Annotated in this window: 133 protein-coding genes, 2 pseudogenes, 1 riboswitch and 1 other annotated feature (2 of these 137 running past the window's edge); of the genes and pseudogenes, 99 read left to right on the forward strand and 36 right to left on the reverse strand. The window is 36.3% G+C overall.

Annotated elements, in window-relative coordinates; all coding sequences use genetic code 11:
• Both MNO09_RS08690 and MNO09_RS08695 read left to right on the forward strand, forming a co-directional pair.
• A protein-coding gene (locus tag MNO09_RS08690) for an ABC-2 transporter permease (protein ID WP_033657727.1) crosses the window boundary here: on the forward strand, positions 1-305 show its 3' portion. 292 nt of this gene lie to the left of the window's left edge; 305 of the gene's 597 nt are visible here — the last part of the coding sequence; the start codon falls outside the window, past its left edge; its stop codon occupies positions 303-305.
• A 247-nt stretch (positions 306-552) separates the two neighbouring features.
• On the forward strand, positions 553-741 hold the full coding sequence (locus tag MNO09_RS08695) for a hypothetical protein (protein ID WP_088107448.1): 189 nt from the start codon (positions 553-555) through the stop codon (positions 739-741).
• Between the two features lie 16 nt (positions 742-757).
• Here the strand turns inward: MNO09_RS08695 and MNO09_RS08700 are convergent, their stop codons facing one another.
• From MNO09_RS08700 to MNO09_RS08720, 5 genes are all read right to left on the reverse strand, one after another.
• On the reverse strand, positions 758-1,015 hold the full coding sequence (locus MNO09_RS08700) for a DUF3975 family protein (RefSeq protein WP_000265393.1): 258 nt from the start codon (positions 1,013-1,015) through the stop codon (positions 758-760).
• A gap of 15 nt (positions 1,016-1,030) precedes the next feature.
• Entirely contained in the window at positions 1,031-1,345 is a 315-nt protein-coding gene (locus MNO09_RS08705; protein WP_000312623.1) for a DMT family transporter, read from the reverse strand.
• Between the two features lies 1 nt (position 1,346).
• Positions 1,347-1,679 (reverse strand): DMT family transporter, encoded by a 333-nt coding sequence (locus MNO09_RS08710; protein ID WP_000312344.1) that lies wholly within the window; start codon positions 1,677-1,679, stop codon positions 1,347-1,349.
• Positions 1,680-1,750: 71 nt separating this feature from the next.
• Positions 1,751-2,332 carry a TetR/AcrR family transcriptional regulator gene (locus MNO09_RS08715; protein ID WP_002096317.1) on the reverse strand — a complete coding sequence of 194 codons (582 nt, stop codon included), beginning with the start codon at positions 2,330-2,332 and terminating at the stop codon, positions 1,751-1,753.
• Between the two features lie 98 nt (positions 2,333-2,430).
• Positions 2,431-3,408: a LacI family DNA-binding transcriptional regulator gene (locus MNO09_RS08720; RefSeq protein WP_001273971.1), complete on the reverse strand. Its 978-nt coding sequence runs from the start codon at positions 3,406-3,408 to the stop codon at positions 2,431-2,433.
• Positions 3,409-3,789: 381 nt separating this feature from the next.
• Between MNO09_RS08720 and MNO09_RS08725 the strand changes: the two genes are divergently transcribed.
• Positions 3,790-4,326 carry a hypothetical protein gene (locus MNO09_RS08725; protein WP_033657729.1) on the forward strand — a complete coding sequence of 179 codons (537 nt, stop codon included), beginning with the start codon at positions 3,790-3,792 and terminating at the stop codon, positions 4,324-4,326.
• Between the two features lie 39 nt (positions 4,327-4,365).
• Here MNO09_RS08725 and MNO09_RS08730 read toward each other — a convergent pair whose 3' ends face one another.
• Positions 4,366-4,749 (reverse strand): rhodanese-like domain-containing protein, encoded by a 384-nt coding sequence (locus MNO09_RS08730; RefSeq protein ID WP_000108656.1) that lies wholly within the window; start codon positions 4,747-4,749, stop codon positions 4,366-4,368.
• A 170-nt stretch (positions 4,750-4,919) separates the two neighbouring features.
• On the opposite strand from MNO09_RS08730, the gene lipM reads away from it, so the two are divergent.
• Positions 4,920-5,756, forward strand: coding sequence for an octanoyltransferase LipM (gene lipM / locus MNO09_RS08735; RefSeq protein WP_000514071.1), 837 nt, complete (start codon positions 4,920-4,922; stop codon positions 5,754-5,756).
• A gap of 28 nt (positions 5,757-5,784) precedes the next feature.
• Here the strand turns inward: lipM and MNO09_RS08740 are convergent, their stop codons facing one another.
• From MNO09_RS08740 to MNO09_RS08755, 4 genes are all read right to left on the reverse strand, one after another.
• Positions 5,785-6,594, reverse strand: a complete 810-nt coding sequence (locus MNO09_RS08740) for a hypothetical protein (RefSeq protein ID WP_000111928.1) — start codon at positions 6,592-6,594, stop codon at positions 5,785-5,787.
• Between the two features lie 200 nt (positions 6,595-6,794).
• Positions 6,795-7,463, reverse strand: a complete 669-nt coding sequence (locus MNO09_RS08745; RefSeq protein WP_000136515.1) for a DUF1048 domain-containing protein — start codon at positions 7,461-7,463, stop codon at positions 6,795-6,797.
• Between the two features lie 7 nt (positions 7,464-7,470).
• On the reverse strand, positions 7,471-8,157 hold the full coding sequence (locus MNO09_RS08750) for a DUF1129 family protein (protein WP_000644720.1): 687 nt from the start codon (positions 8,155-8,157) through the stop codon (positions 7,471-7,473).
• Between the two features lie 5 nt (positions 8,158-8,162).
• Positions 8,163-8,480: a PadR family transcriptional regulator gene (locus MNO09_RS08755; RefSeq protein WP_000556083.1), complete on the reverse strand. Its 318-nt coding sequence runs from the start codon at positions 8,478-8,480 to the stop codon at positions 8,163-8,165.
• Between the two features lie 156 nt (positions 8,481-8,636).
• On the opposite strand from MNO09_RS08755, the gene splB reads away from it, so the two are divergent.
• From splB to MNO09_RS08770, 3 genes are all read left to right on the forward strand, one after another.
• Complete coding sequence (gene splB / locus MNO09_RS08760) at positions 8,637-9,662, forward strand: spore photoproduct lyase (RefSeq protein WP_000802100.1); 1,026 nt, start codon at positions 8,637-8,639, stop codon at positions 9,660-9,662.
• Positions 9,663-9,806: 144 nt separating this feature from the next.
• On the forward strand, positions 9,807-10,235 hold the full coding sequence (gene mntR / locus MNO09_RS08765) for a transcriptional regulator MntR (RefSeq protein WP_001143071.1): 429 nt from the start codon (positions 9,807-9,809) through the stop codon (positions 10,233-10,235).
• A 54-nt stretch (positions 10,236-10,289) separates the two neighbouring features.
• Entirely contained in the window at positions 10,290-10,952 is a 663-nt protein-coding gene (locus MNO09_RS08770; protein ID WP_000643917.1) for an HAD family hydrolase, read from the forward strand.
• Here MNO09_RS08770 and MNO09_RS08775 read toward each other — a convergent pair.
• Together MNO09_RS08775 and MNO09_RS08780 are read right to left on the reverse strand one after the other, a co-directional pair.
• A complete protein-coding gene (locus MNO09_RS08775; RefSeq protein ID WP_001014468.1) occupies positions 10,949-11,350 on the reverse strand; it encodes an SA1362 family protein in 402 nt (133 codons plus the stop codon). The two genes, MNO09_RS08770 and MNO09_RS08775, sit on opposite strands and share 4 nt — an antisense overlap.
• 79 nt (positions 11,351-11,429) lie before the next feature.
• Positions 11,430-12,350 carry a DUF1385 domain-containing protein gene (locus MNO09_RS08780; RefSeq protein ID WP_000807116.1) on the reverse strand — a complete coding sequence of 307 codons (921 nt, stop codon included), beginning with the start codon at positions 12,348-12,350 and terminating at the stop codon, positions 11,430-11,432.
• Positions 12,351-12,594: 244 nt separating this feature from the next.
• On the opposite strand from MNO09_RS08780, the gene MNO09_RS08785 reads away from it, so the two are divergent.
• From MNO09_RS08785 to efp, 4 genes are read left to right on the forward strand one after another with little or no spacing between them, the layout of a single operon-like run.
• The gene (locus tag MNO09_RS08785; RefSeq protein ID WP_000076890.1) at positions 12,595-13,083 is read left to right on the forward strand and encodes a YqhR family membrane protein; all 489 of its coding nucleotides are present in this window, start codon (positions 12,595-12,597) and stop codon (positions 13,081-13,083) included.
• 52 nt (positions 13,084-13,135) lie between these two features.
• Entirely contained in the window at positions 13,136-13,576 is a 441-nt protein-coding gene (gene aroQ, locus MNO09_RS08790; protein WP_000757084.1) for a type II 3-dehydroquinate dehydratase, read from the forward strand.
• Positions 13,577-13,580: 4 nt separating this feature from the next.
• Positions 13,581-14,642: a Xaa-Pro dipeptidase gene (gene pepQ, locus MNO09_RS08795; protein WP_000411062.1), complete on the forward strand. Its 1,062-nt coding sequence runs from the start codon at positions 13,581-13,583 to the stop codon at positions 14,640-14,642.
• A 21-nt stretch (positions 14,643-14,663) separates the two neighbouring features.
• Entirely contained in the window at positions 14,664-15,221 is a 558-nt protein-coding gene (gene efp / locus MNO09_RS08800; RefSeq protein ID WP_000626521.1) for an elongation factor P, read from the forward strand.
• Positions 15,222-15,257: 36 nt separating this feature from the next.
• Here the strand turns inward: efp and MNO09_RS08805 are convergent, their stop codons facing one another.
• A complete protein-coding gene (locus tag MNO09_RS08805; protein ID WP_000866176.1) occupies positions 15,258-15,578 on the reverse strand; it encodes a hypothetical protein in 321 nt (106 codons plus the stop codon).
• A gap of 294 nt (positions 15,579-15,872) precedes the next feature.
• Here MNO09_RS08805 and MNO09_RS08810 point away from each other — a divergent pair, with 294 nt between their 5' ends.
• The 9 genes from MNO09_RS08810 to MNO09_RS08850 are packed head-to-tail and all read left to right on the forward strand — an operon-like array spanning position 15,873 to position 21,382.
• Positions 15,873-16,154: a YqhV family protein gene (locus tag MNO09_RS08810; protein WP_000816054.1), complete on the forward strand. Its 282-nt coding sequence runs from the start codon at positions 15,873-15,875 to the stop codon at positions 16,152-16,154.
• A gap of 27 nt (positions 16,155-16,181) precedes the next feature.
• Positions 16,182-17,108 (forward strand): stage III sporulation protein AA, encoded by a 927-nt coding sequence (gene spoIIIAA / locus MNO09_RS08815; RefSeq protein ID WP_000665894.1) that lies wholly within the window; start codon positions 16,182-16,184, stop codon positions 17,106-17,108.
• The gene (spoIIIAB, locus tag MNO09_RS08820; protein ID WP_000238694.1) at positions 17,102-17,617 is read left to right on the forward strand and encodes a stage III sporulation protein SpoIIIAB; all 516 of its coding nucleotides are present in this window, start codon (positions 17,102-17,104) and stop codon (positions 17,615-17,617) included. Before spoIIIAA ends, spoIIIAB begins: the two co-directional genes overlap by 7 nt.
• A 14-nt stretch (positions 17,618-17,631) precedes the next feature.
• Positions 17,632-17,835, forward strand: coding sequence for a stage III sporulation protein AC (gene spoIIIAC, locus MNO09_RS08825; RefSeq protein ID WP_000020914.1), 204 nt, complete (start codon positions 17,632-17,634; stop codon positions 17,833-17,835).
• Between the two features lie 23 nt (positions 17,836-17,858).
• Positions 17,859-18,242, forward strand: coding sequence for a stage III sporulation protein AD (gene spoIIIAD / locus MNO09_RS08830; RefSeq protein ID WP_077393170.1), 384 nt, complete (start codon positions 17,859-17,861; stop codon positions 18,240-18,242).
• Between the two features lie 10 nt (positions 18,243-18,252).
• Positions 18,253-19,425, forward strand: coding sequence for a stage III sporulation protein AE (gene spoIIIAE, locus MNO09_RS08835; RefSeq protein ID WP_000911620.1), 1,173 nt, complete (start codon positions 18,253-18,255; stop codon positions 19,423-19,425).
• A 12-nt stretch (positions 19,426-19,437) separates the two neighbouring features.
• Positions 19,438-20,070, forward strand: coding sequence for a stage III sporulation protein AF (gene spoIIIAF, locus MNO09_RS08840; protein ID WP_001161039.1), 633 nt, complete (start codon positions 19,438-19,440; stop codon positions 20,068-20,070).
• Positions 20,060-20,722 (forward strand): stage III sporulation protein AG, encoded by a 663-nt coding sequence (spoIIIAG, locus tag MNO09_RS08845; RefSeq protein ID WP_000368869.1) that lies wholly within the window; start codon positions 20,060-20,062, stop codon positions 20,720-20,722. Before spoIIIAF ends, spoIIIAG begins: the two co-directional genes overlap by 11 nt.
• 15 nt (positions 20,723-20,737) lie before the next feature.
• Positions 20,738-21,382 carry a SpoIIIAH-like family protein gene (locus MNO09_RS08850; protein ID WP_000914706.1) on the forward strand — a complete coding sequence of 215 codons (645 nt, stop codon included), beginning with the start codon at positions 20,738-20,740 and terminating at the stop codon, positions 21,380-21,382.
• 86 nt (positions 21,383-21,468) lie between these two features.
• Here the strand turns inward: MNO09_RS08850 and MNO09_RS08855 are convergent, their stop codons facing one another.
• On the reverse strand, positions 21,469-21,663 hold the full coding sequence (locus tag MNO09_RS08855) for a hypothetical protein (RefSeq protein ID WP_046957516.1): 195 nt from the start codon (positions 21,661-21,663) through the stop codon (positions 21,469-21,471).
• A gap of 469 nt (positions 21,664-22,132) precedes the next feature.
• On the opposite strand from MNO09_RS08855, the gene accB reads away from it, so the two are divergent.
• From accB to MNO09_RS08935, 16 genes and pseudogenes are all read left to right on the forward strand, one after another.
• Positions 22,133-22,621, forward strand: a complete 489-nt coding sequence (gene accB, locus MNO09_RS08860; protein ID WP_000472874.1) for an acetyl-CoA carboxylase biotin carboxyl carrier protein — start codon at positions 22,133-22,135, stop codon at positions 22,619-22,621.
• Between the two features lie 16 nt (positions 22,622-22,637).
• Positions 22,638-23,990 carry an acetyl-CoA carboxylase biotin carboxylase subunit gene (gene accC, locus MNO09_RS08865; RefSeq protein ID WP_088107362.1) on the forward strand — a complete coding sequence of 451 codons (1,353 nt, stop codon included), beginning with the start codon at positions 22,638-22,640 and terminating at the stop codon, positions 23,988-23,990.
• Positions 23,991-24,012: 22 nt separating this feature from the next.
• Positions 24,013-24,405, forward strand: coding sequence for an Asp23/Gls24 family envelope stress response protein (locus MNO09_RS08870; protein ID WP_000807630.1), 393 nt, complete (start codon positions 24,013-24,015; stop codon positions 24,403-24,405).
• Between the two features lie 347 nt (positions 24,406-24,752).
• Entirely contained in the window at positions 24,753-25,145 is a 393-nt protein-coding gene (nusB, locus tag MNO09_RS08875; RefSeq protein ID WP_000830249.1) for a N utilization substance protein NusB, read from the forward strand.
• A 23-nt stretch (positions 25,146-25,168) separates the two neighbouring features.
• A complete protein-coding gene (folD, locus tag MNO09_RS08880) occupies positions 25,169-26,029 on the forward strand; it encodes a bifunctional methylenetetrahydrofolate dehydrogenase/methenyltetrahydrofolate cyclohydrolase FolD (protein ID WP_000226735.1) in 861 nt (286 codons plus the stop codon).
• A 26-nt stretch (positions 26,030-26,055) separates the two neighbouring features.
• A complete protein-coding gene (gene xseA / locus MNO09_RS08885) occupies positions 26,056-27,414 on the forward strand; it encodes an exodeoxyribonuclease VII large subunit (RefSeq protein WP_000415268.1) in 1,359 nt (452 codons plus the stop codon).
• Positions 27,404-27,634 (forward strand): exodeoxyribonuclease VII small subunit, encoded by a 231-nt coding sequence (gene xseB / locus MNO09_RS08890; RefSeq protein ID WP_000428423.1) that lies wholly within the window; start codon positions 27,404-27,406, stop codon positions 27,632-27,634. Before xseA ends, xseB begins: the two co-directional genes overlap by 11 nt.
• Positions 27,634-28,524, forward strand: a complete 891-nt coding sequence (gene ispA / locus MNO09_RS08895; RefSeq protein ID WP_000150365.1) for a (2E,6E)-farnesyl diphosphate synthase — start codon at positions 27,634-27,636, stop codon at positions 28,522-28,524. The genes xseB and ispA overlap by 1 nt, the downstream gene beginning before the upstream one ends.
• A gap of 302 nt (positions 28,525-28,826) precedes the next feature.
• On the forward strand, positions 28,827-30,719 hold the full coding sequence (gene dxs / locus MNO09_RS08900) for a 1-deoxy-D-xylulose-5-phosphate synthase (RefSeq protein ID WP_000366437.1): 1,893 nt from the start codon (positions 28,827-28,829) through the stop codon (positions 30,717-30,719).
• Positions 30,720-30,722: 3 nt separating this feature from the next.
• Entirely contained in the window at positions 30,723-31,562 is an 840-nt protein-coding gene (locus tag MNO09_RS08905) for a TlyA family RNA methyltransferase (protein WP_001274751.1), read from the forward strand.
• A gap of 142 nt (positions 31,563-31,704) precedes the next feature.
• Positions 31,705-32,154 carry an arginine repressor ArgR gene (gene argR, locus MNO09_RS08910; RefSeq protein ID WP_001032581.1) on the forward strand — a complete coding sequence of 150 codons (450 nt, stop codon included), beginning with the start codon at positions 31,705-31,707 and terminating at the stop codon, positions 32,152-32,154.
• A 265-nt stretch (positions 32,155-32,419) separates the two neighbouring features.
• Positions 32,420-34,159, forward strand: coding sequence for a DNA repair protein RecN (recN, locus tag MNO09_RS08915; protein ID WP_000947769.1), 1,740 nt, complete (start codon positions 32,420-32,422; stop codon positions 34,157-34,159).
• 118 nt (positions 34,160-34,277) lie between these two features.
• Complete coding sequence (spoIVB, locus tag MNO09_RS08920; protein WP_002096319.1) at positions 34,278-35,576, forward strand: SpoIVB peptidase; 1,299 nt, start codon at positions 34,278-34,280, stop codon at positions 35,574-35,576.
• Between the two features lie 287 nt (positions 35,577-35,863).
• Positions 35,864-36,658, forward strand: coding sequence for a sporulation transcription factor Spo0A (gene spo0A, locus MNO09_RS08925; RefSeq protein WP_033657730.1), 795 nt, complete (start codon positions 35,864-35,866; stop codon positions 36,656-36,658).
• 253 nt (positions 36,659-36,911) lie between these two features.
• A pseudogene (locus MNO09_RS08930) lies at positions 36,912-37,473 on the forward strand (PRK06770 family protein).
• A gap of 293 nt (positions 37,474-37,766) precedes the next feature.
• The gene (locus MNO09_RS08935) at positions 37,767-39,293 is read left to right on the forward strand and encodes a glycosyltransferase-like membrane protein (RefSeq protein WP_000143143.1); all 1,527 of its coding nucleotides are present in this window, start codon (positions 37,767-37,769) and stop codon (positions 39,291-39,293) included.
• 186 nt (positions 39,294-39,479) lie between these two features.
• Here the strand turns inward: MNO09_RS08935 and MNO09_RS08940 are convergent, their stop codons facing one another.
• The gene (locus tag MNO09_RS08940; RefSeq protein WP_001247671.1) at positions 39,480-39,626 is read right to left on the reverse strand and encodes a YycC family protein; all 147 of its coding nucleotides are present in this window, start codon (positions 39,624-39,626) and stop codon (positions 39,480-39,482) included.
• A 50-nt stretch (positions 39,627-39,676) separates the two neighbouring features.
• Between MNO09_RS08940 and MNO09_RS08945 the strand changes: the two genes are divergently transcribed.
• Positions 39,677-40,405 carry a glycerophosphodiester phosphodiesterase gene (locus MNO09_RS08945; protein ID WP_000172570.1) on the forward strand — a complete coding sequence of 243 codons (729 nt, stop codon included), beginning with the start codon at positions 39,677-39,679 and terminating at the stop codon, positions 40,403-40,405.
• A 48-nt stretch (positions 40,406-40,453) separates the two neighbouring features.
• On the opposite strand, the gene MNO09_RS08950 is transcribed toward MNO09_RS08945, so the two are convergent.
• Complete coding sequence (locus tag MNO09_RS08950) at positions 40,454-40,687, reverse strand: DUF2627 domain-containing protein (RefSeq protein ID WP_001190198.1); 234 nt, start codon at positions 40,685-40,687, stop codon at positions 40,454-40,456.
• Between the two features lie 136 nt (positions 40,688-40,823).
• Between MNO09_RS08950 and MNO09_RS08955 the strand changes: the two genes are divergently transcribed.
• From MNO09_RS08955 to MNO09_RS09050, 20 genes are all read left to right on the forward strand, one after another.
• Positions 40,824-42,896 (forward strand): sigma-54 interaction domain-containing protein, encoded by a 2,073-nt coding sequence (locus tag MNO09_RS08955; RefSeq protein WP_000810987.1) that lies wholly within the window; start codon positions 40,824-40,826, stop codon positions 42,894-42,896.
• Between the two features lie 195 nt (positions 42,897-43,091).
• Positions 43,092-43,991 carry a phosphate butyryltransferase gene (yqiS, locus tag MNO09_RS08960; RefSeq protein ID WP_000763067.1) on the forward strand — a complete coding sequence of 300 codons (900 nt, stop codon included), beginning with the start codon at positions 43,092-43,094 and terminating at the stop codon, positions 43,989-43,991.
• 34 nt (positions 43,992-44,025) lie between these two features.
• Entirely contained in the window at positions 44,026-45,126 is a 1,101-nt protein-coding gene (locus tag MNO09_RS08965) for a leucine dehydrogenase (RefSeq protein ID WP_000171359.1), read from the forward strand.
• An 87-nt stretch (positions 45,127-45,213) separates the two neighbouring features.
• Entirely contained in the window at positions 45,214-46,317 is a 1,104-nt protein-coding gene (gene buk / locus MNO09_RS08970; protein WP_000056196.1) for a butyrate kinase, read from the forward strand.
• Positions 46,318-46,321: 4 nt separating this feature from the next.
• Positions 46,322-47,743: a dihydrolipoyl dehydrogenase gene (gene lpdA / locus MNO09_RS08975; protein ID WP_000090438.1), complete on the forward strand. Its 1,422-nt coding sequence runs from the start codon at positions 46,322-46,324 to the stop codon at positions 47,741-47,743.
• Between the two features lie 27 nt (positions 47,744-47,770).
• The gene (bfmBAA, locus tag MNO09_RS08980) at positions 47,771-48,772 is read left to right on the forward strand and encodes a 3-methyl-2-oxobutanoate dehydrogenase subunit alpha (RefSeq protein ID WP_000852549.1); all 1,002 of its coding nucleotides are present in this window, start codon (positions 47,771-47,773) and stop codon (positions 48,770-48,772) included.
• A gap of 13 nt (positions 48,773-48,785) precedes the next feature.
• A complete protein-coding gene (bfmBAB, locus tag MNO09_RS08985; protein ID WP_000290073.1) occupies positions 48,786-49,769 on the forward strand; it encodes a 3-methyl-2-oxobutanoate dehydrogenase subunit beta in 984 nt (327 codons plus the stop codon).
• Between the two features lie 15 nt (positions 49,770-49,784).
• Positions 49,785-51,101, forward strand: coding sequence for a dihydrolipoamide acetyltransferase family protein (locus MNO09_RS08990; RefSeq protein WP_000257676.1), 1,317 nt, complete (start codon positions 49,785-49,787; stop codon positions 51,099-51,101).
• 340 nt (positions 51,102-51,441) lie between these two features.
• Positions 51,442-52,620, forward strand: a complete 1,179-nt coding sequence (locus MNO09_RS08995; RefSeq protein WP_000831203.1) for an FtsW/RodA/SpoVE family cell cycle protein — start codon at positions 51,442-51,444, stop codon at positions 52,618-52,620.
• Positions 52,621-52,726: 106 nt separating this feature from the next.
• Positions 52,727-53,431 carry a DUF421 domain-containing protein gene (locus tag MNO09_RS09000; protein WP_000550955.1) on the forward strand — a complete coding sequence of 235 codons (705 nt, stop codon included), beginning with the start codon at positions 52,727-52,729 and terminating at the stop codon, positions 53,429-53,431.
• A 69-nt stretch (positions 53,432-53,500) separates the two neighbouring features.
• Positions 53,501-53,965, forward strand: a complete 465-nt coding sequence (locus MNO09_RS09005; RefSeq protein ID WP_002096322.1) for an NUDIX hydrolase — start codon at positions 53,501-53,503, stop codon at positions 53,963-53,965.
• Between the two features lie 121 nt (positions 53,966-54,086).
• Complete coding sequence (locus tag MNO09_RS09010) at positions 54,087-54,494, forward strand: YjdF family protein (RefSeq protein ID WP_000366595.1); 408 nt, start codon at positions 54,087-54,089, stop codon at positions 54,492-54,494.
• 142 nt (positions 54,495-54,636) lie between these two features.
• Entirely contained in the window at positions 54,637-55,050 is a 414-nt protein-coding gene (locus MNO09_RS09015; protein WP_002008492.1) for a BrxA/BrxB family bacilliredoxin, read from the forward strand.
• 252 nt (positions 55,051-55,302) lie between these two features.
• Positions 55,303-56,082, forward strand: coding sequence for a transporter substrate-binding domain-containing protein (locus tag MNO09_RS09020; protein ID WP_000735469.1), 780 nt, complete (start codon positions 55,303-55,305; stop codon positions 56,080-56,082).
• Positions 56,083-56,118: 36 nt separating this feature from the next.
• A complete protein-coding gene (locus tag MNO09_RS09025) occupies positions 56,119-56,778 on the forward strand; it encodes an amino acid ABC transporter permease (RefSeq protein WP_001046922.1) in 660 nt (219 codons plus the stop codon).
• Positions 56,771-57,493: an amino acid ABC transporter ATP-binding protein gene (locus MNO09_RS09030; RefSeq protein WP_000590214.1), complete on the forward strand. Its 723-nt coding sequence runs from the start codon at positions 56,771-56,773 to the stop codon at positions 57,491-57,493. The genes MNO09_RS09025 and MNO09_RS09030 overlap by 8 nt, the downstream gene beginning before the upstream one ends.
• A 344-nt stretch (positions 57,494-57,837) precedes the next feature.
• Positions 57,838-59,256, forward strand: a complete 1,419-nt coding sequence (locus MNO09_RS09035) for an RNA-guided endonuclease TnpB family protein (RefSeq protein ID WP_241043315.1) — start codon at positions 57,838-57,840, stop codon at positions 59,254-59,256.
• 324 nt (positions 59,257-59,580) lie between these two features.
• A complete protein-coding gene (locus MNO09_RS09040) occupies positions 59,581-60,549 on the forward strand; it encodes an aromatic acid exporter family protein (RefSeq protein ID WP_000472675.1) in 969 nt (322 codons plus the stop codon).
• A 15-nt stretch (positions 60,550-60,564) separates the two neighbouring features.
• On the forward strand, positions 60,565-61,125 hold the full coding sequence (locus MNO09_RS09045; protein ID WP_001146549.1) for a L,D-transpeptidase: 561 nt from the start codon (positions 60,565-60,567) through the stop codon (positions 61,123-61,125).
• A gap of 133 nt (positions 61,126-61,258) precedes the next feature.
• Complete coding sequence (locus MNO09_RS09050) at positions 61,259-61,498, forward strand: DUF3894 domain-containing protein (protein WP_000281162.1); 240 nt, start codon at positions 61,259-61,261, stop codon at positions 61,496-61,498.
• A gap of 77 nt (positions 61,499-61,575) precedes the next feature.
• Here MNO09_RS09050 and prli42 read toward each other — a convergent pair whose 3' ends face one another.
• Positions 61,576-61,668, reverse strand: coding sequence for a stressosome-associated protein Prli42 (gene prli42 / locus MNO09_RS09055; RefSeq protein WP_000549038.1), 93 nt, complete (start codon positions 61,666-61,668; stop codon positions 61,576-61,578).
• Between the two features lie 189 nt (positions 61,669-61,857).
• On the opposite strand from prli42, the gene MNO09_RS09060 reads away from it, so the two are divergent.
• Both MNO09_RS09060 and MNO09_RS09065 read left to right on the forward strand, forming a co-directional pair.
• Positions 61,858-62,403: a GNAT family N-acetyltransferase gene (locus MNO09_RS09060; RefSeq protein ID WP_033657628.1), complete on the forward strand. Its 546-nt coding sequence runs from the start codon at positions 61,858-61,860 to the stop codon at positions 62,401-62,403.
• Between the two features lie 127 nt (positions 62,404-62,530).
• On the forward strand, positions 62,531-63,649 hold the full coding sequence (locus MNO09_RS09065; protein WP_000609806.1) for a tripeptidase T: 1,119 nt from the start codon (positions 62,531-62,533) through the stop codon (positions 63,647-63,649).
• A 44-nt stretch (positions 63,650-63,693) separates the two neighbouring features.
• Here MNO09_RS09065 and MNO09_RS09070 read toward each other — a convergent pair whose 3' ends face one another.
• Positions 63,694-63,894, reverse strand: coding sequence for a hypothetical protein (locus MNO09_RS09070; RefSeq protein ID WP_000843272.1), 201 nt, complete (start codon positions 63,892-63,894; stop codon positions 63,694-63,696).
• A 143-nt stretch (positions 63,895-64,037) separates the two neighbouring features.
• On the opposite strand from MNO09_RS09070, the gene MNO09_RS09075 reads away from it, so the two are divergent.
• Together MNO09_RS09075 and MNO09_RS31000 are read left to right on the forward strand one after the other, a co-directional pair.
• Entirely contained in the window at positions 64,038-65,276 is a 1,239-nt protein-coding gene (locus tag MNO09_RS09075) for a DNA polymerase IV (RefSeq protein ID WP_001208847.1), read from the forward strand.
• Positions 65,277-65,366: 90 nt separating this feature from the next.
• A pseudogene (locus MNO09_RS31000) lies at positions 65,367-65,444 on the forward strand (DNA polymerase IV); the annotation flags it as partial.
• 89 nt (positions 65,445-65,533) lie between these two features.
• On the opposite strand, the gene MNO09_RS09080 reads toward MNO09_RS31000, so the two are convergent.
• A complete protein-coding gene (locus MNO09_RS09080; RefSeq protein WP_000656495.1) occupies positions 65,534-65,785 on the reverse strand; it encodes a DUF3932 family protein in 252 nt (83 codons plus the stop codon).
• 189 nt (positions 65,786-65,974) lie between these two features.
• Here MNO09_RS09080 and rnz point away from each other — a divergent pair, with 189 nt between their 5' ends.
• From rnz to sdaAA, 4 genes are all read left to right on the forward strand, one after another.
• Positions 65,975-66,898, forward strand: a complete 924-nt coding sequence (gene rnz, locus MNO09_RS09085) for a ribonuclease Z (protein WP_000397450.1) — start codon at positions 65,975-65,977, stop codon at positions 66,896-66,898.
• Between the two features lie 561 nt (positions 66,899-67,459).
• Positions 67,460-67,597: a hypothetical protein gene (locus MNO09_RS09090; protein ID WP_164083070.1), complete on the forward strand. Its 138-nt coding sequence runs from the start codon at positions 67,460-67,462 to the stop codon at positions 67,595-67,597.
• Between the two features lie 45 nt (positions 67,598-67,642).
• A complete protein-coding gene (gene sdaAB / locus MNO09_RS09095; RefSeq protein ID WP_000877441.1) occupies positions 67,643-68,302 on the forward strand; it encodes an L-serine ammonia-lyase, iron-sulfur-dependent subunit beta in 660 nt (219 codons plus the stop codon).
• Between the two features lie 18 nt (positions 68,303-68,320).
• Positions 68,321-69,199 (forward strand): L-serine ammonia-lyase, iron-sulfur-dependent, subunit alpha, encoded by an 879-nt coding sequence (sdaAA, locus tag MNO09_RS09100; protein WP_000489470.1) that lies wholly within the window; start codon positions 68,321-68,323, stop codon positions 69,197-69,199.
• A gap of 51 nt (positions 69,200-69,250) precedes the next feature.
• Here sdaAA and proI read toward each other — a convergent pair whose 3' ends face one another.
• Complete coding sequence (gene proI, locus MNO09_RS09105; RefSeq protein ID WP_000027261.1) at positions 69,251-70,090, reverse strand: pyrroline-5-carboxylate reductase ProI; 840 nt, start codon at positions 70,088-70,090, stop codon at positions 69,251-69,253.
• A gap of 165 nt (positions 70,091-70,255) precedes the next feature.
• On the opposite strand from proI, the gene MNO09_RS09110 reads away from it, so the two are divergent.
• Both MNO09_RS09110 and MNO09_RS09115 read left to right on the forward strand, forming a co-directional pair.
• Positions 70,256-71,209 (forward strand): MBL fold metallo-hydrolase, encoded by a 954-nt coding sequence (locus MNO09_RS09110; RefSeq protein ID WP_000125143.1) that lies wholly within the window; start codon positions 70,256-70,258, stop codon positions 71,207-71,209.
• 9 nt (positions 71,210-71,218) lie between these two features.
• Positions 71,219-72,013 carry an SDR family oxidoreductase gene (locus MNO09_RS09115; RefSeq protein ID WP_000147808.1) on the forward strand — a complete coding sequence of 265 codons (795 nt, stop codon included), beginning with the start codon at positions 71,219-71,221 and terminating at the stop codon, positions 72,011-72,013.
• A 30-nt stretch (positions 72,014-72,043) separates the two neighbouring features.
• Here the strand turns inward: MNO09_RS09115 and MNO09_RS09120 are convergent, their stop codons facing one another.
• On the reverse strand, positions 72,044-72,229 hold the full coding sequence (locus MNO09_RS09120; protein WP_001003210.1) for a YqzH family protein: 186 nt from the start codon (positions 72,227-72,229) through the stop codon (positions 72,044-72,046).
• A 224-nt stretch (positions 72,230-72,453) separates the two neighbouring features.
• On the opposite strand from MNO09_RS09120, the gene argC reads away from it, so the two are divergent.
• The 7 genes from argC (at position 72,454) to MNO09_RS09155 (ending at position 78,629) form a co-directional block, all read left to right on the forward strand.
• Positions 72,454-73,491, forward strand: coding sequence for an N-acetyl-gamma-glutamyl-phosphate reductase (gene argC / locus MNO09_RS09125; RefSeq protein WP_000861234.1), 1,038 nt, complete (start codon positions 72,454-72,456; stop codon positions 73,489-73,491).
• A gap of 10 nt (positions 73,492-73,501) precedes the next feature.
• Positions 73,502-74,725 (forward strand): bifunctional glutamate N-acetyltransferase/amino-acid acetyltransferase ArgJ, encoded by a 1,224-nt coding sequence (gene argJ, locus MNO09_RS09130; protein WP_000598466.1) that lies wholly within the window; start codon positions 73,502-73,504, stop codon positions 74,723-74,725.
• Between the two features lie 11 nt (positions 74,726-74,736).
• Positions 74,737-75,504 carry an acetylglutamate kinase gene (argB, locus tag MNO09_RS09135; protein WP_001286780.1) on the forward strand — a complete coding sequence of 256 codons (768 nt, stop codon included), beginning with the start codon at positions 74,737-74,739 and terminating at the stop codon, positions 75,502-75,504.
• Entirely contained in the window at positions 75,501-76,661 is a 1,161-nt protein-coding gene (gene argD, locus MNO09_RS09140) for an acetylornithine transaminase (RefSeq protein ID WP_000200520.1), read from the forward strand. Before argB ends, argD begins: the two co-directional genes overlap by 4 nt.
• 12 nt (positions 76,662-76,673) lie before the next feature.
• The gene (gene argF, locus MNO09_RS09145; protein WP_000108893.1) at positions 76,674-77,624 is read left to right on the forward strand and encodes an ornithine carbamoyltransferase; all 951 of its coding nucleotides are present in this window, start codon (positions 76,674-76,676) and stop codon (positions 77,622-77,624) included.
• Positions 77,625-77,803: 179 nt separating this feature from the next.
• Positions 77,804-78,364, forward strand: a complete 561-nt coding sequence (locus tag MNO09_RS09150) for a DUF2062 domain-containing protein (RefSeq protein WP_033657731.1) — start codon at positions 77,804-77,806, stop codon at positions 78,362-78,364.
• Positions 78,365-78,422: 58 nt separating this feature from the next.
• Entirely contained in the window at positions 78,423-78,629 is a 207-nt protein-coding gene (locus MNO09_RS09155) for a hypothetical protein (protein ID WP_000291951.1), read from the forward strand.
• Between the two features lie 24 nt (positions 78,630-78,653).
• On the opposite strand, the gene MNO09_RS09160 is transcribed toward MNO09_RS09155, so the two are convergent.
• Both MNO09_RS09160 and MNO09_RS09165 read right to left on the reverse strand, forming a co-directional pair.
• Positions 78,654-79,100: a MarR family winged helix-turn-helix transcriptional regulator gene (locus tag MNO09_RS09160; protein ID WP_000445818.1), complete on the reverse strand. Its 447-nt coding sequence runs from the start codon at positions 79,098-79,100 to the stop codon at positions 78,654-78,656.
• Between the two features lie 74 nt (positions 79,101-79,174).
• Entirely contained in the window at positions 79,175-79,954 is a 780-nt protein-coding gene (locus tag MNO09_RS09165; RefSeq protein ID WP_000755846.1) for a GDSL-type esterase/lipase family protein, read from the reverse strand.
• A gap of 362 nt (positions 79,955-80,316) precedes the next feature.
• Here MNO09_RS09165 and cpdB point away from each other — a divergent pair, with 362 nt between their 5' ends.
• Positions 80,317-82,641, forward strand: a complete 2,325-nt coding sequence (cpdB, locus tag MNO09_RS09170) for a bifunctional 2',3'-cyclic-nucleotide 2'-phosphodiesterase/3'-nucleotidase (protein WP_000748626.1) — start codon at positions 80,317-80,319, stop codon at positions 82,639-82,641.
• Between the two features lie 50 nt (positions 82,642-82,691).
• Here the strand turns inward: cpdB and nhaC are convergent, their stop codons facing one another.
• Positions 82,692-84,065: a Na+/H+ antiporter NhaC gene (nhaC, locus tag MNO09_RS09175; protein WP_000253740.1), complete on the reverse strand. Its 1,374-nt coding sequence runs from the start codon at positions 84,063-84,065 to the stop codon at positions 82,692-82,694.
• A 277-nt stretch (positions 84,066-84,342) separates the two neighbouring features.
• Positions 84,343-84,562 (reverse strand) — a binding site (T-box leader).
• Between the two features lie 142 nt (positions 84,563-84,704).
• Between nhaC and MNO09_RS09180 the strand changes: the two genes are divergently transcribed.
• From MNO09_RS09180 to MNO09_RS09215, 8 genes are all read left to right on the forward strand, one after another.
• The gene (locus MNO09_RS09180) at positions 84,705-85,061 is read left to right on the forward strand and encodes a hypothetical protein (RefSeq protein WP_000726893.1); all 357 of its coding nucleotides are present in this window, start codon (positions 84,705-84,707) and stop codon (positions 85,059-85,061) included.
• 122 nt (positions 85,062-85,183) lie between these two features.
• Positions 85,184-86,572, forward strand: coding sequence for an adenosylmethionine--8-amino-7-oxononanoate transaminase (gene bioA / locus MNO09_RS09185; protein WP_088107359.1), 1,389 nt, complete (start codon positions 85,184-85,186; stop codon positions 86,570-86,572).
• Positions 86,572-87,300, forward strand: a complete 729-nt coding sequence (gene bioD, locus MNO09_RS09190) for a dethiobiotin synthase (RefSeq protein WP_070169112.1) — start codon at positions 86,572-86,574, stop codon at positions 87,298-87,300. Before bioA ends, bioD begins: the two co-directional genes overlap by 1 nt.
• Positions 87,266-88,453, forward strand: a complete 1,188-nt coding sequence (bioF, locus tag MNO09_RS09195; RefSeq protein ID WP_088107358.1) for an 8-amino-7-oxononanoate synthase — start codon at positions 87,266-87,268, stop codon at positions 88,451-88,453. Before bioD ends, bioF begins: the two co-directional genes overlap by 35 nt.
• Positions 88,450-89,190: an alpha/beta fold hydrolase gene (locus tag MNO09_RS09200; RefSeq protein WP_000661270.1), complete on the forward strand. Its 741-nt coding sequence runs from the start codon at positions 88,450-88,452 to the stop codon at positions 89,188-89,190. The genes bioF and MNO09_RS09200 overlap by 4 nt, the downstream gene beginning before the upstream one ends.
• The gene (bioC, locus tag MNO09_RS09205) at positions 89,156-89,965 is read left to right on the forward strand and encodes a malonyl-ACP O-methyltransferase BioC (RefSeq protein ID WP_000608936.1); all 810 of its coding nucleotides are present in this window, start codon (positions 89,156-89,158) and stop codon (positions 89,963-89,965) included. The genes MNO09_RS09200 and bioC overlap by 35 nt, the downstream gene beginning before the upstream one ends.
• A gap of 1 nt (position 89,966) precedes the next feature.
• Entirely contained in the window at positions 89,967-90,965 is a 999-nt protein-coding gene (gene bioB, locus MNO09_RS09210) for a biotin synthase (RefSeq protein WP_000815837.1), read from the forward strand.
• A 181-nt stretch (positions 90,966-91,146) separates the two neighbouring features.
• Positions 91,147-91,467 (forward strand): hypothetical protein, encoded by a 321-nt coding sequence (locus tag MNO09_RS09215; RefSeq protein WP_000549778.1) that lies wholly within the window; start codon positions 91,147-91,149, stop codon positions 91,465-91,467.
• A gap of 29 nt (positions 91,468-91,496) precedes the next feature.
• Here MNO09_RS09215 and ribH read toward each other — a convergent pair whose 3' ends face one another.
• The 5 genes from ribH to MNO09_RS09240 form a co-directional block, all read right to left on the reverse strand.
• Positions 91,497-91,958 (reverse strand): 6,7-dimethyl-8-ribityllumazine synthase, encoded by a 462-nt coding sequence (gene ribH / locus MNO09_RS09220; protein WP_000230900.1) that lies wholly within the window; start codon positions 91,956-91,958, stop codon positions 91,497-91,499.
• A gap of 18 nt (positions 91,959-91,976) precedes the next feature.
• Positions 91,977-93,170, reverse strand: a complete 1,194-nt coding sequence (ribBA, locus tag MNO09_RS09225; protein WP_000468992.1) for a bifunctional 3,4-dihydroxy-2-butanone 4-phosphate synthase/GTP cyclohydrolase II — start codon at positions 93,168-93,170, stop codon at positions 91,977-91,979.
• Positions 93,171-93,182: 12 nt separating this feature from the next.
• On the reverse strand, positions 93,183-93,827 hold the full coding sequence (gene ribE, locus MNO09_RS09230) for a riboflavin synthase subunit alpha (RefSeq protein ID WP_000493850.1): 645 nt from the start codon (positions 93,825-93,827) through the stop codon (positions 93,183-93,185).
• Positions 93,809-94,921, reverse strand: coding sequence for a bifunctional diaminohydroxyphosphoribosylaminopyrimidine deaminase/5-amino-6-(5-phosphoribosylamino)uracil reductase RibD (gene ribD / locus MNO09_RS09235; protein ID WP_000131967.1), 1,113 nt, complete (start codon positions 94,919-94,921; stop codon positions 93,809-93,811). Before ribD ends, ribE begins: the two co-directional genes overlap by 19 nt.
• A gap of 309 nt (positions 94,922-95,230) precedes the next feature.
• Positions 95,231-95,374: riboswitch (FMN riboswitch) on the reverse strand.
• Between the two features lie 189 nt (positions 95,375-95,563).
• Positions 95,564-95,770, reverse strand: a complete 207-nt coding sequence (locus tag MNO09_RS09240) for a CDGSH iron-sulfur domain-containing protein (RefSeq protein WP_001151582.1) — start codon at positions 95,768-95,770, stop codon at positions 95,564-95,566.
• A gap of 286 nt (positions 95,771-96,056) precedes the next feature.
• Here MNO09_RS09240 and MNO09_RS09245 point away from each other — a divergent pair, with 286 nt between their 5' ends.
• Positions 96,057-96,302, forward strand: a complete 246-nt coding sequence (locus MNO09_RS09245; RefSeq protein ID WP_000360793.1) for a DUF2552 family protein — start codon at positions 96,057-96,059, stop codon at positions 96,300-96,302.
• Between the two features lie 10 nt (positions 96,303-96,312).
• Here the strand turns inward: MNO09_RS09245 and MNO09_RS09250 are convergent, their stop codons facing one another.
• Complete coding sequence (locus MNO09_RS09250) at positions 96,313-97,236, reverse strand: alpha/beta hydrolase (RefSeq protein ID WP_000819227.1); 924 nt, start codon at positions 97,234-97,236, stop codon at positions 96,313-96,315.
• An 81-nt stretch (positions 97,237-97,317) separates the two neighbouring features.
• On the opposite strand from MNO09_RS09250, the gene MNO09_RS09255 reads away from it, so the two are divergent.
• Both MNO09_RS09255 and MNO09_RS09260 read left to right on the forward strand, forming a co-directional pair.
• On the forward strand, positions 97,318-97,800 hold the full coding sequence (locus MNO09_RS09255) for a GNAT family N-acetyltransferase (protein WP_000262552.1): 483 nt from the start codon (positions 97,318-97,320) through the stop codon (positions 97,798-97,800).
• Between the two features lie 99 nt (positions 97,801-97,899).
• Positions 97,900-98,763, forward strand: a complete 864-nt coding sequence (locus MNO09_RS09260; protein ID WP_000201359.1) for a LacI family DNA-binding transcriptional regulator — start codon at positions 97,900-97,902, stop codon at positions 98,761-98,763.
• 23 nt (positions 98,764-98,786) lie between these two features.
• On the opposite strand, the gene MNO09_RS09265 is transcribed toward MNO09_RS09260, so the two are convergent.
• Both MNO09_RS09265 and MNO09_RS09270 read right to left on the reverse strand, forming a co-directional pair.
• Positions 98,787-100,106 carry a Na+/H+ antiporter family protein gene (locus MNO09_RS09265; RefSeq protein WP_000994824.1) on the reverse strand — a complete coding sequence of 440 codons (1,320 nt, stop codon included), beginning with the start codon at positions 100,104-100,106 and terminating at the stop codon, positions 98,787-98,789.
• Positions 100,107-100,237: 131 nt separating this feature from the next.
• On the reverse strand, positions 100,238-101,236 hold the full coding sequence (locus MNO09_RS09270; protein ID WP_241950113.1) for an alpha/beta hydrolase: 999 nt from the start codon (positions 101,234-101,236) through the stop codon (positions 100,238-100,240).
• Between the two features lie 121 nt (positions 101,237-101,357).
• Between MNO09_RS09270 and MNO09_RS09275 the strand changes: the two genes are divergently transcribed.
• Positions 101,358-101,834, forward strand: a complete 477-nt coding sequence (locus MNO09_RS09275) for a ribbon-helix-helix domain-containing protein (RefSeq protein WP_000151919.1) — start codon at positions 101,358-101,360, stop codon at positions 101,832-101,834.
• A 122-nt stretch (positions 101,835-101,956) separates the two neighbouring features.
• Here MNO09_RS09275 and MNO09_RS09280 read toward each other — a convergent pair whose 3' ends face one another.
• Positions 101,957-103,546: a bifunctional metallophosphatase/5'-nucleotidase gene (locus tag MNO09_RS09280; protein WP_000265544.1), complete on the reverse strand. Its 1,590-nt coding sequence runs from the start codon at positions 103,544-103,546 to the stop codon at positions 101,957-101,959.
• A 202-nt stretch (positions 103,547-103,748) separates the two neighbouring features.
• On the opposite strand from MNO09_RS09280, the gene MNO09_RS09285 reads away from it, so the two are divergent.
• The 3 genes from MNO09_RS09285 to MNO09_RS09295 all read left to right on the forward strand — a co-directional run bounded on the left by MNO09_RS09285 (position 103,749) and on the right by MNO09_RS09295 (position 105,556).
• Positions 103,749-104,012 (forward strand): YqkE family protein, encoded by a 264-nt coding sequence (locus MNO09_RS09285; RefSeq protein ID WP_000727565.1) that lies wholly within the window; start codon positions 103,749-103,751, stop codon positions 104,010-104,012.
• 70 nt (positions 104,013-104,082) lie between these two features.
• The gene (locus MNO09_RS09290; RefSeq protein ID WP_001227181.1) at positions 104,083-104,607 is read left to right on the forward strand and encodes a GrpB family protein; all 525 of its coding nucleotides are present in this window, start codon (positions 104,083-104,085) and stop codon (positions 104,605-104,607) included.
• 121 nt (positions 104,608-104,728) lie between these two features.
• Positions 104,729-105,556 (forward strand): aldo/keto reductase, encoded by an 828-nt coding sequence (locus tag MNO09_RS09295; protein ID WP_000548002.1) that lies wholly within the window; start codon positions 104,729-104,731, stop codon positions 105,554-105,556.
• Between the two features lie 29 nt (positions 105,557-105,585).
• On the opposite strand, the gene lolS is transcribed toward MNO09_RS09295, so the two are convergent.
• Together lolS and mciZ are read right to left on the reverse strand one after the other, a co-directional pair.
• A complete protein-coding gene (gene lolS / locus MNO09_RS09300) occupies positions 105,586-106,500 on the reverse strand; it encodes an aldo/keto reductase (protein WP_241950114.1) in 915 nt (304 codons plus the stop codon).
• A gap of 53 nt (positions 106,501-106,553) precedes the next feature.
• Positions 106,554-106,682 (reverse strand): Z-ring formation inhibitor MciZ, encoded by a 129-nt coding sequence (gene mciZ / locus MNO09_RS09305; RefSeq protein ID WP_000870295.1) that lies wholly within the window; start codon positions 106,680-106,682, stop codon positions 106,554-106,556.
• Positions 106,683-106,756: 74 nt separating this feature from the next.
• Here mciZ and MNO09_RS09310 point away from each other — a divergent pair, with 74 nt between their 5' ends.
• Positions 106,757-107,296: an NUDIX domain-containing protein gene (locus MNO09_RS09310; protein ID WP_000067040.1), complete on the forward strand. Its 540-nt coding sequence runs from the start codon at positions 106,757-106,759 to the stop codon at positions 107,294-107,296.
• 24 nt (positions 107,297-107,320) lie between these two features.
• Here MNO09_RS09310 and MNO09_RS09315 read toward each other — a convergent pair whose 3' ends face one another.
• A complete protein-coding gene (locus MNO09_RS09315) occupies positions 107,321-107,872 on the reverse strand; it encodes a GNAT family N-acetyltransferase (protein ID WP_088107356.1) in 552 nt (183 codons plus the stop codon).
• Between the two features lie 155 nt (positions 107,873-108,027).
• Between MNO09_RS09315 and spoIIM the strand changes: the two genes are divergently transcribed.
• The 8 genes from spoIIM to MNO09_RS09355 form a co-directional block, all read left to right on the forward strand.
• Positions 108,028-108,645, forward strand: a complete 618-nt coding sequence (spoIIM, locus tag MNO09_RS09320; RefSeq protein ID WP_240515220.1) for a stage II sporulation protein M — start codon at positions 108,028-108,030, stop codon at positions 108,643-108,645.
• 106 nt (positions 108,646-108,751) lie between these two features.
• Positions 108,752-109,207: a ferric iron uptake transcriptional regulator gene (gene fur, locus MNO09_RS09325; RefSeq protein ID WP_000392657.1), complete on the forward strand. Its 456-nt coding sequence runs from the start codon at positions 108,752-108,754 to the stop codon at positions 109,205-109,207.
• Positions 109,208-109,310: 103 nt separating this feature from the next.
• Positions 109,311-109,541 (forward strand): YqzK family protein, encoded by a 231-nt coding sequence (locus MNO09_RS09330; RefSeq protein WP_001250432.1) that lies wholly within the window; start codon positions 109,311-109,313, stop codon positions 109,539-109,541.
• 6 nt (positions 109,542-109,547) lie between these two features.
• Positions 109,548-110,438 (forward strand): site-specific tyrosine recombinase XerD, encoded by an 891-nt coding sequence (gene xerD / locus MNO09_RS09335; RefSeq protein WP_000390083.1) that lies wholly within the window; start codon positions 109,548-109,550, stop codon positions 110,436-110,438.
• 146 nt (positions 110,439-110,584) lie between these two features.
• A complete protein-coding gene (locus MNO09_RS09340) occupies positions 110,585-111,325 on the forward strand; it encodes a FixH family protein (protein ID WP_000733672.1) in 741 nt (246 codons plus the stop codon).
• Between the two features lie 442 nt (positions 111,326-111,767).
• Entirely contained in the window at positions 111,768-112,952 is a 1,185-nt protein-coding gene (gene deoB, locus MNO09_RS09345; protein WP_001046085.1) for a phosphopentomutase, read from the forward strand.
• 12 nt (positions 112,953-112,964) lie between these two features.
• A complete protein-coding gene (locus MNO09_RS09350) occupies positions 112,965-113,786 on the forward strand; it encodes a purine-nucleoside phosphorylase (RefSeq protein WP_001078443.1) in 822 nt (273 codons plus the stop codon).
• Between the two features lie 7 nt (positions 113,787-113,793).
• Positions 113,794-114,413: the beginning of a pyrimidine-nucleoside phosphorylase gene (locus MNO09_RS09355; RefSeq protein ID WP_088107355.1), read on the forward strand. 685 nt of this gene lie beyond the right edge of the window; 620 of the gene's 1,305 nt are visible here — the first part of the coding sequence; the start codon lies at positions 113,794-113,796; the stop codon falls past the right edge of the window.

Here is a 114,413-nt window from a genome sequence, read left to right on the forward strand (position 1 = left end):
CGATGGGAATGAAGAGTGGGGGTAACCTATTTGAATTTATTGAAACGACAATGCTTGCTAGTATTAGCTTTATTTTAATGTATTTAAGTTTTGTTTTACCAATATCGTTTTGGTTAGCGTATAAAAAAACTATTTTTATTGCGATTTTTATACTAATAGCACCTATGGCTGTTTCTTCTATTTTCTTTGGAATCAACCTAGAACAAATTCAGCTATATAACAGCTTGTTATTCATCGGTTCCATATGCATGTTCATAGCATCTATCTTCGTTTCAGTGAAATTGTATGAGAAGAGAGAATTTTAAAAGGTGCCTTATATAAGGCACCTTCTTCAATAACGACAATATGAAAGTAAGAGTTTATAAACAGAGAGGCTATTCGGTACAACATCTTTCGGAGTATGTAATATAAAGCTGAAAATGATAACGAGAATGAGAAAGAGGAAAAATAAAAATAGGATCTGCTTATGTATAGAATTTTGCATAGTATTCACTCCTTTTTTAGGTAGTATGTCCAAAGGAAAGGAGTGTATGAAAAATGTTAGGAGGGAGAATGATGAACAAAAGAAAATGGTTATATAGAATAGGGATATTTTTATTTTCAATCGGTCTCATATTAGCAAATTTTTATGCAGATATACCATCGCCATTTCCTAATTTGCATAAAGGGATTGGTATAAGCATTGTCATAGTTGGTCTTTTTTGTCTTATCACATCAAACTTCTACAGAAAGTCTGAATGAATATAAAAAAGGACAGTTACTCTTTTTCAGAAGTACTGTCCTTTTTAAATAATTTATTCCATAGTTTGGCGATACTCCATATAATGACGATTGCAATGGAGGCAATAATGGACCAAACAATAGATGCAATTTCAAGTGCCATGTTAGGAAGAAATGTAAGAATGGATACGACTCTATGAAACAACCATTCTATTATATGAAAACTGATTTGCAATAGAATGACGATCCCGAGTGTAATCCATGCTAACATTTGTTTTCCTTTTTCTTTCCACATGACAGTCACCTCACGTTAGCTTAATAGTTTTAAGCCAACAGCGCCGCATAGAATGCAACTTAAGAAGGCAAGACGACGCCAATCCGCTGATTCGCGGAAAATAAGAATACCTAGAAGTGCACTTCCCGCAGTTCCGATTCCAGTCCAAATCGCGTAAGCAGTTCCCATCGGTAACGTGTTCATCGCAAGAGATAAGAAGAAGAAACTTACGCCGAAGTTAGCAATTAAAATAACTTTTGGTGCCCAGCCTTTCTTTTCAGTGGCTACTTTCATAAAGAGTACACCAATAATTTCACAAATACCAGCTAGAATTAAAAATACCCAAGCCATTTTATGCGGCCTCCTTCGCTTCTTTTTCTTCTGTTACTCGTTTTAAACCAATTACGCCAAAGAAGATTAAACCAATTAATAATACTTTTACAATAGAGAAAGGTTCTCCGAAGACGAAAATCTCTGTAAGAACGATTCCGCCAGCTCCAATTCCTGTGAAGACTGCGTATACAGTGCCGACAGGTAAATCTTTATAAGCTCTAAATAATAAGACGAAACTAATTGTAATTAATAGCGCAACACCAGCCCATTCAAGTGGTGCCTCCGCTTTTTTTAGTCCAATCACCCAAAAGATTTCAATAATACCAGCTATGATTACATAAATCCATGCCATATGTCATTTCTCCTTCCTACCAGTCGTTAGGTAAAGGGCTTAAAAACGACGCATTGCAAAGGAGCAATCCGTCAGTTTGAAAGGCCTCGCCAAAATACTTGCCAAGAGGCGTTTAAACGAGTCTCAAAGCGATTTAAACCTGCGAATAGTAGTTCAACCATAAGTCCGTCTAGTAAGCATAGAAAGGCTTCTAGAGCGTCTTCTACTTCAATGTTATGCAGTTCACTTTGCTCGTTTGCCCGTTTAAATATAGGGAATAAAAGTTTTCCGACGTTCTCAATGTGTGTATTCGCTTTTTCGATAATTTGTTCGCGAAATGCATCGGGCGGAAAATAAGAAGTTCGTAACCAAAACATTGATTCTTCGCTTTCACCAAATCGTTTTGCATAGCCCTTTAGTAACTGTAAGAGCGATTCTTCAGTAGACGAATTTGAAAAATTTTTGATATCGTCTGTGAAGCTTTGTAAATCTTTTTGAAGAGCGGATTCTAAGCATATAAAATATAGCTCTTCTTTTCCTTTAAAGTGTGCGTAAATCGATGGTTTTTTAATCCCAACTTCTTGAGCAATATTTGCTAATGAAGTTCCTTCGTAGCCGTAGCGTGCGAAATGAGAAAGTGCTACAGCTTTAATGCGGTTTGCTGTCATTTTCATCCCCTACCTACCGTTCGTTAGGTTTATTATATGAGATGGAAAATATAAAGTCAATAGGTGAAGAGCTGAAAAAGAGCGCTACAGGTAACGCTCTTTTTTTAGACAGTATCTCGCCCAATTAAATGGAATGAAAGCTCTTCTGCCTTCCCAGCAATTTGCTCGCTTTGGATTTGTTTATGGAATAAAGAAAAAGCATGTGAGCCCATTGCGAGACCGGGGTGTTCAATTGTGGAAATTTCTAACGCCTTTGAAATTTCATGATTATCAAATCCAAGGATAGCAAGTTCTTCAGGGACTCGAATGCCATATTTTCGCGCCTCTGTTAATAAACCAGCTGCAACTTGATCGTTCGCTGTAAAAATAGCGGTTGGGCGATTTTTCATGTTTAAAATGCGATGAAGTATTTTTGCACCATCCTGCATCGTATAGCATTGATGAAAAATCCAATCTGGATGTACCGTTTTACCTTCGTTATGCAGCGTATCAGCAAATGCTTTTTCGCGCTCTATAGAATTTGCACTCGTTTTTCTTGCTAAACAGATTCCGATTTTTTCATGGCCTTTACTGAGTAAATAGGCAGTGCCGAGACGGAAGCCTTCATAGTGATCTACGTAGACGGATGAAATGAGGGGATGCTTTATCTTTTCACATGAAATAATAGGGGCAAATTTTGCGAAAGGTTCAATTTGTTCCCAAGAACTCGTTCGAGAGCAAATAATCATTCCATCGAATTGTTTCATTTTCATCATTTCAAGAACACGAATCTCTTCGAGGCTATCGTAATTTGTTTGACATAAATTAATGTGATATCCAGCTGCTAACGCTTCGTTTCCGATTCCTTCAATAATTGTACTGAAGTATGGAAGATTAATGAAAGGGAGCATAACCCCGATTGTATATGTTTTTCCCTTTATTAAATGAATAGCATTTATATTTTTTGCATAGTTCAATTCTTCAACAGCATCTAGAACACGCTTACGTTTTTCTTCTTTTACGTAAGGGTGATTATTAAGGACGCGGGAAACAGTTGATATGGATACACCAGCGGTTTTTGCAATTTGTTTTATATTGGCCATATGTATCACCTCTTTCCTTTATTATAAAGGGAAAATAATAAGAATGAAAAAATCTTGACCTGAAAAGCTTTTCACAAACTATGTTATAAACATGACTTCTGTTATTCGCGTAACCTTTTTAGTTGAGCGTGAGAATGATGGGGGTCTTTTTTGCGTCTATAAAAGAATTTTTGTCAAAATGTGTGAGAATAACGTGGAAAGTTTTCAAAGGGGGAGTTTGTAAATGAGGCGAATATGAATAGCATACAAAGTGAAACTTTAATCAGTCGGGCATGTCCCGCGGATTATTAGCTCCACCAATCGGGCATTAACGTTTTATTCATAAAGAGAGCGGTATGAAGAAAGGGCGGAAACAAATTGAAAAAAAGAATCATTTGTTTCGTGTTTTCTAGTCTAGTGCTAAGTTCATGTTCGTTTCAGCAAACGATGCAAGAAGAAAAAAATTTTGTGGGAACAACAGGGGGAGCGATGGATCGTGTTACGGATCCTATTCCGCTAAAGGAGCTTCCGAAATATTTTCCAGTGAAATTTAAAGTTCCGGCGTTTTTACCGTATGACATTACGAGTGATGTGAAGGGGGAAGTTAGAGCGATTGGGAAAAAGAACGCTGTCTTAATGATTAAATATAAACAGCGGGAGCCAGGTAGAAATGAGTATATTGAGTTAAATGTTGCGAACTTTCCTTATAGTTTTCCGGATCTCGTGGAAGAGAAGCGATTTCAAGAACAAATGAAATTGAATAGTGGAGCATTCGCTTATTTTAAAAATAAGGATGACTCTGGGCGAGGAGATGAATTCGCTACGCTTATTTGGAAAGAGAAAGGACTTGAATATCAGCTGCTGTATCGTAATGTGCAAGAGAATGATAAAGATGTGATTAAGCAAAATTTAGTATACATTGCGAATAATATGGAATGAAAAAACTAGCTGAATGATTCAGCTAGTTTTTGTATGTTATTATTTCTTTTTAATTTTTCCAGTCCACGTTTTGAATCCACCTTGTAACTGGTAGAAATCTTTGTAGCCTTGTTTCTTTAAGTATTGAGCTGCACGACCAGTACGAAATCCGCTTTGGCAGTATAAGTAAACTGGTTGATCTTTGCGAAGTTCTTTATGACGAAGGCGAATTTGTGATAATGGAATGTTACGTGCGCCTAAAATATGTCCTGCAGTATATTCGTCTGCTTCGCGAATATCGATAAGCTGTGCTTTGCGGTAGCCAGCGCGAAACTCTTCTTCTGAAAGTGTTTTAATTAATTTTCTCTGATAGAAATACATCCATACAGTGTAGCCGATGAACGCTACGATTACGGCTAATAAAATAATCCAAGTTGTTGACACGGTTCTATCGCTCCCTTTTTTCTTATCCTACTTTCAATATTATAATGCCCGTATGTATTTATGCAACAGATTCATTTGCATATAAGAAGAAATTTCGTATTCTTTCACAAATTTTGTCGAATTTGGTAGACTAGAGAATGTGAAAAATAATTGGTTATATGAGGTGCAGGATGGGAAAAGAAAAATGGTGTTATATTAACTCTGGTCAATGTTCACCGGCATTTAATATGGCGTTAGATGAATGTTTATTAAATTGGCAAAGTGAAAAGAAAATGCCACCAACCATTCGTTTTTATGAATGGGAAGTACCAACATTAACAGTTGGGTATTTCCAGCGTGTTGAAAAAGATATTAATATGGATGTAGTTAACGAAAAGAAATATGGATTCGTTCGTCGTCAAACAGGCGGCAGGGGTGTACTACATGATAAAGAATTAACGTACAGTGTTATTGTGTCTGAAGATCATCCAAATATGCCAAAAACAGTTACAGAAGCGTATCGTATTATTTCGCAAGGTTTATTAGACGGTTTTAAGGCATTAGGATTAGAAGCATATTATGCAGTTCCAAAAACAGAAGCAGACCGTGAAAATTTAAAAAATCCACGTTCAGGCGTATGCTTTGATGCACCATCTTGGTATGAAATTGTAGTAGAAGGAAGAAAAATCGCAGGTAGTGCTCAAACACGTCAAAAAGGTGTGATTTTACAGCACGGATCGATTCCGTTAGAAATAGATTTAGATGAATTATACGATCTGTTTTTATTCCCGAATGAACGTGTAAAAGAGCGTATGAAGAGTATGTTCTCTTCTAAAGCGGTAGCAATTAATGAATTAACAGACCGTACGTTTACAATCGAACAGTTAATTAAAGCGTTTGAGGTTGGGTTTGAAAAAGGATTAGATGTAGAGCTTGTTCCGTATGAATTAACAGAAGAACAGTTACATGAAGTGCAAACATTAGCAAAAGAGAAGTATGAAAGTAAGGAATGGAATTATAAAAAATAAGAGGTGGCAATTGCCACCTCTTATTTTTTTATAGTAAATTAAGTACTTTTTCTACTTTGATTCCTTTATCTTGTAAAGAACGAAGGCGATTTACAACGTCCATAATTTCTTTGTCAAATGTGACGCTAATACCTTGGCTTTGTAGTTCTTGTTTTAAGCTTTCAATAGAATCATCTATGTCGATGCCAAGCTCGTAATCTTGACAAACTTCAATTGTCTTTTTCACGAGTTTCACATAATTTTCTTGTAGTTTTGTATTTGTTTCAGTCAAAGCAGGTTGCTTCGGTTTTGCAGGCGCGACCGGTGCTGTCTCTTGCTTTGTAACTGGAGTTGGTACTGCTTTTTTCACAGGTGCTGGAGTAGATAATTCCACAGCAGCTTCTACACTTACTGGCTTCGGTGTTGGTACCGGAGTAGGTTTAGGTGCTGCAGGTGTTTCTACTCGCGTAACAGGTTTTGGAGCCGGTGTAACTGCTTTTGGAGCTTCTACAACAGTTTCTTCTTGCTCAGCAGCTTCTTTATTCTCTTTGCTCCACATAACGCGTTCAACTTCTAGAGAAACATTGTTTTTGTTCATCGCTGTTAATGTAACTTTACCAACTTCAGCGTTTCCAGTGAAATCAACAATTTTATAAATAACACTCTTGTTCCAATCCACGTTTCCGCTCAAAAATAATTCTTCGTTACATTTCGGCGTTAAGCCCTCGATTTTAATTTCTGCGTTTACACCGTTTTCACTATATACCATAATTAGCGAAGCATTTACATCTTCGTCTGCTAACATTAGTTCACGTACCATTTTGCCGGTGCGTACTTGCGTTTTCTTCTTAACTGACATCTAATTTCTCCTCTCAAAAATTCAGTAATAATAAAAAAATCGTATAACGAAAAATAATTGCTCACGAAGATTTATGATACCGATAATAAAAGCATCACGTCAACAATTAACTTTAATTATTTTGCATTTTTCTTATTTTCTTTATGAAATTTTTCAATTTGTAAAATTAGACAGAAGAAAAACAGCCTTTTGAAAGGCTGTTAAAATTTAGATGTTTTATATAAAAATTTGTACAAAATATAAAAAGAAAGTGTAACAAGAGCACCTTGCCAAATAGATAAATTATAAAATAAGTACGGTTTCGTTTTAAAAAATACGTTTAAAAAAACTGATAAGACAAAAGGTACGAATACTGATAATAAGAGAATTGCTTTTTGTTTCCAGGAAACCAGTATTGTAAAAGAAAAACGTCTAAACAAGGAAAAAGTTATGAAAGCACTAATTGTTAAAACGATAGCAGATAATATTGTTCCAGGAATACTAAATGGAATTCCTGAAGTGTTTGTATCTGAAAATAGTTTTTGCATAAGAGTACTGAATGTATCGTATCCAATTTGAATAGCTAATAATAAACTAACTGCAAATCCAATAACGGCAGCTTGTTGGAGAGAATTTTGATGTTCTGAAGAGCTAATCAATTCATCGCAGTAAGTTTTTAAATCTTCCCCGAAAATATCATGTGCATTTTTACCGTCTTCTTGCGCTTCTAAAAGATGATCCAATATTTCTAAAAGTAATTCCTCCATTTGCTTTTGAGGAACGCTAGTAAGGCGTAAATAAATAAGCATATCACCATAAACAGCTTCGTTTTCAGCTGTTAATAAATTTCTTTTTTCATTGTTTAACTTAATCAATTCTTTTTCAGTCATCGTATCGTCACTCCTTTTTAAAGGCTAAATATTCTTTTTTGAAGAAGATTTTGTATAGTGCATAGCAAGAGATGGCAAGTAAAGTGCCGATCCAAGGTGAGATTTGTAATGTAGTATAGGGCTGTTTAATAAATAAAAAGGAAATACCGATTAATAGTATCCATAGGCTATGGCGTATTAAAAAACTGCCTATATGCCTCCAAATAGTTGTTTTGTTTTTAAATAAATCAATGTTAATAAAGTCGAAAACAAAACGTATGATGAGATGTATGGACAGTATAAATGCGAGCAGATAAATGAAATCAATGTGTACAAATTTAAAACGTGCTTCATTTGAAAATAGGGGGAATACCAATGCAATTACGGAAGAAATAGCAAAGTATATTGCTAACAGATAACTAGTTATAAATAAAGGAATCGATAATTGTTCCCATAAACTTGGCTTCGGTAGAGCAGCAATTAGTTCGTCACAGTATGCCTGTAAGTCGTCGCCAAAAATATCATAAGCACTTTTTTCTTCTTGCTGGGCTTCAATAAGATGATCTAGAATTTCAATTAGTAGTTCTTCCGCGTGGTACTCTGGCACTTTAGCTAAGCGGATGTATATTAACATGTCGCTATAGGCGTTTTCATTTTTCTTAGTTAATAATTTACGCTTTTGGTTATTTAGTTCGATTAAATCTTTCGCCTTCATTCCTATCACTCCCCTTGTAATAAGTTGTTTACGGTTGTTGAAACCATTCCCCAACTTTGTTTAAACTCTTCAAGCTGCTCTAATCCTTTGTCGGTTACGTGATAATATTTTCGCTTTGGACCGAGTGAGGAAGCTTTTAATGTTCCTTCAATCAATTTTTCTTTTTGCATACGTAACAATAACGGATATATGCTTCCTTCACTTACGAATGTAAATCCGTGTTTATTTAATTTTGTACTCAGTTCATATCCGTACACTTCTTCTTGTGAAATGATGTATAGGATGCAACCTTCGAGCACACCTTTTAACATTTGGCTGTGCATGATTTCACCACCTTTTACTCAGGTAACTTGCGTTGCAAGGTAGCTGTTATCCAAATTATAACATTCAGTAACTTGCAACGCAAGTTACTGAAGTGGAAAACTTTAATGAGTGTTAATTCTTCATCGTTTCCCATACTAACGAGAGGAGGGAAGCATATGAAACCATTTATGCCAAAACTCGTTTACTTTGAACCGAAGGCACTCGAATATCCGCTTGGAAAAGAGCTGTATGAGAAGTTTACGAAGATGGGATTAGAAATTCGTGAAACGACATCCCATAATCAAATTAGAAATTTGCCAGGTGAAAATGATTTGCAAAAGTATCGTAATGCAAAGGCAACACTTGTCGTTGGGGTGAGGAAAACATTAAAGTTTGATACGTCAAAACCGTCAGCTGAATATGCAATCCCGCTCGCAACGGGGTGTATGGGACATTGTCATTATTGCTATTTGCAAACGACACTTGGGAGTAAGCCTTACGTTCGCGTGTATGTCAATCTTGATGAAATATTTGAGAAGGCAAAGCAGTATATGGATGAAAGAGCACCAGAAATAACAAGGTTTGAAGCGGCTTGTACATCAGATATTGTTGGAATTGATCATTTAACACATGCATTAAAGCGGGCGATTGAATTCATTGGAGAAAGTGAGCATGGGCGTTTACGTTTCGTTACGAAATATTCGCACGTTGATCATTTATTAGATGCAAAACATAATGGGAAAACTCGTTTTCGATTTAGTATTAATTCACGGTATGTAATCAAAAATTTTGAGCCGGGGACATCACCTTTTGAAGAACGAATTGAAGCGGCTCGTAAAGTAGCAGGTGCGGGTTATCCACTTGGGTTTATAGTTGCACCACTTTATATGCATGAAGGATGGGAAGAAGGATATCGTGAACTATTTGAGCGACTGTACAATGCGCTAAAAGATTTGTCGATACCGAATTTAACATTTGAATTAATTCAACATCGCTTTACAAAACCAGCAAAAAAGGTCATTCAAGAGCGTTATCCGAATACGAAGCTTGAAATGGATGAAGAGAAGCGCAAATATAAATGGGGACGATATGGCATCGGGAAATACGTATATAAAAAAGATGATGCAGAAGTATTGGAAGAAACGATTAGAGGATATATTCATCACTTTTTTCCTAACGCAGAAATTCAATATTTTACATGAAAAGAACTTGTATTGGAATGCAAGTTCTTTTTTCTTTTAAATATTTAGGCTTGTTTTCAACTTGTCACGTTATTCTTTCTGGTGTATCATTTTATTGATTGCTTCGTACGGAATGAGCAAAATGAAATTGGATGGAGGAAACCGATGCCTACCCCTAGTATGGAAGATTATATTGAACAAATTTATTTGTTGATTGATGAAAAGGGTTATGCCCGCGTATCTGATATTGCTGAAGCGCTGAGTGTACATCCATCCTCTGTAACGAAAATGGTGCAAAAATTAGACAAAGATGAATATCTAATTTATGAAAAATATAGAGGGCTTGTATTAACATCAAAAGGTAAAAAAATCGGAGAACGTCTCGTATATCGTCATGACTTGCTAGAGCAATTTATGCGTATTATCGGTTTGGATGAAAGTAAAATTTACAATGATGTAGAAGGAATTGAACATCATTTAAGTTGGGAAGCAATTGACCGCATTGGTGATCTAGTGCAATATTTTGAACAAGATGAGGTTCGAGTGGAAACACTTCGTGGCGTTCAAAAAGCAAATGAAGAGAAAAGTAATTAAGGGGGAACGTATGTCGTTTCCTTTTTTATTTCAACCGAAAAGGATGGGGAAATTATGAAAGCAATTATTTTTGATTTTGATGGATTAATTGTAGACACAGAAACAATATGGTTTCACTCTTTCAGAGACGCTGTTCGTGAGTACGGTGGGGAGTTACCTTTAGCGGAATTTGCGAAATGTATTGGAACGACAGACGATGTGCTTTACGCATATTTAAATGAGCAATTAAAAGAGAAGTTTAACAAGGATGCATTAAAAGAAAAAGTGAAAACTTTACATAAAGAGAAAATGAAAATACCAGAAGCTCGTGACGGGGTAAAAGAATATTTAGAGGAAGCGAAAGAAATGGGATTGAAAATCGCATTAGCTTCCAGTTCATCTAGAGAATGGGTTACTTCTTTTTTGGAAGAGCTACAAATTCGAGATTATTTTGAAGTCATTAAAACAAGGGAAGATGTTGAGAAGGTAAAACCGGATCCAGCACTTTATCGAATTGCGATAGAAGATTTAGGAATTGATCCGTCTGAAGCTGTTGTATTTGAAGACTCGTTAAACGGATTAAAAGCAGCGATTGCAGCAGGATTAAAGTGCGTTGTTGTACCTAATGATGTGACAAGGAATTTACCATTTGAAAATCATCACCTTCGAATTGAAAGTATGAAAGATAAAAGTTTGAAAGAAGTACTGCAAAATATAAAAAAAGACCGTATTTCCTAAAAGGAAGCACGGTCTTTCTTTTTGTTTTTTTTACCTTCAATGACAGTTAAATGAGATTGTTTTCTTTTTCGCTTCAAAGTGGAAGGAGCGCCTTTCTTACCTTTGTCATTAGAAGCGTTGGATTTCAAGAAAGAATTGCTTAGGGGTGCTACATTTTGTTTCTTATGTTTGCGGTTCGATTGTTTCGCTGCACGCTTATAAGAGCTTTGCGAATTTGCAGAACCACTAGAATTTGTAAACATCTTGTATAGCAAATAAAAGATACCGACAACAAGTAACATGTACCCGATATTTCTTAATACACCCATTGGATTTGTAATGACAGATGAAACAAGGCCGAATATTGCTAATCCGATAATAAGCATAACTATAGCGAATGTAAACGAACGACCGTTCATAAGGGACACCTCCTAAAAACATATATTAAAATTAGTATATTAACGATGAGGAAAGGAGTTGAACACCAATTTTAAATAATTATTGTTTGTTTTCTAAACGTAATAATTCTTCAAACGATGCAATGGCTACTTCCACTTGATCATCTGTTGGTTCTTTCGTTGTTAATAGTTGCAGCCATAATCCGGGATATCCAAGTATGCGTAATACTGGAATATCGCGTAATCGATTTGTAAATTGTAACACTTCAAAAGAAATGCCGAGAACGACTGGAATTAATAAAATTCGGTTTACGACTCTGGCCCAAAGTGGGTCTGTAGGGACAAGGAAATAAACAAACATTCCAATAATGACTGTAAATATAATAAAACTACTGCCACAGCGATAATGAAGGCGAGTTTGTTTTTGAACATTTTCTACAGTCATTGGAAGATTATTCTCATAGGCATTAATTACTTTATGCTCCGCACCATGGTACTGAAATACCCGCTTAATAAGTGGGGTTAAAGAAATAAAGTATATATAGCTCAATAATAGCATGAGCTTAATGACACTTTCGACAATGATTTGCCCTGTATGAGAAGGGAAAATCGGTCTCGTTAATTCAGCTAGTAGTGCAGGAACTGCTGTGAAAATGACTTTACCGAATATGAAAGATAAAACGCCAACTGCTGCAACTCCTAATACCATCGTTAATTTCGATTGTTCTTCTTTGTTATTTGCGATTTGTTCGTCTTCTTCTGGGTGGACATCAAATCGTTCTGAAGCAAAGTTTAAATGTTTTGCTCCATTCGCACTTGCATCCACAATAGCGGCAATCCCTCGTAAAAATGGAATTTTTTTCAGGATAGATAATGCTTTATTACGAACGCGTGGTAATCGATAAAATTCAATCGATTTATCTTTACGACGAACCGCTGTAACAGTATATTCTCTACCGCCAAACATAACTCCTTCTATGACTGCTTGCCCGCCATATATTTGTTTTGACTCTTCTGCCATGTTAACACCAACCTGTATTTGTTTCTCTCTTATGTAGAAAAAGAGGCAATTGTCATACTGGGTTCTGTCATTTTGAAATAAGACAATCACCGAGTTTCCTTTATTTTATCGACAAATACAAGTATATGACAAGGAAAAATGTTACGAGAGTCGGACATTTCTTATTCTTTTTATAGACAAATTTCGCAGTATTTAAACATGGTTCAAAATAGTTTCGGGCATACTATTGAGCGGAGGTGTCGATGTGAGTCAAGAACAATTAGGAACAAGGAATTTTGTACAAATTGGTTTATTTGGTGGAATCTTTTGGGGAGGGATATGGTATTTCCTTCATATATTTTCATTTACGGAAGCAGGACCGAACTATTTACTTTTACCATTTGCCTTTGGAAGCTGGAAAGAAGGGGTATGGGGCAATGTGTCAGGAATTGTTTGTATGGGACTACTTTCGATTTTAATTGCCTTTTTGTATAAAGCGTTTTTGGCAAAGTTTGAAGGAATTATTCCAGGGATGATTTATGGGCTATTTTGGTGGGCGTTACTATTTTTCGGAATGGGATTAATAGCGCCTGCCATTAAAAGTGCACTCCATTTACCGAAAGAAACAATTGTGACGACGATATGTATTTTTATATTGTATGGTGTGTTTATAGCATACTCTGTTTCCTACGCAGTAAATACCAATAAAGCTGAGCGAGAAGGGGAAGAGAAGACAAACTATTCAAATAAGTGACTCCTATGTTAAAATGTTGTATAGATATTTAATATTAAGGAGTTTTAAACATATGAAAAAGGTACTCCTCGTAAACGGTCCTAACCTAAATCGCCTCGGTGTCAGGGAGGTAAATGTATATGGAAAGGGCACGCTAGCGACACTTGAAGCAGATATGAAGCAAGAAGCAGAAAAAATGGGAGTGGAGTTAGAATGTTTCCAATCGAATCATGAAGGTGCGATTATCGATCGTATTCATGAGGCGGAAGATATATATGAAGGGATCATTTTAAATCCTGGAGCATTTACGCATTATAGCTATGCGATTCGAGATGCAATTGCGAGCATTTCGATTCCTGTTATTGAAGTACATATTTCTAACATTCACCAGCGTGAGTCGTTCCGTCACGAATCTGTGACGGCAGCTGTTTGTGCGGGACAAATTGTTGGATTTGGTTTTTATGGCTATAAGTTAGCGTTATTTGCATTAATGGAGAAATTGAGGGAGGCATAAAGTAATGGAGAAAATCGAAAGAGTAAGAAGTGCATTTGATGAGGCTGGTATTGACGGTATTTTGTTAACAAATGAACATAGTCGTAGATATATGGCTAACTTCACAGGAACAGCTGGTGTTGTACTGATTTCGAAAAATCGTGCTCAATTTATTACAGATTTCCGTTATGTAGAGCAGGCTAGTAAACAAGCGGTTGGATACGAGATTGTACAGCATGCAGGATTAATCATTGATGAAGTTGCAAAGCGAGTGAAGGAACTGGGAATTCAAAAGCTTGGCTTTGAGCAAGATACTCTTACATATAGTTCTTATTCAGCGCATAAAGAAGTAATCGATGCTGAATTTATCCCAACTTCTGGGCTTGTAGAAAAGTTACGCTTGATAAAGACTGATTCAGAGATTAAGATATTAAAGGAAGCTGCACAGATTGCAGATGCTGCCTTTGAACATATTCTATCATTCATTCGCCCGGGAGTATCTGAAATTGAAGTGTCAAATGAACTTGAATTTTTCATGAGAAAACAAGGAGCAACATCTTCTTCGTTTGATATTATCGTTGCTTCAGGTCTTCGTTCGGCATTACCGCACGGCGTGGCATCTGAAAAAGTGATAGAAACAGGAGATTTCGTTACATTAGACTTCGGCGCTTATTACAAAGGATATTGTTCTGATATTACTCGTACGATTGCAGTTGGTGAACCATCTGATAAATTGAAAGAAATTTATAATATCGTTTTAGAAGCACAATTACGTGGTGTGAACGGTATTAAAGCTGGTTTAACAGGCCGTGAAGCGGATGCGTTAACGCGCGATTACATAACGGAAAAAGGATATGGTGAATACTTTGGACACTCTACTGGTCATGGAATTGGTCTTGAAATCCATGAAGCACCAGGTTTAGCGTTCCGTTCTGATACAGTACTTGAACCAGGAATGGCTGTAACAGTAGAACCAGGTATTTATATTCCAGGTATTGGCGGCGTACGTATTGAAGATGATATCATTGTAACAAGTGAAGGTAATGAAGTAATTACGAAATCACCAAAAGAACTTATTATTTTGTAATATACAGGAGGATTTTTTTACATGATTTCAGTAAACGATTTTCGTACAGGTTTAACAATTTCAGTGGACAATGCCCTTTGGCAAGTAATGGATTTCCAACACGTAAAGCCAGGTAAAGGTGCTGCATTCGTTCGCTCTAAACTACGTAACCTTCGCACAGGATCTGTTCAAGAGAAAACATTCCGTGCAGGTGAAAAAGTAGAAAAAGCACACATCGAAAACCGTCGTATGCAATACTTATACGCGAGCGGTGAGTCTCACGTATTTATGGATAACGGAACTTACGAGCAAATCGAACTTGGTGAAAACCAAATCGAGCGCGAACTTAAATTCCTAAAAGAAAACATGGAAGTATCTATTATGACATACCAAGATGAAGTACTTGGTGTTGAACTTCCGAACACAGTTGAATTAAAAGTGTCAGAAACAGAGCCTGGTATTAAAGGCGATACAGCTTCTAACGTAACAAAACCAGCTACATTAGAAACTGGTCTTGTTGTACAAGTACCAATCTTCATTAACGAAGGCGAAATGCTTATCATCAACACTGGTGAAGGTAAATACGTTTCTCGTGCATAGTAGAAAAGCACTCGTGATCATCACGAGTGCTTTTTTTTATAGGAAATAGGGTAGATAGTAAATAGCAGTGATAATAAAACTAACTAAAACAAGTGAAAGAGTACCCGCCATATATGGAGTGAAAACAATTTGAAATGGTTTTATTTCGCCAGTCTCAACGCCAGTCAGTGTTTTACTTATTGCGTGATCCGTAATGTTGTTTCTATGAGTATTCATAATAATTAACCACATAATTGCAAATATCGCTAAACTACCAAGGAAAAAGGTCTCCATAAATGACCAACCGACCAATTTTGAAAAAAGATAAATAAGAGCTAATTCTATTACAATTGTTAAACTAATTTTCAATACCTTCATATTTTCCCCCCCCTCATTTTGCACATATAGTCAATTTTTAAAAATGGCGCGATACGATATGTAGTACACGAGATGACTTTAGTTCTATCTCTCATGCTGCATCGTCTATACTCCCTATAACTATTAAATATACCATAATATTCCGTTAAAAAATACGAATATTCGGACTACGGATAGAAGATAGAGAAATATTATGTTTTTACTTCTGAAATAGACAACCCCTGCATATGGTTGTACAAATATATTCTTTTTTGGAATGTAGCAATAGTAACCGTTATGGGAGAAGGTGGGAGAATGAAACAGTGGCTAGCGGCAATGGAAACATCCGTGCTTGTAATGGGGTTACTTCGGTTGTTTTCAGGTAGCGCGGAAATATTCGCCGCTTTGCTTATGCTTTATGTGAATGATGCGAAGAAAGCATTGTTTATAAATGGTATGTTGGCGTTTGTTGGACCGACCGTATTAATTTTAACAATGACAATAGGCATAGCGAGTGTGGCAAGTGAGATTTCTTTCTTGAAACTCTTTTTTCTAGCGCTTGGAATTGGCTGCATTTTTATCGCGTTGTTGAAATAGTAAGTCGAGTATAGTGGGGAGAAGCTGATGAAAGAAGTATTAGAAGTTTTACCGAAAACGATGAAGCAGCTAGTGGAAAGTTGTAAGCAATACGATGCTCTAGAGGAAATTCGTGTTCGAATTGGAAGACCGCTAGAGTGTATTGCTCATGGCGAAGTGTTTTTTTATGACTATGTCGTTACAGCAGAGGATGCCATTTACTTATTGAATAAGTTAAGTCAATTCTCAATTTATACGATGGAAGAGGAATTAAAACGTGGGTATGTGACACTTCGAGGAGGACATAGAATCGGCTTAGCTGGAAAAGTCATTACAGAAAAAAGCGCAGTGAAAATGATTCGAGATGTCTCTTCCTTTAATATTCGTATCGCTCGTCAAAAAATAGGAATTGCTGAACCACTTTTGCCGTATTTGTATGAGTCAAGATGGTTAAACACGATGGTAATTGGCCCGCCGCAAACGGGAAAAACAACACTTTTAAGAGATGTAGCACGTTGTATGAGTCAAGGTGTAAGTGCTTCGAAAATACCTTCGTGTAAAGTCGGGATTGTAGATGAACGGTCAGAAATTGCAGGCTGCGTGAAAGGTATTCCGCAATATGACTTTGGAGCGCGAGTAGATGTGTTAGACGCATGTCCAAAAGCTGAAGGAATGATGATGATGATTCGTTCTATGAGTCCAGATGTTTTGATTGTAGATGAAATTGGGCGTAAAGAAGATAGTGAAGCAATTATGGAGGCGGTGCATGCAGGGGTTCAGCTTTTTATAAGCGCACATGGATTTTCTTATGATGATGTTGTGAAACGTCCATCACTAAAAGCGGTGCTGGAGCTCGGTATATTTGATAGGTTTGTGGAGCTATCAAAAGCAAGAGGACCAGGAACAGTTATGCAAGTGAAAGATAAATATGGAAAATCGGTATTACCTCATAGAAAGGCTGAGGGCGTATGGTAAAAATATTTGGTGCAGTGTTAATCGTTGCGGTCAGCACCTTTTTCGGGTTTTCATACGCTAAAAGATACAGTGAGAGACCAAGGCAACTTAGATTATTAAAAGCGGCACTTCAATCATTAGAGGCAGAAATTATGTATGGGCATACACCTTTATCTGAAGCCGCTGAGCGATTAGTGAAACAAATGCCGAAGCCGTTAAATTGGATATTTCAAAGTTTCGCTAGAAGGCTAGAAAGTGGAGACCAAACAGTAAGAGAAGCTTGGATAGATAGTTTGAAAGAAAATTGGAAGCTAACAGCATTTCAACAAACTGAGTACGAGATTTTGCAGCAATTTGGCGAAACGCTCGGACAGCATGATCGTGAATCACAACAAAAACATATTCGCTTATGCATTACACATTTAGAGAGAGAAGAAGAAGAAGCGAAAGCATTACAACTGCAATACGAAAAAATGATCAAGAGCTTAGGGGTACTAGCGGGGCTACTTATCGTAATTTTACTGCTATAGGAGGGAGAAAGGCGATGTCCATTGATGTTGGATTAATATTTCAAATCGCCGGAATCGGCATTGTTTTAGCTTTTATTCATACCGTACTAAAAGAATTAAAGCGAGAGGATATTGCAAATTGGGTTATCCTTGTCGGTTTTGTCGTTATTTTATTTCATGTGGCATTTTTAATTAATACGCTATTCGACAAGATTAAGAGTGTCTTTCTCTTCCAGTAAAGGAGGCGGTTCGAATCGAAATTATACAAATTGTCGGATTAGGCCTCGTTGCTACGTTTTTAGCGGCTGTATTAAATCAGCATAAATCTAGCATTACGTCGTTATTTATTGTGTTCGTAGGTAGCGTGATGTTTCTTATTTTAATTGATCAAATTCACTCTATTTTACAAATGATTGAGAGAGTAGCGAGTGAAGCGAAAGTTAGCAACGTATATGTAGAAACGTTGCTAAAAATTATTGGGATTGCTTATATTGCTGAGTTTGGAGCACAAATTACAAAAGATGCAGGGCAGGGTGCAATCGCTTCAAAAATTGAATTAGCTGGAAAAATCTTAATTTTAGTAATGGCGATTCCTATTTTGACGGTTGTCATTGAAACTATTCTCGGATTTTTACCGACGGGATAAGGGGGAGTGAATGTTGAAGGGGTTTGGAGCTAAGCTGCTATTTGCTTGCTTCCTTTTCTTTTCTTTACCGGTTGTTGTACAAGCTTCTCCTGTAGAAACAAACGTCGTTGATCAACAATTGGATAAGCTCGGAATTGAAGATGTGAAGCAATTTTGGGACGGGCTTGTTACAAAATATGGAGGTTATTTACCAGAGAGTCAAAAAGGTAGTTTTATGGAGTTTGTAAAGGGAGAAAAAGAAATTTCTATAAAAGAGTGGATGCTAGGTTTATTAAAGTATTTATTTCACGAGCTTGTTGCAAATGGGAAGCTGCTGGGAACGCTCATTATGCTTACAATTTTTAGTGCATTGTTGCAATCACTGCAATCTGCATTTTCAAAGAGTAGTGTAAGTAAAATTGCGGATGCAGTTGTATATATGGTACTTATTATTTTCGCTTTAAATAGTTTTTATGTCGTCATGACATATGCAAGAGAAACGATACAAACAATGGTAGATTTCATATTAGCGCTATTGCCAATCTTGCTTGCACTCATAGCAACTGGAGGTGGTGTTGTATCTGTATCGTTTTTTCATCCGATTATCATCTTTTTAATGAACACGAGCGGACTTTTGATGAATTATATCGTTCTACCACTTTTATTACTTGCAACGATATTAAGTATTGTAAGTACGATGAGTGATCAATATAAAGTTACGAAATTGTCCAAGCTTCTGCAAAACGTTAGCGTTGGGATTATCGGTATTTTTTTAACGATTTTTTTAGGGGTATTATCTGTACAAGGAACAGCGACAGCTGTTGCTGATGGAATCGCTGTGAAAACAGCTAAATTTGTAACAGGGAACTTTATTCCCGTAGTAGGAAGAATGTTTACAGAGGCGGCGGATACTGTTATTAGTGCATCGGGATTATTAAAAAACACAGTCGGAATTATCGGGCTCGTCATTCTATGCTTAATTGTTGCTTTTCCAGCGATTCAAATTTTTTGTATCGCGTTTATTTATAAATTCGCAGCAGCAGTATTACAGCCAGTTGGCAGTGGAGCAATTATTCAATGTTTAGATATTATCGGGCGAAGCATCATTTATGTATTTGCTTGCTTAGCTATCGTATCATTTATGTTCTTTTTAAGTATCACAATTATTATTGCTGCGGGGAACATTACACTTATGATGCGGTAGGGGGTGAAGGATATGCAATTTGTTACAGAGTGGATTAGAAATATTATCGTTTTTTTACTTTTAGCGACAATGCTTCATCTTATTCTTCCAAATTCAAATTTGCAAAAGTACGTTAAATTCGTTGTAAGTCTATTATTAGTTGTATTAATCTTAACGCCCCTTTTTAAACTACTGCAAACAGATGTGAATGAAGTAATCGCAAATTTTAATGAAGAGAAGTACGTAGCAGAAGGATCTGTAAAAAATTCAATAGATTCGAAGAAAAAAGAAATACAAGCTCTAACACGTGCATATAGTTTAGAAGAGATGGCTACCAAAATGAAAAAAGAAGTAGGAAAAGAATTCGAGAAAAAGTATGGTATGACAGTCTCTGAAATACAAATAGTCGCAGCGGAAAGTACAGCGGAAGTAAAGTCAGCAAAAGATATTCAAACTGTTGTTGTGACGTTGAAAGAAAAAGAACGTAGTAAAAATGATGCAATCGAAACAGTAAAACCAGTTGAAATTAACACGAAGGAACCTCCGAAAAAAGTAGAAGAAACGAATGTAGAAATGAAAGATTTCTTTTCAAGCAGGTGGCAACTAGAGAATAAACAAATCCAAGTTCAAATGGAAGGGAGGACAGGTAGAGTAAATGGACAATAAAGATAAAAATTCGAAGTTCTCATTTTTTCGAAACTTATTGAATGGGGATGAAAAAGAAAGCAATGAGAAGGGAAAAAAGATAACACCTAAGTTTTTACTTGTCCTACTCATACTTGGGATTTTACTTATGTTTTCTAGTAGTCTTTTTTCAAGTAAAAAAGAAGAAGTACCTGTATTTAAAGAACAAAAAACGCAAAACCAAGAAAAAGACGTACCAACTTTTGGACAAAAAAATAATGATAGTATGTCAAATGTAGAAAAGTATGAAAAAGCGTATGAACAAGAATTAAAAGCAGCCTTAGAAGAAATAGCGGGAGTAAAAGATGTAACAATTAAAGTAAATTTAGATTCATCAGAAGAAAAAATATTAGAGAAAAATACAGTGAAACGTTCACAAACAACAGGTGAAACAGATAAGACAGGTGGTAAGAGGGAAGTAGAAGATGAGTCCCTTGATGAAAAGACAGTCATTATACGTGAAGGTGATAAAGAAACTCCCGTTGTTTTACGAACAGAGAAACCGAAAGTACGAGGTGTTCTTGTCGTAGCAAAAGGAGTGGATAATATACAAGTTAAAGCGATGGTAAAAGAAGCTGTAATACGGCTGCTAGATGTACCAGCCCATCGTGTTTCAGTTTCGCCGAAAAATTGATAGGGAGGAAATAAAGTGTTAAAAAAACAAACGGTTTGGCTATTAACGATGTTAAGTTTAGTTGTTGTACTATCTGTTTATTACGTAACAACTCCTGACAAAATGAATACAGCATCGCCGGCAACAGGTGAAAAGATTGGACAAGAAAAACAAGGTACTGATAAAGCAGTAACAAATGAAGCACCTAAAGAAACGCCAAAAAAAGAAAATACAAGCAAGGAAACATCAAATAAAGAAACAGACAAAAAAGAGAGTGCTAACAAAGAAACAAGTAAAAAAGATGCTAACGTAACAGTTCAATCAAGTGATGAAAATTTCACAGCACTACGTATGCAAATGGAAGATCAGCTAAGTGAACAAAAATCAAGATTACAAGAAGTGATGAATTCAGCAAAATCTTCAGCAACAGAAAAGAGTAAAGCGAAAGATAATTTTGATGCAATTACTACAATGGAAACGAAGCAAGAATTACTTGAGACAGTGATTAAGTCTCAAGGAGGATATAAAGATGCCCTTGTAAGAGCTGATGGAACTGACATTAGAGTAACTGTGAAAGCAGCAAAGCATTCACAAAAAGAAGCGAATAAAATTATACAGCTTGTAAGAAGTGAAGGCGGATCAAAAGATGTAGGTGTGAAATTTGATCCACCGACAAAATAAAAACTAATAATCCGCGGGGGATTCCCCTGCGGATTATTAGTTTTTACGAATCGGATTGTTTGAAAATAATTATAGAAAAAAAGCTATCATTTTCGATAGCTTTTTTCTGTTTCGTCTTTGTAGTTGTTTTTATTATGTTCAACTCGGAATGGAGAAATACGTTGTGAGTAAAAGATTAGCGGTTCATGGTAACGATGATTACTTTTTCCGGATTTGACGTGGATGAAGAGAACGAATGCCCAGACCATTACGGCAGGTAAGAAGAGAATGAGCCATATCATATGTCCACACCTCGATACGATATATTTTCTACACTTTGAACATACTATTCTTATATGAAGGAATGATGAACGGTGTGTAAACAAAAAAATAATATTTGGTAAAAATATGTTGTTGACTATAGATGAGGTGAAGAGTGGAGCGGTAATGATCTGTTTATTGTGTAGCATTGTGAAAAAAGTAAGGAATGTTTTTTAGAAGTGGTCTTGCCAATTTTGTGTGAAACTTGGTATTATTACTAGGTAATAAATTTTTATTGGAATAATATTTTTACAGGAGTTTCGATTTATTATAAAGAAATATAAATTGGAATGTTTAAAAAATTTATCGTAAGATGGAAATAGTAACTATTTCTATTAGTAAATGAAATGCATTTTCTAATAGAGTACATCGTATTTTTACAGTCAATCTAGTTTTAGTGACGAGAATCTGTAAAAACGGGACAAACAAGAGTATGGGAGTGGATTTTACATGTTTAAAATTCAAGAAGTTCGTGAATTAATTAAATTAATTGATAGCTCTAATATTGATGAATTTGAATACAAAAAAGATGGTACGACAATCAAAATGAAAAAGCGTGGTAATGAAGTTGTTGCGGTGCAAGCACCTGTAGCAAAACAAGTCGTGCAACCAGTAGCACCTGTTGAAGTTGAAACAACAGTAGCGGCAGCACAAGTGGAAGTACCAAAACAAGAAGAGAAAAAAGCGGTTCAAAATGAAAACCTACATAAAATTACATCACCGATGGTAGGTACATTCTATTCTTCATCTTCGCCTGATACACCTGCATATGTAAGTGTAGGAGACAGAGTATCGAAAGATTCTATCGTATGCATTGTCGAGGCTATGAAGTTATTTAACGAAATCGATGCAGATGTAGATGGTGAAATTGTTGAGATTCTTGTTAATAATGGACAGCTTGTTGAGTATGGACAACCGCTATTTCTTGTAAAAGCGTAATAAGGGAGTCTTTGTGATGATAAAAAAAGTATTAATAGCCAATCGTGGGGAAATTGCTGTACGAATTATTCGTGCTTGTAAAGAAATGGATATTGAAACGGTCGCAATTTATTCAGAAGCAGATAAAGAGTCACTTCACGTACAAATTGCTGATGAGGCGTATTGTGTAGGGCCAACGATTTCGAAAGAAAGCTATTTAAATTTGACGAATATTATTAGTGTTGCGAAGTTAACAGGCTGCGACGCTATTCATCCAGGATACGGATTTTTAGCAGAGAATGCAGATTTTGCAGAGCTATGCCGTGAATGTAACTTAATTTTTATCGGTCCAAGTCCAGAAGCTATTTCAAAGATGGGCACAAAAGACGTTGCTCGTGATACAATGAAAGAAGCAGGGGTTCCGATTGTACCAGGTTCACAAGGGATTATTAAAAATACCGAAGAAGCGGTCGAGCTTGCTAATCAAATTGGATATCCAGTTATTATTAAAGCGACTGCAGGTGGCGGCGGAAAAGGTATTCGTGTTGCACGCCATGAAGAAGAGCTTGTAAAAGGAATTCAAATTACACAGCAAGAAGCTAGTACCGCTTTTGGGAACCCTGGTGTATACTTAGAAAAGTACGTTGAAGATTTCCGCCATGTTGAGATTCAAATAATGGCAGATACACATGGAAATGCCATTCATTTAGGAGAGCGTGATTGTACAATTCAGCGCCGCTTGCAAAAACTACTAGAAGAAAGTCCATCACCTGCACTTGATGAAAATGTTCGTAAACAGATGGGTGATGCGGCAGTTAAAGCGGCGGTAGCGGTTGATTATACAGGTGCTGGTACGGTTGAGTTTATTTATGAATATAGAACGAAAAGCTTTTATTTCATGGAGATGAATACGAGAATTCAAGTTGAGCATCCAGTTACCGAAATGGTAACAGGGATGGATTTAATTAAAGAACAAATTCGTGTTGCTTCTGGAGAAAAGTTATCGTTACAGCAAGAAGAAGTACAATTTAATGGTTGGGCAATTGAATGCCGAATTAATGCGGAAAACCCTGCCAAAAAATTTATGCCATCTCCAGGTAAAGTAGAAATGTACTTGCCACCAGGCGGATTTGGTATTCGCGTCGATTCAGCTGTATATCCGGGATATTCAATCCCACCTTTCTATGATTCGATGGTTGCTAAATTAATTGTTCACGGAAAAACACGTGAAGAGGCAATTGCAAAAATGAAGCGTGCACTCAGTGAGTTTGTCATTGAAGGCGTACATACAACAATCCCGTTCCATTTGCAATTGCTAGATCATCCTGATTTTGTAAAAGGTGAGTTTAATACGAAATTTTTGGAAGAGCATGAACTTGTGACGCAGTGATACATTAAAGGAGGTTTTTTTCATGGCTGAACATATGTTAGATATGGGTCAAGATACAACTCTTGGTAAAGTAGAAATTGCACCAGAAGTAATTGAAGTAATCGCAGGTATTGCAGCTGCTGAAGTAGAAGGTGTAGCGGCAATGCGTGGTAATTTTGCTACAGATGTTGTTGAGAAGTTAGGTAAGAAAAATCATGGTAAAGGTGTAAAGGTTGAATTAGCAAACGAAGATATTATCGTTGACCTTTATGTTGTAATGTATTTTGGCGTAGCAATTCCAGTTGTTGCACAAAAGATTCAAGACAACATTCGCCAGGCACTCTTTACAATGACAGGGCTTGAGCCAAAAGAAGTGAATGTTCACATCGTTGGCGTAACATTCGAAACACAAAAAACAGAAATCGAACCAGTGTAAGAATGAAAAAGATGCCTAGTAACATAGGCATCTTTTTTATCGTTTCATTTCTTCACAAATTAAAACCCTCTAATTATTATACTATTTCAAAAAATAAGAAATCAAAAAGAAGATGTTTCGTTTTTCCAAAAAACGTACATTGTGATAAGATATGGAACTTGAAGTTAATCTTTTTATTATTTTTCAGCCTTGTAACCCGTGTGTGAAACGATAAATTGTGTTATTATCATTGTATTATAAGGTTGGAAAATCAATGAAAACTGTAAGAGTAAGTGAATTGACGGCTTATAAATTATAATAATATAACAAAGCATAAGGAAAGACTTGAAGCATAAAGGAGAGTTACAATGAAACGTAGGACGGCTAGAGAAAGAGCTATGCAAGCATTATACCAAATGGATATTACAGGTGAATTAGAACCGAAAGTAGCGGTGGAAAACACGCTAGATGAAGGTGAAGAAACAAATGAGTTTCTAGAATCACTTGTAGTAGGTTTTGTAGAAAATAAAGAAGTAATTGATGAAGCGATTCGTCAAAACTTAAAAAAATGGAAGCTGGAGCGTATTAGTATTGTTGATCGCAGTATTTTACGTGTAGCTGTTTATGAAATGAAATACATGGAAGAAATTCCACACAACGTAACAATTAACGAGGCAATTGAAATTGCTAAAACATTTGGGGATGAGGAATCTCGTCGTTTTATTAACGGCGTTTTATCTAATATAAAAGATACACTGTAATTTCTTTAAGGGGGAATCTTAAAATGGTAGCAGTAATCATCAAAGGAAATGAAGTTGCGGAGAAAAAACGAGCACAATTAACAGAAGAAGTTGTGAAGTTGAAAGAGCAAGGGATTGTACCAGGATTAGCAGTTATTCTAGTTGGAGAAGATCCAGCATCTCGTTCTTATGTAAAAGGAAAAGAAAAGGGCTGTGAACAAGTAGGAATCTATTCAGAGCTAATTGAACTTCCTGAAACAATTACTGAGGAGCGTTTGCTTGCTGAAATCGATCGCTTAAATGGCGATGACCGTATTAATGGCATTTTAGTGCAATTACCTTTACCAAAACATATTGAAGAAAAAGCTATCATTGAAAGAATTTCACCAGAAAAAGATGTAGATGGATTTCACCCAATCAGCGTGGGACGTATGATGACGGGACAAGATACATTCCTTCCATGTACACCGCACGGTATTGTAGAATTAGTAAAAGAAACAAATCTTGATATCTCGGGAAAACATGTTGTAGTAATTGGAAGAAGTAATATTGTTGGCAAGCCAGTGGGGCAATTGTTCTTAAATGAAAATGCAACTGTCACATATTGTCATTCTAAAACGCAAAATATGAAAGAGTTAACGAAGTTAGCTGATATTTTAATCGTAGCTGTTGGACGACCTAAAATGGTAACAGCTGATTATATTAAAGAAGGAGCGGTTGTAATCGACGTTGGTGTGAACCGTTTAGAAACAGGTAAACTTTGTGGTGATGTTGATTTTGACAACGTGTTAGATGTTGCAGGTTACATTACACCTGTGCCAAAGGGTGTTGGTCCAATGACGATCACAATGCTTCTTCATAATACTGTTGAATCTGCTAAGCGTGCAGGTGTCGTTTGTAAATAATTTGAGTCGGCTATGAGGAGAGAGAAATGGAAAAACAATATTTAACCGTTACAGCGTTAACACGCTATATAAAAACAAAAATAGAATATGATCCGCATTTGCAGTCTGTTTGGTTAAAAGGTGAAATTTCCAACTTTAAAAATCATAGTCGTGGCCACATGTACTTTACATTGAAAGATGAAAATGCAAGAATCGCAGCGGTTATGTTTGCGGGTCATAATCGTAATATTAAATTCAGACCTGAAAATGGGATGAAGGTACTTGTGAAAGGGAAAATTTCCGTTTACGAGGCGAGTGGTTCTTATCAAATTTATATTCAAGACATGCAGCCTGACGGAGTCGGAAACCTGCATTTAGCTTACGAACAATTAAAGGTTCGTTTAGAGGAAGAAGGTTTGTTTTCTCAAGTTTATAAAAAAACAATTCCTCCTTATGCTAAAACAATAGGTGTGATTACGTCGCCAACAGGGGCAGCGATTCGTGATGTTATAACAACGATTAAACGTCGTTATCCAATTGGAAATGTTATTGTGTTTCCGGTACTTGTACAGGGGGAGTCAGCAGCTCCCTCAATTGTACAAGCGATTCGTACAGCGAATGAAATGGGAGAGATAGATGTCCTAATCGTTGGGCGAGGGGGAGGCTCTATTGAAGAGTTATGGGCTTTCAATGAAGAAATGGTAGCAAGGGCAATCTTTAAGAGTGAGATCCCTATTATTTCGGCAGTAGGCCATGAAACGGACTTTACAATTGCGGATTTTGTTGCCGATTTACGTGCGCCAACACCGACTGCAGCAGCTGAGCTGGCAGCGCCTAACATTATAGAGTTACAAGAAAAGGTATTACAAAGAACTCTAAGATTGCAAAGAGCAATGAGAGAGTTAGTACATAAAAAAGAAGAAAAACTACAAGTATTGCAAAAATCTTATGCGTTCCGTTATCCAAGACAAGTATATGAGCAAAAAGAAGAGCAATTAGATAGAGCGTTAGAACAGCTTGTTTTAGCGAAAGAGCGCTATATTGATAAAAAGGTAAATCAGTTAAAACAGCTTTCATTTTATTTAGAGAAGCACCACCCAGCTCAAAAAATTATGCAAACGAAGGTAGCGATTGAAACATTGCAAAAGCAATTGCAACGTGAAATGCAAACATTACTTCAAACGAAAGAATTTGCTTTTGTCAGAGCTGCTCAAAAACTTGAAGCGTTAAGTCCGCTTAAAGTAATGATGAGAGGGTACGGGCTTGTATATGATGAAGAGAAGCAAGTGTTAAAAAGTGTGAAAGATGTCAGCCTTGGAGATGCTGTTTCAGTTCAATTACAAGATGGAATACTAGATTGTAGCGTATCAGGCATAGAGGAGCGTGAATTGAATAATGGAAAATAAATTAAGCTTTGAAGAGGCAATTTCGCAACTTGAGCACCTCGTTTCTAAGCTAGAGCAAGGTGACGTACCTTTAGAAGAAGCAATTTCTTATTTTAAAGAGGGTATGGAATTATCTAAGCTTTGTGATGAGAAGTTGAAGAACGTACAAGAACAAATGGCAGTTATTCTTGGGGAAGATGGAGAGCTTGAACCGTTTACTGCTTTAGGAGATGAAGCATAGTGACTATTGCTTTTGATACTTTTTTGAAAGAAAGTAAAACTTTCGTAGAAGAGAAGCTTGTAAGCTATGCAAATGAATTACAATGTCCAAATGTACTTCGTGAAGCGATGGCATATTCTTTGGAAGCGGGTGGAAAGCGTCTCCGCCCGTTACTTTTATTTGCGACATTACAAGCGTTTGGTAAAGAAAGAAATCTTGGAATAGGTGCAGCTTGTGCTCTTGAAATGATACATACATACTCGTTAGTTCATGATGATTTACCTTGTATGGATGATGATGATTTAAGAAGAGGTAAGCCCACAAATCATAAAGTATTTGGTGAAGCGATGGCAGTTTTAGCAGGCGATGGTTTGTTGACCTATGCTTTTCAAGTTATTATGGCATATGAACAAAAGGAAATCTCTGCTGAAAAAAAAGTAAGACTTGTACTTGAGCTTGCAAAAGCGGCAGGACCAGAAGGAATGGTTGGCGGACAAGTGGCAGATATGGAAGCTGAAGGGAAACAGCTTACGATTGATGAGTTGGAGTATATTCATAAGCATAAGACTGGGAAACTACTTGAATTCGCTGTACTTGCAGGATCGATACTTTCTGATGCCACAGAAGAACAAGAAGAAAAGTTACTTGCGTTTGCAAAATATATCGGCCTAGCTTTCCAAATTCGAGATGATATTTTAGATGTGGAAGGAACCGAAGAAGAGATTGGAAAACCGATTGGTAGTGATGTTTCCAACGAAAAGAGCACATATACGACGTTATTTACTGTAGATAGAGCAAAGGATATTTTAGAAGAAACAATTGCAAAAGCAAAAGGTGCTATTGGTTCCTTGCAATTACAAGATGAATATTTACTATCTATTTGCGATTTGATTGCAAAACGTAATAACTAATATAACAGCGTTTCCATTTGTTGAGTCATTCATCATTTTATGATATAAATGTAGGAAAAGGTTTTTCTTTTCTTGTTATTGGCAAAAATATATGTAGATTACATTGCCGTTATCACTTCGTGTTAGCGGCTATTTTTTTCATCGCCTAAAGAAATATGGTTTATAATAGGATTAGGGCGCAATAGACTGGTTAATTGCAGGACAAGGTGAAAAATAAAAAAAGATAATTTCTTGTTTTGTGTAAATGTTTTTTATAATATTTGACATGTTGACAGATTATGAAATGAAAGTGAGTGATCCATGTGGATCTAACGCAAATTCAAAACCCTAGTTTTTTGAAAGATATGTCTATCGGTGAACTAGAGGGATTGAGTGAGGATATTCGTAAGTTTTTAATTGAAGAGCTCTCTCAAACAGGTGGACATATTGCACCTAATTTAGGTGTAGTAGAACTCACAATTGCTCTGCATAAATTATTTGATAGTCCGAAAGATAAATTTTTATGGGACGTAGGACATCAATCCTATGTACATAAAATTTTAACAGGACGTGCAAAGGAATTCGGTACATTAAGGCAATATCAAGGTCTATGTGGTTTCCCAAAACGTTGCGAGAGTGAGCACGATGTATGGGAAACTGGCCATAGCTCGACATCATTATCTGCTGCAATGGGAATGGCTCTAGCACGTGATTTAAAGAAAACGAAAGAATATGTTATACCAATCATTGGAGATGGTGCTCTAACCGGCGGAATGGCTTTAGAGGCATTGAACCATATTGGACATGAAAAAACAGACATGATTGTTATTTTGAATGATAATGAAATGTCAATTGCACCAAACGTTGGTGCGCTTCATAATGTACTTGGACGTCTACGTACCGCAGGGAAATACCATTGGGTAAAAGATGAACTAGAGTATATATTAAAGAAAATCCCAGCAGTCGGTGGGAAAGTTGCTGCGACAGCAGAGAAAATAAAAGATAGTCTTAAATATTTACTAGTATCCGGTGTCTTTTTCGAAGAATTAGGCTTTACATATTTAGGTCCAGTTGATGGGCACGATTATGAAAAGTTATTCGAAACGTTGCAATATGCAAAGAAAACAAAAGGCCCAGTGCTTGTTCATGTTATTACGAAAAAAGGAAAAGGTTTTAAACCAGCTGAGAGTGATGTTATTGGAACTTGGCATGGAACAGGACCTTATAAAATTGAATCAGGTGACTTCGTTAAACCGAAAGAAGTTGCACCAGCATGGAGTGCTGTTGTTAGTGATACAGTACTTAAGCTAGCGAGAACGGATGAGCGTATCGTTGCAATTACACCTGCAATGCCTGTTGGATCGAAACTTGAGAAATTCCAAAAAGAATTCCCGGATCGTATGATTGATGTAGGTATTGCAGAACAGCATGCTACAACAATGGCGGCGGGTATGGCAACGCAAGGAATGAAGCCATTCTTAGCGATTTATTCAACATTTTTACAAAGAGCATATGATCAAGTTGTTCATGATATATGCCGCCAAAATTTAAATGTCTTCATCGGAATCGATCGCTCTGGTTTAGTAGGAGCAGATGGTGAAACGCATCAAGGTGTATTTGACATCTCATTCTTACGTCATTTGCCGAATATGGTACTTATGATGCCGAAAGATGAAAATGAAGGGCAACATTTAGTATATACGGCGATGCAATATGAAGATGGACCAATCGCATTACGTTATGCGCGCGGTAATGGACTTGGTGTTCATATGGATGAAGAATTAAAGGCGATTCCAATCGGTACTTGGGAAACGTTAAAAGAAGGTACACAAGCGGCTATTTTAACATTTGGTACGACAATACCAATGGCAATGGAAGCAGCTGAGCGCCTTGAAAAGGCTGGAGTTTCAGTGAAAGTAGTGAACGCTCGCTTTATTAAACCGATGGATGAAGCATATTTACATGATCTCTTAGGGAAAAATATACCGATTTTAACGATTGAAGAAGCTTGCTTAATTGGTGGTTTTGGAACGGGAGTAGTTGAATTTGCGTCTGAGAACGGGTACCATAGTGCGTTAATTGAACGAATGGGTATTCCAGACCGTTTCATAGAGCACGGTAGTGTAACAAAATTATTAGAAGAAATTGGTTTAACGACAGATGCTGTTGTAGACCGTATTCATACAATGATTCCATCAAAACAAAAAAGGGCGTAACAAATGAGTGCAAAAAAAGAAAGAGTAGATGTACTATTAGTAGAGCGAGGACTTATAGAAACACGTGAGAAAGCAAAACGCGCCGTTATGGCCGGACTTGTATATGCGAATGAGATGAGACTTGATAAGCCAGGAGAGAAGATCCCACAAGATACAGAGATTACGGTGAAGGGACAAGTTATGCCGTATGTAAGCCGTGGTGGTTATAAACTTGAAAAGGCATTGGAGACATTTCACCTGGATTTACAAGATAAAGTTATGATAGATATTGGTTCATCAACTGGTGGCTTTACAGATTGTGCGCTTCAAAACGGAGCGAAATTATCTTATGCATTAGATGTAGGATACAATCAACTTGCGTGGAAATTGCGTCAAGATGAGCGTGTTGTCGTAATGGAACGGACAAACTTCCGTTACGTGACACCAGCAGACTTAGAACGTGGTTTACCGCAATTTGCTAGTATCGATGTTTCATTTATATCATTAAAGCTTATATTGCCGGTTTTAAAAACAATGCTTATGCCTAATGGGGATGTAGCAGCGTTAATTAAACCACAGTTTGAAGCTGGAAGAGAGCAAGTTGGGAAAAAAGGTATCGTTCGTGATCGAAAAGTACATGAGGCTGTCGTAGAAATGATTGTCGACTTTGCTATAAAAGAAGGATACGACGTAGAAGGTTTAACATTCTCACCAATTACGGGTGGGGATGGTAATATTGAATTTTTAATTCATCTGAAATGGCATGGTGAACGTGAGAATGGCGAAAATCATTCTCCAGTTTCTGTTGAGCAAGTAGTTACAGAGGCGCATGATGTCCTAAAACAAAAAGGAAAAGGGGAATAACATATGTTGTTCCTCTTTTTGTTGTAATTGTATAATGATTGTAAAAACAATTGTGTACAAGCAACGAATTATAAGTTAACATAAATAAGTGAAGTATACCAATGTTTAAACTATGGTAAGAGATAGTGTGAGGTGCAAATGTATGAATAAAGGTCAGCGCCATATTAAAATCAGGGAAATTATTGCGAACAAAGAAATTGAAACACAAGATGAATTAGTTGATATTTTACGTAATGAGGGATTTAATGTAACGCAAGCAACAGTATCGCGCGATATTAAAGAACTGCACTTAGTGAAAGTGCCATTACATGATGGGCGCTATAAATATAGCTTGCCAGCAGATCAACGATTTAACCCGTTACAAAAATTAAAACGCAATCTAGTGGATTCATTTGTAAAATTAGACACGGCAGGACATATGCTTGTGCTAAAAACACTGCCTGGTAACGCTCATTCACTTGGAGCACTTATTGATCATTTAGAGTGGGATGAGATCATCGGAACCATCTGTGGTGATGATACTTGCTTAATTATTTGCCGTACACCTGAAGATACAGGTGTTGTCTCTGATCGTTTCTTAAATATGTTGTAAAAAAAATCTTGTTTGCTTTCCTCTGTAAAGTGGAAAGTGAACAGGATTTTTTTATTGGTTAAAAATGTGAATTCTTAATTGTAATATAATATTTTCTTTGAATAAAATTAGAAAATAGGTGGATTGACCCGTAAAACGAATGTTTGGTACAATGGAGCGGTTAGAAAAGTAATTTATACATACAAACATATAGTATGACTATTTGAATGAAGAACTGAGAAAAGCCCTTAATAGGGGATTAGTTTATAACGAGGTGAATGGGGCATTGTTATCGGAATTATCGATTAGAAACTTTGCTATTATTGAGGCATTAAATATTTCTTTTCAAAAAGGGTTAACGGTTTTAAGTGGTGAAACAGGGGCCGGAAAATCGATTATTATTGATGCGATTAGTTTACTTGTAGGTGGCCGTGGTTCAGCGGAATTTGTTCGATACGGAACAGAAAAAGCTGAGATAGAAGGGCTATTTTATGTAGAAGATGAAAAGCATCCGTGTATTGAAAAGGCAGAAGAGTTGGATATAGAAATAGAAGACGGCATGATTATTTTGAAGCGTGATATCGCTGCAAACGGAAAAAGTGTATGTCGTGTAAATGGGAAACTGGTCACCCTTAGTATATTAAAGGAAATTGGAAAAACACTTGTTGATATTCATGGGCAGCACGAAACACAAGATTTAATGAATGAAGAGCGTCATATGTTTATGCTTGATCATTTTGATGGAGATCGCATTGTTAAACAATTGGGTATATATCAAAATGTATACGCTGACTATGAGAAATTAAAAAAACAGTTAAAATCGTTAAGTGAAAATGAACAACAAATGGCGCATCGCTTAGATTTAATTCAATTCCAGCATGAAGAAATCAGTAAGGCAGATTTAAAGATGGATGAAGAAATTGAATTAACTGAAGAACGATTGCAAATTTCTAATTTCGAAAAAATTTACAAAGCATTAGGCGATGCATATCGCTCGTTAAGTGCTGACGGACAAGGGTTAGATAATGTACGAAGCGCAATGGGACAAATGGAGAGTATTACACATTTAGATGAAGTGTATCAAGAAAATCATGATTCAATTGCAAATAGCTACTACTTATTAGAAGAAGTTGCATATCAACTTAGAGAAAAGCTCGATATGATGGAATATGATCCGAAGCGTTTAGACGAAATTGAAACGCGTTTAAATGAAATTCGTATGCTAAAGAGAAAATATGGAAATACTGTAGAAGAGATTTTAGCGTATGCTGATAAAATTGAACAAGAAATTTTTACGATTGAAAATAAAGACGTTCATATTGAAACGACGAAGAAGCAGTTAAAGGAATTAGAAAGTGTTATTCTGAAAGAAGCAACGTCGTTAAGTACTATGCGTCATGAGCTTGCAGAGCATCTTACAAATGCCATTCATCAGGAATTAAAAGAATTATATATGGAGAAAACAAAATTTGAAGTGAGAATCATGAAGAGAGAAGGAAATGCTGAAGAGCCTCTTGTGGAGGGTGCCCCGGTAAGACTTACGGCGGATGGCTACGATCATGTGGAATTTTATATTTCGACAAATCCAGGTGAACCGCTAAAACCACTTTCAAAGGTCGCTTCTGGCGGAGAGTTATCTCGAATTATTTTAGCTTTAAAAAGCATTTTTTCTAAGCATCAAGGTGTTGCATCTGTTATTTTTGATGAAGTGGATACTGGTGTAAGTGGTCGAGTTGCACAGGCTATTGCGGAAAAAATTTATCGAGTATCAGTAAACTCGCAAGTACTTTGTATTACGCACTTACCTCAAGTAGCTTCAATGGCAGATTCACATTTATTTATTCGAAAACAAGTAGCGAATGATCGGACAATTACATCAGTTACCGTTTTAACTATGGAGGATAAAGTAACAGAAATAGCTCGAATGATTTCTGGTGTGGAAATTACAGATTTAACGACAGAACATGCGAAAGAATTACTTACGCAAGCGCATCATTTTAAACAGACAGCAGAGGCTATCCAGTAATGGATAGCTTTTTTTCTCAAATAATGATTTCTTAATTCTTCCGGTTATAAATAAAGCACTGCAAGGAGAGATTAAAAAGTGAAGCCAAGAGGCTGAATGTGGGGTAGGAGCGAGGAGAGTGAACAAATTGAGATTAGAAAGATTTCGCAAAATAATAGGTCTTTGTCTCCTTGTTTCTTTAGTTTTTATTGGGTGTTTTAAACCGCTTCGGACGTTTATTTCATCCCCGAAGCAACTTGTTGTTTTTGAAGGGCAACAATCAGAAATAGCTTCATTACCAGTTTTTCAAGCTTCATCTACAGATCGTCATGTGTTTACAGTAAGTTCCAATGAACAAAAACAAGGACTTATGGTAAATCCTCATCAAAATGGTGAAGCAGATATGGTGTTTCAGCTTGCTGGTTTTCCAGTGAAAAAAGTAAATGTGAAAGTATTGAAAGATTTTAAAGTTATTCCAGGTGGACAATCAATTGGTGTGAAGTTAAATACAAAAGGGGTACTTGTTGTAGGCCATCATTTAATTCAAACTGAAAAAGGGAAAGTATCTCCTGGTGAAACGGCTGGTGTGCAAATTGGAGATATGATTACTGAAATTAATGGTAAAACAATTGAAAGAATGAGTGATGTAGCACCATTTATTCATAATAGTGGTGAAACAGGTGAACCGCTTAATCTTGTTTTGTTAAGAGATGGAAAACATATCCGCACTAAGTTAACACCACAAAAAGACAGTGGAGAATCGTCTTATCGTATTGGTTTATATATTCGTGATTCGGCAGCTGGAATCGGAACAATGACATTTGTTCATCCCGATTCTATGAAATATGGGGCACTTGGTCATGTCATTTCTGATAACGATACGAAAAAACCGATTCAAGTCGAAGATGGACAAATTATGCGTTCGACAGTTACATCAATTGAAAGAGGTAGTCATGGGAATCCAGGAGAGAAATTAGCGAGGTTCTCACCAGATCGTGAAGTGATTGGTAATATTACAATAAATAGTCCATTTGGTATATTCGGGAAATTAAATACAAATATACCAAATGGCGTAATGGATAAAGCGATGCCTATTGCACTATCTCATCAAGTGAAAGAGGGACCGGCAAAAATATTAACAGTTATTGATAAAGATAAAGTGGAAGCGTTTGATATTGAAGTTGTAAGTACAGTACCGCAAAAGTTTCCAGCTACAAAAGGCATGGTAATAAAAGTAACGGACAAACGTTTATTAGCGAAAACGGGTGGTATCGTACAAGGCATGAGCGGAAGTCCAATTGTACAAAACGGGAAAGTAATTGGTGCTGTTACACATGTATTTGTAAATGATCCAACATCAGGATATGGTGTTCATATTGAATGGATGTTACATGAGGCTGGAATTAACATTTATGAACAAGAAAGAAAAGCGAGCTAATTATTAATTAGCTCGCTTTTCTGTTGAAAAATTCGTTGAAATTTTGTAAAAGCTCCGCAAGAGGTGTTTTTTGTTGTAAAATAAAAGAAAAGGGTTGAACGTTTCGTTGTATTTCTATGATGGAATGTGTTGCGAAAGGGAATAAATGAGCGATAAACATATTTTTTTGTGATTTTATCGGAAAGTAACAAACTTTAAAAGGGAATTTTCACACAATTGTCGAACAATTCATGTAGCCTAGAAGGATACACATGTCGGAGAATCGATTCGGTAAGGGAGGAAAAGCTGTGGAGAAAATTAAAGTATGTCTTGTGGATGATAATAAAGAATTAGTATCAATGCTAGAGAGTTACGTAGCTGCTCAAGATGATATGGAAGTAATCGGTACTGCTTATAATGGTCAAGAGTGTTTAAATTTATTAAATGATATGCAGCCGGATGTACTTGTTTTAGACATTATTATGCCACATTTAGATGGTTTAGCTGTATTAGAGAAAATGCGACATATTGAAAGGCTGAGACAGCCTAGCGTAATTATGTTGACAGCATTTGGACAAGAAGATGTGACGAAAAAAGCAGTTGACTTAGGTGCTTCATATTTCATATTAAAACCATTTGATATGGAGAATTTAACGAGTCATATTCGTCAAGTGAGCGGTAAGGCGAACGCTACCATTAAACGTCCACTTCCATCTTTCCGTTCAGCAACGACAATAGATGGAAAGCCGAAAAACTTAGATGCAAGCATTACGAGTATCATTCATGAAATTGGTGTGCCTGCTCATATTAAAGGGTATATGTATTTAAGGGAAGCGATCTCTATGGTGTACAATGATATCGAATTACTTGGATCTATTACGAAAGTATTGTATCCAGATATCGCGAAGAAATATAATACAACAGCAAGCCGCGTCGAGCGTGCAATCCGTCACGCAATTGAAGTAGCATGGAGTCGTGGGAATATTGATTCTATTTCGTCCTTATTCGGTTATACAGTATCCATGTCAAAAGCAAAACCTACGAATTCCGAGTTCATCGCAATGGTTGCCGATAAGCTGAGACTTGAACATAAGGCTAGCTGAGAGTAAAGATAGTAAGGGATTTAAGTTTTAGTAAAGCTTAATCATTCTTTAAATTTATACTCGATATTAAATGTAAAACCAATGAACTTTTTATTTAATGACCAATGAATTTTAGAATTCGTTGGTCTTTTTATTTTATTGAGAACAAGAGATCATTTGATATCATGGAAGATAAATCCTGTTTTTAGTAATATTACATATAAGTGAGTTTTTTTATAAGATAATTAAATAGGTATTGATAGGGAGAAGGGAAATGAAAAATAAAATATTAACTTGGCTAGGAATAGTAGCAGCTATGGGAGTTCTTGCTGTTGCAGTTACATTTGGAATGTTAGAACTTGCCGATAATCCAGTAGATAAAGAAGTGAATGCTCAAATAGAAAAAAAGAAGATCCAACGATAGTAGGTAGAGAGGTAGATGGAGTCTTTGTTGATGTGTATGTTACTGAAAATTCTACTGAAAGCGAAGTCATTACAGTGATGCATCACATGACTCATCAAAAAGTAGTGGCAGAACGAAAATCAGAATCCATTCCAATGATTCAAAATAATGCTGAAAAATTAAAAAAATCATAAATAAGAGTGGCTTTGCGAAAAAAAATGAGCTTTTAGAGATTGCTGATAGATGGGCGAAAAAAGATTTTAGTCAAATTGTAGAAGATCACAATTATTTCTCGGATGCCCAAGAAGGTAGCACTTGTAAAGCCACTAGAGCGATGGATGCGGTAGAAGAGCAACATTATATTTTAACTACATTCGGGGAGGAAAAAGCGAAAGAACTATACGATTCAGGAGATGCGCCACATGTGCAATAAAATGAACCTTTAATTAGTAGGGGCTCCCATCCCGCACCTAACGCCTTCCTCAAATGGTGTGCCGGGATTCTTACTGCCTATAAATAGTGAGATAAACTATAGATTATGAAGAAGCTTCCTTTTAGGGAGTTTTTTTATTTCCTTCGATTTAAGGGTTTTGAGGGAATATATAAATTTATGTGGAAAAATGTAGTGAAAAGAAGGATATGTACAGGAAATACGTGGGTTTGACATCATAATCTCTATAACGTATCATTGATTGGGAAAAGTTAGAGATATAGGAGAATGGATGAATGACTTTTAAAAAAATAGTGAATCGAGCTTACCCAATCATTGTTATGACGGTGTTTTTATCTATATTTTCAATGATAGTAAGTAAATTTTTTATCCCAAAAACAATTTTGATGAGTGGTGAATTCCCTTATCCGACTGAGGAGTACACTCCAAAAAAAGTCGGTGCTGTTATAGCGGCGACGTTGCTTTTATTTGCGATCTTCTTTATGTATTATAAATTGGTTATTAATACAATGAAAAAAACGTACACAAATATTATGATTGCTTTAGGTATTATAATCATTTTGACGATGGAAATAGTTATTACTTCCATAGCATTTAACCCTGTTGTAGGAGATTATGCCATCCTTAAAGAAGGAATTGTCTCTGTGTTTAAGGGAGATAATCAATTTTTAGAAATGGGACAGCTTTTATTTTATCCATATAATACACATATTGTATTATTAGGAGGATATTTTGCTAAATTAGTAGGAAGCGTAGATGTGGCGATAAAAATATTACCAATAGTATGTATAACAGGTAGTATTATTTTAAATGTATTGATTGTAAAGAAAATTACAAACTTTAAAGTTGCCCACATATCGATTGTGTTATCTGTGCTAAACATTTTTATATATTGGCAGGCGCCAGTTTTCTATACGCATACATTAGTAATATTTTTTATTTCAGCAACGATGTATACATATTTGTGCTTGAAAACAGCGGAAACAAAAAGGCTGAAGATTATTTTATGGATTTTATTAGGAGTTTTTGCGGCTTGTACTTATATTATAAGACCGACAGCATTGGCGGTAGCGTTAGCGATTTTAATTGAAAATATTTTTAAATTTCGTAAGGAGTATTCTGTAAAGGTGTTAAGTAGTGTTTTATTTTGTTTAATCCTTATTGTAAGTTTTAAAGGTATAACGACAAAGTTAAATCTCAGCACCGATAATGAAATTGAAAAAATTCCATATACCCATTGGGTGCAAATGGGTTTGAATAAAGATACGTATGGTGTTTGGAATCAGGCAGATACAGATTATATTAATGATGAAAATATAAAAAATACAAAGGATTTGGATGAACATAATAAAAAAGTTATAGTCCAGCGTTTTAATGAACTTGGCGTAATGGGTTATGTACAGCATTTAAACGAAAAAATAACTAGAGAATGGGTATCGAGCCAGTTCTCCATGTACCGTATTGGACAATGGTTTGAGCAGAAGAACGACACTGTAACTAATTACGTATCGAACTATAGTACAACGAATTATAAAATCGTTACTGTATATTCGTATGTTATCAAATTATTCGTGTATGGAGCTGTTCTAGCGGCTATTATTCTTTATAAAAAGAAAGATGAAAATGAATCGGAAGTTATACGAATTGCGATGATTAGTACGTTAGGGGTGTTTACTTTCTTATTACTATGGGAAACAGCTCCTCATTATACTTATGAGGCATTTGCATTTATGAATATTCCAGCTTCTTTAGGATTGTATAAATTGTTTATGATTTTTAACAAAGAAAAGAAAACTGCATAATTTGAGTAACTGAAATGAGTAGTAAGAAACCCCTCTTTTATTAAAAGAGGGGTTTTAATTTATTGATTATAAATGTTTGAAGAAAAGATTAAATGGAATCATAGTATATCTGTTAAAGGATTTTAGTAGGGAAGTCATCCGTGATATAATAGAAAATAATAAAAAGCCCTGCAAAACAGGACTGTATTATTCTTCGTCTTTATTTTGTTTTTCTAATTCAACTAACTTTTGAATTAAAATGTGCTGCGGCATATGCATGAGTTGTTCAAGCGGAACACCTAATGCTTTTGATAGGCGGACTGCAGTGTCTGGAGAAATTTGTAATGGTCTCATAGAAGTACCTCCTTTTTCGTATAGTATAGCATAAGATTGGGGGAGTGAGGATGACTCTTATATTTGCACATCGTGGTGCAGCGGGAACGTACCCAGAAAATACAATGATTTCATTTGAAGCAGCTGAATCTTTTAGAGCAGATGGAATTGAGCTCGATGTTCAATTAACGAAAGATGGAAAAGTTGTCGTCATTCATGATGAAACAGTGGACCGGACAACAAATGGAAAAGGTGCGGTTCGTAATTATTTATATGAGGATTTATGTAAATTAGATGCGAGCTATAAATTCGGTGATAAAGTAGGTTTTTGTAAAATACCTCTTTTAGAAGAGGTGTTAGAATGGATTGAAAAAACAGAGTTGCTACTTAATATTGAACTTAAAAATAATAAAATTTCATACAGAGGTTTAGAGGAAGAAGTTATAACGCTTGTACGGAAATGTAATCTAGAAGATCGTGTTATATTTTCCTCATTTAATCACTACAGTATGAAAAGGTGTCATATGATGGCTCCTGATATTCAAACAGCGATTTTATATCGCGAAGGTTTGCATAGTCCGTGGGCATATGCGAAAAAAATGGGCGCCACAGCAGTGCATCCTAATTATCGTTATCTTCAAGATGCCGTTGCTGAATTAACGATGGAGAGTGGTGTAGAGGTTCGCCCTTATACAATTAATGAAGAAACGCTTATGCGTAAATATTTTGATATGAATATTTCGGCGATTATTACTGATTATCCTGAAACGGCAAGAATGTTATTGCCAATAAAAAAATGAGACCGCATGTAACGGTCTCATTTTTTATTTATAAATAGTGGGGCCTTCCTACCTTCTAAAGCGAGCTTGTACTTTATTTCGTTTACGGTCTCGGTGTAAGACGAAGCCTCCGAAGATATAAAACCCGAGCCCGAAGCAGAGAGCGCCGATTAAAAATTGTAACCATAGTATAGAGAGTGGAGGAAATAGAATCCCGAATACAGTATCTCTCATTAACTTAATGCCAAACACAGCTAATGAAATAGGGATGAGTGCTAATGATAGAGCAAGGTAACGCTGCATATAAACGCTCCTTTTCAGATTATTTTGTTTATTTTAATGATGTTATATGAAAAGGGGGTTTGTCAAGAGGGGGCTGAACGAGTAAGATAAGGGTGTGAAAAATTTTGCAGAGATACTTCGAGAGGAAGTGTAATATATGAAACAAAAAGTTTTAATTGTTGGCGCAGGTGAAGGTGGTAGTACACTGCTGAATCTGTTACAAAGTTCAAATATATTTCAAATTATAGGGATTATTGATATAAATCCGATAGCAAAGGGATTACAAATGGCTAAGGAATACGGGGTTACAATTGGAGAGAGTGTAACGCCGTTTCTTTCTATGCATATTGATGTAATGTTTGATATGACGGGTGACGATGATTTACATAAAGATTTAATAAAGAAAAAGCATAAAGATACTCTTCTTATACCAGGTGATATTGCGAAAATTGTTACGAGATTAGCACATGAGAAGGAAGGTTTAATTGGAAAGTTAGAAGAACAGACGCAGCAAGGGGATTTAATTTTAAATTCTACGCATGACGGTATGATTGTGATTGATCGAGAGGGACAAGTACGCCTATTTAATAAAAGTGCAGAGCGTATTATCGGATATAAAAAAGAAGATGCGGTAGGGAAATATATTTTAGAAGTTATTCCGACTAGTAAGTTGCTTCGTATTATACGTACGAAACAAATAGAAGTAAATTATGAACTGACATTAGAGAATGAAAAGAAAATTATTACAACCCGTATTCCAATATTAAAAGAGGGAGGAGAGGTGCAAGGGGCATTTGCGATTTTTAAAGATATAACAGAGGTTGTAGATCTTGCGGAAGAAGTTACAGATTTAAAGGAGATTCAAACGTTACTTGAGGCGATTATCAACTCGTCTGAGGAAGCAATTTCGGTCGTGGATGAAAAGGGAAGAGGATTAGTAATTAACCCTGCGTATACGAAATTAACAGGTTTAACAGAAGAGGACATTATTGGGAAACCGGCTACAACTGATATTGTAGAAGGTGAAAGTATGCATATGAAAGTACTTCGAACGCGTAGGGCGGTACGCGGAATACATATGAAGATTGGACAAAAGAAGCGTGATGTAATTGTAAACGTAGCGCCAGTTATAGTGGATGGGATATTGAAAGGAAGCGTTGGTGTAATTCGTGACGTATCAGAAATTCAAAAGTTAACAAATGAATTGAATAGGGCAAGGCAAATTATTCGAACGTTAGAAGCGAAATATTCATTTGATGACATTGTCGGAAATTCAGATGAAACAACGGCTGCTATTGAGCAGGCGAAACTTGGGGCGAATACACCAGCAACAGTATTACTACGCGGAGAATCTGGAACGGGTAAAGAATTGTTTGCACATGCAATTCATAATGGAAGTAATCGAAAATATAATAAATTCGTCCGGGTAAACTGTGCTGCTATTTCCGAGACTTTATTAGAAAGTGAACTATTTGGTTATGAGGAAGGTGCATTCTCAGGAGCAAAAAGAGGCGGAAAACGAGGTTTTTTTGAGGAAGCGAATAACGGTAGTATCTTTTTAGATGAAATAGGAGAATTGTCTGCAAATACGCAAGCGAAACTCCTTCGCGTGTTGCAAGAAAAAGAAATTGTAAAAGTTGGTGGAACGAAAGCGATACCTATAAATGTCCGGGTAATTGCAGCAACACATGTGAATTTAGAAAAGGGCATTCTAGAAGGAGAGTTTAGAGAGGATTTATATTATCGATTAAATAAAATTCCAATTCAAATTCCGTCTCTTCGTCAGCGAAAAGGAGATATACCAGCAATTGCAGACAGATTGATTCAAAAAATTAACCAAGATTATGGCCGGAATGTAGAGGGGCTCACTGATTCGGCTATTTCATATTTACAATCATATGAATGGCCAGGAAATGTGAGGGAGCTTGAAAACATTTTAGGACGAGCTATTATCTTTATGAATTATAACGAAATATATATTGATGTCCATCATTTACCACCTTTACATACGGAAGAGCAGACTGAGGTAAAACAAAATAAATTATTACCTGAATTAGAAGAAAAGCCACTTGAACATTTAGTGACAGAGTTTGAAGGGCGTATCATTCATGAATGTTTAGAGAGGTTTGATGGAAATAAAACAAAAACTGCAAGAGCATTAGGAATTTCGGTTCGAAATTTATATTACAAGCTAGAAAAGTATGAGTGTGCAAAAAATAGCATGCAATAAATTGCGTACCATGCAATTTATTGCATGGTATACAAAATGCGACAAAAAAAGACAGAATGTTTTGTTATTTTCCAAAGTATTGATTTTACTGCATTTTGAATGCGTTTTCATTATTGGTAAGACCACTTTTAAAAGTTGGCACGGTATTTGCTTTATAAATAGACGAGGGACGACGGAAAGGGTTGATTACAAAATATGAAGTTAGAACACTTAATTGATCAAGCAGCAGGACAGCCTAAAAAAACTGTGGCTGTAGCAGTAGCTGAAGATCATGAAGTAATTGAAGCTGTAGCGAAAGCAATTAAATTACAGCTAGCTCAATTTCGTCTATATGGAAATCAAGAAAAAATAATGGGGATGCTACAAGAACATGGTTTACAAACTTCAGAACACATTGAAGTGATTGCAGCAGCGTCAAGTGCTGAGGCTGCAGAACTTTCTGTTAAAGCTGTAAGAAATGGCGAAGCAGATGTGCTTATGAAGGGAAACATCCCGACAGCAAATATTTTGAAAGCTGTATTAAATAAAGAGTGGGGACTTCGTAAAGGTAGCGTACTTTCACACGTTGCAGCATTTGAAGTTCCAAATTACGATCGTCTTATCTTTGTTACAGATGCAGCGATGAACATTGCACCTGATGTAACACAAAAAGCTGCTATTATACAGAATACTGTAGAAGTTGCCCAGGCAATAGGAATAGATTTGCCAAAGGTAGCACCAATTGCAGCGGTAGAGGTTGTGAATCCTGCGATGCAAGCGACAATTGATGCAGCGATGTTAACTCAAATGAATCGCCGCGGACAAATTAAAAATTGTGTCGTTGATGGACCACTTGCTTTAGATAATGCAGTATCACAAATTGCAGCAGAACATAAAGGCATAGTAAGTGATGTAGCAGGTAAGGCAGACATTTTACTCGTCCCAACGATTGAAGCTGGAAATGTGCTATACAAATCACTCGTATACTTTGCGGATGCAAAAGTAGGAGCTATGATTGCTGGCGCAAAAGCACCGATTGTTTTAACATCTCGTGCTGATTCAGCAGAAACAAAAGTATATTCATTAGCATTGGCAGTTGCGACTGCTTCAAAATAAACCAAAAAGGGTAAAACACTAGGGGGAAACGACAATGACATTAGAAATCTTCGAATACTTAGAAAAATATGATTATGAGCAAGTAGTATTTTGTCAAGATAAAGAATCTGGTTTAAAAGCAATCATTGCAATTCATGATACAACACTTGGACCAGCTCTTGGTGGAACAAGAATGTGGACATATGATTCTGAAGAAGCGGCGATTGAAGATGCATTGCGTCTTGCAAAAGGGATGACATACAAAAACGCAGCAGCTGGCTTAAACTTAGGTGGTGCGAAAACAGTAATTATCGGTGATCCACGTAAAGATAAGAGCGAAGCGATGTTCCGTGCATTAGGACGATACATTCAAGGACTAAACGGACGTTACATTACAGCTGAAGATGTTGGTACAACAGTAGATGATATGGATATTATTCACGAAGAAACTGACTTTGTAACAGGTATTTCACCATCATTCGGTTCTTCTGGTAACCCATCTCCAGTAACTGCATACGGTGTTTATCGTGGTATGAAAGCAGCTGCTAAAGAGGCTTTCGGTACTGATAATTTAGAAGGAAAAGTAATTGCTGTTCAAGGTGTTGGTAACGTAGCATATCACCTATGCAAACATTTACACGCTGAAGGAGCAAAATTAATCGTTACAGATATTAATAAAGAAGCTGTACAACGCGCGGTAGAAGAATTCGGTGCATCAGCAGTTGAGCCAAATGAAATTTACGGTGTTGAATGTGATATTTACGCACCATGTGCATTAGGCGCAACAGTTAATGACGAAACTATTCCACAACTTAAAGCAAAAGTAATCGCAGGTTCTGCAAATAACCAATTAAAAGAAAATCGTCACGGCGACATGATTCATGAAATGGGTATTGTATACGCACCAGACTATGTTATTAATGCTGGTGGTGTAATTAACGTAGCAGACGAATTATATGGATACAATAGAGAACGTGCACTAAAACGTGTTGAGTCTATTTATGACACAATTGCAAAAGTAATCGAAATTTCAAAACGCGATGGCATTGCAACTTATGTAGCAGCAGATCGTTTAGCTGAAGAGCGCATTGCAAGCTTGAAAAACTCTCGTAGCACATACTTACGCAACGGTCACGACATTATTAGCCGTCGCTAATCATTCATATATTACTTTTACAAAAGGTGTGGTTACCTCTTATGAGGTTTCCACCTCCTTTTGAATTTATTAGTGGAGGTAGCAACAGTGTCTTTAAATCGAATTCTTGTTATTAATCCGGGTAGTACATCCACAAAAATTGGTGTTTTTGATAATGAAAGGCCCGTTTTAGAAGAAACTATTCGTCATGACGAAGAACAAATTGGAAAATATAAGCGAATTATCGATCAATATGAGTTTCGCAAAGAAACGATTTTAGAAGTTCTACATTCTCACGGTATTAACATTTCAAAGTTAAACGCAGTTTGTGGGCGTGGGGGATTACTTCGTCCAATTGAAGGCGGAACATACACAGTAAACGATTCGATGTTAGAAGATTTAAAAAATGGGTTTAGCGGTCATCATGCTTCAAACCTTGGAGGCATTTTAGCATATGAAATCGCTTCTGGATTAAATATTCCGGCATTCATAGTAGATCCTGTCGTTGTAGATGAAATGGAGCCGATTGCTCGTATAAGCGGTATTGCTGGTATGGAACGTAAAAGTATTTTCCATGCATTAAACCAAAAAGCGGTTGCTCGTAAAGTGGCTGAAGAATTAAATCACAAATACGAGGATTTAAATTTATTAGTTACACATATGGGTGGCGGTATTACAGTTGGTGCTCATAAAAAAGGAAAAGTTATTGATGTGAATAACGGCTTAAACGGAGAAGGCCCATTTAGTCCAGAGCGTGCGGGTACAGTACCGGTAGGGCAATTAGTGGAGATGTGTTTCTCTGGTGAGTATTACCGTGACGAAATGGTTAAAAAACTTGTTGGACAAGGTGGACTTGTAAGCCTAATCGGTACAAATGATGCAATCAAAGTAGAACAAATGGTTGAAAAAGGTGATCCGGAAGCAACTCTTATTTATAAAGCAATGGCATATCAAGTTGCAAAAGAGATTGGCGGAGCTAGCGCTGTACTTCAAGGGAAAATTGATGCAATCGTTTTAACTGGTGGACTTGCGTACAGTAAAATTCTTGTTGATGAAATAAAAGAACGTGTTGACTGGATTGCAGATGTTATCGTACATCCAGGGGAAGATGAATTACAAGCATTAGCAGAAGGAGCACTTCGTGTATTACGTGAAGAAGAAGCGCCGAAAGAGTATGTTGTACGAGAAAAACAAACAGTAGCTAGGGGTTGAGATAATGGCAAGAGAATATGATTTAGTCATCGTTGGCGGTGGTACTGGTGGATATGTTGCTGCTATTCGAGCATCACAACTAGGTTTAAAAACTGCACTTGTTGAAAAAGAAAATCTTGGTGGTACTTGTTTGCACAAAGGATGTATTCCTAGTAAAGCTCTTTTACGTAGTGCGGAAGTATACGCAACTGCTAAAAAAAGCGAAGAGTTCGGAGTTATTGCAAGTAATGTAGAACTAAACTTTGCGAAAGTGCAAGAGCGTAAAGAGAAGATTGTAACGCAACTTCATAAAGGTGTTCAACACTTAATGAAACAAGGTAAAATTGATGTGTTTGAAGGTATCGGCCGTATTCTTGGCCCATCTATTTTCTCTCCAATGCCAGGGACAATTTCAGTTGAACTTGCAAGTGGAGAAGAGAATGAAATGTTAATTCCAAAAAATGTACTTGTTGCAACAGGTTCTCGTCCGAATTCATTACCAGGTTTAGAATTAGACGGAGAGTATGTAATGTCTTCCGATCATGCTCTAAAAATGGAAACGCTTCCTAGCTCAATTATTATCGTTGGTGGCGGTGTAATCGGTATTGAGTGGGCATCTATGCTTGCTGACTTCGGTGTAGAAGTTACAGTATTAGAGTATGCGAAAACGATATTACCACTAGAAGATCAGGACGTTTCAAAAGAAATGCAACGTCTATTCAAGAAAAAAGGTATTAAAGTGGTAACTGGTGCAAAAGTATTACCAGAAACATTGGTAAAAGATAATGGAGTAACAATTCAAGCTGAACATAACGGTGAGAATAAAGAATTTAAAGCAGAAAAAATGCTTGTATCTGTAGGAAGACAAGCCAATACGCAAAATATTGGTTTAGAGAATACGGATATCGTTGTGGAAAAAGGATACATTCAAACAAATGAGTTTTATCAAACGAAAGAATCTCATATTTACGCAATTGGAGATGTAATCGGTGGCTTACAACTTGCTCACGTTGCTTCTCATGAAGGAATTGTTGCAGTAGAACATATTGCTGGTAAAGAAGTTACACCAATTGATTACTCTATGGTATCAAAATGCGTATATAGCAGTCCGGAAGTTGCTTCTGTCGGTTTAACAGAACAAGAAGCGAAAGAAAAAGGCTATAAGCTAAAAGTAGGTAAGTTCTCATTCCGTGCAATCGGAAAAGCACTTGTATACGGCGAATCAGATGGTTTCGTAAAACTTGTAGTTGATGAAGAAACAAATGACATTCTTGGTGTTCATATGATTGGACCACATGTAACAGATATGATTTCTGAAGCTGGTCTTGCAAGAGTACTTGATGCAACACCGTGGGAAGTAGCACATACAATTCATCCGCATCCATCATTATCTGAGGCGATTGGTGAAGCAGCATTAGCTGTAGATGGAAAAGCGTTACACGCATAAAAATGTGGATTTAGGAGGTTATGAAAAATGGCAGAAGTAAAAGAAAAGCGCCATGAAGAGCTTGGCTTAAGTGATGAGCAAGTATTAGAAATGTTCCGTACGATGTTACTTGCACGTAAAATCGACGAACGTATGTGGTTATTAAACCGTGCGGGTAAAATTCCATTCGTAATTTCTTGTCAAGGACAAGAGGCTGCACAAGTTGGAGCAGCATTCGCTCTTGATAGAGAGAAAGATTATGCATTACCATACTACCGTGATATGGGTGTTGTACTAGCGTTCGGTATGACAGCTAAAGAGCTTATGTTGTCTGCTTTCGCGAAAGCTGGAGATCCAAACTCTGGTGGTCGTCAAATGCCTGGTCACTTCGGGCAAAAGAAAAATCGTATTGTGACAGGATCATCTCCAGTAACAACGCAAGTACCACATGCAGTTGGTATTGCATTAGCTGGAAAAATGGAAAAGAAAGATTTAGTAACGTTTGTTACATTTGGAGAAGGTTCTTCAAACCAAGGTGACTTCCATGAAGGGGCAAACTTTGCTGGTGTACACAAACTACCTGTTATTTTCATGTGTGAAAATAATAAATACGCAATCTCTATTCCAGTTGAAAAACAATTAGCATGTAAAAACGTATCAGACCGTGCAATTGGTTACGGTATGCCTGGATATACAATAGACGGAAACGATCCGCTTGCAGTATATAAAGCTGTAAAAGAGGCGGCAGACCGCGGCCGTCGTGGTGAAGGCCCAACTTTAATTGAAACAGTATCATATCGTTTAACAGCACATTCTAGTGACGACGATGATCGTGTTTATCGTGATAAAGAAGAAGTAGAAGAAGCAAAGAAAAAAGATTCAATTATAACATTTGCAGCTTATTTAAAAGAAGCTGGCGTGTTAACTGAGGAATTTGAAAAACAAATGTTAGACGAAATTATGCATATCGTAAATGAAGCAACAGAATATGCAGAAAATGCTCCGTATGCAGCACCTGAAGATGCATTGAAGCACGTATACGCAGAATAGGGGGGAACGTTTCATGGCTGTAATGTCTTATATTGATGCTATTACATTAGCAATGCGCGAAGAAATGGAACGCGATGAGAAAGTATTTGTTTTAGGTGAAGATGTTGGTAAAAAAGGTGGCGTATTTAAAGCGACACACGGATTATATGATCAATTTGGTGAAGATCGTGCGCTTGATGCACCGCTTGCAGAATCTGCAATTGCTGGGGTAGCAATTGGTGCGGCAATGTATGGTATGCGTCCAATCGCTGAAATGCAGTTTGCCGATTTCATCATGCCAGCAGTAAACCAAATTGTTTCTGAGGCAGCAAAAATTCGTTATCGTTCTAATAACGATTGGACTTGTCCAGTTACAATTCGTGCGCCATTTGGCGGCGGTGTTCACGGTGCATTGTATCATTCGCAATCTGTGGAAGCGATGTTTGCGAACCAACCAGGTTTGAAAATTGTTATTCCTTCTACACCATATGATGCAAAAGGTTTATTAAAAGCAGCAATTCGTGATGAAGATCCAGTATTATTCTTTGAGCATAAGCGTGCATATCGCTTAATTAAAGGTGAAGTGCCAGAGGATGATTACGTATTACCAATCGGAAAAGCAGATGTAAAACGCGAAGGTGATGATATTACTGTTATCACGTACGGATTATGTGTTCACTTTGCTCTTCAAGCAGCTGAAAAGTTAGCGCAAGATGGCATCTCTGCACATGTTCTTGATTTACGTACTGTATATCCATTAGATAAAGAAGCAATCATTGAAGCAGCTTCTAAAACAGGTAAAGTTCTTCTTGTAACAGAAGACAATAAAGAAGGAAGTATTATAAGTGAAGTGGCAGCAATTATTGCTGAAAACTGTCTGTTTGATTTAGATGCGCCAATCGCACGTCTTGCAGGTCCAGACGTTCCAGCAATGCCATATGCACCAACAATGGAAAAATTCTTTATGGTAAATCCAGATAAAGTTGAAAAAGCAATGCGTGAACTTGCGGAATTTTAATCGGGGGGACTATACATGGCTGTAGAAAATATCACAATGCCTCAGCTCGGGGAGAGCGTTACAGAGGGTACAATTAGTAAATGGCTCGTTAATGTTGGCGATCACGTAAACAAGTATGATCCGCTTGCAGAAGTAATGACTGATAAAGTAAATGCTGAAGTACCATCTTCTTTCACTGGTATTGTGAAAGAATTAATCGCTGGTGAAGGTGAGACGTTAGCTGTAGGTGAAGTAGTTTGTGTTATTCAAGTAGAAGGCGCAGATGAAGTAGCAGCGACAGCTGTTGAGGAAAAAACAAAAGAAGAACCAAAGGCAGAAGTAGCTACGCCTGAAAAAGCACCGAAAGCAAAACAACCAACTGATGGAAAACCACGTTTTTCACCAGCTGTTTTAAAACTTGCAGGTGAGCATAATGTTGATTTAGATTTAGTAGAAGGTACGGGAGCAAATGGCCGTATCACTCGTAAAGATATTTTAAAGCTAGTGGAATCTGGAAATATTCCGCAAGCAGGTGCGAAGAAAGAGGAAGCGGTAGCAGCAGTAGTAGAAGCGCGTCCAGAAGCACCAAAAGCAGCGCCAGTAGCACAAAAAGTAGAAGCTGCAAAACCAGTTTCTGTACCAACAATGCCTGGCGATATCGAAATTCCAGTAACAGGTGTGCGTAAAGCAATTGCAGCGAACATGTTACGTAGTAAACACGAAGCACCACATGCTTGGATGATGATTGAAGTAGATGTGACAAACCTTGTGTCATACCGTAATTCAATTAAAGGTGATTTCAAAAAGCGCGAAGGCTTTAATTTAACGTTCTTTGCTTTCTTCGTAAAAGCAGTAGCGCAAGCGTTAAAAGAGTATCCTCAAATCAATTCAATGTGGGCTGGCGATAAGATCGTTCAGAAGAAAGATATTAATCTTTCTATCGCTGTTGCAACAGAGGACGAACTATTTGTACCAGTAATTAAACACGCGGATGAGAAGACGATTAAAGGTATCGCTCGTGAAATTACAGAGCTTGCAGGAAAAGTACGTACGAAATCGTTAAAAGCGGACGAAATGCAAGGTGGAACATTTACAATTAATAACACAGGATCATTTGGTTCTGTTCAATCTATGGGTATTATTAATTACCCACAAGCGGCTATTTTACAAGTTGAATCGATTGTAAAACGCCCAGTAATTATGGATAATGGTATGTTCGGTGCTCGCGACATGGTTAACTTATGTTTATCACTTGATCACCGTGTACTAGATGGCTTAATTTGTGGTAAGTTCTTAGGACGTGTAAAAGAAATTTTAGAAAATACGTCAGAAAATAATACATCTGTATATTAATAAAAAGCTCGCTTATGCGAGCTTTTTATCATCTTATTTCTTCATCTACATCCTACTATATGTATAATATCTTCCCCAGTAATCTTACAATGAACGATTATGTATTAGGAATTTATGAAAATACATTGCTGATATATGGTATATGGATATAAAATAAGAAAAGAATAATTTTTTTGGCAAATCTTACTGACGAAACTGTAGTATAATATATTGTATTGTATGAAAAAGAGAGTTATTCTATATAAGTGTTTTATAGATAATGTGTAATCAGTCGTCAAAACATGAAGAATGTTGACTCCTGGTTTTTTATTTTGCTGTAACAATGTTTCAGGAGGATGTCATGAAAAGAAGTACCGAGTTTCTAAAAAGTTTAGATGTAAAATTAATATTAATTTTGTTAGCATTATGTGTTACAAGTATAGCTGCTATATATAGCAGTCAGCAAACTGGCCAATATGGAGAGGCAAACTTTGCGATGAAACAGGGTTTGAACTACATAATTGGAGTTGTATTGTTATTGCTTGTTGCAAGCATCGACTTAGATCAATTACAAAAATTATCTTGGCCACTTTATATCGTTGGATTTGGTTCACTTATTCTTTTGAAAATACTACCGGTTTCCACTTTCACACCTGAAAAATTAGGTGCAAAAAGATGGTTTGTATTTCCGTTAGTTGGACAAATTCAACCATCTGAGTTTTTCAAAATTTCATTGCTTCTCGTAGTAGCAAGTATAGCAGTGAAACATAATGCACAGTATATGGCAAGGACATTCCAAACGGATTTACAATTAGTAGGTAAAATTGTGTTAGTATCCCTCCCGCCTATGGCTGTTGTATATAGCCAACCGGATACAGGGATGGTGTTCTTATATGCTGCTGCAATTGCATGTATTTTATTTATGTCAGGTATTCAGAAGAAATTGATAGCGTTATGTACAGTTATTCCAGTCACCATATTATCTACGTTAATATTTATTTACGTAAGGTATGAAGATTTCTTCTTTAATAAGTTAGTTACGTTACTAAAACCTCACCAACAATCACGTATTTTAGGTTGGTTAGATCCATTCGAACATACAGATCAAGGTTATCAAACACAGCAATCGATTTTAGCTGTAGGTAGTGGCGGTATGGAAGGGAAAGGATTTGGCGAAGGGAACGTCTATATCCCTGAGAAGCATACTGACTTTATTTTCGCTACAATTGCCGAAGAAGGTGGATTTATCGTAGCAGCGTTAGTTGTATTCTTGTTCCTATTATTACTATATCGAACAATTATTATCGGTTATTCTGCTGATAATTTATTCGGTACATTATTATGTGCTGGATCAATCGGAATATTAACGGTTCAAATATTCCAAAACATCGGTATGATCGTTGGATTAATGCCTGTAAAAGGGATTGCATTACCGTTCTTATCATATGGGGGGAGTTCCTTGTTCTCGAATATGATTATGATGGGTCTCATATTATCCGTACGAAAAACGTATAAAAAGTATATGTTTTCCGTCAAGTAAAAAAGCTGATTCGTTTAAAAACGAATCAGCTTTTTTACATATATGCTCTTAAACGTTGCAAACTAAAACAAAGTAGCAGTTTGAGACGGGTAAGGAGTGTAAAGTGATGCATATGCATATTTTTGAAGGGGCACGGCATCTTTCTAATAGTGAATGGGTTATTCGGGCTATTATAGCATACATATTTTTAATATTAGTTGCGAAAGCGATGGGGCAAAGGTCCATCGCACAACTTCGTTTTTTAGATGTCGTATTAGTGTTATTGCTTGGTGGGAATATTTCTAACGCATTATCTGATGAAAAAGTGGGATTACTCGGTTCGATGATTACAACGTTCATACTCGTTGTACTTCACATTATAAGCTCAGTTCTAATGTTGAAATGGGATAGATGGAGACGCTTTTTAGAGCCAGCACCTATTATTCTTATACACAATGGTTTCATTGATTTTAGCAATTTGAAAAAAGCGAGAATTACTGTGGAATATTTATTTTCGGAACTTCGTATGCGAAATGTGAGCGATATTCAGACGATTAAATTAGCACTATGGGAAGCGAGCGGTGTTGTTTCTATATTTCGGTATCCAGAATACGAAGCAGTCTCGCGGCTGGATCTGAAAGTAGCGGGAAAAAAATCTCCAGTTTCTTTTATATTAGTAAAGGATGGGAGGATTCAGCAAGATGTTCTAGCTTTATTAGGAAAAACAGAAGAGTGGGCGAAAGAGTTTTTAGAGAAGAGTGCGGAAATCGAATCCATTATGTTAGCTACAGTGGATGAAGCGCATAAAATAAATATTTTGTTAAAAAAATGAAAAATATACGCATTTTGTCTTTTCATACATATGATACAATAGTGTGGACAACGAAAAAGGAGGGATACGATGGGATATGTAGAAGAATTACGAAAAATAGTTGGTCATCGCCCTTTAATTTTAGTTGGTGCTGTTGTACTCGTTATAAATGAAAATGGATATGTATTACTACAGCAACGAACAGAGCCGTACGGAAAATGGGGGCTGCCTGGTGGGCTCATGGAACTTAGTGAATCACCAGAAGAAACAGCTTACCGGGAAGTATATGAAGAGACAGGAATAAAAGTGAAGAACTTACGATTAATTAATGTATTTTCTGGAGCGAACTATTTTACAAAATTAGCAAACGGTGATGAATTTCAATCTGTAACGACCGCTTATTATACAGATGAATACGAAGGGGATTTTGTTATGAATAAAGAAGAAGCGGTTCAGCTTAAATTTTTTCAAGTAACAGAACTACCTGACTATATTGTAGGATCTCATAAAAAAATGATTGTTGAATATATGAAGATTATGGAAAAAAAGATATAATAATAGTGAAAGAAATACAAAAACACAGCTCTGGTTGGTAGTCCAGACGCATGATTTTATGTCAGTAACCTTCCCCTCCGGGATGTCCAGTATTTCTAATTTTTTAAAGGAGGGGCTGTCAATGGATTTGACAGTATATCACGATGGTCAATTTTTCGTAGGAATTATTACATGTAAAGAAAAAGGGAAGTTGTATGGAGCAAGGTATATTTTTGGAACGGAACCTTCAGACGAAGAAGTGCTTATATTTGTGAACGGTTCAATGTTAGCGTATTTTCAGCACTTTGCAAAATGTGGTGTGGAAGTGAAAGAAAAACAGCGTCCAAAAACTATAAAGCGGATTATACGACAAGCAGCAAAAGAAGTAAATGTAAACCGTTTTACTAAGGCGCAAGAGGCAATTAGCTTATCTTATGAACTGCATAAACAAGAAAAGAAAGTGCAGTCTAAAGAGAAGCGAGAAGCTGAAAAACAAAGAAGACGCTTAATTAAAGTACAAAAAGCAAAGCAAAAGCATCGTGGCCATTAAAAAAGGTGTTAGAGCAAGAGCTCTAACACCTTTTCTATACCCAAATACAAGTAAACTTACTTGTATTTCATAAACATTAACTGGTAAGATACAAATAGGTAGTTTTAGAGGAGGGAAAAGATTGATTAATTTTAACTTTTTTATGAATGATGTTGTCCGCCAAGCGCGTGAAGAGATTGTCTCTGCTGGATATACAGAATTGACGACGCCGGAAGCAGTAGAAGAAGCGTTTAAAAGAAATGGAACAACACTTGTAATGGTAAACTCTGTATGTGGTTGTGCAGGTGGTATTGCTCGTCCTGCTGCTGCGCATTCCGTACATTATGATAAACGTCCTAACCATCTTGTAACGGTGTTTGCAGGTCAAGATAAAGAAGCGACAGCAACAGCTCGTGAATATTTCGAAGGATATCCACCTTCTTCTCCATCATTCGCTTTATTAAAAGATGGAAAAATTGTAACGATGGTAGAACGTCATGAAATTGAAGGTCATGAACCAATGCAAGTTATTGCAAAACTACAATCTTATTTCGAAGAGAATTGTGAAGAACTATAAATATAAGCGAAAAGGCGGTACGTCCACAATGAAGTGGATGTACCGCCTTTTTTTATTTAGTATTAAAATTTATGGGACATGCATAGTTTTGTTATTTTATGCAACATTTTATACATACCGAACGGTGTTTGTATTGATATTTTATTTATTTTTATTTTATATATTGCATAAAAATTAAAGTGCTGATACAATACAAACATCGAATAAATATTCTATTAAACTTTTAAATATACATTATTAGGGGGAAGAAAGATGAAGAAGTTATTATCAATATCGTTTGCACTTATTTTAATTGTAAGTATGTTCAGTGCTTGTAGTAATGGGGAAGAAAAGGCTAGTGGAAAAAATAAGAAAGTACTGGTTATGGGGACTTCAGCAGATTATAAACCATATGAATACGTAGAAGCTTCAAAAAGTGATGAAATTATCGGCTTTGATGTTGATGTTGCTAAATATATCGGAAAAGAACTTGGTTATGAAGTGAAAGTGAAAGATATGGATTTTGGTGGTTTATTAGCATCCCTTAGCTCAGGAAAAGTTGATTTCGTAATGGCAGGTATGACGCCAACGGCAGAGCGTAAAAATAATGTTGATTTCACAGATATATATTTTGTTGCGAAAAACATGGTCGTTTCTAAAAAGGATTCTAATATTCAATCTGTAGAGGATTTAAAAGGGAAAAAAGTAGGGGTACAAACAGGATCTATCCAAGAAGAGAAAGCAGCAGAATTTAAAAAACAAGTAGATTTCAAAGTTGAGGGACGTGACCGTATACCAGAAATCGTACAAGAAATTAAAGCTGGTCGTTTTGAAGCTGCAATTATAGAAGACACAGTTGCTAAAAATTATTTAGAAAAAATGAAAGAATTACAAGGAATTGAAATTAAAGAAGCACCAGAAGAAGTAGGAGCAGCAATTGCCCTTCCGAAAAACAGTGATAAAACAGCAGAATTTAATAAAGTAATTAAAAAAATGCAAGAAAATGGAGAAATGGATAAATTAGTGAAGAAATGGTTTGGCAGCGAAAAATAAGCTGCCTTTCACTTTTCTGTGAGGGGAATGAAAAGAATGAACTTAGATTTTTCGGCGATTACGCCTTCGATACCATATATTTTAAAAGGGCTAGAAGTTACTTTAAAAATTGTAGCAGTATCAGCGTTAGTTGGGTTTATTTTAGGAACGTTATTAGCGCTTTGCAAAATTGCTAGAATACGAGCATTAAATATAGCGGCAGATTTTTATACATCAATTTTCCGTGGTACACCACTTGTATTGCAATTAATGATTATTTATTTCGGTGTCCCGCAAATAATTGGTTATGAAATACCAGCATTCGTAGCAGCTGTATTAGCATTTAGCTTAAATTCAGGTGCATATATGTCAGAGGTAATTCGTGCCGGCATTCAAGCGGTTGATAAAGGACAAACAGAAGCAGCGATGGCTTTAGGAATTCCTTACGGGAAAATGATGCGAAATATCATTTTCCCTCAAGCATTAAAAAATATATTACCAGCGCTTGTGAACGAGTTTGCGACACTTACGAAAGAATCGGCTGTAGTAACAGTAATAGGAGCGACCGATTTAATGCGCCGTGCTTACATTGTAGGCGGTGAGACGTTTAAATATCTTGAACCATTACTTTTTGTTGGACTCATTTATTATATGCTAGTCATTATTCTTACATTAGTCGGGAAGGCAATTGAAGGGAGAATGAAGAAAAGTGATTAAAATTGAAAACCTTCATAAATCATTTGGAAAAAACGAAGTATTAAAAGGGATTACAACAACGATTGAAAAAGGGGAAGTAGTAGCAATTATTGGACCGTCTGGATCAGGGAAATCAACATTTTTACGTTGTATGAATGTGCTAGAAGCACCGACAAATGGTCACATTTGGATTGGAACGGAAGAAGTAACGAATCCGAAAACGAATATTATGCACGTTCGTGAAAATGTCGGAATGGTATTTCAGCATTTTCACCTATTTCCTCATATGACTGTATTAGAAAATATTACGTATGCTCCTATCAATGTAAAAGGAGTAACGAAACAAGAAGCTGACAAGAAAGCCGAGAAACTTTTAGAAAAGGTCGGTTTATTAGATAAAAAAGATACGTATCCCAATCGTCTTTCGGGAGGACAAAAGCAACGTGTAGCAATTGCGAGAGCGTTAGCGATGGAACCAGAAGTTATGTTATTTGATGAACCAACATCAGCACTAGATCCAGAGATGGTAAAAGAAGTGTTAGAAGTTATGAAATCATTAGTTACGACAGGAATGACAATGGTGATTGTTACACATGAAATGGGATTTGCAAAAGAAGTAGCAGATCGTGTTCTCTTTTTAGATGGTGGAAAGCTTGTAGAAGATAGTGCGCCAGCAGAATTTTTTGTAGCACCGAAAAGTGAACGTGCGCAACAATTTTTACAAAAAATATTGTAATATGTAAAGGTTGCGTGAATAATAAGTAGAAAAGGATGACATTGTGTCATCCTTTTTTATCCCTTCCGGCAAGAAGACTCCATCTGATTTGTGTTACGGGTGAAACCCAACAATTCAGGTGGAGATGAATTGTCGTCAGAAGGTAGACCAAACACTTTTGTTTCGTTCATAACAATTTTTTGAGGGCGAATATTCCCTCCTTATCTACGATATAATCTGTCGTAAATAAGGAGGGAATATATCGTAAGGCAACGAAATTGGATAATAATCATCATTCGGTCACTTGAACCAAAAGTAATTATGATGAAGACCATGTTCACATTTTGTTCCGTTTCGTTCCAAATATTGATTGGTCAAAAGTAATTAACAATTACAAAATTATTTCTCTAAGAAAGGTGGTGAAACCAATGACTAAAAAGAAAGCAGTGAAAGTATTACGAAAACAAAAGAAAAGAGAAACCCTGCAACGCTTCACGCAGAAACAAAATATCGGACGAGCTTGCCTTACGGCTAAAGAATTTCGTTTACTGCAACGCATGTCGCATAGTTCAAAAGCTTTGCGAAATGTTGGATTGTACATTATTAAACAAAGTTACTTGAACAATAACAAAATGGCTACTGTAAAAGAAGTGGACACTGCCATGCAAGCCGATATGAACTACTCGGGCATGCAATCAAACTCTGTTCAAGCGATTCGTAGAGCCTTATTTACAGAAGTGAAGAGCTTTTTTAAAGCATGGGAACAGTGGAAGAAAAAACCTGAAACCTTCACAGGTCGTCCTAAGTTTCCGAATTATTCTCGTTCAACGGACAAACGAATCATTGAAATCTATCAAGTTCCAAAAGTGGATGATAACGGGTATTGGATGATTCCGATGAATGTTGCATTCAGAAAAAAATTCGGTTCCATTAAAATACGTATGCCTAAAAACTTAAGAAATAAAAAAATCTCCTACATTGAGATTGTACCAAAGCAAAAAGGTCGGTTCTTTGAGGTGCATTACACATATGAAATGCACGTTTCTCAAATGAAGAAGCCATCCACGACTACTAGTAACGCTTTGAGTTGCGATTTAGGTGTAGACAGATTATTAAGTTGTGTAACAAATACGGGTGATACATTCTTAATTGATGGAAAAAAATTGAAATCCATTAACCAGTACTTCAATAAAATGATACGTAATCTACAACAGAAAAATATGGACAATGGAATTTCAAAACGTATTGTAACAAATCAAGTGGCTGCACTTTGGCATAAAAGAGAAAGACAAATAAATGGTTACATTTCACAAACTGTAGGCTTGTTGTTCAAAAAAGTGAAAGCATGTAACATAGATACGGTTGTCGTAGGGTATAACGCTGGTTGGAAACAAAAATCTGATATGGGGAAAAAGAATAATCAAAAATTTGTGCAAATCCCATTTCATAAACTGATTGTAGCGATTGAGAATAAATGTGTAAAAGAAGGTATACGATTTTTAAAACAAGAAGAAAGCTATACTTCAAAAGCTAGTTTTCTTGATAAAGATAGTGTTCCAGCTTGGTCTAAGGATGATAGGACGCATTATCGCTTTAGTGGCAAACGAATCAATCGTGGTCTGTACCAAAGTAGAGCAGGAATATGTATCCATGCTGATATTAATGGTGCATTGAATACATTGCAAAAATCAAAAGTGGTACAATTGGATGACAATCTCAAAGTGAAAACACCGATTCTATTAGAAGTGCAAAAACGTAAGGCTGTTGCTTCGCGCATAGCTTAGTGGGTGAGTCAACCATCCATGTGTACTCGACTTGTCGGGGCTTGTAGCACACGCCGGAGTCATCTGAGTGGTGGCTTCTTCCGCAAGGAAGAATTGCTCTTTTTCGAAAGGGTGGTGCAAGTGGGAAAACGATTGTTCGTTTCTAGTACCAACCAAAAACATACTTGAGGTGTTACTGTAAGGTGGCATGAATGCTAGAGCGTCAACTGTCTAGCGATAGATGAAAAGACCTAGCGTTCTAACTCAAGCCCCACTGAAGCGTTTCATCTCAGTGGGGTAGTTGACACTAACTGTAAATACACTTATACATATAGGAGTAATGATATGTTTAAAATTGGATATCGTACAGTAAAAACAGCAATAGGGACAGGTGCGGCAGTTTTTATTGCGCAGTTATTAGGATTAGAATTTTATAGTTCAGCGGGCATTTTAGTTATATTATGTGTACAAAATACGAAACGTAAATCACTTCAAGTATCGCTACATCGTTTTTTAGCTTGTGTATTATCAATGGTATTCGCGTTTTGTATTTTTGAAACAATTGGATATACACCACTTGCAATTAGTATATTATTACTTACATTTATTCCGACTGCAGTTATGCTCAAAATTCAAGAAGGTATTGTCACGAGTTCAGTTATTGTGATGCATCTATATTCATTGAAACAAATTACATGGCTTATTGTTGGGAATGAAATTGCGATATTAACGATAGGAATTAGCGTGGCTTTATTAGTGAATATGTATATGCCAAGTAGTGAAAATAAGCTAAAAGAGTATCAGGATACAATAGAAAGTAACTTTAAAACAATTTTGTTTGAAATGGTCGTGTATTTACGAAACAGAGAAAGTAGCTGGAGCGGGGCAGAACTTATTGAAACTGAAAATATGCTAAATGAAGCAAGGGATTTATCGTTTAAGAAACTTGAGAATGCATTTATGCGAGAAGATGGCTATTACTATCGTTATTTTAATATGCGCATGCAACAATTCGAAATTTTAGAACGGATGATACCATTAGCAGCTTCTTTATCATGGACATATGAACAAGCTGATATGATTGCGGATGTGGTTGAAAACATTGGAAATGCTATTAGCCCTGAGAGTACTGGGGTTATTTCCTTAAGACAGCTTCAAGAAATGAGAGAATTATTTAGAGACATGCCATTGCCCGTTACACGTGAAGAATTTGAGATACGTGCGAAGCTTGTTCAACTTGTGTATGAAATGGAACAATATTTACTCATTAAAAGCCGTTTTAAGGGAAAGGATAATATAAAAGAACTTATATAGAAGGTAGGAATTATTATGCCGTATCTTCTCTCTTTCATATTATGTCTTTCTTTATCGCCTATTTGGCCTCTTGGTGATAATCCACGTGCCGGAGATCCTTTTATTATTGTAAATAAAGCGACGAATAAACTAGCTTATATTGACGATGGAAAGATTCAAAAGGTTTTTCCAGTAGCGACAGGGAAAACAAATGAATTAACTCCAGAGGGAACTTTTGATGTTGTAATGAAAGCAAAGGATCCGTATTATATTGCGAAGGATATTCCAGGTGGGTCACCGAAAAATCCACTTGGGTCAAGGTGGATTGGATTTAATGCAAGAGGAACTGATGGAAGTAAATATGGAATACATGGAACAAACCAACCTAGTTCAATTGGAAAGTATATTTCACAAGGATGTATAAGAATGAAGAAAAACGATGTGGAGTATTTATTTGATCGCATTCCAATTGGAACGAAAGTATGGATTGTGAAGTCGAAAAAATCATTTCAGCAATTGGCAAAACAAAAAGGAGCCATTGCATATGAAAAAGCCAACGAAAAGGTTGGCTTTTTCTATTGTAATAAGTTGTCTTGACATGTGTACATAACCATGAGTTAATGAGAGTATAGAAAGATAAAGTGAAACTTTAATTAGTGGGAGGTTTTTTACCCGCGGATTATCAGCCCTCACCAATCGGGATAAAAAATTAGATAAAGGGGTTGCTCATATGTACTTGAATCCAAAAATTTCGTATATGCAATTTTTTATGGGATTTCTATTTGTTATTACATTCATATTGGCAACTTTTAATATATGTTCTTATCTTGTAGCAATTGTATGTATGGCATTACTCAATCTTACTTTTGTTATTGGAGCATTTCAGCAGAAACAATATACAAGTTTTATAACAGCACTTGTAATGTCATTTTCCTTTAGTATTGTAGCGATTGTGCTTTATATAAAATAAACCATCTCGATATCGAGATGGTTTATTTTATTATGTTATGTGTAAAAAGTAAAAAAAGGACGAACAGATCGTCCTTTTTACCAAAACATACTTGCGCCAGCAAGTAATGTTGTTACAAGCATAGAAATTAGCATTACATAAATCATAACTTTTTGAGCTTTTTTATGCATCGTTAAACCTCCTTGCAAATCAGTACAATATCATTGTAACGAGAAATGATATTGTGGACAAGGGGAGAGAAGTGACAAAATTCGAGAAGTGCGTGTAAAGTATAACAGGAAATTTGTATGTATGTAGAGAATATATAATAATGATAGAGTATAATTTTTTTGTTATGCAAGCTGAAGAATGGAGATACGATGATGAAAATATATGAAACAAATCGTTTACATTTAAGGGAAATTGATGAGTCGTATGCTGAAAAAGTTCTTCAATATTACGACAGAAATCGTGAATTTTTAAAAGCTTGGGAAGAGTATAGACCGGATGATTTTTTTACGTTAGATTATCAGAAGAAAAAGTTACAAAAGGATAGAAAAGAGTTTGCAGAAGGTAAAATCATCAGGCTTTGGATTTTTAAAAAGGGTGATGATACAAAAATTATCGGGTGTATCTCATTTAATCTAATCGTTCGCGGTATTTATCAATCTTGTGTGCTCGGCTATAAATTAGATAAGGCAGAGTTGAATAAAGGTTACACGACAGAAGCGCTTAGGAAAGCTATTCAAGTTACTTTCGAAGAATTTCAGTTACATCGTATAGAAGCACCAATTATGCCACGAAATTTAGCATCTATACAAGTAGTGACGAAGATAGGCTTTCAATATGAGGGCGTGTCTAGGAAGATGTTAATGGTAAATGGAGTATGGGAAGATCATATGCGCTGGGTATTGTTAAATGAGTAATAGAAAGCAGATGGTTATCTAGACATATAAACCGTCTGTTTTTTGTCTTGTATTTCGAAACTTTTGCGAAATTCTGTTATAATTAATAGTGTTACATACATAATGGTAGTGCAGGAGGCGCAGTCTTATGATTAATCAAGAACGTTTAGTAAATGAATTTATGGAATTAGTACAAGTAGATTCTGAAACGAAATTTGAAGCAGAAATTTGCAAAGTATTAACAAAGAAATTTACAGATTTAGGTGTAGAAGTATTTGAAGATGACACAATGGCTGTTACTGGGCATGGTGCAGGTAATTTAATTTGTACTTTACCAGCAACAAAAGATGGTGTTGATACAATTTACTTTACTTCTCATATGGATACAGTAGTTCCTGGTAATGGAATTAAGCCTTCTATTAAAGATGGATATATCGTATCAGATGGTACTACGATTTTAGGTGCGGATGATAAAGCTGGATTAGCATCAATGTTCGAAGCAATTCGTGTTTTAAAAGAGAAAAACATCCCTCATGGTAAAATTGAATTTATTATTACAGTTGGAGAAGAATCTGGTCTTGTTGGTGCAAAAGCATTAGATCGTGAGCGCATTACAGCGAAATACGGTTACGCATTAGATAGCGATGGAAAAGTTGGTGAAATCGTTGTTGCAGCTCCAACACAAGCGAAAGTGAATGCAATTATTCGTGGGAAAACAGCTCATGCTGGTGTAGCACCAGAAAAAGGTGTATCTGCAATTACTATCGCAGCGAAGGCAATTGCGAAGATGCCACTTGGTCGTATTGATTCTGAAACAACTGCAAATATTGGACGTTTTGAAGGTGGTACACAAACAAATATCGTTTGCGATCATGTACAAATCTTTGCAGAAGCGCGTTCTTTAATCAATGAGAAAATGGAAGTACAAGTTGCGAAAATGAAAGAGGCATTTGAAACAACTGCAAAAGAAATGGGCGGTCAAGCAGACGTTGAAGTAAACGTTATGTATCCAGGATTTAAATTTGCTGATGGCGATCACGTTGTAGAAGTTGCAAAACGTGCAGCTGAAAACATTGGTCGTACACCTTCTCTTCACCAAAGTGGTGGCGGAAGTGATGCAAACGTAATTGCAGGACACGGTATCCCAACAGTTAACTTAGCGGTTGGTTATGAAGAAATTCATACAACAAACGAAAAGATTCCTGTTGAAGAATTAGCGAAAACAGCAGAATTAGTTATAGCAATTATTGAAGAAGTAGCGAAGTAATGTAATAGAAAAAGCGTGTAAATCACAATTGATTTACACGCTTTTTATTTTGATTCAATTGCTTTTACAAGGCGGATCAGCCAATATAAGAAAATCCATGGCAATATATAAGTTGTTGCTATATGTACTAGGCGAGGGAAGAACCCAAACGTATTAATATTAAAAATAGGAAGCAGTAAATAATTAATGGCTATGAGTAATATAATCACAAGGAACGTATAGTTGAGTTTATTAGTTGATTTCATCATAATCACCCCTTTTTGTGATTTTATACATTTTATGTAAATTATATCAAATGTATAAAAGGAAAAGAATAAGCAATTATTATAACTATTATGCAAAATTTGATATAATGAAAGAACGAACGTTCTGATTAGGAGTGAGTATTATGCGAGAAATGTATCCGAAAAATGGTCGTGTTATTTTGCATGTAGATATGAATTGTTTTTTCGCATCTGTTGAAATTGCTCATGACCCATCATTACAAGGGAAGCCGTTAGCAGTTGCCGGGAATGAAAAAGAAAGAAAAGGAATTATCATAACATGTAGTTATGAGGCAAGAGACTATGGAATACGTACAACGATGCCTCTTTGGGAAGCAAAAAGGTTATGCCCGCAATTAGTTGTAATGCGTCCTAATTTTACATTATATCGTGAAGCTTCATTTCAAATGTTTCAAATTCTTTCCCGTTTTACGGAAAAAATACAACCAGTCTCTATAGATGAGGGGTATTTAGATATTACAGATTGCTACGCACTCGGTTCACCTCTTGAAATAGCAAAGATGATTCAGCAGGCGTTATTAACAGAGTTACAACTTCCATGTAGCATCGGAATTGCTCCAAATCTTTTCCTAGCAAAAACAGCTTCTGATATGAAAAAGCCTCTCGGTATTACGGTGCTTCGAAAACGAGATATTCCAGAAATGATTTGGCCACTTCCGGTTGGAGCGATGCATGGAATTGGAGAAAAAACAGCTGAAAAATTAAATGATATTCATATACAAACAATTGAGCAGTTAGCAAAAGGAAACGAACATATCATTCGCGCTAAAATTGGAAAGCATGGTGTTGATTTACAACAGCGGGCAAAAGGTATGGATGATAGGGAAGTTGATCCGAGTCAAATGGGACAACATAAAAGTGTCGGTAATTCGATGACTTTTTCAAAGGATATGGATGAAGAGAAAGAATTACTTGATATGTTAGAACGGCTATCAAAATCAGTGAGTAAAAGATTACAAAAGCGAACTCTTGTCAGCTATAATATTCAAATTATGATTAAATATCATGATAGGCGGACAGTAACGCGGAGTAAGCAACTGAAAAATGCCATTTGGGAAGAACGAGATATTTTTCAGGCAGCCTCTCGTTTATGGAAGCAACATTGGGACGGTGATTCCGTTCGTTTATTAGGTGTTACAGCTACTGAAATAGAGTGGAAGACAGAATCGGTGAAACAATTAGATTTGTTTTCATTTGAAGAAGATGCGAAAGAAGAGCCGCTACTTGCTGTCATCGATCAAATTAATGATAAGTATGGAATGCCGATTTTACAACGAGGTAGTCAATTATTACGTAAGCAAGAAAAGTCTTTTCAGCAAAAGTTAGAAAATAAGTTTATGTAGAAGGTGTCATGACGTAGTAAATATCATGACACCTTTTATTTTTACAATTAACTATGAAATTTTTTACTATAAAGTTTTTATAGAAAATAAATTGTTTCTTTTGCACTACAAGCAAAAGAATTATTTAATAAATAAAGTGAAAGGATAAATTTAGATGAATTTGATTGAAGTATGTATACAAATTTTTGGACGGAATATGCCGATTTGCTAAATAAGTATAAATAAAAAGCACTGTAACCAGTGCTTTTTATTATAGATTATGAGATTGTAGCATTTTCAAAAATAACAATTTCTGAACTGTTTGTTGTTGAAACGCGTTGTGCGTAATATGTTAAAGCTGAAGAAATATATGTTGGTAATGAATCATTTGTATGTGTTGTTGTATATTCATGGATTAATTCTTTCAAAGTCGTCCATTCTAATTGTGCTGGGTGATCAGACACGAAAGAACTTACCCAGCGATCAAATGAAGATGAAAAATCAGTTTGTAAACGAAATGCTTCTTTCATAATAAAACGCTCCCTTAAAATGTAGTATAATCATTTTAGCATAAAACACGAACAATTGCTAAGGTTTTCGAGTATAACGTTCGTGTTATATAGTTGTCTAGATGATTGGTTATGTAAATTCGATTTGCCATTTGAAATAACATTCCGTAAGATGAAAGGTAGATTATATAAAGAGCTGGAGGAAAGAAAGTGGAATTTGTATTTTTAGGAACTGGTGCAGGTGTTCCTTCGAAAGGAAGGAACGTTTCGGCAATTGCTTTGCAATTGTTAGAAGAACGAGGACAGACTTGGTTATTTGATTGTGGCGAGGCGACGCAACATCAAATATTACATACATCAGTACGCCCACGCCGCATTGAAAAAATATTTATTACGCATTTACATGGTGATCATATTTTTGGCTTGCCTGGTTTATTAGGAAGCCGTTCATTTCAAGGAGGGACTACACCTTTAACAGTGTATGGACCAAAAGGAATTAAACAATTTATTGAAGTGGCATTATCAGTCAGTACGACACATGTAAAATATCCACTTGAAATTGTGGAGATAACAGAAGAAGGTACTGTATTTGAAGATAATGAATTTCACGTGGAAACGAAAAGATTGTCACACGGTATTGAATGTTTTGGGTATCGTATTGTAGAGAAAGATATACAAGGTGCTCTTTTAGTCGATAAATTGCTGGAGATGGGTGTGAAACCGGGCCCGCTCTTTAAACGTTTAAAAGATGGAGAAGTAGTTGAATTAGAAAATGGTACGATATTAAATGGAAAAGACTTTATTGGCCCACCTCAAAAGGGAAGAATTATTACCATTTTAGGTGATACAAGATATTGTGAAGCGAGTAGAGAGCTGGCACAAGACGCTGACGTACTTGTTCATGAAGCAACTTTTGCAGCAGAAGATGAACAACAAGCGTATGATTATTTTCATTCCACATCTAAGCAAGCTGCGAGTATTGCACTTCAGGCAAATGCAAAACGATTAATATTGACTCATATTAGTTCTCGTTATCAAGGGGATACATATAAGGAATTATGGAAAGAGGCAAGAGAGCTATTTTCTAATACAGAAATAGCTACGGACTTAAAAATTTTTCCGGTAGAAAGATAATAATGGTGTGAAAAAATGGTGACGAAAGGTTGCCATTTTTTTATTTCTAAAAAAATTTTAAAATAAAACTGTTATCATTTTATGTTTATATTGGATGGAACAGAAAGTTTTAATGATGTGAAGAGATGGGATAAAAATGCATAGTACCGATTGTTTAGAAAAACTGTTATATAAGTCAGACGACATACGAGTGGTACAAATAGCAAAAACAGATCGTTATTCAGAACTTTTAAAATTCATTAAAAGTAAGCGTTTTATTAAAAGCGAGCTATAATGAGGGCAGATCAAAATTTATTGTAGGCTACATGCATTTTAGCCATTTGTCGTAATAAGTGAAGTTGACTAAATCGTGAGAGAGCAACATGGAATTTATAATAGGAAAGATATTACTATTATTTGTATGAAGTCTTTTTTTACTTTTTAGCCTTAAAGCACTAAAAGGTATGAAAGCAATGGGCGTTTCACTTGTTTATGCTATCCTTGTAAGGGGTTCTGTGTTAAACTTTGGATTGCTACCAGACTTTATTCTGGATTAGCTTATATTATTTTTAAATGAAGGTAATGCTAAGTTTCTTATTTATTATGATAATTGGTATTATTTCAGGATATATTGCTTCACTGTTATTCAAAAACTATCCAATTCGTATAGCGGAACAAATTCGTCGTACAACTGGAAAAGCAACCGATTCGGTAGCTTAATAGAATAGTAAAAAATTTTTGCATAGAGGTTTAGGGGGAGTTATGATGAAGTATCGCTCAGTATTTGATATTATTGGTCCAGTTATGATTGGTCCATCAAGTTCACATACAGCAGGCGCAGCAAGAATGGGGCAAGTTGCTCGCCAGCTGTTTCGTCATGAACCAGAAAGAGTAAGCATTTCATTATATGGATCATTTGCAAAGACGTATCGAGGGCATGGTACGGATGTAGCATTGATCGGTGGAATATTAGGGTTTGAAACAGATGACTTACGTATTCCAGAGGCGCTAGACATAGCAAAAGAGCGCAAAATCGAAGTAGAATTCATTGAAGAAGATGCAAATGCACCTCACCCAAATACAGCGAGAATTCGTTTGTATAAAGGTGAAGAAGAAATTGAAGTTGTTGCTTGCTCAATTGGTGGCGGTAAAATTGAAGTTGTAGAATTAAACGGATTCGATCTTCAATTAACAGGCACGAGTCCAGCACTACTTATTGTAAATAACGATCGCTTCGGTGCTATTGCAGCAGTAGCTTCAATCCTTGCGAAACATGAAATTAACATTAGTACAATGAGTGTTTCTCGTAAAGAAAAAGGAAGAAGAGCGCTTATGGTTATCGAAACAGATGAATTATTAGCAGATGAAGTGATTGAAGAAATAAACGCGCAACAAAATATTTGTCAAGTAACTATTATGGAATAATTGCAGGGGGGACACACCATGTTTCGGAACGCAGCGGAACTAGTGGCGCAAGCTAAAGAACAAAATGTAAAAATCGCAGAAATTATGATTCAATGTGAAATGAAAACAAGAAGTATTTCACGTGAAGAAGTAATTGCTGGTATGGAAAAGAACTTAGTCGTGATGGAGCAAGCAGTAGAACGTGGTATTCGCGGAGTGAAATCACCAACTGGTTTAACTGGCGGAGATGCTGTAAAAGTTCAGGCGTATATGAATAGCGGAAAAGGCTTATCTGGAGATACGATTTTGGACGCGGTGAGTAAAGCTGTTGCAACAAATGAAGTAAACGCAGCGATGGGAATTATTTGTGCAACACCAACAGCAGGGTCTGCTGGAACAGTGCCAGGTGTACTGTTTGCACTGCAAGAAAAATTACAGCCGACACGCGAAGAGATGATCGAATTTTTATTTACAGCAGGAGCTTTCGGTATGGTTGTTGCGAATAATGCTTGTATTTCCGGCGCGGCAGGAGGTTGCCAGGCTGAAGTAGGTTCAGCAAGTGGAATGGCAGCAGCAGCAGCAGTTGAGATGGCTGGTGGAACACAAGATCAAGCAGCTACAGCGATGGCGATTTCATTAAAGAATATGCTTGGTTTAGTATGTGATCCTGTTGCAGGGCTTGTAGAAGTACCTTGTGTAAAACGTAATGCAGCAGGAGCTGCGAATGCGATGATTTCAGCTGATTTAGCATTAGCTGGCGTAACGAGTACAATTCCATGTGATGAAGTGATTGAGGCGATGTTTAGAATCGGACAAACGATGCCAGTAGCACTTCGTGAAACAGCTGAAGGTGGACTTGCAGCAACACCAACTGGTCGCCGTCTGCAGGAAGAGATTTTTGGGAAGACTAATAACTAAACAATATATGTTAATAAAAAATGGAGCTCAAGTAAAATTGAGCTCCATTTTTTATTTTTCTTTTGTTAGTTGTTCTAATGTTTTCCCAAGATTATGTGATCGTTGTGTAGCCTGTGTAATACAAGAAATAAGTGCTTGTTGAAATTTATGTTCTTGTAATACTTCAATGCCTGCTTCGGTCGTTCCGCCAGGAGAAGTAATTTCCTTTCGCAAAACAGAAGGGTGTTTTTCACTTGCTTTTAGCATTTCAGCAGCACCAATCATCGTCTGAAGAATAAGTGACTTTGCAACATCTTCTTTTAAACCAATTGTTTTTGCGGCTTCTTCCATCGCTTCCACTACGTAATAAATATAAGCAGGCCCACTTCCAGATAATGCAGTGACAGCATGCATATCTTCTTCCTCTACAACAGAGACGAGACCGATCGTTTCAAATAAAGCTATGGCAGTCTGAATATGTTCCGCTGTTGCATGTTTTGAAGGCGAGATAGCAGTAGCTGATTTTAAAATAGCTGCAGATGTATTTGGCATCGCACGAATAATTGGAACATCTTTTTGAAGCAGGTTTCTAATCGAGTGAGTAGAAACACCTGCTAATAAGGAAATAATAAGCAGGTTATTATGTATATCTTCTTTAAAAGGAGTAAGTGCTTCTGCAACATCCTTTGGTTTCATTGCTAGAAAAAGAATAGTTGTATCAGTAAGTAGCTCTTTTTTATTATGCGTACCTTTGACGCCATATTTTTTATGTAGCTCCTGCAATCTTGTCTCGTTAGAACGATTACTTACGGTAATTTGTTCGCCTTTCACAACATTTGCATGTAACAAGCCACCAATAATAGCTTCGGCAATAGAGCCTGCACCGAGAAAGGAAATGTTTTGAATAGACATGATGTTCCTCCTTTAAGTTTGGTTAGAAATTCTTATAAATGTACATACATTCGTTTTTTTATAGGAAACACCTCTTTTTATCTGAAAATAATGACAAATATATATAGAAGTTGTAAACTGAAGAAGTATTCATTTTTGAACCGGAAAGAGACAGGGGGGCTAAGCATGACGGCGATTCACCGAATGGAGATTCCTGTGCCATTTGCAGTTGAAACTGTGAATGTGTTTTTAGTTGAGGGGGAGACATTAACATTAATTGATACAGGGACGAATACAGAAGAGGCAAGAAGTGCGTTAGAAAGGCAATTAGGTACATTAGGATATGCGATAGAAGATATTAAAACAGTAGTCATTACGCATCATCATGCGGATCATTGTGGGCTTTTAAATATATTTTCTGAGAAAACGAACATTATTGGACATCCTTGGAATGAGCCTTGGATCACGCAAAATCCAAAATTTTTAAAGTGGTATCATGAGTTTTTTAGAGAGACAGCTTTGCAATTTGGTGTTCCAGCGGCATTTTTGAAAGACGAGGCGTTATTGACGACGAAGACACTTAAATATTCTTGTAATAGATCGTTAACGCATACTGTGAGAGAGGGAGATCGTATTGATTCTTTACCTGGATTTACAGTAATCGAAACACCAGGTCATGCTTCCACTCATATTTCATTATATAGAGAATCTGATGGAATATTAATTGGCGGGGATGCTCTCATTAGTCATATTTCTTCGAATCCCATATTAGAACCACCATATGAAGGACAAACAGAAAGGGCGCGCCCGTTATTACAATATAATCAAACATTAAAGCGTTTAAGTGAAATGAATATTTCGCGCATTTTATCAGGACATGGAGAAGATGTTCTAAATGTGAAACAACTTATTGAAACGAGATTACAAAAGCAAGAAACACGTGCGTTTAAAGTGCTTGAGTTATTAAAGGAAAAACCAATGACAGCATTTGAAGTATGTGTAAAACTATTTCCGGTATTATATAAGGAGCAATTGCCGCTTACTATTTCAGAAACTGTTGGACAATTAGACTTTTTAGCATATAATCAACAAGTGATGATTGATGAATCTTCGCAACAATTGATTTATTATGCAAAGTAGGTGACAGCAATGACGGGACGTTTACAAAATAAAGTAATCGTCATTACAGGTGCTTCTAGTGGAATTGGAGAGCAAGTTGCAATGCAAGTTGCAGAGCAGGGGGCGACTCCAGTATTAATGGCTAGAACAGAAGAGAAATTAAAAGCGTTAGCAGAGAAAATTAAAGAAACTTATAATACGCCTTGCTATTATTATGTATTAGATGTAAGTGAAGAGACGGAAGTACAATCTGTTTTTTCAAAGGTATTACAAGAAGTGGGACGTATTGATATATTAGTAAACAATGCGGGATTTGGTATTTTTAAAACATTTGAAGATGCGTCAATGGATGAAGTGAAAGATATGTTCCAAGTAAATGTATTTGGATTAGTAGCTTGTACGAAAGCGGTACTACCCTATATGGTGAAAAGGAACGAAGGACATATTATTAATATTGCTTCACTTGCTGGGAAAATTGCAACTCCGAAATCGAGTGCGTATGCAGCGACGAAACATGCAGTACTAGGATTTACGAATAGTTTACGCATGGAGTTGTCTAGTACAAATATTTTCGTAACAGCGATTAATCCAGGTCCGATAGATACAAACTTTTTTGAAATAGCGGATCAATCCGGTACATATGTGAAAAATATGGGACGTTATATGTTAAAGCCGACGTATGTAGCAGAGCAAATTGTAAAATCGATGCAAACGAAAAAGCGTGAAGTAAACTTACCGAAATGGATGGGCATTGGTCCGAAATTGTATGCTCTATTCCCAGGTTTATTTGAGCGTGTTGCAGGTAAATCATTAAGTAAAAAATAGGAGATTTCCATATGGAAATCTCCTATTTTTTTATTTTCCAGTCACATAATCGTAAACGATATCTTCAACTGCCTCGTATACATCAATTTCAGTATTTGAATGAATTATCGTTTGAATATGTTTAATTAGCATTTCCTGATCCTCATTTGACATAGGATTACATTGATATTGTTGAAAACTTTTTATGATCATTTTCTCAATTAATTTCTCATTCATGTTTTTCCCCGCCTGTATGTATACATGTATTGTTTTATTGTACTTGAAGTGAAATGAAAAAACTACTATACACTGTTTCTGTATAAAAATTCGGTTGTGTATATTGTTTTTCTAGTAAAATTAAGTTTTTTAAGTTTGTAAAATTTATAAATATTTAATTGACTCTATAAATATACAATATTATAATCATACTTAATTTAAAGAATCGATATGAGGAGGAGCATATGAAAGTCGCAATTATTGGAGCAACTGGGTATGGAGGTATTGAGTTAATTCGGTTATTAGAGCAACATCCATATTTTTCGATAGCCTCTCTCCATTCTTTTTCGCAAGTTGGCGAGTGTATAACAAATGTATATCCGCATTTTCAAAATGTTCTTGTCTATACGTTACAAGAAATTGATGTTGAGGAGATAGAGAAGAAAGCAGAAATTGTATTTTTAGCAACCCCAGCAGGAGTGTCGGCAGAGTTAACTCCAAAATTATTAGCAGTAGGTTTAAAAGTAATTGACCTATCTGGAGACTTTCGTATGAAAGATCCTTCGACATATGAACAGTGGTATAAAAAGGGAGCTGCAAAAGAAAAAGTTCTTAAGGAAGCTGTATATGGGTTAAGTGAATGGAAAAGGTCCGAGATTCAAAATGCAAATTTAATTGCAAACCCAGGATGTTTTGCTACAGCCGCATTATTAGCGATATTGCCGTTAGTACGTAGCGGCATGATTGAAGAAGATTCCATTATTATTGATGCGAAATCAGGAGTATCTGGAGCGGGCAAAACGCCAACAACAATGACTCACTTTCCTGAGTTATACGATAACTTGCACATTTATAAAGTAAATGAGCATCAACACATTCCTGAGATTGAGCAAATGCTTGCAGAGTGGAATAGGGAAACGAAGCCAATCACGTTTAGTACACATTTAATACCGATATCACGAGGGATTATGGTTACACTTTATGCGAAAGTAAAACGAGAAATGGAAATAGAACAACTTCAAAAATTATATGAAGAAACATATGAACAATCGGCTTTTATTCGAATTCGCACGCAAGGAGAGTTTCCAAGTCCGAAAGAAGTGAGGGGATCAAATTATTGTGATATGGGGATAGCTTACGATGAAAGAACAGGAAGAGTGACAGTCGTTTCTGTTATAGACAATATGATGAAAGGTGCGGCTGGGCAAGCGATTCAAAATGCAAACATAGTAGCGGGACTAGAAGAAACAACAGGTTTACAACATATGCCGCTTTATCTATAAGGGGGACATGATGATTAAAGTAGAGTCTATAACAAAATTAGAAAATGGTTCAATTGTAACGCCAAAAGGCTTTTCGGCAATCGGTACTGCAAATGGTTTAAAAAAAGAAAAAAAGGATTTAGGTGTAATCATTTGTGAAGTGCCAGCATCATGTGCCGCCGTTTATACAACGAATCAAATACAAGCAGCCCCGCTGCAAGTAACGAAAGATAGTATAGTAGCTGAAGGGAAATTACAAGCGATTATCGTCAATAGTGGAAATGCAAATGCTTGTACAGGAATGAAAGGATTACAAGATGCGTACGAGATACGTGCATTAGGGGCCGAACATTTTGGAGTGAAAGAAAATTACGTTGCAGTAGCTTCAACAGGTGTAATTGGTGTTCCTTTACCGATGGATATAATCCGAAAGGGAGTTGCAAATCTTATCCCGACGAAGGAAGTAAGTAAAGCACGTTCTTTTGCTGAAGCGATTTTAACGACGGATCTTATAACGAAAGAAACGTGCTATGAGATGAAGATTGATGGGAAGAAAGTGGTGCTTGCTGGTGTTGCTAAAGGTTCAGGGATGATTCATCCGAATATGGCAACGATGCTGAGTTTTATTACGACAGACGCTCATATAGAGCATGATGTATTGCAAATAGCATTATCACAAATAACGAATCATACATTTAATCAAATTACGGTGGATGGAGATACTTCTACGAATGATATGGTCATCGTTATGGCAAGTGGATTATCAGAAACGAAACCAATCAATATGGAACATGCAGATTGGGAAACTTTCGTATTTGCTTTACAGAAGGTATGTGAAGATTTAGCAAAAAAAATTGCACAAGATGGTGAAGGTGCTACGAAGTTAATAGAAGTAAATGTGCTAGGGGCTCGAACGAATGAAGAGGCAAAGAAAATTGCAAAGCAAATAGTCGGTTCGAGTCTTGTGAAAACAGCAATACATGGTGAAGACCCAAATTGGGGGCGAATTATTAGTAGTATGGGACAAAGTGAAGTAGCGATTCATCCAAATACAATTGATATTACACTTCAATCTATCGCTGTGTTAAAAAATAGTGAACCTCAAATGTTTTCTGAAGAGGAAATGAAAAAGAAATTAAAAGAACATGAAATTATGATTGACGTGTATTTACATTTAGGAGAAGAAACCGGATCAGCTTGGGGCTGTGACTTAAGCTATGAATATGTGAAAATAAACGCTTGTTATCGTACATAAGGAGAGGGAAGATGAGCGATTATATTGTAGTGAAATGCGGCGGTAGTATGTTGGATCAATTAAATGATGTGTTTTTTGATTGTATAAAGAAATTGCAACAGAAGTATAAAGTAGTGATTGTCCATGGTGGCGGCCCAGAAATTGATGCGCAATTAAAAGATTGTAACATCAAAGTAGAAAAAAGAGATGGGTTACGAGTAACACCAAAAGAAGTTATGGATGTTGTTCAAATGGTGCTATGCGGAAGTACGAATAAAAAACTCGTAATGAAGTTGCAAAGGCATAATTTACTTGCAGTAGGTTGTTCAGGGTGTGACGGCAATTTACTTCAAGTTCAACCTGTCAGCGAAGAAATAGGATATGTGGGAGAAGTAAGTTATGTTGAAACAGCCTTACTAAAAGGGTTAATAAATTTGAATTATATTCCTGTCATTGCTCCGGTTGGGATAAATGATAATGAGATTTATAACATAAATGCGGATACCGCTGCAGCTGGAATTGCAGCCGCGTTATCCGCAAAAGAACTCATTTTTATTACGGATGTAGATGGGATATTACATGAAGGAAAGTTAGTAAAGAAAACGGATGAATTTGAAATTGTTACTTTTATAGAAAAAGGAGTTATTACAGGCGGGATGATCCCGAAAGTACAGGCGGCACTAGCATCATTAAAAATGGGAGTGCAAAAGATAAGTATTGTGAACGGTACAAAAGATTTTACTGAAGTTACGGGAGATTGTATCGGAACGACGGTAACGAAAGGAGTAAGTATCGTATGACAAGTCATCTTTTTCAAACGTATGGGAGAAGAAATATTGAGTTTGTAAAGGGGAGTGGAACGGAAGTCATTGATAAAAATGGTAAGCAATATTTAGATTTCACATCAGGAATTGGCGTATGTAATTTAGGTCATTGTCACCCTACTGTTATGAAAGCTGTACAAGAGCAACTTCATGATATATGGCATATATCTAACCTGTTTACAAATAGCTTACAAGAAGAAGTCGCGTCATTATTAACAGAAAATATAGCATTAGATTCTGTTTTTTTCTGTAATAGCGGGGCAGAGGCGAATGAGGCAGCTTTGAAGCTAGCCCGTAAGCATACTGGAAAATCTCTCGTTATAACATGTGAGCAGTCTTTTCACGGTAGAACATTCGGAACGATGAGTGCGACGGGACAAAATAAAGTGAAAGAAGGGTTTGGTCCGCTCCTTCCGTCTTTTTTACATATCCCTTTTAACGATATAAAGGCGTTAGAGGAAGTAATGAATGAAGAAGTCGCGGCAGTTATGATAGAAGTTGTTCAAGGAGAGGGAGGAGTCATACCTGCTAATCTATCTTTTTTGAAAGCAATTGAAACATTATGCAATAAATTCGGTTCCTTATTTATTATTGACGAAGTACAAACAGGGATTGGAAGAACAGGGACATTATTTGCTTATGAACAAATGGGAATACATCCTCATATCGTTACTACCGCTAAGGCGCTTGGCAATGGCATTCCCATTGGAGCGATGATTGGCCAGAAAGAACTTGGAACATCGTTTACTGCAGGATCACACGGTTCAACGTTTGGTGGAAATTATATTGCAATGGCTGCAGCGAAAGAAGTATTGCAAGTAAGTAAGAATCCATCATTTTTAAAAGAGGTAAAGGAAAAGGGTGAGTACGTATTAGAGAAGTTGCGAGAGGAATTACGACATGTTGAATATATTCAAAATATACGTGGTAAGGGGCTTATGATTGGGATTGAGTGTAAGCATGAAGTTGCAAGTTTTATAGAACAACTAGAGAAAGAAGGACTTCTCGTATTACAAGCAGGGCCTAATGTGATAAGACTATTACCGCCACTTATTGTAATGAATGAAGAGTTAGAACAGGCAGTATATATGATAAAAAAAGTAGTTTGTACAAAAAACGTATCAATCATATAAGGGGGAAGTTTCATGTCAACTGTACAAGTACCGAAATTAAATACGAAAGATCTTTTAACGCTAGAAGAACTGACGCAAGAAGAAATCATTTCTTTAATTGAGTTCGCTATATATTTAAAAAAGAATAAGCAGGAGCCTTTATTACGAGGCAAAATATTAGGGCTTATCTTTGATAAACATTCAACTCGTACTCGCGTATCTTTTGAAGCAGGAATGGTACAGCTCGGAGGACATGGCATGTTTTTAAGTGGGAAAGAGATGCAAATTGGAAGAGGAGAGAGCGTTTCAGATACTGCGAAAGTATTATCTCATTATATTGATGGGATCATGATACGTACATTCTCACATGCCGATGTAGAAGAGCTTGCAAAAGAATCGAGCATTCCTGTTATTAATGGATTAACGGACGATCACCATCCTTGTCAGGCGTTGGCAGATTTAATGACAATATATGAAGAAACAAATACATTTAAAGGAATAAAATTGGCTTATGTAGGTGATGGGAATAACGTATGTCATTCATTGTTGTTAGCGAGTGCAAAAGTTGGAATGAATATGACTGTTGCGACGCCTGTAGGATATGAACCGAATGAGGAAATTGTAAAAAAAGCGTTAGTGATCGCTGAAGAAACAGGAGCTGAAATTGAAATTTTGCATAACCCTGAATTAGCAGTGAGTGAAGCAGATTTCATTTATACTGACGTTTGGATGAGTATGGGGCAAGAGGGAGAAGAAGAGAAATATACTTTATTTCAACCTTACCAAATCAATAAAGAACTTGTTATGCATGCAAAGCAAACATATCGTTTCTTACACTGTTTACCTGCCCATCGTGAAGAAGAAGTAACAGGAGAAGTTATAGATGGAACACAGTCTATCGTATTTGAGCAAGCTGGTAATCGATTGCACGCGCAAAAAGCATTATTAGTAAGTTTATTTAAAAATATAGAAGAACTTTCCTGAATGATGTGCACCCCAATTGTTAGGTACGAATAACAATTGGAGGTGTGCTTTTTTATATTGAAATGTCGTATGTATATTTGGTTAATCATCTCTATATCATTTATAATAAAAAGAGTAAACTACATTTGTTTTTCATATCATGTAAGGACATACTAGATAGAAAAAATATAGTTAAAGAGATGATGAATTTGAAAACAACTAAGAAAACATATTCGTTTTTTCAGCGGATGTGGAGAATATTAAAGTTTCAATATTATAAGTTGCTTCGATCACCAGAAGGAGCAAAGAAAGTATCATTAGGTTTTGCGATTGGTTTTGGTTTAGAGATGTTGGTTATATATACGGCATCGCTCGTATATGTAATATTTTATCCGATCGTCCGATTAGCAAAGGGATCTTTTCCTGCTGCGGTTATTGGCAATATTATTGGGAAAATATCGTTTCTACCGATATTTTTATTTCCATTTGCTTATGCGTTAGGAAAAATGATATATCCATTTCATGTACAAAAAATACATCATGAACCATTTACGATATCTGACTTGTTTTCGAGTCATATTTTTACGATATTAAAGGGTTTAGTGCAGAGTGAAGTGTATGTATTAATTGGAATGACAATTTTAGGAGTTGTGTTTGGGGGAATTTCATATTTCGTTGTGCATTATTTATATGAAAAGAACCGTAAGCTACGCTTGAAGAATAGAAAGAAACGAGTGAGAGAACCACTCGTGCAAATATAAAGAGTGTCACATTCATTTTCTCCTTTGAATATGTTTAAGAAAAAGGGGGAGAGAATGAATGTATTATTATTACGTACCGCAAGTATACCCATATGTAAATTATTATCCTGTTTATGATATGAGTAGACAATACGAATTATATCGACAACAACAATTACAGCAATTACCACAAATACCACAACAACAGCCTACGCAAGAACAAAAACCATATTTAACGACATGGCCATATTCAAATGTGTACTATGGTAATTATTACGAATCATAAAGCTGCTTCTATGTAGAAGCAGCTTTATTCGTTTGTTTTCAAAATTAAATTTTGAATGGTTTGAAGAGAGTGAATGAGCTTTTCGCGCTCTTCCTCAGATAATGTTTGGAAATTTTCTTTTAATTTGTCTAAAATGAATTGTTGATACTGATTTACTAACAATTTCCCTTCAGCTGTTAGGGAAATTAAAATGACCCGTCGATCTTTTTCGCTATAATGACGCTCTATTAGTTCTTCTTGAATTAGTTTGTTTAATAGAGGTGTCATGTTAGGCCGTGAAATCGCTAGCCGCTTGCCGATTTCGGAAACTGCTAATGTGCCATTTTCATGCAGAAGTAGCAATACTTGTGTATGTGATGGCGGCATATGTCTTTGAGAAGAAAATTCTCCAGGAAGCATAAATTTGCGATAAAAAAGAGGCACTAGCGAAAGAAGATGATCAACAATACGTTCCCACTCGCGTGATTCCATATAAAGGCCCCCTTCCACACTATCATTGTAACAAAAAAGACATGGTATAAAAATAGAATTGTTTCATAGACGCTTTAATATTTGTAGGATAACACTTGCTTTGTAAACGTATTAGCAATAATCGTGTAGCCGTTATCATTTGGGTGTACTTGGTCAAAGAGTAAATCTTTTTTATCATTTGATATTAATTTACGAATTGGTAAAACGATAGATGGTTGATTTGCTTTTGAAATGGAATAAACGGATTCATTCCAGCCATCTAAAAACATATCTGCATAACTGGAGATGGAGTCATCGAGTTGTAACGGATTATAGAGTTCTGAGAGAATGAGTAAAGCGTTCGGATTTTGATCTCGAACTGTCTTTACAATATTTTTTATATCCGCTTCAAAATGAGCTTTTTCTTTATTTAACATTTTAATACCATCTATAACACCGACATCACGATTTAAACGGAATAAATTATTTCCTCCAATATTAATTGTAATGATATTTGCAGCTTTAATTTTTTGCTTTACATCTTCTGATTGCACTTTTTTAGCGAGACGATCTGTTGTAAGGCCGTTTACCCCAAGGTTTTCTACGGTAATTGGTTTATGAATTTGTGCTTCTATTTGTCTAGAAGCTAATTCAGCAAATCCCCCTTGTGTCGATCCATATCCTTTGGCGAGCGAATCACCTAGTACGAGATGATAAAAGGAATCGTTTGTTTGCTTATCAATCCAACTTGGAGTAGATGTTTTTTCTGTATTTTCTTCGGGTTCATTTTGTTTTGTCTCATCGTTCTTTTCAAAATAAGAATAAGAAATGATTAGAAGGAGGAGACAAACAATTGTTAAGATGACTTTTTTCATAAATTCATCCTCCTTGTAATTGGTAATTGTATCATATTCAGCAGTATTAACAATGTAAGGGCATATTATATGTTTATGAAAAGTTTACAACAACTTTACAGAAAATTTGTAGAAGTATGTCAAAAAATATTGACGATATGAAAGTACATTATATATGATAATGTCAGATAAGGTGAAATTTTAATGAGTAGGGCTTTATTTCTCGCTAATTAAAGTTTCACTAATCGGGCGTTTAAGGGGACTACTCATTAGCGCAGGATGAAATGAAAATCTTGTCTCTAATAGAAGAAAAAAGGTATGTGGTTAGAGGCAAATAGAGGTTTATTTCATTATTTTTGGTAATTGTATAAGGGGGATTTTTTGTGAAAAAGTCAAAAAAAATGCTAGCTGGAGCAACTCTTGCTATTGGTGTAATAGCACCACAAGTGTTGCCAACAACAGCTCATGCGGATGAGAACAACGGGGAGAGTACGGTTAACTTACGAATTCTAGAAACATCAGATATTCACGTTAACTTAATGAATTACGATTATTATCAAACGAAAACAGATAATAAAGTAGGTCTCGTGCAAACAGCAACACTTGTTAATAAAGCACGTGAAGAAGCGAAGAATTCTGTCCTATTTGATGATGGGGATGCATTACAAGGGACACCGCTTGGAGATTATGTAGCTAATAAAATAAATGATCCGAAGAAGCCTGTGGATCCTAGTTATACACATCCATTATATCGTGTAATGAATTTAATGAAGTATGACGTCATCTCTCTTGGGAATCATGAATTTAACTACGGTTTAGACTATTTAAACAAAGTAATTAGTAAAACAGAGTTCCCGGTTATTAACTCGAACGTCTATAAGGATGATAAAGATAATAATGAAGAGAACGACAAAAACTACTTTAAACCATATCATGTTTTTGAAAAAGAAGTAGAAGATGAATCAGGTCAAAAGCAAAAAGTGAAAATTGGCGTAATGGGATTTGTTCCACCTCAAGTTATGAACTGGGATAAAGCGAATTTAGAAGGAAAAGTGAAAGCAAAAGATATAGTTGAAACAGCGAAGAAAATGGTGCCAAAAATGAAAGCAGAAGGTGCAGATGTTATCGTTGCACTAGCGCATTCCGGTGTTGATAAGAGTGGATACAACGTTGGCATGGAAAACGCGTCGTATTATTTAACAGAGGTTCCTGGTGTAGATGCAGTATTAATGGGACATTCACATACTGAAATGAAGGATGTATTTAATGGTGTTCCAGTTGTAATGCCTGGTGTCTTTGGAAGTAACCTAGGTATTATTGATATGCAATTGAAAAAGGTAAACGGAAAATGGGAAATACAAAAAGAGCAATCGAAGCCGCAACTGCGTCCGATTGCTGATAGTAAAGGGAATTCATTAGTACAATCCAATCAAGAATTAGTTAATGAAATTAAAGATGATCACCAAGCGACAATTGATTATGTCAATACAGCTGTAGGAAAAACGACAGCGCCAATTAATAGTTATTTCTCATTAGTACAAGATGATCCTTCTGTACAACTTGTAACAAATGCACAAAAATGGTATGTAGAAAAGTTATTAGCTGAAAATGGACAGTATAGCAAATATAAAGGAATTCCAGTTTTATCTGCAGGCGCACCATTTAAAGCAGGTGGCCGAAACGGTGCTACATATTATACGGATATTCCAGCTGGAACGTTAGCGATTAAAAACGTTGCAGATTTATATGTATATCCAAATACGTTATATGCTGTAAAAGTAAATGGTGCACAAGTGAAAGAATGGCTTGAAATGTCTGCAGGTCAGTTTAATCAAATTGATCCAAAGAAAACAGAAGAACAGCCGTTAGTAAATATAGGCTATCCTACATATAACTTCGATATTTTAGATGGCTTAAAATACGAAATTGATGTAACACAACCAACGAAATACGATAAAGATGGAAAAGTTGTAAATGCAAATACGAATCGTATTATAAATATGACATATGAAGGTAAGCCAGTAGCTGACAATCAAGAGTTCATCGTCGCTACAAATAACTATCGCGGAAGTAGCCAAACGTTCCCAGGTGTAAGTAAAGGAGAAGTTGTATACCAATCACAAGATGAAACACGTCAAATCATTGTGAAGTATATGCAAGAAACACCAGTTATTGATCCAGCAGCAGATAAAAATTGGACGTTTAAACCGATTGTTGCAGATAAATTACATACAACATTCGATTCTTCACCAAATGCACAAAAGTATATAAAGAAAGATGGGAAAATATCATATGTTGGACCATCTGAAAATGAATTTGCTAAATATGCAATTGATATAACGAAGAAGAACGATGATGATAAGGAAACTGGTGGAGAGAATCCAACAACACCGCCAACAGGTGAAGGAAATAATGGAGGAAATCCAACGACACCACCAACAGGTGAAGGAAATAATGGAGGAAATCCAACGACACCACCAACAGGTGAAGGCAGTAATGGAGAAAATCCAACGACACCGCCAGGATCTGGACAAACTACAACGGATAATCAAAACTCAAAAGAAACAACAACAACTGTAAGTGAAAAGAAAGAAGAACGTGATTTACCGAAAACAGGTACAAGTGTTGCTTCTACAATTGGAGCAGGCTTGGCGTTTGTTGGAGCGGGATTACTTCTGTTATTTAGAAGAAAGAAAGCAAATAGATAGTCGAGAAATATAAAAAAGGATTACCGATTCAGGTAATCCTTTTTAGTATATTATGAAACTGTTACTGCTTTTTCTTTCTTCCATGAAAGGCCAAATCCAGTAAAGCCGACGATAATCGTTAAGACTGGGCAAGCTAAACAGAAAATTGCGTATGGAAGGTAATCGAATGTTGGAACGCTAAGGACGTTTGTTAAGAATACACCACTTACACCCCATGGTACGAGCGGGTTAATAACTGTACCTGCATCTTCTAATACGCGTGATAAATTACGACGCTCTAAACCGACTTCATCGTATTTATTAGCAAATGCTTGTCCTGTTAAAACGATGGATAAGTACTGCTCACCAAGTAAGAAGTTTACACCAATTGCAGTTGAAGCAGTAGAAATAATTAAGCGTGTACTATTTTTTACAAAGCTAGAGATGATATTCATTAGTTGCGTGATAATACCCATTCCTTGTAATAATCCTCCCATACAAAGAGCTAGGAAAATAAGGGCAATCGACATCATCATGCTTTGTAGACCACCGCGAGATAGTAAGCTATCAATGTCTTTAATACCAGTTTTAGAAACGTAGCCGTCTTGCATAATTTTCATTAAATCAGCTAAAGAAGTGCTAGGTTTAAAAATAAAGAGAATAATAATTCCTACCACAATTCCTGCAAGCAATGTTGGAACAGCTGGAACTTTTTTAAATGCGAATAGGAACAGTAATAAAATTGGAATAAGTGTAACGATAGAAATCGTTGCATTTTTCTCTAATGTGCTAATAAAGTTTGTGAAGTCAACGTCTCCACTCGTACCGCTTCCTAAAATGAAAAATGCGATAAAAGCAATAATGAAAGCTGGAACTGTTGTCCAAAGCATGTTACGAATATGCTCAAATAAATCTACACCCGTTACAGCAGGAGCTAAGTTTGTTGTGTCAGATAAAGGAGACATTTTATCTCCAAAGAATGCGCCAGAAATAATTGCACCAGCGATTAGAGCCGGATCGTATCCGAGAGCACTACCCATACCCATAAAGGCAAGTCCTACAGTTGCGGCAGTTGTAAAGGCGCTACCGATACTTGTTCCAACAATTGCACAAACTACAAAAACAGTTGGAACGAAAACTTTAGGAGATACAATCTGGAAGCCGTATACCATTAAAGTTGGAATTGTTCCAGCAGCGATCCAAACACTAATTAATACGCCTACCAGTAAGAAAATAAAAATAGATGGAATACCAGCTGAAATACTACTGATCATCCCTTTTTCCATAGTAGACCAAGAGATTTTTTTCATAAATCCAAATGCTAATAAAAGAACGATACCAAATAAAATTGGGATGTGTGGTGAAACTTCTAATTGGATAACACTAAAGCCAATACAGAAAAAGATAAATAATGTTAAAAGAACAGATTCAATTTTTGAAACCATTGTTTTTCCCTCCTAAGTAATCTAAAATAGCTCTTTTTTATATAAAATTCGCCAATATTGTGTATTTCCTTCTAAAATTTAGAATTTTGTGACAAATTACCGGTAATTGTTGGTCCTTCAATATGATACGGAAATGATTGGATAAAAAAACGTCCCTGCATATAATTATGCAGGGACGAAGAAATCGCGGTACCACCCTAGCTTGTGAAATGAATGTATCACAAAATAAAGGGTCGTATGATATGCGCCAATAAAATAAAAACGCCCCTGCAATATATGCAGGGACGAAAAATTCGCGGTACCACCCTAAATTGTGAAACAGTTTCGTTTCACCACTCTTTAGATATAACGGTCTATAACCGTCTTTCACTACTCCTTACGTTTCGCAAAAGAAGCTCCAGGGGTAATTCATAATTCGCTCTGTACTGGTTCGCACCGACCACCAGCTCTCTGAAATCAGAAATCGAAATACTACTAAATCCTATCAATGCCGATTCATATGATGTTAATTAAATTTTTATCACATTTTCATCTTATATGTCAATAAAAATGTTCAATATTTTTTTAGGGAAATAAAGGTTAAATGTTTTTAATGTTCTAAATTTGTACGTTATAATGAATTTGAAAGGGGAGGAAAGAGTGAAGAAAAAAATAATTCTTTTTACCACCTTACTAGTCATTGGCGGAAGCGCTGGAATTTACACAGCTTTTGCAGCTGAATCAGAGCAGGCGAAGCAAAAGCAAATACAGCAGTCAGAAGTGAAGAAAGTGAAAGAAACGGAAGAGAAGAAGTCGATGGAAAAAGCAGCTGAGAAACTAGGAGTTTCTACTGATGGGAAAACAAAAGAAGAAGTTACGAAAGAAGTAGATAAGGCTAGATTTGAGCAGCGTCATGATTTATTAATTGAGCACGCTAAGCAACTTGGAATTGATACAGAAGGAAAAAAAGATGAAGAGATTATTTTAGAAATCGGAAAGTTACAACACGGAAAGTAGAACAACTTATCGTATGATAAGTTGTTCTTTTTTAAGAACTATTTGATTTAAAAATAATTGACAGTCATTTAAATTTAATGTTAACTTTATTTATAAATTAGTTAACATTAGGGGTGACAATTGTGACTGTTAATAGTAATACGACTGAAAAATCGTCTTATACATATGAAGAATTATCGGAGAAAAATAAAGCTTATGTATGGCATCCGTTTACACAAATGAAAGATTATTTAGAAGAAGATCCTGTCATTATTGAACGTGGAGAGGGAAGAAAGCTATACGATGTAAATGGAAATGAATATTGGGATGGTGTTTCATCTATTTGGTTAAATGTTCACGGACATCAAGTACCAGAATTAGATGAAGCAATTCGTGAGCAATTAAATAAAATTGCCCATTCTACTATGCTAGGACTTGCTAACGTTCCATCTATTTTATTAGCAGAAAAAATAATTGAAGTTGTGCCAGAAGGTTTGAAGAAAGTATTTTATTCAGACTCCGGTTCTAGCGCCGTTGAAATTGCAATTAAGATGGCCTTTCAATATTGGCAGCATAAAGGAAAACCGAAGAAACAAAGATTTGTTACATTAAAAGAAGCATATCACGGTGATACAATTGGAGCTGTTTCAGTAGGAGCGATAGACTTGTTTCACCAAGTGTATAGTTCACTTTTATTTGAGGCAATTAAAATGCCGTATCCATATACATATCGTTCTCCTTATGGAAATAATAAGGAGGAAATTGTGAAAAAACATTTAGAAGAAATGGAAGAGCTGCTGAAAGAAAAGAATGAAGAAATTGCGGCGATTATTGTAGAGCCTTTAATGCAAGGTGCTGGCGGTATGATTACAATGCCAAAAGGATATTTAAAAGGGCTACGTAATTTATGTACAAAATATAACGTTTTATTTATTACAGATGAGGTAGCGACTGGATTTGGGCGTACCGGGAAAATGTTTGCATGTGAACATGAAAATGTAACGCCAGACATTTTAACAGCCGGAAAAGGTTTAACAGGTGGATATTTACCAGTTGCAATCACCGTAACGACAGATGAAATTTATAATGCCTTTTTAGGAGACTATGAAGAACAAAAAACGTTTTTCCACGGTCATAGTTATACAGGGAATCCGTTAGGGTGTGCGGTAGCCATTGCGAATCTAGAGCTATACGAGAAAACAAATTTAATAGAAGAAGTGGCACGTAAGACAGAATATGTAGCGACGCAATTAGAATCGCTCTTTGCGTATAAACATGTAGGGGATATTCGTCAGTGCGGGTTAATGGTTGGAATTGAACTTGTGAAGAATAAGGAAACGAAAGAAGCATTTGAATGGACAGAGAGAGTCGGTGTTCAAGTGTGTAAACGTTCAAGAGAGCTGGGCATGATTTTGCGACCACTCGGTAATACGATTGTATTTATGCCTCCTCTTGCTTCTACAATGGATGAGATTGACGATATGTTACATATTTTGTATAAAGCAATCTCGGATGTTACGGAGGGAGAATAATGAACGGTTTTTTTGTAACAGCAACGGATACTGAAGTGGGGAAAACTGTAGTTGCCGGTGCATTAGTAGGTGTATTTAGAGAATTGGGATATAACATCGGGGTATATAAACCGTTGCAAAGTGGACATGTTGCATCAAATCCAGAGGGAGATGCAGCAAGGTTAAAAGCATTATCAGGGGTACCGACAAAAGAAGATGAAATTTGCCCTTATTCTATTGAAGAGCCTCTTGCTCCGAGACTTGCCATGAAAAGAGCTGGAAGAGTAGTACATTTAAAAGACATTACTGATCATTATAATGAACTCTTGAAAGAGTTTAATAGCCTATTTGTAGAAGGAGCAGGTGGACTGGCTGTTCCATATACAGAAGACGCTTTAGTAATTGATTTCGCAAAGGAATTACAGCTTCCCCTTATTATAGTCGCACGCCCTACATTAGGAACAGTAAATCATACAGTTTTAACGATTGCTTATGCAAAGGCACAGGGCTTAACAGTAGCAGGTGTAATTTTATCCGGCTGCAAAGAATGTGAAATGGAAAGAGTACAAGAAAATAAAGAAATGATTGAAGAGCTAAGTGGGGTACCGGTTTTAGGTTTATTACCATTCTTTGAAGGTGCGTTTACAAAAGAAGAAGTCTTGGAATCTGCAAAAGAGTATATAATGATTTCAAAATTAGAGGAGTTCATCCGAAATGAATCAAACGTGGCGCACACATCTTCAATCTAAATTGCAACAATTAAATGAGCAAGGGCAGTATCGCAATTTGCACGTAACAGAACAAGCAGAAGAGACATGGCTTATTCGAGATGAAAAAAGGATGCTAAATTTAGCGTCAAATAATTATTTAGGGTTAGCTGGAGATGAGAGGTTAAAAGAAGCTGCTATTGCATGCACAAGAAAATATGGAACTGGGGCGACGGCATCAAGGCTCGTTGTAGGAAATTATTCGCTGTATGAAGAGGTTGAGAGAAGTATATGCGATTGGAAAGGCACTGAAAAAGCCTTAGTTGTAAATAGCGGATATACCGCAAATATTGGAGTGATTTCTTCATTAGCCTGTCGTCACGATATTGTGTTTAGTGACAAATTAAATCACGCAAGCATCGTTGATGGAATTATATTAAGTGGAGCAGAGCATAAAAGGTATCGTCATAATGATTTAGATCATTTAGAGAAGCTGTTGCAAGTAGCACCGCCAAAAAAGAAGAAATTAATCGTAACAGATACTGTTTTTAGTATGGACGGTGATACTGCATATTTAAGAGATTTAGTGCAAATGAAAGAGAAATATGGAGCAATGATTATAGTTGATGAAGCACATGCGAGTGGGATATATGGAATTGATGGAGCAGGATTGTCCCATATAGAAAAAAATATTGCTCAAAATATTGATATACATATGGGGACGTTTAGCAAGGCTTTAGGGTGTTATGGTGCGTATTTGACAGGTGATGCAATGTATATAGAGTATTTACAAAATATGATGAGAAGCTTTATTTTTACTACTGCTTTACCACCAGGAATGTTAGGGGCGGTACAAAAAGCAATTGAAATTGTGAGAGAAGATAATGAAAGAAGAGAGAGACTTATAGAGAATGGAGCATATTTTAGGACACATTTGCAAGAAGCTGGTTTTGATATTGGGGATAGCTCAACTCATATTGTACCGATTGTAGTCGGTTCAAATGAAACAGCTTTACGGTTTAGTAAAAGGTTGCAAGAGGTAGGTATTGCAGCAATTGCAATTCGTCCACCAACGGTTCCAGTTAATAGTTCACGGGTCCGTTTTGCGGTTACGTCTCAACATACAATAGCTGATTTGAAATGGGCTATTCAGCATATTATACGCATTGGTAAAGAAGAGGGGTTTTTCGTATGAAAGAGCTAAAGATTATTTTTATTCCTGGGTGGGGAATGGAAGAAGGTGTTTGGACTTTAGTTCTGCCGTATTTTAAAGGATATTCTGTTCAATGTATCAATTGGCGTAATGTGAAAGAACAAAGTGAATTTGCGGGGCGAATAATAGATGTAGCAAAAGATGAAAATGTAATTTTAGTTGGATGGTCACTAGGAGCGTTAGCAGCAGTTCAAGCTCATAAAAAGGTTAAGGCAAAAGGTATCGTACTAATTGGTGGTACTGCCAAATTTACAAATACGAGCGATTATACGAGTGGATGGAATGCTTTGCATGTAGAACGGCTGAAAAAGAATGTAGCGAGAAAGAAAGAAGATACGCTCAAGCGGTTTTATGAAAATATGTTTACAAAAGATGAGCTGAAAGAGAATACAAGGTTTGAAGATATGATAAGACGCTTTAAAGGTGATTCTATTCAGTCTTTGCAATTAGGTTTGGAGTATTTAATAGAAGCAGATATGAGAGAAGAACTGAAAGAAATTAAAGTCCCTATACTACTTATTCACGGAGAGCAGGATGTAATTTGTCCATTGTCTGCAGCACGTATTATGTCTGAGAATGAGACTGCCACGCTCAAGATAGTAAGTGAGGCTGGACATGCATTATGTGTAACAAATTTCGAATATTGTGGAAGTGAGATAATTCAATTTGTAGAGGGGATACGACATGATCAACAAAACGTTACTTCAAAAACGGTTTAACGTGGCAGCTGTATCCTACGATCAATATGCAAATGTACAAAAAAAGATGGCACATTCATTACTTTCTACATTGAATCGGCGATATAGTGCAAATTCAACGATACGTATTTTAGAACTTGGATGCGGGACAGGATATGTTACAGAGCAATTGTCAAACTTATTTCCGAAAGCGCATATTACAGCCATTGATTTTGCTGAAAGTATGATTGAGGTTGCGAAAACTAGACAAAATGTGAAAAATGTAACGTTTTACTGTGAGGATATCGAAAGATTACGATTAGAAGGAACGTATGATGTCATTATTTCGAATGCTACATTTCAATGGCTAAATGATTTAAAACAAGTGATAAGAAATTTATTTCATCATTTGTCTATAGATGGGATATTACTCTTTTCAACGTTTGGACATGAAACATTTCAAGAATTGCATGCTTCGTTCCAGCGGGCGAAAGAAGAAAAAAATATACAAAATGAAACATCGATTGGGCAACGTTTTTATTCGAAAAATCAGTTGCGCCATATGTGTGAAATAGAAACAGGGGATGTGCATGTTTCTGAAACATGTTACATAGAGAGATTTACAGAAGTTAGGGAGTTTCTACACTCTATTCGAAAAGTAGGAGCGACTAATAGTAATGAAGAATCATATTGTCAAAGTCCCTCACTCTTTCGTGCGATGCTTCGCATATACGAAAGAGACTTCACGGAAAATGAAGGGATAGTGGCGACGTATCATGCTTTATTTATGCATATAACAAAAGAGGGGAAGAGATGAAATGAAACAAGTACAAACAAAAAGGGATTGGAAAAAACTTGCACATGACGTAGTAGAAGAGAAAATGATTACGAAAGAGGATGCAATTGCGATATTAGAAGCTGATGATACAGAAGTGTTAGAAATTATGAATGCAGCTTACATCATTCGCCATCATCACTTTGGTAAGAAAGTAAAATTGAATATGATTATTAATACGAAATCTGGATTATGTCCTGAAGATTGCGGATATTGTTCACAGTCTATTATTTCAGAGGCGCCGATTGATAAATATGCATGGCTAACGCAGGAAAAGATTGTAGAAGGAGCACACGAAGCAATTCGCCGTAAAGCAGGTACATATTGTATTGTGGCATCTGGTCGTCGTCCGACGGATAAAGAGGTGAATCACGTAATTGGAGCAGTTAAGGAGATTCGTGAAACGACAGATTTAAAGATTTGTTGTTGTTTAGGTTTCTTAAACGAAGATCAAGCAGGACGTTTAGCAGACGCGGGTGTACATCGTTATAACCACAACTTAAATACACATGCAAATAATTACGAAAGCATTTGCTCCACTCATACGTATGACGATCGTGTTGATACAGTTCAAAAAGCAAAACAAGCGGGCATTTCACCATGCTCTGGGGCAATTTTTGGAATGGGGGAGACAATAGAAGAACGTGCTGAAATTGCATTTGAATTACAACGTATAGACGCAGATTCAATTCCATGTAATTTCCTTGTTGCTGTAAAGGGTACGCCGCTTGAAGGACAAAAAGAATTAACGCCGGTAGAATGTTTAAAAGTGCTGGCGATGATGCGTTTTGTAAACCCAACGAAAGAAATTCGCATTTCAGGGGGACGTGAAATCAATTTACGTTCTGTACAGCCAATCGGTTTATTTGCAGCAAACTCTATTTTTGTTGGAGATTACTTAACGACAGCTGGACAAGAACCGACTGCAGACTGGGGTATGATTGAAGATTTAGGGTTTGAGATTGAAGAATGTGCATTATAAGATAGATAAAAAGCAAACTTGTAAAAGAGTTTGCTTTTTTTGTAAATAAAATGTAATAAATAGTTGTGAAAGCTTGATACTATTGGTTTTTGAGCGAAAAAAAGAATTTTGGTGGACGAATTTTCCAAGCCCCAATTGTACATAGTAAATATGTAATTTATATTGGGTTGGAGGATTTTACATGCACAAATATATATTAGCGATTATGACTTGTCTAATTTTACTAAAAGCAATAAGTGCTGATCCAGTTAAGGCCGCCGAAAATCCTGAACAAAAAGAGATGCAACAACGAATTGAACAACATTTTCGAACGAAAGCTGAACATTTTGGATTGAAAACAGAAGGAAAAGACTTAAAGGAAGTGCGAAAAGAAATTACTATTATAGAAGAAGCGAAGAAAAGAGAGAATGTATGGAGAACAGCACAAACGCTTCGTATACAAACAGAAGGAAAAACAATGGATGAATTAATAAAAGATGTACGGAAAAAAGTAAAAAAATAAAAAAGAGGCCGCAGCCTCTTTTTTATTTTTTATGCCCATTGTTTTGATAAATGAGCCATTTCAATCGCAGCAACGGCGGATTCATAGCCTTTATTACCAGCTTTCGTGCCCGCGCGTTCAATCGCCTGCTCGATCGTTTCAGTCGTTAATACACCGAAAATAACTGGGATGTCTGTTTGTAGGGATAAAGATGCAACTCCTTTTGCTACTTCATTACAAACGTAATCGTAATGTGTTGTAGCACCACGAATTACAGTACCTAACGTAATAACAGCATCATACTTCCCGCTATTAGCCATCTTTTTAGCGATTAAAGGAATTTCAAATGCGCCAGGAACCCAAGCAACATCGATATCAGTTTCTTCTACACCGTGACGCTTTAATCCATCTAAAGCTCCGCCGAGTAACTTACTTGTAATAAATTCATTAAAACGTCCAACAACAACCCCAACTTTTAATCCTGTACCAACTAAATGACCTTCGAATACCATAATGAATCTCTCCTTTTATTATAAGTTTAGTAAATGTCCTAATTTGTTTACTTTCGTTTGTAAATACGTTTTATTCTCTTCTTTTGTTGGCATTTGCAATGGAACACGCTCGATTACTTCTAAATCGTAACCTTGTAAGCCAGCAATTTTTCGCGGGTTATTCGTTAATAATCGTAACTGTTGTAAACCTAAATCTTTTAAAATTTGAGCGCCAATACCGTAATCACGCAAATCAGCTGGGAATCCAAGTTTTTCGTTTGCTTCTACCGTATCGAATCCTTCTTCTTGTAACTTATAAGCGCGAAGCTTATTAAGAAGGCCGATGCCTCGTCCTTCTTGTCTCATATAAAGAAGAACGCCTTTTCCTTCACGTTCAATTTGAGCAAGTGCAGCATGGAGTTGTGGTCCACAATCACAGCGGCATGAGCCAAATACATCTCCTGTTAAGCACTCTGAATGAACGCGTACAAGTACAGGCTCTCCTGTTGAAATATCACCTTTTACGAGTGCGATATGCTCTTTCGTATCTAATGAATTAGAATAGCCAATTGCATGGAAAGTACCGAAATCTGTAGGTAATGTAATTTCCACTTCTCTCGTCACTAATGTTTCATGGTGGCGGCGATAAGCAATTAAATCTTCTATTGTAATCATTTTTATATCAAATTGTTTTGCGCACTGTAGTAAATCAGGTACGCGAGCCATCGTACCGTCCTCATTGATAATCTCACAAATGACTCCAGCTGGTTCTGCTCCGCAAAGCTGTGCTAAATCGACGGCAGCCTCTGTATGACCAGCACGGCGCAGTACACCGCCTTCTTTCGCGATTAATGGAAAGATATGTCCAGGACGATTGAAATCAGCACCTTTTGATGCAGGGTTTAACAATTCTTGTATCGTAGTCGCCCGTTCGTGAGCGCTAATCCCTGTTGTTGTAGAAACATGATCAATGCTCACTGTAAATGCAGTATGATGCGAATCTGTATTATGAGCTACCATTGGTTCTAATTGTAGACGCTCTGCGTACCCTTCCGTAATCGGTACACAAACGAGACCACGCCCATGTGTAATCATAAAGTTAATCGTTTCTGGCGTAATATACTCTGCTAAAGCGATAAAGTCGCCTTCATTTTCACGGTTTTCATCATCGCATACGATAACGACTTTTCCTTGTTTTAAATCTTCTAGAGCTTCTTCAATACGATGAAACATAATGCTTCCCCCTTATAGAAATCCGTTTTCTTGTAAAAAGCTTTCGCTCATTGAACCTGTTCGTTTTACAGGTTTGGAAATAAAGCGTTCGATATATTTACCGATCATGTCACACTCAATGTTTACTATGTCACCGGCATTCTTTTCTCCGATAACAGATTCACTTACTGTGTGCGGGATGAGTGAGATTGTGATGGAAGATTCGTCTATATCAAATATCGTTAAACTCGTTCCATCAACAGCAACGGATCCTTTATGCAAACAATAGCGCAGCAATTCATCAGCAATAGCTATTTTGTAATAGACGGCATTATAGTGTTGTTTTTTGTTTAATATCGTTCCGATGCCATCAATATGTCCTGAAACGAAATGTCCACCGAATCGTCCGTTTGCAGCCATCGCCCGCTCTAAATTTACTTTAGAGCGTGGTTTAAGCATGCGAAGTGATGTTGATTGCATCGTTTCAGGCATTGCGTCCACTGTGAATGAAGTTGTTGTGAAACTCGTTACAGTTAAGCAAATACCGTTAACCGCGATACTATCACCTAAGTGAACATCTGATAAAATTTTATTCGCATGGATCGTTAACTTCATCGCTTCTCCGCTTTGTTGCATGTTTGCAATCGTTCCTAATTCTTCTATAATTCCTGTAAACATTCCGTCACCTCACTTCGGGCATTCGCAACGATTTTTATATCATCACCAACTTGTTTCATCTCTTGAATTTCCAAGGAAAGTGCATCTTGCAATGCTGCGAAACCATTTCCACCAAATAAAGTAGGGGCATCTTTCCCGCCAATTAATTTGGGGCTTATATAAGTTACAATTTCATTGAGATGCTTTGTTTGTAAGAAGCTTGCATGAACTGTTTGACCACCTTCAACGAATAGAGAAAGAATTTGCTTCTCTCCAAGAAAGAAAAGGAGGTCCTTGATTTCTATATGTTTTGTTTTCATTTGGAATATAGCTATATTTTCAGATTCATAAGAAGCTATTTTCTCTTTATTTACATCCTTACCGACAAAAATCCATGTCGGTGCTAAACCATCTGTTATGACATGAGAAGATGGTGGTGTTCGTAAATGGGTATCTAAAATGACGCGTATAGGATGTTTACCCCCGTTAGGAATTCTTGTCGTTAAATGCGGATTATCAGCTATAACTGTATTTACTCCAACGAGAATCGCATCATGTGTATGGCGATATTGGTGAACATCAGCTCGTGCTTCTTCACCTGTAATCCACTTACTTTCACCAGTGACAGTTGCTGTTTTTCCATCTAAGCTCATCGCTGTTTTTATTGTTACAAATGGACGTTTCGTTCTCATGTAGTGAAAAAAGAAACGATTTAATAAGGTGGCTTCTGTTTCAATAACACCGGTAGTTACTTCGATGCCAGCTTCTTCTAATCTCCTTTTTCCAGTACCAGAAACGAGAGGATTGCAATCAAGAGTAGCAATTACAACCCGTTTGACTCCTTTTTTGATGAGCAATTCACAACAAGGTGGTGTTTTTCCAAAATGGCTACACGGTTCAAGTGTTACATAAACGGTAGCTCCTTTTGCTTTTTCACCAGCCATATGAAGAGCGTGAACTTCTGCGTGTTCTTCACCTGCACGTAAATGAGCGCCAATACCGACGATGTTTCCATCTTTTACAACAACAGCACCAACCATAGGATTTGGACTTGTTTGTCCGGATGTTCCTTCTGCTAACTGCAGGGCAATCCTCATATATTCTTGATCTGTCATTTTCTTCACCTCTCCTGAAAAAATCAAAAAACCCCAAGGATTTTATATCCTTGGGGTTTGGGAGACGTGATTTCTAGAAATATAGTTCGAATACGAAAGTATAGGAAAGAAACCTAACGATGATTGATATTTTGGCATAAGGAAAAAAACTAGCAAAATATCAAATTTTTCAAACGCTAGTCGTATCTTTTTATTCCAGTATAGAAACATAAGTATACAAAATAAAACATATATAAAGATTCAAAATGAAACTTTAAAAATATGCATACTGAAATAAAAGTGTATTCGCTATATAAAATTACTAGAAAACATATCCTTCTCCCATCCAGACTATACTGTCGGCCCTAGAGTTTCACTAGATCCACCGTTTTCGTGTTGAAAACGGGTCACGGACTTAGAAGTTTGCACTTCATCACCGCCGGTTGGGAATTTCACCCGACCCCGAAGGATGTTGTTTGCTCAAATTATAGCACAAAAAAGACAAAAGGCTAGTAAAAAATATTCGAATGTGAAGAATTGTGTGAAAATATATGTAAGTTGGAATGAGGACAAAAGTATGAGGAATGTTGTAAGGAAAAGGGGGGACGAGAGTTAATGAAAAGAAAAAACATGCACAAAAAAATGTGCATGTCACATGTGAAATTATTCTGCCTCTGGTGCTCTAACAACAGACTCGAATTTCCCTTTATGCGAAGCATCGCAATAAGGCATATTTTTTGATAAACCACAACGGCATAAAGAAAATGCCGGTTTTGCTGGGAATACATTCCCTTGTGAATCGACTAATTCCACGTCCCCTGTAACACGAAAAGAGCCATTATCATTTACTTTAATTTGTACTTTCGCCAACGCTATCCCTCCTTCCCAAACGCTTAATTTCATCATATAATTAAGAGAAGTACTTGACAATATAAAGTGAAACTTTAATTAGTGGGGAGGTATCCCCCACTAATTATTAGTTGAACCAATCGGGCTTTTAGGGGCAGTTAATCTCCCACCTAACTTCTTTGTTTTAGCTGAGTTTTGAGGTGGGAGTTTTACTGCCCGTTAATGCGGGGTAAAAAGAGCACTTTGTTTGAGAAAGAAGAGAGTGTTATAATAGTTTTCATAACTGACTAGAGTAAGGTGACGAGAGATGGATAAACAATTACATACATTACGAAACATTGCAAATGAGCGCACGTGGGCATCATTTTTGAATGATAATCATCCATATAGTTTGTTACATTGGTCCATTGCAGGTGTAGGGCAAGAGGCAAAGGATGTTTGGTTACTTCAAGATGAAGTAACATTTCAAACGACAGAATTTCCAACGTTAGACGATGCAATGCAATGGATTTCTGAAAACATGGAACAAGTTACAGACGTTTTAGCGCAATAAAAAAACAGGCTTATGCAAGCCTGTTTTTTGTTTCTTTTACATATGAGTTTAAAAATTGATCAACGGCTGCTTCATACTCTTCTTTATTTTCGTTATAAGAGCAAGCGTGTGCACCGCGTTCTGCAATATAAAGTTGTTTATTGTTTCCTTTTGCTTCATATAGTGCTTTCGTCATATCAGCTAAAATATAATCATCATCTTTACTATGAATAAAGAGGACGGGATTGTTAATATTTTTTATACAATCGATTGGTGAAACTTCGCGAATCGTATAACCGTCACGCACTTTTAAAAAAGCATTTGCTAAAGGCAATAAGGGCCATTTAGGTAAATGGAATTCAACCTTTAAACGGTGTTGTAATTGTCCGTAGAAATCAGAAAAAGGACAATCTGCAATATAGAAATCAGCACCATCTTCTACAAGTCCTGCGTATTGAAGAAGTGTTGCAGCTCCCATAGATTCACCATGAATACCGAGTGTTATATTTGTTCCAAAGCGACTTTTTAGCCAGTCAACTACAGATTTTAAATCATGTTTTTCATAGTATCCATAGCTTGTTGTTTTTCCGCCAGTTTTACCATGACGACGATGATCATAAATAACGACATTATACCCTCTGTTTAAAAATAACCTTGCATATTTTACAGAGTTCATTTTATTTACAGTTACGCCGTGACAAAAGATCATAAACTTATTGGAATGACCAGCAGGAATGTAATAGCCGTGAAGATCATATCCGAATTGCGAAGGAATATGAATTTCTTCTTTATGAAGAGCATCAAAATCCTCTATACGAAAATGTTTTTTCGTTTCTCTTTCGAGTACTTCTTCCTCTGTTTTTTTCTTTAAGTACATCACTTTATTTGTAAAGAAAATCCCAAGGGCAGTTATCGCACCTAGTATAGTAAACAATGCTGCAAAAAAACGTTTCATACTTTACCTCATCCTCCAAATACCGTTACATGTGATACACTTACATTGTATCACAATGATAGAAAAGGGGAGAAATAGGAAATGGTGTATATACAAAAAATTACGCCAGCGATGAAAGAAACAATCCGAATGTTCATGTGTGAGAACTGGGGGAGTTCATTGATGGTTTCACGTGGTAAGGGGCATCAGTTAGAAGAGTTGCCAGGATTTGTTGCGCTCTCGGATGACAGAATAATCGGAATTATAACGTATGAAGTGACCGGAAATATGTGTGAAATTGTATCGTTAGATAGCTTTGAAGAAAGAAAAGGAATAGGGACGAAACTTGTAGATTGTGTATTACAAGTTGCAGAAGAAAAACGGTGTGGGCGGGTTTGGCTCATAACAACAAATGATAATATGAATGCGTTACGTTTTTACCAAAAACGTAATTTTGTGATGACTAATTTATATGTGAATGCAGTGGAAGAGGCACGAAAAATAAAGAAAGAAATTCCGCGTATCGGATATGATAATATCCAAATTTTACATGAAATACAGTTGGAGTATCGTTTAATAAATTGATGTAACAATTTTCAGAAATATAAGTTAGTAACCTTGACGAATATTGTAATTTAGGTTACCGTAAAATTGTAATCTATTACCATATTAAGGGGTGACGATGTGGCAACTATACGTGATGTTGCAAAATTGGCAGGTGTTTCAGTCGCAACCGTTTCACGAGTTATTAATGAAAAAGGATACGTTCATGAGGACACAGTAAAACAAGTAAAGGAAGCAATTGAGGAATTACGTTATAGGCCAAATAGTGCAGCAAAGCCATTATTTAAAGAGAATTCAACGATAATTGCATTACTTGTAGATAATCTATATGAACCATCAAACATCACTTTGCTACATTGTATTGAGGAAATAGCATATAAAGAAGGATATCAAATCATTGTTTGTAATATAGAGAATAAAGATAGATACATACATATGTTGAAGGGAAATAACGTTGCAGGTGTTATTTTAACAAGATCCGTTTTTAAAAGTATAGGAGAAATTCCACTTCCGTTTGTTGTGATTGATGAAAAAAAATCCCATGCAAATTATTATGAAAGTGGACAAAGAACGGTTTCTTTATTAAAAGAAAAAGGCTGTCAATTTCTTGCTTATTTCGATGAGGGAGAAGATAGTGAAGAAATGGAAGAGCACATATCAGGATTTTTAGACGCTGTTTGGGATGAAGGGATCTCTTATCGAGAAGTATGTGTACAAGGGTATACGAATAAACAGTTTATTACATTCTTGCAAACTTACCCGTATATAGATGGAATTGTAACTTCAAGTGAAAAGGTTACTTTTGAGTTAATTCAAGCAGCGAAAAATTTAAATATCCGTATACCGGATAAGTTGAAAATTATCGGACCGAACGGGAGCATAGACAGTGAATGGATAGGCCCGTCACTCATGAAAATTGAAAGTTGCACCGAAAAAAATGGGAAAATAGCTTTACAACAATTAAAAGAAAAAATAAAAAAGTAAAAGGTGCGTATAAAACGCACCTTTTATAATGTAATTGCGGCAATAAAGCCGAATATAAGTAACGGTATATTATAATGCAGAAAAGTTGGTACACATGTATCCCATATATGATGGTGTTGACCATCAGCATTTAAACCGGATGTTGGCCCAAGTGTACTATCTGATGCTGGAGATCCCGCATCGCCTAGCGCTCCAGCTGTACCGATAATTGCAATTGTGGCCATTGGACTAAATCCAAGCTGCATGCAAAGAGGCACAAAAATTGTTGTTAAAATAGGGATGGTTGAAAAGGATGAACCAATTCCCATCGTAACGAGAAGTCCAATCACAAGCATAAGAAATGCAGCGAGTGGTTTGTTATTTCCAATTATATGTGCACTCGTTTGCACAAGAGATTCAACATGTCCTGTTTTTCGAAGAACAGCGCCAAATCCAGCGGCAGCGATCATAACAAAACCGATAAAGGACATCATGCGCATTCCGCTTGTTAATATCGCATCTGCTTCTTTAAGAGGTAGACTACCACTTACTGATAAGACGATAATCCCCGCTAAAGCACCGAAAATCATTGATTCTGTTGCTAATTGAACAGTTAATGTGGCTATGATAGATAACAATCCGAAAGTAATGCTACGTTTTGTATAGGGAACGATTTCATTTGCGGTAGTATGAACTTGTTCTGTTTCATACGTACGAGGTTTCCGGTACGTAATGAATACCGCTACACATAATCCAATAATCATACCGATTGCTGGAATAGTCATTGCTTTTGGAATAAGTGCGACATCAAATGTAAGACCACTTTGCGCAGCATTTGTTTGCAATACGTCATGAAAAATTTTTCCGAACCCTGCTGGAATCCACATATAAGGAGTAATCAATCCGAATGTAATAATACATGTAACAAGTCTGCGATCCACTTTCAGCTCATTTAATACTTTTAAAAGTGCTGGAATTAGGATGGGGATGAAAGCGATATGAACAGGAATCACATTTTGTGAGAAACAAGCCATCGTTAAAATGATGAATAAAATAAGTATTTTAGAATAAACTTGTTTTTTCGTGTCTTGTTCATTGCCAATCCATTTTAGTGCAGTTTGAATCATGGCATCTGGAAGTCCTGTTTTGGAAAGGGAAATAGCGAAACCGCCAAGCATTGCATAACTTAAAGCGATTGGAGCACTGTTTCCAAGGCCAGTTGTAAAAGTGTTAATAGTTTCTGAAATACCGAGTCCACCGATAATTCCGCCTGTTAAAGCTCCAACAATGATGGCGACAATGACCTGGACACGTAACAAACTAAGCAATAGCATAACTGCTACTGCGACGAGTACAGCATTCATAATAAATGTAATCTCCCTAAAATTTTATTGTGCTAAGGCAAGTAAATATGAAGCACTTTGCTATATTTATACATAGTTGCGACATATTATTATAAATTGTTTTCTATGAAATGTAAAAGAGCCTTTTGTTACTAATGCTGAAAAGCTAGCTCTTGTTTAATTGATTGTAAAGAATTGGCGAATAATTCTGGTTCTTCTAAATCAGGAGAATGTGCTGAATTTGGGAACCAAATCATTTTTTTTATGGGGGCTTCTATCACATCACAATATTCCTGAACGAGAGCATAAGGAGTTTGATAATCATAGCGACCAGAACAAAAATAAATCGGAATAGATAAGCTTGAAATAGAAGAAAAGAAATCGATTGTCAACATTTCTTCCCATAAAACGCCAGATTTTAAATTTCCTGCGAGAAACTTGAACCAATCTAATAGCGTATATTCAGGGGAAAAGAAGCCTTTTCGTATGAAAGAAAAGGAAGATCCGTTTTGGATTGCTCCGCCGAATGTGCCAAGCCACTTTCTTTGAATAATAAGGCGTCTCGTATCTAAAAATGGTGGTTTGCCTAATTTTAAAAGGGACGCTAATGCTTTTTTATGATTATGTTTTTTTGCAGAACGAATTAAATGCTGATATAGCAATTCTTCGTTTTGTTTCATATGTACAATCTGCCCAATACCGATGTAAGCCTCGATATACTGTGGATATTGATGTGCTATGTTAAGCCCAATAATGCTTCCCCAAGAATGACCAGCGAGAAATAGTTTCTGTTTATTGAACTTTTTAAGTACATATTGAATCACTTCTTTTGCATCGGAAACGAATTGTTCGATTGTAAAATTTGCTCCGAAATCTTTCATTGAAAAGGATTTACCTGCCCCGCGCTGATCCCAATTAATAACGATGAATTGTTTCTCCAATTCTTTTTGAAAATGACGAATAAATCCAATTTGTGCCATGCCAGGTCCGCCATGACAGCATAATAAAATTGGCTGCTCTATGTTTTGCCCGCGCATAAGGAGAGTTTGTTTTCGATTATGAATCATAACGCCTTCCATCGTAGCAATACTATTAGGAATGAGTTGTTTATTTTCATTATAAAACTGTGGGGTATAGCTACGAAAAAGCATATGGAAAACCTCCTTTTCTGAAATCGTATGAATCGCACAGGCTATTCGTTTTGCATATACTGTTAGAAAATCATTGTAACATACCATACTAGTGTCATTTCAACACGGGAGGAGGGAAATTGTGACGATTGGAGAAATTATAGATTGCTTAAATAGACGTGAATCCATCGCTATTATAGCAAAACGTCTTGAAATAAGCCCATATACATTATCAAAGAAATTAAGATTGATTGGATATGAATATGATGGAGAACAGAAGAAACGTATTTTTGTAGGAGATGGAGAAGAACCGCGTCACTTACAACTCCAAGAAGCGACAGCCCTTCAATATGCGACAACGGATTATCAATTATTAATTTATGAGCAATTACAAAGTATTTATGAGTTATTAAGAAAGAGAGAAGAAGTAATTGTGCCCACTATGAGTATAAGTACAGAAAAAAAGAAACGTACCTTTTCTATTAATAAAGAAATATTAGCAAAACTAGACGTTATATCAGAAGCGAAAGGAATTCGAAAATCTAAACTTGTAGAAGAGGCGTTACAACAATTTTTACAACAATATGATGTTAACAAAACATCACATTTTGATAACTAAAGAAAAGGATACTATGTTCATTGTAAGAACGAGTATCCTTTTTAGGTTTTACTAATATTGTGGATTAAGTATAAGTGCGTATCCTTTACAATAAAAATCTGGATCGCATATTAGGGAAATACTTAATTTACCTTTTGAATTCTTCCATCAATAACTGGCTGAATTGGTTCTTTTAATTGTTTTACATAATTGACTAGCGCTTCAAAGTCGTTTGGACCAGTTTCTGAATTCTTTCCATTTTTAAATGATACGAATCCGTCACCGCCAGAAGCTAAGAAAGCATTCGCAACTACGCTATACGTTTTAGATGGAGATAACTCTTCGCCATTTGTTAAGCGTATATTCGTAACCTTTTCACCGCTTGGTTTATTTGCATCCCACGTATATTGAATACCTGAAATTTGAAGCATTCTCGTTGTTCCTTTTTGCCATTGTTGATTTAAAATGTCGCGAATATCTTGACCTGTTAAATCTACTTTAATCAATTGGTTTCCAAAAGGCTGAACGCCATATAATTCGCCCCAAGTAATATCGCCAGCATCTAAGTCATTACGAATGCCACCAGGATTCATAAGTGCGATTTGAGCTTGCATCGTTTGACGCTGTGCGTCGGCAATTACATTCCCAAGAGTAGATTCACCAGCATCATTTTGTTTACGGTCGATAGGTGCTGTAGATTTTCCTACAACTTCATTTACAAGTGGTGCGATTGTTTCTTTATATTGATCTATTTTTTGTTTTACTTGTTTATCAGGTTCCACACCTTCATGATATGTTGTAATCACTTCAGCTTTTTTCTTTACAATATCTTTTGTTTTACGATCAATTGTTACATCTACGTCTGAGAAAGCTGTTCCATAAGAGTTCGCTTGGACGATTAGTTTATTATTTACAGTACCATTTACATACGTGTGACTATGTCCACCGAAAATAACATCAACTTCCGAGTCTGTTTCATTTGCAATTCGAGTAAGGTCTCCATTTGTCACGCCAGACTCATCAGTTGTTCCGCCGACATGGGCAAGGACGACGATGGATTTAACACCGAGACGCTTTAATTGTTGCGCTGATTTATTAATTGCTTCTACTTCGTCAGTGATCTGTACATTTTTAAGCATAGTAGGCATCACGACATTTGGAGTATCAGTTGTAACAACGCCAATGAATCCTACAGGAACACCATCTACCATTTTTACAGTAAATGGTGGTAAAAATAAGCGACCAGTTGATTTGTTATAGAAGTTAGCAGCGACATAAGGGAAGTTAGCACCTTTGAAATTACCTGTTTTCTCGTGATATCCACCGTAAATGAGGCGTTTCATTTCATCGATACCTTCATCAAATTCATGGTTTCCAATTGTACCAACATCGAATTTTAAGTCATTTAAAAATTCAATCGTTGGTTCATCTTGTAACAACGCTGAAACAGGTGGACTAGCTCCGACAATATCGCCAGCATGTACGAGAAGTGTATTAGGGTTTTGCTTTTTACGTTCTTTTAAATAAGTAGCTAAGTAATCAGCGCCACCAGCTTCTTTGTTATTAATTTTTTTAACAGTATCTAGTTGTCCATGGAAATCATTAATACCAAGCATTTGTACGTCTACGTAGCGGTTTTGTTCAGCTGGAATCTGGGATGGGGGAGCGGCAAATACGCTTGAAAAAGTTATGGTGCTTAAAACGGCAACAGCAGGAATGATTTTTTTCCACATAATTCATTTCTCCTTTTTTTTATAATCTGACATCATACGACATAATTTTAATAGATTCATAGGATTATATCTATATAAAAATTTAGTTTTTTCGAAAAATTAACATATTTACAAAAGGTGAATAATAGAGTAAAGAACCTTTTTTATTGTCGACTTCATTGTGTATCTACTATAATGGAGAAAAAAGTAAAAGGTGAGTAGCATGAAGAAAAAGAAACAAAGACAAATGCAAAGACAATCGCAAGTGAATAGACCAGAGAAAGAGTCGCTTACATTAGGCGATCAATTAAATGATTCACTCATGCAGCAATTAAAGAATAAGAAGAAAGAATTGCAAGTGAGAGAAGAGAAAAAAGAGGCAGCTGAACTGGAAAGAAAGCGCCAAGAACAAAAAGAACGTGAAAAGAATAAATCATTTGAAGAACTGTTAAGTGAAAGTAGCCTTACTTGGAAAGACTTTAAATAATATAAAAAAATGATCAGTGCATACCGCTGATCATTTTTTTGACGAGCTTGTAAGAAAAGGGGAGTGTAAAATGAGAAAAATTGTAGTCGTTCCGCATGAAAATCATTGGAACGAAAAATTTCAAATAGAGGCTGAACGATTAAAATCGGCGATGCCAGAAATGGTGAAAGTCCATCATATTGGAAGTACATCAGTGCCAGGACTGGCAGCTAAACCAATTATAGATATGATTATGGAAGTAGAGAGTATCGACAGAGTAGATCATTGGAATGAACGTTTTGAAGAGCTTGGTTACATCGTAAAAGGGGAAAATGGTATTTCAAGACGTCGTTATTTTATTCATGGAACGGAGGAAAAACGCTCGTATCACTTACACGTTTTTGAAAAAGGAAATCCTGAGATAGTAAGGCATTTAGCGTTTCGTGATTATATGATGGCTCATTGTGAAGAAGCAGAGGCATATGCAACCTTAAAGAAAGAATTAGCCGAAAAATATACATATGATGGCACGTTATATACGGAAGGAAAAAATGAGTTTGTACGTAGTGTTGATGAAAAAGCGAAAGAATGGAGAGAAGGAAATATGAATAATTGAGTTTGCGTTTTAGTGTATAAAATTATTATGTAAACTGTACATATGTTTTGACTTTTTGGTTGAATCTTGTTGAAATAAAGTGGTGGCTTATAAAAAATGTAAGAATGAAAGGGAGACGACTGTGCACATTCCAACAACTACACTTCATAATGGCGTAAAAATGCCGATGATTGGTCTAGGCGTTTATAAAGCGAAAGAAGGCGACGAAGTAAAACAAGCAGTAAAAACAGCGTTAGAGGTTGGATACCGTTCGATTGATACAGCAACTGTATATGAAAATGAAAGCGGTGTCGGAGAAGCGGTTCGTGAATCAGGAATTCCAAGAGAAGACATATTTATTACAACAAAAGTTTGGAACGACGATCAAGGATACGAGGAAACACTTGAGGCGTTTGAAAAAAGCTTAAAGAAATTACAAATGGACTATGTAGATTTATATTTAATACATTGGCCAATTAGAGGGAAGTATGTCGATACGTACCGAGCGCTAGAAAAACTGTATGAAGAAGGTAAAGTGCGCTCGATTGGTGTTTCAAATTTTCATAAACATCATTTAGAACTGTTATTACCAAATTGTAAAGTGAAGCCGATGGTTAACCAAGTGGAACTTCATCCGATGTTAGCGCAATTTGAATTGCGTAATTTCTGTCAAGGTGAGCAAATTCAAATGGAAGCATGGAGCCCATTAATGAGAGGCGGGGAAGTATTCGAGAACCCGATTATTCAGGCCATTGCTACGAAATATGAAAAAACACCTGCGCAAGTTATATTAAGATGGGATATTCAGAGCGGGGTAGTGACGATTCCTAAATCTGTTACACCATCTCGCATTAAGGAGAATTTTTCTATCTTTGATTTTTCACTAACAGAAGAAGAGATGACTCAAATTAATACGTTAAATCGTAATTTACATGTAGGAACGAATCCGGATAAATATGATACGCTATAAAAAGACGCTACCAGTATGGTAGCGTCTTTTTAACGATGTAAAGCGTAAGTATCACATTTAGCAATTTGCTGAAGTTGTATATATTGAGCTGTTGTTAACTGTGTTTGTTTACTAGCCTGGGCATTTTCTTTCAATTGTTGGATAGAGCTTGCACCAGGTATAACAGCTGCAACAGTTTCGTTATGTAAGCAATATTGAATAGCTGTTCCTGTTAAAGAGCTTTCTCCGATTATTTCTTTTACATTCGCGAGTGTCGCATATAATTCATCGTAAGAATAAGAAAGGTAATTCTTTTCTTTTACTCTTTCTATCTTTCTTGCATTATTGTCAGTTAAAATTCCTTTTGCAAGTGGCCCACGAGCAATAATGCTAATTTGATGTTCACTTAGAAGTGGGAACCATTCTTCAGGGCGACGATTTAAAAGGCTATATTCCATTAGCACACTAACGATATTTGAACGTTTAGCATATTCACGGATAACGTTTGGACGTATAGAAGAAATACCGTAATGGCGAATAATACCTTCTTTTTTTAATTCTTCAAAGGCTTCAATTGTTTCATCTATTGGATCTTCAATCGTCCCGCCGTGAAGTTGATAAAGATCAATATAATCAGTTTGAAGTCTACGTAAACTTTCTTTCACTTCAGCCTTTATGTAATTTTTAGAAGGATCCCAAGACCACCCGTTTTTTTCTTCTGTCCATCGATTTCCAACTTTTGTTGTAAGAACAATTTGGTCTCGTTTCCCTTTTAAGGCTTTTCCAACAAATTCTTCGTTTAATCCATAATCATATAAATCCGCTGTATCAAAAAAATTGATTCCTAAATCGATTGCTTCATCGATAATACGCATAGCTTCTGTTTCAGATGTACCGAGAGACATGCAGCCAAGGCCCATTTCTATAACAAACAAATCTGAGTTTCCTAATTGACGTTTTTTCATAGGTCAACCTCCTTACCTTTATTGTACGAAAGGAAAAAGAGGTTGACAAACGTTTACTTTTTATTTGCTGTAATCCACTCTTGTACAGTTGTATACTCTTTGCCATATTGTTTTAGTTTATGGCGGATTTGCCATGCTTTTCCGACTAAAGTGACGCGATTTGGTAAAATATAAACTTTCATTTCTATCACGCTCCTTTCAATGTGGTAAAATGTATGAGGAAAGAATAGGAAATAGAACAGGGAGATGAAGTAGTATGAGTAATCTTGCAGAGAGAACAGTAAAAACTGAGCCGATTTTTGATGGTAGAGTTATAAAAGTTCGTGTTGATGATGTAGTATTACCAAATGGAGCAATGAGTAAACGTGAAATTGTAAATCACCCTGGTGCAGTTGCTATTATTGCTATTACTGATGAGGGGAAAATTGTGCTTGTTGAGCAGTATCGTAAAGCGCTTGAAAAGGCGATTATAGAAATTCCGGCCGGCAAGTTAGAACCTGGTGAAAAACCTGAGGTGACAGCAGTTCGTGAATTAGAAGAGGAAACAGGATATGTATGTGAAAATATGGAGCTTATTACTTCTTTCTATACATCTCCAGGATTTGCAGATGAAATTTTATATGTATATAAAGCGACAGGTTTGACGAAAAAAGAAAATAAAGCCGAGTTAGATGAAGATGAATTCGTGGAATTGATGGAAGTATCGTTAGAAGAAGCGATTATTCTTATGAAAGATCTTCGTATTCATGATGCGAAGACGATGTTTGCAGTACAATACTTACAACTACAAAAATAAACACTCGCCAAAGGCGAGTGTTTTTTAATTGATTTTTGCGTATACGCGTGCATCACGTAAGCTACCATCTGGTGCTATGAAATCATTTTCCATTGTACCTTCTAGAATAAATTCTAAACGTTCTGCTAGGTTACATGCATTTGCATTTGTTGCATCAGTACGAATTTCAATTCTTCTAGCACTTAGCTTATCAAAGGCAAATTGAATGGCACCTTTAATGGCTTCAGTCATATAGCCTTGTTTTGTATAAGCGCTATGCAGCCAGAAGTGAAGTGAAAACTTTGGAATATCCCAGTTTTCAGGCTTGAGCGTTATAGCTCCGATGAATGTACCAGATACTTTATCGTATAAGTGAAAATCAAGTGTTTCACGAAGTAAAAACTGCCCGTGAGCGTTACGAACGATTTCTTCAGCACTTTCTTCTGTTTCAGCGTTAATTGACATCCACGGTACTAAGTCTTCTAGAGAAGCTTGGATTGCTTCATACACTTCTGCACCATCACCTGGAAATGGCTTACGAACTTGTAAGCGTTCAGTTTGAAATAATGTTGGAAAATCTAATAATAATGGTTTCAAGAGAAATCCCTCCTATTCTCTACTTTTTAGTTTAGCAAAGTAGAGCGGAATTTCAATGTTAATTCGTCATACTTTTTTCTTTCTTTCATACATTTTTAGTAAGAGTGTGAACGGAGGGAAGAAAAATGTGGAGAAAAACTTGGCAAGACCGTGTAATGTCTCACATACAGGAAAACTCTTCATTATATATATTTAACGCTGTTTTATTATTGATGGGAGTAATATTTGGGGCCATTCTTGTAAATAGTTTACAATTAAATCAAAAACAAGATTTATCATTTTATTTACAACGTTTTTTTGGACAAGTTTCTAAAGGAGAATTTGCTATTGCGAGCGAAATGTTTCGAGAAAGTTACTTTTCGCAATTAAAATACATTGGATTTATTTGGATTTTGGGGATTTCAATTATTGGATTGCCACTTATTTTTATTTTATTATTTGTAAAAGGAGTAGTTGTCGGATTTACAGTAGGTTTTTTAGTCAGTCAGCATGGATGGAATGGATTATTATTATCATTCGTTTCTGTATTGCCACAAAACCTCATTATTATTCCAGTATTTCTCGTTATGACAACAATTGCCGCAAGCTTTTCCTTACGCATGATTAGGCATCAATTTATCAGGAAAATAACCGAGCCATTATTACCATTATTAATTCGTTATACATGCTTCTTTCTTGTAATTGGAGCGGTGTTAGCTCTTGCTTCTAGTGTAGAAGCTTATGCATCACCAGTTTTAATGAAAGAAGTCGTTGAGGCTATTAATAAACAATAAATACTTTTTGAGAATAATTATCAATTTGTTTTTATTGTTTTTCTTTTGACAGAAGCCCTTCTTCTGATATAATGGTGTAAGAGTGGCGAGGAGGGAGTAGTACCGAATGGAAGAAAGAATTGAACGAATTAAGAAGCAATTACATGCAGCGAGCTACAAATTAACACCGCAACGTGAAGCAACAGTTCGTGTGCTGCTAGAAAATGAAGAAGATCATTTAAGCGCAGAAGATGTTTACCTCCTTGTAAAAGAAAAGTCGCCAGAGATCGGATTAGCAACCGTCTATCGAACTTTAGAACTATTATCTGAGTTAAAAGTTGTCGATAAGATTAACTTCGGAGACGGTGTTTCACGCTATGACTTACGCCAAGAAGGTGCGCAGCGTTTTCACCATCATTTGATTTGTACACAATGTGGTGCTGTACAAGAAATACAAGAAGATTTACTTGGTGAAGTGGAAAGGAAAGTAGAACGTGACTGGAGCTTTAAGGTGAAAGATCATCGTTTAACATTCCATGGGATTTGTAAAAATTGTCAAGAAAATGAAACGGATGAAAAATAACCTTTTCCTATTTATCTAGGAAGAGGTTTTTTATTTGAATAAGGTATAAATTGGTGAAAGCTTGGCATATGTTGTAATAACTTATATTTTGGAGGAATTTACAATGCGCCGAGCTTTAAAATTAACTTTTGATGGGATAAAAGTATTTTTATTATTTACAAGTTGTACGATTTTGTTTTATTTCGCTATACTATGGATAAATGAAGAATATGAAAGTTATCATCGTTATGAAAAACCAAAAGAAGAGACTGTAGAAAAAGTATCAGGGAATGAAGAGCCGGCAAAGGATGCTTTCGTAAATAGAATGATGTTTTTCTATGAAAATGGGGAGTAGTGTAGATTGGAAGATCAATTAAAAGATTTTATTCATTATATGGTTGTCGAAAAAGGGCTAGCGAAAAATACAGTAGTATCTTATGAACGTGATTTAAAAAGTTATGTAAAGTATTTGCAAAATGTAGAACAGGCGAAAAGCTTTCATGAAGTGACACGCTTGCACATTGTTAATTTTCTGCAGCACTTAAAAGAAAACGGAAAATCTTCGAAAACATTAGCACGTCATATTGCATCGATTCGTTCGTTTCACCAATTCTTACTTCGTGAACGAGCGGTAGAGCACGACCCATCCGTACATATTGAAACGCCGCAAGGAGAACGGAAATTACCGAAAGTACTATCAATCGATGAAGTAGAGGCGTTACTTCAGACGCCAAAAATGACGAGTGCTTTTGGGGTTCGTGACAAAGCGATGCTAGAGTTACTTTATGCAACAGGACTTCGTGTTTCGGAATTAATTGCCTTAAATTTAGAAGATGTACATTTAACGATGGGATTTGTTCGTTGCATAGGGAAAGGGAATAAAGAAAGAATTATTCCACTAGGAAGTTTAGCGACGGAAGCGATTCAAAAGTATATTGAAAAGGGAAGAAGAGAATTGATGGGTAAAAAAGTAGTAGATGCACTCTTTTTAAACCATCATGGGAATCGATTATCAAGACAAGGATTTTGGAAAATTTTAAAACGATTGGCGAAAGAAGCAAATATTGAAAAAGAGCTTACACCGCATACGTTGCGCCATTCTTTTGCTACGCATTTATTAGAAAATGGAGCAGACTTGCGTGCTGTGCAAGAAATGCTAGGACATGCAGATATTTCAACGACGCAAATTTATACGCATGTTTCAAAAGCTAGATTAAAAGATGTATATAAACAGTTTCATCCGAGAGCATAGTTACTATGCTCTTTTTTCATAGATTCAAAAGGCTATAGTACTTCACAAAAACTTCACAAACATTTCGTACATTGTTTTCAGCAGAAGACTAGAATATTACAATGTATTTCCTCTATACTAAATAAGATATGAAGGAGGAAATGATGATGAAAAAACTTATTATGACTTTATTTATCGCGATGCTAGCATTGGCTGGCTGTAATACAAACAAAGAAGAACCGAAAAAAGAACAGAAACTAGAAGCTGTAAAAGTAGCAGTTCAAACAAATCCGAAAGAAATTAAACCTGGTGAAAAAACAGAAGTACAAGCACTTGTTACACAAGGAAAAGAAAAAGTAACAGATGCTGATGATGTAAAGTTTGAAATTTGGAAAGATGGCGACGAAAATCACGAGATGTTAGATGGGAAGCATAAAGGAAAAGGTGTTTATGCAGTAGAGAAAACGTTCGAGACGGATGGAGTATACCATATTATCGCTCACACAAATGCACGTGAAATGCATGTTATGCCAGAAGTAAAAGTGGCTGTAGGAAATGCGAAAGTAGAAGATGCGAAAAAAGAAAATAGTGATCACGGTGCAGGGCATGGCGATCATAAAAGCGATACAATGATCCATCTTATGGCTGGTGATATAAAAGCAAATGCTGAATCAACTATGAAAGTTCATTTAAAACAAAAAGAAGAAGCGTTAACTGGTGCTGAAGTACAACTTGAGATTTGGAAAGATGGTGTTGAAAAACACGAATTTATTCCAGCGAAAGAAGGAAATAAAGGAGAGTATGAAACGAAACATACTTTCAAAGAAAACGGTTCTTACAAAGTGAAAGTTCATGTTAAAAAAGGCGAACTACATGAACATAAAGAAGAAACAGTAGAAGTAAAATAAAAAGTAGCTCTTTAGAGCTGCTTTTTATTTTTATTCTGTAAACATCCAATTGATGAGGGCTAATAATCAGTGGAGAAGAACTAAACTCCTGCTAATCAAAGTTTCACTTTATATGAAGAAATAAATCATAAAATAATTAGCACTTATTTGCATAATGGATTACAATAGAAGTGTGAAGAAAATGAGAAATTCTACGAAAATGTATTAAAAAGAAAGCGTAAACATGTTATGATATCAGTATCAGATGTCTGACATCTGACTTAGAAAAAACTAGAAATGTTTTTGAGTCGTTTCAAAGTAAACGAAATAGGTTAGAGAATCAATTAAAGAAGTACTGTTTGACAATGAGAACGAAAGAGAATTCTTATGGAGAACAGTTTCACTTTATAGCGTTTTGAACATACTACAAGAAGTAGAACTGAACTTATAGGAGGTCGCAGTTATGAATAAATATAAACGTATATTCCTAGTCGTAATGGACTCTGTAGGAATCGGCGAAGCACCGGATGCTGAGCAATTTGGTGATTTAGGTTCTGACACAATTGGTCACATTGCTGAACATATGAATGGATTACAAATGCCAAATATGGTGAAGTTAGGTCTTGGTAACATTCGTGAAATGAAAGGTATCTCTAAAGTAGAAAAACCGCTTGGATATTATACAAAAATGCAAGAGAAATCTACTGGTAAAGATACAATGACAGGACACTGGGAAATCATGGGTCTTTACATTGATACACCATTCCAAGTGTTCCCTGAAGGATTCCCAAAAGAATTACTTGATGAATTAGAAGAAAAAACAGGTCGTAAAATTATCGGTAATAAACCAGCTTCTGGAACTGAGATTCTTGATGAACTTGGTCAAGAACAAATGGAAACAGGATCTTTAATCGTTTACACTTCTGCTGATAGCGTATTACAAATCGCAGCACACGAAGAAGTAGTGCCACTTGAAGAGTTATATAAAATTTGTAAAATTGCACGTGAATTAACGTTAGATGAGAAGTACATGGTAGGTCGTGTTATCGCTCGTCCATTCGTTGGAGAACCAGGGAAATTCACTCGTACACCAAACCGTCATGATTATGCGTTAAAACCATTCGGCCGTACGGTAATGAATGAATTAAAAGATAGTGACTACGATGTTATTGCTATCGGTAAAATCTCTGACATATATGATGGTGAAGGTGTAACTGAATCACTTCGTACGAAGTCTAACATGGATGGAATGGATAAGCTTGTAGATACATTAAACATGGACTTTACAGGTCTTAGCTTCTTAAACTTAGTTGACTTTGATGCATTATTCGGTCACCGCCGTGATCCACAAGGATATGGAGAAGCACTGCAAGACTATGATGCACGTCTTCCAGAAGTATTCGAAAAACTAAAAGAAGATGATTTATTATTAATTACAGCAGACCACGGTAATGATCCAGTTCACCACGGTACTGATCATACACGTGAATATGTACCGTTATTAGCATATAGCCCAAGCATGAAAGATGGCGGACAAGAATTATCAATTCGTCAAACATTTGCTGATATTGGTGCAACGGTAGCAGAAAACTTCGGCGTGAAAATGCCAGAACACGGAACAAGCTTCTTAAACGAGCTAAAGAAATAGGGGGATAAACAAATGAATCGTGAACTTATTACAAAATCAGCTTCATACTTAAAAGAGAAATTTCAAGAAACGCCACAAGTAGGACTAATCCTTGGATCTGGACTAGGTGTATTAGCAGATGAAATCGAGAACGCAGTAACAGTACCTTACAGTGAAATCCCTGAATTCCCAGTATCAACTGTAGAAGGTCATGCAGGTCAACTAGTATTCGGTACACTTCAAGGTGTAACAGTAGTAGCAATGCAAGGACGTTTCCACTTCTATGAAGGATACGACATGCAAAAAGTAACATTCCCAGTTCGTGTTATGAAAGAACTAGGTGTAGAAACAGTTGTTGTAACAAATGCAGCTGGTGGTGTAAATACATCATTTGAGCCAGGCGATCTTATGTTAATTTCAGATCACATTAACTTCATGGGTACAAATCCATTAATCGGACCGAATGATTCTGAAATGGGTGTGCGTTTCCCTGATATGTCTACATCATATACACCAGAACTTCGTGAAATGGCGAAACAAGTTGCAGCGGACTTAAATATTAAAGTACAAGAAGGTGTATACGTTGGAATGACAGGTCCTGTATATGAAACACCTGCTGAAATTCGTATGCTTCGTACACTTGGCGGAGATGCAGTTGGTATGTCTACAGTACCAGAAGTAATTGTAGCGCGTCATGCTGGTATGAAAGTACTTGGTATTTCTTGTATTTCAAATATGGCAGCTGGTATTTTAGATCAGCCACTTCACCACGATGAAGTAATTGAAACGACAGAACGTGTTAAAGCTAACTTCTTAGCATTAGTAAAAGCAATCGTAAAACAAATGAAGGGGTGACCTCACAATGAGAATGGTGGACCTAATTGCAAAAAAACGTGACGGACATGCATTAACGACAGAAGAAATTAACTTTATTGTTGAAGGATATACGAATGGTGATATTCCTGATTATCAAGTAAGTTCACTTGCAATGGCAATTTTCTTCCAAGATATGAACGATCAAGAACGTGCTGATTTAACGATGGCAATGGTAAATAGCGGTGATACAATCGACTTATCAGCTATTGAAGGGGTAAAAGTAGATAAGCACTCAACAGGTGGTGTTGGTGATACAACAACACTTGTGTTAGGTCCATTAGTAGCCGCTTTAGGTGTACCGGTTGCAAAAATGTCTGGACGTGGGTTAGGACATACTGGTGGTACAATTGATAAATTAGAAGCAGTTCCAGGATTCCATGTTGAAATCGAAAATGATGAATTCATGCGACTTGTAAATGAAAACAAAATCGCAGTTATTGGTCAAAGTGGAAACTTAACACCTGCCGATAAAAAGTTATATGCACTTCGTGATGTAACGGCAACAGTAAACTCAATTCCGCTTATTGCAAGCTCGATTATGAGTAAAAAAATTGCTGCTGGTGCAGATGCAATTGTTCTTGATGTAAAAACTGGAGCAGGTGCATT

The sequence above is a fragment of the Bacillus sp. N5-665 genome (genome assembly GCF_022637375.2).
GTDB lineage: Bacteria > Bacillota > Bacilli > Bacillales > Bacillaceae_G > Bacillus_A > Bacillus_A wiedmannii.

Bases quoted from the DNA above. Each gene is read 5' to 3' on its own strand.
- MNO09_RS09245 (WP_000360793.1), top strand. From the start codon at position 96,057: ATGGATAAACAATTACATACATTACGAAACATTGCAAATGAGCGCACG.
- MNO09_RS08700 (WP_000265393.1), bottom strand. From the start codon at position 1,015: ATGTGGAAAGAAAAAGGAAAACAAATGTTAGCATGGATTACACTCGGG.
- pepQ (WP_000411062.1), top strand. From the start codon at position 13,581: ATGGAGAAAATCGAAAGAGTAAGAAGTGCATTTGATGAGGCTGGTATT.
- bioC (WP_000608936.1), top strand. From the start codon at position 89,156: ATGATCAACAAAACGTTACTTCAAAAACGGTTTAACGTGGCAGCTGTA.
- folD (WP_000226735.1), top strand. From the start codon at position 25,169: ATGGTAGCAGTAATCATCAAAGGAAATGAAGTTGCGGAGAAAAAACGA.
- MNO09_RS08705 (WP_000312623.1), bottom strand. From the start codon at position 1,345: ATGGCTTGGGTATTTTTAATTCTAGCTGGTATTTGTGAAATTATTGGT.
- MNO09_RS09010 (WP_000366595.1), top strand. From the start codon at position 54,087: ATGGATTTGACAGTATATCACGATGGTCAATTTTTCGTAGGAATTATT.
- MNO09_RS08710 (WP_000312344.1), bottom strand. From the start codon at position 1,679: ATGGCATGGATTTATGTAATCATAGCTGGTATTATTGAAATCTTTTGG.
- bioD (WP_070169112.1), top strand. From the start codon at position 86,572: ATGAACGGTTTTTTTGTAACAGCAACGGATACTGAAGTGGGGAAAACT.
- xseA (WP_000415268.1), top strand. From the start codon at position 26,056: ATGGAAAAACAATATTTAACCGTTACAGCGTTAACACGCTATATAAAA.
- MNO09_RS09330 (WP_001250432.1), top strand. From the start codon at position 109,311: ATGCGCCGAGCTTTAAAATTAACTTTTGATGGGATAAAAGTATTTTTA.
- splB (WP_000802100.1), top strand. From the start codon at position 8,637: ATGAAACCATTTATGCCAAAACTCGTTTACTTTGAACCGAAGGCACTC.
- accB (WP_000472874.1), top strand. From the start codon at position 22,133: ATGTTTAAAATTCAAGAAGTTCGTGAATTAATTAAATTAATTGATAGC.
- MNO09_RS09005 (WP_002096322.1), top strand. From the start codon at position 53,501: ATGGGATATGTAGAAGAATTACGAAAAATAGTTGGTCATCGCCCTTTA.
- MNO09_RS09075 (WP_001208847.1), top strand. From the start codon at position 64,038: ATGCGAGAAATGTATCCGAAAAATGGTCGTGTTATTTTGCATGTAGAT.
- MNO09_RS09285 (WP_000727565.1), top strand. From the start codon at position 103,749: ATGAAGAAAAAGAAACAAAGACAAATGCAAAGACAATCGCAAGTGAAT.
- fur (WP_000392657.1), top strand. From the start codon at position 108,752: ATGGAAGAAAGAATTGAACGAATTAAGAAGCAATTACATGCAGCGAGC.
- bfmBAB (WP_000290073.1), top strand. From the start codon at position 48,786: ATGGCTGTAATGTCTTATATTGATGCTATTACATTAGCAATGCGCGAA.
- spoIIIAB (WP_000238694.1), top strand. From the start codon at position 17,102: ATGGTAAAAATATTTGGTGCAGTGTTAATCGTTGCGGTCAGCACCTTT.
- spoIIM (WP_240515220.1), top strand. From the start codon at position 108,028: ATGTCTCACATACAGGAAAACTCTTCATTATATATATTTAACGCTGTT.
- lipM (WP_000514071.1), top strand. From the start codon at position 4,920: ATGGGAAAAGAAAAATGGTGTTATATTAACTCTGGTCAATGTTCACCG.
- MNO09_RS08740 (WP_000111928.1), bottom strand. From the start codon at position 6,594: ATGTCAGTTAAGAAGAAAACGCAAGTACGCACCGGCAAAATGGTACGT.
- MNO09_RS09160 (WP_000445818.1), bottom strand. From the start codon at position 79,100: ATGGAATCACGCGAGTGGGAACGTATTGTTGATCATCTTCTTTCGCTA.
- MNO09_RS09310 (WP_000067040.1), top strand. From the start codon at position 106,757: ATGAGTAATCTTGCAGAGAGAACAGTAAAAACTGAGCCGATTTTTGAT.
- bfmBAA (WP_000852549.1), top strand. From the start codon at position 47,771: ATGGCAGAAGTAAAAGAAAAGCGCCATGAAGAGCTTGGCTTAAGTGAT.
- MNO09_RS09200 (WP_000661270.1), top strand. From the start codon at position 88,450: ATGAAAGAGCTAAAGATTATTTTTATTCCTGGGTGGGGAATGGAAGAA.
- spoIIIAC (WP_000020914.1), top strand. From the start codon at position 17,632: ATGTCCATTGATGTTGGATTAATATTTCAAATCGCCGGAATCGGCATT.
- lpdA (WP_000090438.1), top strand. From the start codon at position 46,322: ATGGCAAGAGAATATGATTTAGTCATCGTTGGCGGTGGTACTGGTGGA.
- MNO09_RS09060 (WP_033657628.1), top strand. From the start codon at position 61,858: ATGATGAAAATATATGAAACAAATCGTTTACATTTAAGGGAAATTGAT.
- nusB (WP_000830249.1), top strand. From the start codon at position 24,753: ATGAAACGTAGGACGGCTAGAGAAAGAGCTATGCAAGCATTATACCAA.
- MNO09_RS08935 (WP_000143143.1), top strand. From the start codon at position 37,767: ATGACTTTTAAAAAAATAGTGAATCGAGCTTACCCAATCATTGTTATG.
- sdaAB (WP_000877441.1), top strand. From the start codon at position 67,643: ATGAAGTATCGCTCAGTATTTGATATTATTGGTCCAGTTATGATTGGT.
- MNO09_RS09065 (WP_000609806.1), top strand. From the start codon at position 62,531: ATGATTAATCAAGAACGTTTAGTAAATGAATTTATGGAATTAGTACAA.
- MNO09_RS09025 (WP_001046922.1), top strand. From the start codon at position 56,119: ATGAACTTAGATTTTTCGGCGATTACGCCTTCGATACCATATATTTTA.
- MNO09_RS08905 (WP_001274751.1), top strand. From the start codon at position 30,723: ATGAGTGCAAAAAAAGAAAGAGTAGATGTACTATTAGTAGAGCGAGGA.
- MNO09_RS08770 (WP_000643917.1), top strand. From the start codon at position 10,290: ATGAAAGCAATTATTTTTGATTTTGATGGATTAATTGTAGACACAGAA.
- sdaAA (WP_000489470.1), top strand. From the start codon at position 68,321: ATGTTTCGGAACGCAGCGGAACTAGTGGCGCAAGCTAAAGAACAAAAT.
- deoB (WP_001046085.1), top strand. From the start codon at position 111,768: ATGAATAAATATAAACGTATATTCCTAGTCGTAATGGACTCTGTAGGA.
- MNO09_RS09155 (WP_000291951.1), top strand. From the start codon at position 78,423: ATGTATTATTATTACGTACCGCAAGTATACCCATATGTAAATTATTAT.
- MNO09_RS08695 (WP_088107448.1), top strand. From the start codon at position 553: ATGATGAACAAAAGAAAATGGTTATATAGAATAGGGATATTTTTATTT.
- aroQ (WP_000757084.1), top strand. From the start codon at position 13,136: ATGAAAAAGGTACTCCTCGTAAACGGTCCTAACCTAAATCGCCTCGGT.
- MNO09_RS09045 (WP_001146549.1), top strand. From the start codon at position 60,565: ATGCCGTATCTTCTCTCTTTCATATTATGTCTTTCTTTATCGCCTATT.
- MNO09_RS08750 (WP_000644720.1), bottom strand. From the start codon at position 8,157: ATGAAGGCGAAAGATTTAATCGAACTAAATAACCAAAAGCGTAAATTA.
- MNO09_RS08870 (WP_000807630.1), top strand. From the start codon at position 24,013: ATGGCTGAACATATGTTAGATATGGGTCAAGATACAACTCTTGGTAAA.
- MNO09_RS09080 (WP_000656495.1), bottom strand. From the start codon at position 65,785: ATGAAAGAAGCATTTCGTTTACAAACTGATTTTTCATCTTCATTTGAT.
- MNO09_RS09290 (WP_001227181.1), top strand. From the start codon at position 104,083: ATGAGAAAAATTGTAGTCGTTCCGCATGAAAATCATTGGAACGAAAAA.
- xseB (WP_000428423.1), top strand. From the start codon at position 27,404: ATGGAAAATAAATTAAGCTTTGAAGAGGCAATTTCGCAACTTGAGCAC.
- argB (WP_001286780.1), top strand. From the start codon at position 74,737: ATGAGCGATTATATTGTAGTGAAATGCGGCGGTAGTATGTTGGATCAA.
- bioF (WP_088107358.1), top strand. From the start codon at position 87,266: ATGAATCAAACGTGGCGCACACATCTTCAATCTAAATTGCAACAATTA.
- nhaC (WP_000253740.1), bottom strand. From the start codon at position 84,065: ATGGTTTCAAAAATTGAATCTGTTCTTTTAACATTATTTATCTTTTTC.
- ribD (WP_000131967.1), bottom strand. From the start codon at position 94,921: ATGACAGATCAAGAATATATGAGGATTGCCCTGCAGTTAGCAGAAGGA.
- ribE (WP_000493850.1), bottom strand. From the start codon at position 93,827: ATGTTTACAGGAATTATAGAAGAATTAGGAACGATTGCAAACATGCAA.
- MNO09_RS08950 (WP_001190198.1), bottom strand. From the start codon at position 40,687: ATGCAGCGTTACCTTGCTCTATCATTAGCACTCATCCCTATTTCATTA.
- MNO09_RS09090 (WP_164083070.1), top strand. From the start codon at position 67,460: ATGCTAAGTTTCTTATTTATTATGATAATTGGTATTATTTCAGGATAT.
- MNO09_RS09280 (WP_000265544.1), bottom strand. From the start codon at position 103,546: ATGTGGAAAAAAATCATTCCTGCTGTTGCCGTTTTAAGCACCATAACT.
- MNO09_RS09340 (WP_000733672.1), top strand. From the start codon at position 110,585: ATGAAAAAACTTATTATGACTTTATTTATCGCGATGCTAGCATTGGCT.
- efp (WP_000626521.1), top strand. From the start codon at position 14,664: ATGATTTCAGTAAACGATTTTCGTACAGGTTTAACAATTTCAGTGGAC.
- MNO09_RS09165 (WP_000755846.1), bottom strand. From the start codon at position 79,954: ATGAAAAAAGTCATCTTAACAATTGTTTGTCTCCTCCTTCTAATCATT.
- MNO09_RS08810 (WP_000816054.1), top strand. From the start codon at position 15,873: ATGAAACAGTGGCTAGCGGCAATGGAAACATCCGTGCTTGTAATGGGG.
- ribBA (WP_000468992.1), bottom strand. From the start codon at position 93,170: ATGTTTCATCGTATTGAAGAAGCTCTAGAAGATTTAAAACAAGGAAAA.
- spoIIIAA (WP_000665894.1), top strand. From the start codon at position 16,182: ATGAAAGAAGTATTAGAAGTTTTACCGAAAACGATGAAGCAGCTAGTG.
- prli42 (WP_000549038.1), bottom strand. From the start codon at position 61,668: ATGCATAAAAAAGCTCAAAAAGTTATGATTTATGTAATGCTAATTTCT.
- proI (WP_000027261.1), bottom strand. From the start codon at position 70,090: ATGTCTATTCAAAACATTTCCTTTCTCGGTGCAGGCTCTATTGCCGAA.
- yqiS (WP_000763067.1), top strand. From the start codon at position 43,092: ATGAAGTTAGAACACTTAATTGATCAAGCAGCAGGACAGCCTAAAAAA.
- ribH (WP_000230900.1), bottom strand. From the start codon at position 91,958: ATGGTATTCGAAGGTCATTTAGTTGGTACAGGATTAAAAGTTGGGGTT.
- MNO09_RS08780 (WP_000807116.1), bottom strand. From the start codon at position 12,350: ATGGCAGAAGAGTCAAAACAAATATATGGCGGGCAAGCAGTCATAGAA.
- MNO09_RS08995 (WP_000831203.1), top strand. From the start codon at position 51,442: ATGAAAAGAAGTACCGAGTTTCTAAAAAGTTTAGATGTAAAATTAATA.
- MNO09_RS08720 (WP_001273971.1), bottom strand. From the start codon at position 3,408: ATGGCCAATATAAAACAAATTGCAAAAACCGCTGGTGTATCCATATCA.
- MNO09_RS09070 (WP_000843272.1), bottom strand. From the start codon at position 63,894: ATGAAATCAACTAATAAACTCAACTATACGTTCCTTGTGATTATATTA.
- MNO09_RS08945 (WP_000172570.1), top strand. From the start codon at position 39,677: ATGACTCTTATATTTGCACATCGTGGTGCAGCGGGAACGTACCCAGAA.
- mntR (WP_001143071.1), top strand. From the start codon at position 9,807: ATGCCTACCCCTAGTATGGAAGATTATATTGAACAAATTTATTTGTTG.
- MNO09_RS08855 (WP_046957516.1), bottom strand. From the start codon at position 21,663: ATGATATGGCTCATTCTCTTCTTACCTGCCGTAATGGTCTGGGCATTC.
- MNO09_RS09150 (WP_033657731.1), top strand. From the start codon at position 77,804: ATGATGAATTTGAAAACAACTAAGAAAACATATTCGTTTTTTCAGCGG.
- MNO09_RS09265 (WP_000994824.1), bottom strand. From the start codon at position 100,106: ATGAATGCTGTACTCGTCGCAGTAGCAGTTATGCTATTGCTTAGTTTG.
- MNO09_RS09250 (WP_000819227.1), bottom strand. From the start codon at position 97,236: ATGAAACGTTTTTTTGCAGCATTGTTTACTATACTAGGTGCGATAACT.
- MNO09_RS08990 (WP_000257676.1), top strand. From the start codon at position 49,785: ATGGCTGTAGAAAATATCACAATGCCTCAGCTCGGGGAGAGCGTTACA.
- MNO09_RS09255 (WP_000262552.1), top strand. From the start codon at position 97,318: ATGGTGTATATACAAAAAATTACGCCAGCGATGAAAGAAACAATCCGA.
- MNO09_RS08955 (WP_000810987.1), top strand. From the start codon at position 40,824: ATGAAACAAAAAGTTTTAATTGTTGGCGCAGGTGAAGGTGGTAGTACA.
- MNO09_RS09000 (WP_000550955.1), top strand. From the start codon at position 52,727: ATGCATATGCATATTTTTGAAGGGGCACGGCATCTTTCTAATAGTGAA.
- MNO09_RS09120 (WP_001003210.1), bottom strand. From the start codon at position 72,229: ATGAATGAGAAATTAATTGAGAAAATGATCATAAAAAGTTTTCAACAA.
- MNO09_RS09270 (WP_241950113.1), bottom strand. From the start codon at position 101,236: ATGCTTTTTCGTAGCTATACCCCACAGTTTTATAATGAAAATAAACAA.
- MNO09_RS09115 (WP_000147808.1), top strand. From the start codon at position 71,219: ATGACGGGACGTTTACAAAATAAAGTAATCGTCATTACAGGTGCTTCT.
- MNO09_RS08965 (WP_000171359.1), top strand. From the start codon at position 44,026: ATGACATTAGAAATCTTCGAATACTTAGAAAAATATGATTATGAGCAA.
- argD (WP_000200520.1), top strand. From the start codon at position 75,501: ATGACAAGTCATCTTTTTCAAACGTATGGGAGAAGAAATATTGAGTTT.
- bioB (WP_000815837.1), top strand. From the start codon at position 89,967: ATGAAACAAGTACAAACAAAAAGGGATTGGAAAAAACTTGCACATGAC.
- lolS (WP_241950114.1), bottom strand. From the start codon at position 106,500: ATGAAAAAACGTCAATTAGGAAACTCAGATTTGTTTGTTATAGAAATG.
- MNO09_RS09040 (WP_000472675.1), top strand. From the start codon at position 59,581: ATGTTTAAAATTGGATATCGTACAGTAAAAACAGCAATAGGGACAGGT.
- spoIIIAG (WP_000368869.1), top strand. From the start codon at position 20,060: ATGGACAATAAAGATAAAAATTCGAAGTTCTCATTTTTTCGAAACTTA.
- MNO09_RS08940 (WP_001247671.1), bottom strand. From the start codon at position 39,626: ATGAGACCATTACAAATTTCTCCAGACACTGCAGTCCGCCTATCAAAA.
- argR (WP_001032581.1), top strand. From the start codon at position 31,705: ATGAATAAAGGTCAGCGCCATATTAAAATCAGGGAAATTATTGCGAAC.
- MNO09_RS08715 (WP_002096317.1), bottom strand. From the start codon at position 2,332: ATGAAAATGACAGCAAACCGCATTAAAGCTGTAGCACTTTCTCATTTC.
- MNO09_RS09110 (WP_000125143.1), top strand. From the start codon at position 70,256: ATGACGGCGATTCACCGAATGGAGATTCCTGTGCCATTTGCAGTTGAA.
- argJ (WP_000598466.1), top strand. From the start codon at position 73,502: ATGATTAAAGTAGAGTCTATAACAAAATTAGAAAATGGTTCAATTGTA.
- MNO09_RS08805 (WP_000866176.1), bottom strand. From the start codon at position 15,578: ATGAAGGTATTGAAAATTAGTTTAACAATTGTAATAGAATTAGCTCTT.
- MNO09_RS09050 (WP_000281162.1), top strand. From the start codon at position 61,259: ATGTACTTGAATCCAAAAATTTCGTATATGCAATTTTTTATGGGATTT.
- argF (WP_000108893.1), top strand. From the start codon at position 76,674: ATGTCAACTGTACAAGTACCGAAATTAAATACGAAAGATCTTTTAACG.
- MNO09_RS09015 (WP_002008492.1), top strand. From the start codon at position 54,637: ATGAATGATGTTGTCCGCCAAGCGCGTGAAGAGATTGTCTCTGCTGGA.
- MNO09_RS08755 (WP_000556083.1), bottom strand. From the start codon at position 8,480: ATGCACAGCCAAATGTTAAAAGGTGTGCTCGAAGGTTGCATCCTATAC.
- MNO09_RS09215 (WP_000549778.1), top strand. From the start codon at position 91,147: ATGCACAAATATATATTAGCGATTATGACTTGTCTAATTTTACTAAAA.
- argC (WP_000861234.1), top strand. From the start codon at position 72,454: ATGAAAGTCGCAATTATTGGAGCAACTGGGTATGGAGGTATTGAGTTA.
- MNO09_RS08745 (WP_000136515.1), bottom strand. From the start codon at position 7,463: ATGACTGAAAAAGAATTGATTAAGTTAAACAATGAAAAAAGAAATTTA.
- accC (WP_088107362.1), top strand. From the start codon at position 22,638: ATGATAAAAAAAGTATTAATAGCCAATCGTGGGGAAATTGCTGTACGA.
- spoIIIAE (WP_000911620.1), top strand. From the start codon at position 18,253: ATGTTGAAGGGGTTTGGAGCTAAGCTGCTATTTGCTTGCTTCCTTTTC.
- MNO09_RS09020 (WP_000735469.1), top strand. From the start codon at position 55,303: ATGAAGAAGTTATTATCAATATCGTTTGCACTTATTTTAATTGTAAGT.
- spoIIIAF (WP_001161039.1), top strand. From the start codon at position 19,438: ATGCAATTTGTTACAGAGTGGATTAGAAATATTATCGTTTTTTTACTT.
- mciZ (WP_000870295.1), bottom strand. From the start codon at position 106,682: ATGAAAGTTTATATTTTACCAAATCGCGTCACTTTAGTCGGAAAAGCA.
- MNO09_RS08775 (WP_001014468.1), bottom strand. From the start codon at position 11,350: ATGAACGGTCGTTCGTTTACATTCGCTATAGTTATGCTTATTATCGGA.
- MNO09_RS09350 (WP_001078443.1), top strand. From the start codon at position 112,965: ATGAATCGTGAACTTATTACAAAATCAGCTTCATACTTAAAAGAGAAA.